The sequence below is a fragment of the Rhizobium sp. R635 genome, assembly GCF_002211285.1.
Lineage (GTDB): Bacteria > Pseudomonadota > Alphaproteobacteria > Rhizobiales > Rhizobiaceae > Rhizobium.
In genome coordinates, this window is sequence record NZ_LOKX01000034.1 from 1 (window position 1) to 114838 (window position 114838).

108 protein-coding genes, 1 tRNA gene and 1 pseudogene (1 of these 110 cut by a window edge) are annotated in these 114838 nt (G+C 61.4%); 57 read left to right on the forward strand and 53 right to left on the reverse strand.

Annotation, left to right across the window (positions count from 1 at the left end):
- Positions 1–395 precede the first annotated feature (395 nt).
- A complete protein-coding gene (locus tag ATY78_RS22980; protein ID WP_088684613.1) occupies positions 396–737 on the forward strand; it encodes a hypothetical protein in 342 nt (113 codons plus the stop codon).
- A 151-nt stretch (positions 738–888) separates the two neighbouring features.
- On the forward strand, positions 889–1812 hold the full coding sequence (locus ATY78_RS22985; protein WP_088684614.1) for a sugar kinase: 924 nt from the start codon (positions 889–891) through the stop codon (positions 1810–1812).
- 129 nt (positions 1813–1941) lie between these two features.
- Here ATY78_RS22985 and gstI read toward each other — a convergent pair whose 3' ends face one another.
- Positions 1942–2133, reverse strand: coding sequence for a glutamine synthetase translation inhibitor GstI (gene gstI, locus ATY78_RS22990; protein ID WP_088684880.1), 192 nt, complete (start codon positions 2131–2133; stop codon positions 1942–1944).
- A 432-nt stretch (positions 2134–2565) separates the two neighbouring features.
- Here gstI and ATY78_RS22995 point away from each other — a divergent pair, with 432 nt between their 5' ends.
- Together ATY78_RS22995 and ATY78_RS23000 are read left to right on the forward strand one after the other, a co-directional pair.
- Positions 2566–3606 (forward strand): glutamine synthetase beta-grasp domain-containing protein, encoded by a 1041-nt coding sequence (locus ATY78_RS22995; RefSeq protein ID WP_088684615.1) that lies wholly within the window; start codon positions 2566–2568, stop codon positions 3604–3606.
- 238 nt (positions 3607–3844) lie between these two features.
- Positions 3845–5026: a glycosyltransferase family 1 protein gene (locus ATY78_RS23000; protein WP_088684616.1), complete on the forward strand. Its 1182-nt coding sequence runs from the start codon at positions 3845–3847 to the stop codon at positions 5024–5026.
- Positions 5027–5347: 321 nt separating this feature from the next.
- Here ATY78_RS23000 and der read toward each other — a convergent pair whose 3' ends face one another.
- From der to ATY78_RS23015, 3 genes are all read right to left on the reverse strand, one after another.
- Positions 5348–6769 (reverse strand): ribosome biogenesis GTPase Der, encoded by a 1422-nt coding sequence (der, locus tag ATY78_RS23005; RefSeq protein WP_088684617.1) that lies wholly within the window; start codon positions 6767–6769, stop codon positions 5348–5350.
- 15 nt (positions 6770–6784) lie between these two features.
- The gene (locus ATY78_RS23010; protein ID WP_088684618.1) at positions 6785–7468 is read right to left on the reverse strand and encodes a tetratricopeptide repeat protein; all 684 of its coding nucleotides are present in this window, start codon (positions 7466–7468) and stop codon (positions 6785–6787) included.
- A gap of 104 nt (positions 7469–7572) precedes the next feature.
- Positions 7573–8157: an NnrU family protein gene (locus ATY78_RS23015; RefSeq protein WP_088684619.1), complete on the reverse strand. Its 585-nt coding sequence runs from the start codon at positions 8155–8157 to the stop codon at positions 7573–7575.
- 121 nt (positions 8158–8278) lie between these two features.
- Between ATY78_RS23015 and ATY78_RS23020 the strand changes: the two genes are divergently transcribed.
- Positions 8279–9268, forward strand: a complete 990-nt coding sequence (locus tag ATY78_RS23020) for a polysaccharide deacetylase (RefSeq protein ID WP_088684620.1) — start codon at positions 8279–8281, stop codon at positions 9266–9268.
- A gap of 268 nt (positions 9269–9536) precedes the next feature.
- On the opposite strand, the gene sbmA is transcribed toward ATY78_RS23020, so the two are convergent.
- The 9 genes from sbmA to glpK form a co-directional block, all read right to left on the reverse strand.
- The gene (gene sbmA, locus ATY78_RS23025) at positions 9537–10805 is read right to left on the reverse strand and encodes a peptide antibiotic transporter SbmA (protein WP_088684621.1); all 1269 of its coding nucleotides are present in this window, start codon (positions 10803–10805) and stop codon (positions 9537–9539) included.
- A 121-nt stretch (positions 10806–10926) separates the two neighbouring features.
- Entirely contained in the window at positions 10927–12111 is a 1185-nt protein-coding gene (locus ATY78_RS23030) for a YbfB/YjiJ family MFS transporter (protein ID WP_190237517.1), read from the reverse strand.
- 409 nt (positions 12112–12520) lie between these two features.
- A complete protein-coding gene (gene map / locus ATY78_RS23035; RefSeq protein WP_088684622.1) occupies positions 12521–13279 on the reverse strand; it encodes a type I methionyl aminopeptidase in 759 nt (252 codons plus the stop codon).
- 41 nt (positions 13280–13320) lie between these two features.
- The gene (locus tag ATY78_RS23040) at positions 13321–14382 is read right to left on the reverse strand and encodes an LLM class flavin-dependent oxidoreductase (RefSeq protein ID WP_088684882.1); all 1062 of its coding nucleotides are present in this window, start codon (positions 14380–14382) and stop codon (positions 13321–13323) included.
- A 401-nt stretch (positions 14383–14783) separates the two neighbouring features.
- Positions 14784–15074, reverse strand: a complete 291-nt coding sequence (locus ATY78_RS23045) for a GIY-YIG nuclease family protein (RefSeq protein WP_088684623.1) — start codon at positions 15072–15074, stop codon at positions 14784–14786.
- Positions 15075–15262: 188 nt separating this feature from the next.
- Complete coding sequence (locus tag ATY78_RS23050) at positions 15263–15730, reverse strand: SRPBCC family protein (RefSeq protein ID WP_088684624.1); 468 nt, start codon at positions 15728–15730, stop codon at positions 15263–15265.
- Between the two features lie 89 nt (positions 15731–15819).
- Positions 15820–17079, reverse strand: coding sequence for an RNA polymerase sigma factor (locus ATY78_RS23055; protein ID WP_088684625.1), 1260 nt, complete (start codon positions 17077–17079; stop codon positions 15820–15822).
- Positions 17076–17450, reverse strand: coding sequence for a YciI family protein (locus tag ATY78_RS23060; protein ID WP_088684626.1), 375 nt, complete (start codon positions 17448–17450; stop codon positions 17076–17078). The genes ATY78_RS23055 and ATY78_RS23060 overlap by 4 nt, the downstream gene beginning before the upstream one ends.
- Positions 17451–17566: 116 nt before the next feature.
- Positions 17567–19060 (reverse strand): glycerol kinase GlpK, encoded by a 1494-nt coding sequence (glpK, locus tag ATY78_RS23065; RefSeq protein ID WP_088684627.1) that lies wholly within the window; start codon positions 19058–19060, stop codon positions 17567–17569.
- 157 nt (positions 19061–19217) lie between these two features.
- Here glpK and ATY78_RS23070 point away from each other — a divergent pair, with 157 nt between their 5' ends.
- The 5 genes and pseudogenes from ATY78_RS23070 (at position 19218) to xdhC (ending at position 25588) form a co-directional block, all read left to right on the forward strand.
- Positions 19218–19994 carry a 3-hydroxybutyrate dehydrogenase gene (locus ATY78_RS23070; protein ID WP_088684628.1) on the forward strand — a complete coding sequence of 259 codons (777 nt, stop codon included), beginning with the start codon at positions 19218–19220 and terminating at the stop codon, positions 19992–19994.
- Positions 19995–20022: 28 nt separating this feature from the next.
- Positions 20023–21486: a xanthine dehydrogenase small subunit gene (xdhA, locus tag ATY78_RS23075; protein WP_088684629.1), complete on the forward strand. Its 1464-nt coding sequence runs from the start codon at positions 20023–20025 to the stop codon at positions 21484–21486.
- Between the two features lie 253 nt (positions 21487–21739).
- On the forward strand, positions 21740–24079 hold the full coding sequence (gene xdhB / locus ATY78_RS23085; RefSeq protein WP_088684631.1) for a xanthine dehydrogenase molybdopterin binding subunit: 2340 nt from the start codon (positions 21740–21742) through the stop codon (positions 24077–24079).
- Positions 24080–24103: 24 nt separating this feature from the next.
- Positions 24104–24523 (forward strand): annotated as a pseudogene (locus ATY78_RS23090) (DUF559 domain-containing protein); the annotation flags it as partial.
- 249 nt (positions 24524–24772) lie between these two features.
- Positions 24773–25588: a xanthine dehydrogenase accessory protein XdhC gene (gene xdhC, locus ATY78_RS23095; RefSeq protein ID WP_088684884.1), complete on the forward strand. Its 816-nt coding sequence runs from the start codon at positions 24773–24775 to the stop codon at positions 25586–25588.
- Here xdhC and ATY78_RS23100 read toward each other — a convergent pair.
- Complete coding sequence (locus ATY78_RS23100; RefSeq protein WP_088684632.1) at positions 25564–25767, reverse strand: hypothetical protein; 204 nt, start codon at positions 25765–25767, stop codon at positions 25564–25566. The two genes, xdhC and ATY78_RS23100, sit on opposite strands and share 25 nt — an antisense overlap.
- A gap of 101 nt (positions 25768–25868) precedes the next feature.
- Between ATY78_RS23100 and gcvA the strand changes: the two genes are divergently transcribed.
- Positions 25869–26765: a transcriptional regulator GcvA gene (gcvA, locus tag ATY78_RS23105; RefSeq protein ID WP_088684633.1), complete on the forward strand. Its 897-nt coding sequence runs from the start codon at positions 25869–25871 to the stop codon at positions 26763–26765.
- 67 nt (positions 26766–26832) lie between these two features.
- Here gcvA and ATY78_RS23110 read toward each other — a convergent pair whose 3' ends face one another.
- Positions 26833–27165: a hypothetical protein gene (locus tag ATY78_RS23110; protein ID WP_088684634.1), complete on the reverse strand. Its 333-nt coding sequence runs from the start codon at positions 27163–27165 to the stop codon at positions 26833–26835.
- Positions 27166–27497: 332 nt separating this feature from the next.
- Here ATY78_RS23110 and puuD point away from each other — a divergent pair, with 332 nt between their 5' ends.
- The 5 genes from puuD (at position 27498) to ATY78_RS23135 (ending at position 31902) form a co-directional block, all read left to right on the forward strand.
- Positions 27498–28736: a urate hydroxylase PuuD gene (puuD, locus tag ATY78_RS23115; protein ID WP_088684635.1), complete on the forward strand. Its 1239-nt coding sequence runs from the start codon at positions 27498–27500 to the stop codon at positions 28734–28736.
- Positions 28733–30040: a guanine deaminase gene (gene guaD, locus ATY78_RS23120; protein ID WP_088684636.1), complete on the forward strand. Its 1308-nt coding sequence runs from the start codon at positions 28733–28735 to the stop codon at positions 30038–30040. Before puuD ends, guaD begins: the two co-directional genes overlap by 4 nt.
- A gap of 53 nt (positions 30041–30093) precedes the next feature.
- On the forward strand, positions 30094–30354 hold the full coding sequence (locus ATY78_RS23125; RefSeq protein ID WP_088684637.1) for a type II toxin-antitoxin system ParD family antitoxin: 261 nt from the start codon (positions 30094–30096) through the stop codon (positions 30352–30354).
- A gap of 3 nt (positions 30355–30357) precedes the next feature.
- Positions 30358–30657 carry a type II toxin-antitoxin system RelE/ParE family toxin gene (locus ATY78_RS23130; protein ID WP_088684638.1) on the forward strand — a complete coding sequence of 100 codons (300 nt, stop codon included), beginning with the start codon at positions 30358–30360 and terminating at the stop codon, positions 30655–30657.
- Between the two features lie 102 nt (positions 30658–30759).
- The gene (locus ATY78_RS23135) at positions 30760–31902 is read left to right on the forward strand and encodes an alpha-hydroxy acid oxidase (RefSeq protein ID WP_088684639.1); all 1143 of its coding nucleotides are present in this window, start codon (positions 30760–30762) and stop codon (positions 31900–31902) included.
- Here ATY78_RS23135 and ATY78_RS23140 read toward each other — a convergent pair.
- From ATY78_RS23140 to ATY78_RS23150, 3 genes are read right to left on the reverse strand one after another with little or no spacing between them, the layout of a single operon-like run.
- Complete coding sequence (locus ATY78_RS23140; RefSeq protein WP_088684640.1) at positions 31883–32347, reverse strand: hypothetical protein; 465 nt, start codon at positions 32345–32347, stop codon at positions 31883–31885. The genes ATY78_RS23135 and ATY78_RS23140 overlap by 20 nt on opposite strands.
- Positions 32344–33672: a phosphatase PAP2/dual specificity phosphatase family protein gene (locus ATY78_RS23145; RefSeq protein WP_088684641.1), complete on the reverse strand. Its 1329-nt coding sequence runs from the start codon at positions 33670–33672 to the stop codon at positions 32344–32346. The genes ATY78_RS23140 and ATY78_RS23145 overlap by 4 nt, the downstream gene beginning before the upstream one ends.
- 10 nt (positions 33673–33682) lie before the next feature.
- Entirely contained in the window at positions 33683–35467 is a 1785-nt protein-coding gene (locus tag ATY78_RS23150; RefSeq protein ID WP_088684642.1) for a bifunctional alpha/beta hydrolase/class I SAM-dependent methyltransferase, read from the reverse strand.
- Positions 35468–35664: 197 nt separating this feature from the next.
- Between ATY78_RS23150 and ATY78_RS23155 the strand changes: the two genes are divergently transcribed.
- The 4 genes from ATY78_RS23155 to ATY78_RS23170 all read left to right on the forward strand — a co-directional run bounded on the left by ATY78_RS23155 (position 35665) and on the right by ATY78_RS23170 (position 40013).
- Positions 35665–36276, forward strand: a complete 612-nt coding sequence (locus ATY78_RS23155; protein ID WP_088684643.1) for a CDP-alcohol phosphatidyltransferase family protein — start codon at positions 35665–35667, stop codon at positions 36274–36276.
- A 181-nt stretch (positions 36277–36457) separates the two neighbouring features.
- Positions 36458–37597: a PspA/IM30 family protein gene (locus tag ATY78_RS23160; RefSeq protein WP_088684644.1), complete on the forward strand. Its 1140-nt coding sequence runs from the start codon at positions 36458–36460 to the stop codon at positions 37595–37597.
- 5 nt (positions 37598–37602) lie between these two features.
- On the forward strand, positions 37603–38250 hold the full coding sequence (locus ATY78_RS23165) for an OB-fold-containig protein (RefSeq protein ID WP_088684645.1): 648 nt from the start codon (positions 37603–37605) through the stop codon (positions 38248–38250).
- A complete protein-coding gene (locus tag ATY78_RS23170) occupies positions 38247–40013 on the forward strand; it encodes a flotillin domain-containing protein (protein ID WP_088684646.1) in 1767 nt (588 codons plus the stop codon). Before ATY78_RS23165 ends, ATY78_RS23170 begins: the two co-directional genes overlap by 4 nt.
- Positions 40014–40033: 20 nt before the next feature.
- Here ATY78_RS23170 and ATY78_RS23175 read toward each other — a convergent pair whose 3' ends face one another.
- The 8 genes from ATY78_RS23175 to ATY78_RS23210 all read right to left on the reverse strand — a co-directional run bounded on the left by ATY78_RS23175 (position 40034) and on the right by ATY78_RS23210 (position 45531).
- Complete coding sequence (locus ATY78_RS23175; protein WP_088684647.1) at positions 40034–40774, reverse strand: metallophosphoesterase family protein; 741 nt, start codon at positions 40772–40774, stop codon at positions 40034–40036.
- The gene (gene uraH, locus ATY78_RS23180) at positions 40775–41131 is read right to left on the reverse strand and encodes a hydroxyisourate hydrolase (protein WP_088684648.1); all 357 of its coding nucleotides are present in this window, start codon (positions 41129–41131) and stop codon (positions 40775–40777) included.
- Positions 41128–41628, reverse strand: a complete 501-nt coding sequence (locus ATY78_RS23185) for an ureidoglycolate lyase (RefSeq protein ID WP_088684649.1) — start codon at positions 41626–41628, stop codon at positions 41128–41130. Before ATY78_RS23185 ends, uraH begins: the two co-directional genes overlap by 4 nt.
- A gap of 4 nt (positions 41629–41632) precedes the next feature.
- Positions 41633–41995 carry a HepT-like ribonuclease domain-containing protein gene (locus ATY78_RS23190; RefSeq protein WP_088684650.1) on the reverse strand — a complete coding sequence of 121 codons (363 nt, stop codon included), beginning with the start codon at positions 41993–41995 and terminating at the stop codon, positions 41633–41635.
- Positions 41992–42492, reverse strand: a complete 501-nt coding sequence (gene uraD, locus ATY78_RS23195) for a 2-oxo-4-hydroxy-4-carboxy-5-ureidoimidazoline decarboxylase (RefSeq protein WP_088684651.1) — start codon at positions 42490–42492, stop codon at positions 41992–41994. The genes ATY78_RS23190 and uraD overlap by 4 nt, the downstream gene beginning before the upstream one ends.
- Positions 42492–43415 (reverse strand): allantoinase PuuE, encoded by a 924-nt coding sequence (gene puuE / locus ATY78_RS23200; protein WP_088684652.1) that lies wholly within the window; start codon positions 43413–43415, stop codon positions 42492–42494. Before puuE ends, uraD begins: the two co-directional genes overlap by 1 nt.
- 115 nt (positions 43416–43530) lie before the next feature.
- Positions 43531–44238 (reverse strand): DUF1045 domain-containing protein, encoded by a 708-nt coding sequence (locus tag ATY78_RS23205; protein WP_088684653.1) that lies wholly within the window; start codon positions 44236–44238, stop codon positions 43531–43533.
- 114 nt (positions 44239–44352) lie between these two features.
- Entirely contained in the window at positions 44353–45531 is a 1179-nt protein-coding gene (locus ATY78_RS23210) for an FAD-binding oxidoreductase (protein WP_088684654.1), read from the reverse strand.
- Between ATY78_RS23210 and mnmD the strand changes: the two genes are divergently transcribed.
- The gene (mnmD, locus tag ATY78_RS23215; protein ID WP_088684655.1) at positions 45530–46258 is read left to right on the forward strand and encodes a tRNA (5-methylaminomethyl-2-thiouridine)(34)-methyltransferase MnmD; all 729 of its coding nucleotides are present in this window, start codon (positions 45530–45532) and stop codon (positions 46256–46258) included. The two genes, ATY78_RS23210 and mnmD, sit on opposite strands and share 2 nt — an antisense overlap.
- Positions 46259–46284: 26 nt before the next feature.
- Here the strand turns inward: mnmD and ATY78_RS23220 are convergent, their stop codons facing one another.
- Positions 46285–49722: a response regulator gene (locus ATY78_RS23220; protein WP_088684656.1), complete on the reverse strand. Its 3438-nt coding sequence runs from the start codon at positions 49720–49722 to the stop codon at positions 46285–46287.
- Between the two features lie 328 nt (positions 49723–50050).
- On the opposite strand from ATY78_RS23220, the gene ATY78_RS23225 reads away from it, so the two are divergent.
- From ATY78_RS23225 to ATY78_RS23245, 5 genes are all read left to right on the forward strand, one after another.
- A complete protein-coding gene (locus tag ATY78_RS23225) occupies positions 50051–50359 on the forward strand; it encodes a hypothetical protein (protein ID WP_088684657.1) in 309 nt (102 codons plus the stop codon).
- Positions 50360–50430: 71 nt separating this feature from the next.
- Positions 50431–51534, forward strand: a complete 1104-nt coding sequence (locus ATY78_RS23230) for a DNA alkylation repair protein (protein ID WP_088684658.1) — start codon at positions 50431–50433, stop codon at positions 51532–51534.
- Between the two features lie 259 nt (positions 51535–51793).
- The gene (locus ATY78_RS23235) at positions 51794–53542 is read left to right on the forward strand and encodes a DEAD/DEAH box helicase (protein WP_088684659.1); all 1749 of its coding nucleotides are present in this window, start codon (positions 51794–51796) and stop codon (positions 53540–53542) included.
- Between the two features lie 257 nt (positions 53543–53799).
- Entirely contained in the window at positions 53800–54789 is a 990-nt protein-coding gene (locus tag ATY78_RS23240) for an AraC family transcriptional regulator (protein ID WP_088684660.1), read from the forward strand.
- Between the two features lie 61 nt (positions 54790–54850).
- Positions 54851–56059: an MFS transporter gene (locus tag ATY78_RS23245; protein WP_088684661.1), complete on the forward strand. Its 1209-nt coding sequence runs from the start codon at positions 54851–54853 to the stop codon at positions 56057–56059.
- 168 nt (positions 56060–56227) lie between these two features.
- Here ATY78_RS23245 and ATY78_RS23250 read toward each other — a convergent pair whose 3' ends face one another.
- Positions 56228–57127, reverse strand: a complete 900-nt coding sequence (locus ATY78_RS23250) for a DMT family transporter (RefSeq protein ID WP_088684662.1) — start codon at positions 57125–57127, stop codon at positions 56228–56230.
- Between the two features lie 477 nt (positions 57128–57604).
- Here ATY78_RS23250 and ATY78_RS23255 point away from each other — a divergent pair, with 477 nt between their 5' ends.
- The 3 genes from ATY78_RS23255 to ATY78_RS23265 are packed head-to-tail and all read left to right on the forward strand — an operon-like array spanning position 57605 to position 60792.
- Complete coding sequence (locus ATY78_RS23255) at positions 57605–59014, forward strand: circularly permuted type 2 ATP-grasp protein (RefSeq protein ID WP_049736073.1); 1410 nt, start codon at positions 57605–57607, stop codon at positions 59012–59014.
- A complete protein-coding gene (locus ATY78_RS23260) occupies positions 59014–59955 on the forward strand; it encodes an alpha-E domain-containing protein (RefSeq protein WP_088684663.1) in 942 nt (313 codons plus the stop codon). The genes ATY78_RS23255 and ATY78_RS23260 overlap by 1 nt, the downstream gene beginning before the upstream one ends.
- Positions 59956–59967: 12 nt before the next feature.
- The gene (locus ATY78_RS23265; RefSeq protein ID WP_088684664.1) at positions 59968–60792 is read left to right on the forward strand and encodes a transglutaminase family protein; all 825 of its coding nucleotides are present in this window, start codon (positions 59968–59970) and stop codon (positions 60790–60792) included.
- 20 nt (positions 60793–60812) lie between these two features.
- Here the strand turns inward: ATY78_RS23265 and ATY78_RS23270 are convergent, their stop codons facing one another.
- The 8 genes from ATY78_RS23270 to chvE form a co-directional block, all read right to left on the reverse strand.
- On the reverse strand, positions 60813–61223 hold the full coding sequence (locus ATY78_RS23270) for a type II toxin-antitoxin system VapC family toxin (protein ID WP_088684665.1): 411 nt from the start codon (positions 61221–61223) through the stop codon (positions 60813–60815).
- Positions 61220–61462, reverse strand: a complete 243-nt coding sequence (locus tag ATY78_RS23275) for a type II toxin-antitoxin system prevent-host-death family antitoxin (protein WP_190237510.1) — start codon at positions 61460–61462, stop codon at positions 61220–61222. Before ATY78_RS23275 ends, ATY78_RS23270 begins: the two co-directional genes overlap by 4 nt.
- 120 nt (positions 61463–61582) lie before the next feature.
- Positions 61583–63322 carry an L-arabinonate dehydratase gene (araD, locus tag ATY78_RS23280; protein WP_088684667.1) on the reverse strand — a complete coding sequence of 580 codons (1740 nt, stop codon included), beginning with the start codon at positions 63320–63322 and terminating at the stop codon, positions 61583–61585.
- Positions 63323–63383: 61 nt separating this feature from the next.
- The gene (locus ATY78_RS23285; RefSeq protein WP_088684668.1) at positions 63384–64817 is read right to left on the reverse strand and encodes an aldehyde dehydrogenase family protein; all 1434 of its coding nucleotides are present in this window, start codon (positions 64815–64817) and stop codon (positions 63384–63386) included.
- 67 nt (positions 64818–64884) lie between these two features.
- Positions 64885–65880 carry an AraD1 family protein gene (gene araD1, locus ATY78_RS23290; protein WP_088684669.1) on the reverse strand — a complete coding sequence of 332 codons (996 nt, stop codon included), beginning with the start codon at positions 65878–65880 and terminating at the stop codon, positions 64885–64887.
- 118 nt (positions 65881–65998) lie between these two features.
- Entirely contained in the window at positions 65999–67204 is a 1206-nt protein-coding gene (mmsB, locus tag ATY78_RS23295; RefSeq protein ID WP_088684670.1) for a multiple monosaccharide ABC transporter permease, read from the reverse strand.
- A complete protein-coding gene (gene mmsA / locus ATY78_RS23300; protein ID WP_088684671.1) occupies positions 67201–68739 on the reverse strand; it encodes a multiple monosaccharide ABC transporter ATP-binding protein in 1539 nt (512 codons plus the stop codon). The genes mmsB and mmsA overlap by 4 nt, the downstream gene beginning before the upstream one ends.
- A gap of 96 nt (positions 68740–68835) precedes the next feature.
- Complete coding sequence (chvE, locus tag ATY78_RS23305) at positions 68836–69900, reverse strand: multiple monosaccharide ABC transporter substrate-binding protein (protein WP_088684672.1); 1065 nt, start codon at positions 69898–69900, stop codon at positions 68836–68838.
- Between the two features lie 270 nt (positions 69901–70170).
- Between chvE and ATY78_RS23310 the strand changes: the two genes are divergently transcribed.
- From ATY78_RS23310 to ATY78_RS23320, 3 genes are all read left to right on the forward strand, one after another.
- The gene (locus ATY78_RS23310; protein WP_088684673.1) at positions 70171–71175 is read left to right on the forward strand and encodes a LysR family transcriptional regulator; all 1005 of its coding nucleotides are present in this window, start codon (positions 70171–70173) and stop codon (positions 71173–71175) included.
- Positions 71176–71247: 72 nt separating this feature from the next.
- On the forward strand, positions 71248–71709 hold the full coding sequence (locus tag ATY78_RS23315; protein WP_088684674.1) for a hypothetical protein: 462 nt from the start codon (positions 71248–71250) through the stop codon (positions 71707–71709).
- A 306-nt stretch (positions 71710–72015) separates the two neighbouring features.
- Complete coding sequence (locus ATY78_RS23320) at positions 72016–72897, forward strand: Hint domain-containing protein (protein WP_088684675.1); 882 nt, start codon at positions 72016–72018, stop codon at positions 72895–72897.
- 120 nt (positions 72898–73017) lie between these two features.
- On the opposite strand, the gene ATY78_RS23325 is transcribed toward ATY78_RS23320, so the two are convergent.
- Positions 73018–73284 (reverse strand): hypothetical protein, encoded by a 267-nt coding sequence (locus ATY78_RS23325; RefSeq protein ID WP_088684676.1) that lies wholly within the window; start codon positions 73282–73284, stop codon positions 73018–73020.
- Between the two features lie 156 nt (positions 73285–73440).
- On the opposite strand from ATY78_RS23325, the gene iolG reads away from it, so the two are divergent.
- A complete protein-coding gene (iolG, locus tag ATY78_RS23330; RefSeq protein WP_088684677.1) occupies positions 73441–74433 on the forward strand; it encodes an inositol 2-dehydrogenase in 993 nt (330 codons plus the stop codon).
- A 434-nt stretch (positions 74434–74867) separates the two neighbouring features.
- Here the strand turns inward: iolG and ATY78_RS23335 are convergent, their stop codons facing one another.
- On the reverse strand, positions 74868–76088 hold the full coding sequence (locus ATY78_RS23335) for an ROK family protein (protein ID WP_088684678.1): 1221 nt from the start codon (positions 76086–76088) through the stop codon (positions 74868–74870).
- Positions 76089–76315: 227 nt separating this feature from the next.
- On the opposite strand from ATY78_RS23335, the gene xylF reads away from it, so the two are divergent.
- The 5 genes from xylF (at position 76316) to ATY78_RS23360 (ending at position 81522) form a co-directional block, all read left to right on the forward strand.
- On the forward strand, positions 76316–77356 hold the full coding sequence (gene xylF / locus ATY78_RS23340; RefSeq protein ID WP_088684679.1) for a D-xylose ABC transporter substrate-binding protein: 1041 nt from the start codon (positions 76316–76318) through the stop codon (positions 77354–77356).
- Positions 77357–77618: 262 nt separating this feature from the next.
- Positions 77619–78932, forward strand: coding sequence for a sugar ABC transporter permease (locus tag ATY78_RS23345; RefSeq protein WP_088684680.1), 1314 nt, complete (start codon positions 77619–77621; stop codon positions 78930–78932).
- 14 nt (positions 78933–78946) lie between these two features.
- Entirely contained in the window at positions 78947–79729 is a 783-nt protein-coding gene (locus ATY78_RS23350; protein WP_088672941.1) for an ATP-binding cassette domain-containing protein, read from the forward strand.
- Between the two features lie 528 nt (positions 79730–80257).
- Positions 80258–80334: transfer RNA gene (locus ATY78_RS23355), tRNA-Arg, on the forward strand.
- A gap of 321 nt (positions 80335–80655) precedes the next feature.
- The gene (locus ATY78_RS23360; RefSeq protein ID WP_245313620.1) at positions 80656–81522 is read left to right on the forward strand and encodes a DNA adenine methylase; all 867 of its coding nucleotides are present in this window, start codon (positions 80656–80658) and stop codon (positions 81520–81522) included.
- Here ATY78_RS23360 and ATY78_RS23365 read toward each other — a convergent pair.
- Both ATY78_RS23365 and ATY78_RS23370 read right to left on the reverse strand, forming a co-directional pair.
- Positions 81514–82491, reverse strand: coding sequence for a hypothetical protein (locus ATY78_RS23365; protein WP_088684682.1), 978 nt, complete (start codon positions 82489–82491; stop codon positions 81514–81516). The two genes, ATY78_RS23360 and ATY78_RS23365, sit on opposite strands and share 9 nt — an antisense overlap.
- The gene (locus tag ATY78_RS23370; RefSeq protein WP_088684683.1) at positions 82488–83618 is read right to left on the reverse strand and encodes a ParB N-terminal domain-containing protein; all 1131 of its coding nucleotides are present in this window, start codon (positions 83616–83618) and stop codon (positions 82488–82490) included. Before ATY78_RS23370 ends, ATY78_RS23365 begins: the two co-directional genes overlap by 4 nt.
- Positions 83619–83895: 277 nt before the next feature.
- Here ATY78_RS23370 and ATY78_RS23375 point away from each other — a divergent pair, with 277 nt between their 5' ends.
- Both ATY78_RS23375 and ATY78_RS23380 read left to right on the forward strand, forming a co-directional pair.
- Complete coding sequence (locus ATY78_RS23375) at positions 83896–85257, forward strand: DUF882 domain-containing protein (protein ID WP_088684684.1); 1362 nt, start codon at positions 83896–83898, stop codon at positions 85255–85257.
- A gap of 87 nt (positions 85258–85344) precedes the next feature.
- Positions 85345–85716, forward strand: a complete 372-nt coding sequence (locus ATY78_RS23380) for a GYD domain-containing protein (RefSeq protein WP_280950458.1) — start codon at positions 85345–85347, stop codon at positions 85714–85716.
- Positions 85717–85806: 90 nt separating this feature from the next.
- Here ATY78_RS23380 and ATY78_RS23385 read toward each other — a convergent pair whose 3' ends face one another.
- Positions 85807–86805 (reverse strand): ABC transporter permease, encoded by a 999-nt coding sequence (locus ATY78_RS23385; RefSeq protein WP_088684685.1) that lies wholly within the window; start codon positions 86803–86805, stop codon positions 85807–85809.
- Positions 86806–86862: 57 nt separating this feature from the next.
- Positions 86863–87714, reverse strand: coding sequence for an ATP-binding cassette domain-containing protein (locus ATY78_RS23390; RefSeq protein WP_141105668.1), 852 nt, complete (start codon positions 87712–87714; stop codon positions 86863–86865).
- A 134-nt stretch (positions 87715–87848) separates the two neighbouring features.
- Here ATY78_RS23390 and ATY78_RS23395 point away from each other — a divergent pair, with 134 nt between their 5' ends.
- Together ATY78_RS23395 and ATY78_RS23400 are read left to right on the forward strand one after the other, a co-directional pair.
- The gene (locus ATY78_RS23395) at positions 87849–88829 is read left to right on the forward strand and encodes an NAD(P)-dependent oxidoreductase (protein ID WP_088684686.1); all 981 of its coding nucleotides are present in this window, start codon (positions 87849–87851) and stop codon (positions 88827–88829) included.
- A gap of 44 nt (positions 88830–88873) precedes the next feature.
- Entirely contained in the window at positions 88874–89866 is a 993-nt protein-coding gene (locus ATY78_RS23400) for a substrate-binding domain-containing protein (protein ID WP_088684687.1), read from the forward strand.
- A gap of 51 nt (positions 89867–89917) precedes the next feature.
- Here the strand turns inward: ATY78_RS23400 and ATY78_RS23405 are convergent, their stop codons facing one another.
- The gene (locus ATY78_RS23405) at positions 89918–90787 is read right to left on the reverse strand and encodes a LysR substrate-binding domain-containing protein (protein ID WP_088684887.1); all 870 of its coding nucleotides are present in this window, start codon (positions 90785–90787) and stop codon (positions 89918–89920) included.
- 118 nt (positions 90788–90905) lie between these two features.
- Between ATY78_RS23405 and ampC the strand changes: the two genes are divergently transcribed.
- Together ampC and ATY78_RS23415 are read left to right on the forward strand one after the other, a co-directional pair.
- Positions 90906–92060, forward strand: a complete 1155-nt coding sequence (ampC, locus tag ATY78_RS23410; RefSeq protein WP_088684688.1) for a class C beta-lactamase — start codon at positions 90906–90908, stop codon at positions 92058–92060.
- A 1071-nt stretch (positions 92061–93131) separates the two neighbouring features.
- Positions 93132–93338: a hypothetical protein gene (locus ATY78_RS23415; protein WP_088672922.1), complete on the forward strand. Its 207-nt coding sequence runs from the start codon at positions 93132–93134 to the stop codon at positions 93336–93338.
- A 353-nt stretch (positions 93339–93691) separates the two neighbouring features.
- Here the strand turns inward: ATY78_RS23415 and ATY78_RS23420 are convergent, their stop codons facing one another.
- From ATY78_RS23420 to ATY78_RS23450, 7 genes are all read right to left on the reverse strand, one after another.
- Entirely contained in the window at positions 93692–93940 is a 249-nt protein-coding gene (locus tag ATY78_RS23420; RefSeq protein ID WP_088684689.1) for a hypothetical protein, read from the reverse strand.
- Positions 93941–94043: 103 nt separating this feature from the next.
- The gene (locus tag ATY78_RS23425) at positions 94044–94751 is read right to left on the reverse strand and encodes a TfuA-like protein (protein WP_088684690.1); all 708 of its coding nucleotides are present in this window, start codon (positions 94749–94751) and stop codon (positions 94044–94046) included.
- The gene (locus tag ATY78_RS23430) at positions 94748–95902 is read right to left on the reverse strand and encodes a YcaO-like family protein (protein WP_088684691.1); all 1155 of its coding nucleotides are present in this window, start codon (positions 95900–95902) and stop codon (positions 94748–94750) included. Before ATY78_RS23430 ends, ATY78_RS23425 begins: the two co-directional genes overlap by 4 nt.
- Positions 95903–95950: 48 nt before the next feature.
- Entirely contained in the window at positions 95951–96163 is a 213-nt protein-coding gene (locus ATY78_RS23435; protein WP_088684692.1) for a hypothetical protein, read from the reverse strand.
- 20 nt (positions 96164–96183) lie between these two features.
- Positions 96184–98043: a peptide antibiotic resistance protein gene (locus tag ATY78_RS23440; protein WP_088684693.1), complete on the reverse strand. Its 1860-nt coding sequence runs from the start codon at positions 98041–98043 to the stop codon at positions 96184–96186.
- 9 nt (positions 98044–98052) lie between these two features.
- A complete protein-coding gene (locus ATY78_RS23445) occupies positions 98053–98478 on the reverse strand; it encodes a helix-turn-helix transcriptional regulator (protein ID WP_088684694.1) in 426 nt (141 codons plus the stop codon).
- Between the two features lie 315 nt (positions 98479–98793).
- On the reverse strand, positions 98794–99426 hold the full coding sequence (locus tag ATY78_RS23450) for a class I SAM-dependent methyltransferase (RefSeq protein ID WP_088684695.1): 633 nt from the start codon (positions 99424–99426) through the stop codon (positions 98794–98796).
- Positions 99427–99970: 544 nt separating this feature from the next.
- On the opposite strand from ATY78_RS23450, the gene ATY78_RS23455 reads away from it, so the two are divergent.
- The gene (locus tag ATY78_RS23455) at positions 99971–100855 is read left to right on the forward strand and encodes a DUF6030 family protein (RefSeq protein ID WP_088684696.1); all 885 of its coding nucleotides are present in this window, start codon (positions 99971–99973) and stop codon (positions 100853–100855) included.
- 9 nt (positions 100856–100864) lie between these two features.
- Here the strand turns inward: ATY78_RS23455 and ATY78_RS23460 are convergent, their stop codons facing one another.
- Complete coding sequence (locus ATY78_RS23460; RefSeq protein ID WP_088684697.1) at positions 100865–101239, reverse strand: DUF948 domain-containing protein; 375 nt, start codon at positions 101237–101239, stop codon at positions 100865–100867.
- 202 nt (positions 101240–101441) lie between these two features.
- Between ATY78_RS23460 and ATY78_RS23465 the strand changes: the two genes are divergently transcribed.
- The 12 genes from ATY78_RS23465 (at position 101442) to ATY78_RS23520 (ending at position 112683) form a co-directional block, all read left to right on the forward strand.
- On the forward strand, positions 101442–102515 hold the full coding sequence (locus ATY78_RS23465; RefSeq protein ID WP_088684698.1) for an endo-1,4-beta-xylanase: 1074 nt from the start codon (positions 101442–101444) through the stop codon (positions 102513–102515).
- Positions 102516–102546: 31 nt separating this feature from the next.
- Positions 102547–103698: a glycosyltransferase gene (locus ATY78_RS23470; protein ID WP_088684699.1), complete on the forward strand. Its 1152-nt coding sequence runs from the start codon at positions 102547–102549 to the stop codon at positions 103696–103698.
- Positions 103698–104204 (forward strand): acyltransferase, encoded by a 507-nt coding sequence (locus tag ATY78_RS23475; RefSeq protein ID WP_088684700.1) that lies wholly within the window; start codon positions 103698–103700, stop codon positions 104202–104204. Before ATY78_RS23470 ends, ATY78_RS23475 begins: the two co-directional genes overlap by 1 nt.
- On the forward strand, positions 104201–105103 hold the full coding sequence (gene pssM, locus ATY78_RS23480; RefSeq protein ID WP_088684701.1) for an exopolysaccharide glucosyl ketal-pyruvate-transferase: 903 nt from the start codon (positions 104201–104203) through the stop codon (positions 105101–105103). The genes ATY78_RS23475 and pssM overlap by 4 nt, the downstream gene beginning before the upstream one ends.
- Before the next feature lie 151 nt (positions 105104–105254).
- Positions 105255–106757 carry a lipopolysaccharide biosynthesis protein gene (locus ATY78_RS23485; RefSeq protein ID WP_088684702.1) on the forward strand — a complete coding sequence of 501 codons (1503 nt, stop codon included), beginning with the start codon at positions 105255–105257 and terminating at the stop codon, positions 106755–106757.
- 30 nt (positions 106758–106787) lie between these two features.
- On the forward strand, positions 106788–107819 hold the full coding sequence (locus tag ATY78_RS23490) for a polysaccharide pyruvyl transferase family protein (protein WP_088684703.1): 1032 nt from the start codon (positions 106788–106790) through the stop codon (positions 107817–107819).
- A gap of 11 nt (positions 107820–107830) precedes the next feature.
- Positions 107831–108652 carry a galactosyl transferase gene (locus ATY78_RS23495; protein ID WP_088684704.1) on the forward strand — a complete coding sequence of 274 codons (822 nt, stop codon included), beginning with the start codon at positions 107831–107833 and terminating at the stop codon, positions 108650–108652.
- An 81-nt stretch (positions 108653–108733) separates the two neighbouring features.
- Positions 108734–109672: a glycosyltransferase gene (locus ATY78_RS23500; protein ID WP_088684705.1), complete on the forward strand. Its 939-nt coding sequence runs from the start codon at positions 108734–108736 to the stop codon at positions 109670–109672.
- 24 nt (positions 109673–109696) lie between these two features.
- Complete coding sequence (locus ATY78_RS23505) at positions 109697–110581, forward strand: glycosyltransferase family 2 protein (RefSeq protein WP_088684706.1); 885 nt, start codon at positions 109697–109699, stop codon at positions 110579–110581.
- The gene (locus ATY78_RS23510; protein ID WP_088684707.1) at positions 110578–111555 is read left to right on the forward strand and encodes a glycosyltransferase family 2 protein; all 978 of its coding nucleotides are present in this window, start codon (positions 110578–110580) and stop codon (positions 111553–111555) included. Before ATY78_RS23505 ends, ATY78_RS23510 begins: the two co-directional genes overlap by 4 nt.
- Positions 111556–111751: 196 nt before the next feature.
- The gene (locus ATY78_RS23515; RefSeq protein ID WP_088684708.1) at positions 111752–112210 is read left to right on the forward strand and encodes a glucuronosyltransferase; all 459 of its coding nucleotides are present in this window, start codon (positions 111752–111754) and stop codon (positions 112208–112210) included.
- On the forward strand, positions 112207–112683 hold the full coding sequence (locus tag ATY78_RS23520; protein WP_088684709.1) for a glycosyltransferase: 477 nt from the start codon (positions 112207–112209) through the stop codon (positions 112681–112683). Before ATY78_RS23515 ends, ATY78_RS23520 begins: the two co-directional genes overlap by 4 nt.
- Before the next feature lie 132 nt (positions 112684–112815).
- Here the strand turns inward: ATY78_RS23520 and ATY78_RS23530 are convergent, their stop codons facing one another.
- Complete coding sequence (locus ATY78_RS23530) at positions 112816–113511, reverse strand: SGNH/GDSL hydrolase family protein (RefSeq protein ID WP_088684711.1); 696 nt, start codon at positions 113509–113511, stop codon at positions 112816–112818.
- A 234-nt stretch (positions 113512–113745) separates the two neighbouring features.
- A protein-coding gene (locus ATY78_RS23535; RefSeq protein WP_088684712.1) for an HlyD family type I secretion periplasmic adaptor subunit crosses the window boundary here: on the reverse strand, positions 113746–114838 show its 3' portion. Its footprint extends 215 nt past the window's final position; only the last 1093 of its 1308 coding nucleotides appear in the window; its start codon lies off the right edge, out of view; it ends in the stop codon at positions 113746–113748.

Below are 114838 nucleotides of genomic sequence, written 5' to 3' on the forward strand. Positions count from 1 at the left end.
TGGTGCGCGCCAATCTCATGCACCGACGCAGGATCGACCGCCTGTTGCGACCCGCCGGAAATCCACCAGCCAATCCACAACAGATGAGCCTCCAATGGTGACCAAATTTAAACCGGACACCAGTGGCCTTGTGCCGAGGATCTACTGCCCTATCCAACGGAGGCAGATGCTCGGCACAAGGCCGAGCATGACGAAGGAGGGGGTGGCGATTTTTTCGCGGTCTGAAAGTCGCGGGCAGCAGCTTCGCTCTTTCCTGATATCGGCCCCTCCATCTTCCAGAGTGAAGCGTTCCGAAAACAGACTTATTTTGGAATCTAAAATCCCCGATAACAAAGATTTATAAGAGTATATGCTACCCCTATCCTCGCCTACTCATGGGCCAGGGGAACGCATACATGAAATCGAAAGTATTGGGATCTATCGCACTTGCGGCCGCGATCGTCTCTGCCTCCGCCGTATCGTCGCATGCCGAAGATCTGAAGTTCCAGCTCACCAACGGCACCAATTCCGTGCTGACCCGTTTCTACAGCTCGCCGGCGGGCGTCGACAGTTGGGAAGAAGACGTGTTCGGCGAGGATGTTCTCAATCCAGGCGAGACTATGAACATCACCATCGCCGACGGCCGCACCGTCTGCAAATACGATATGCGTTTCGAATTCGACGAAAACTCGAATCTCGACACCACCGAAGACACGCAGGACCTTTGCGAACTCGGCAGCTACACCATCCACGAATAAGCAGCCTTCTCCAAAGCCTGCCTTCGCTTCGTCCGCGAAGGCGGGCTTTTCATTTCGCGTTACATCGGCGCTTGTCACCCCGCCCGCCTCCGCGTATCAGCGGATGGAAGCGTCCTGTTGATCAGCGGCGCTCCGATATCGGGAGGATCAGGTGAGCGGAAGACGGTTTCTATCGATCGGTGAATGCATGGTGGAGCTCTCGCAGACAGGTGACGGCCTGCTGCGCAAAGGCTTCGCCGGCGATACGTTCAACACCGCCTGGTATGCCCGCGCCTGCCTTGGCCCCGACTGGTCGGTCGATTATTTCACGGCTCTCGGCGACGACGCCATGTCGGACGAGATGGCGGCCTTCATTGCAAAGGCGGGGATCGGCACCAGCCTCATCCGCCGCATCAAGGGCAAGACCCCCGGCCTCTATATGATCAACCTGAAGAACGGCGAACGCTCCTTCAGCTACTGGCGCGACAGTTCCGCCGCCCGCAGCCTCGCCGCCGATCCCGACCGGCTGCGCGAGGCGGTGGAAAGCGCCGACCTCGTCTATTTCTCCGGCATCACCCTTGCCATCTTGCCCCAGGAGGATGCCGCGACGCTGCTGGCGGAGGTCCGCCGCGCCAAGGCGGCCGGCAAGCTCGTGGTCTTCGATCCGAACATCCGTCCGCGCCTGTGGTCCAGCTACGATATAATGCATGCGACGATCAGCGAGGGCGCCCGCTCCTCCGTGCTCGTCATGCCGAGCTTCGACGACGAGGCCGCCCATTTCGGCGACGATTCGATCGAGGCGACGATCCAGCGCTATCTCGCGCTCGGCGCCATCCATGTCGTCGTCAAGAACGGCGCGGACGGCGTCAGATTGAATTTTGCTGGCGATGAGACCTTCGTTCCGGCCGAAAAGGTCGAGACGGTGGTCGATACGACAAGCGCCGGCGACAGTTTCAACGGCGCCTTCCTCGCCCACTATCTGGAAACCGGCGATGCACCCGACGCCGCCCGCTTTGCGGCACGCGTCGCAGCCCGTGTCGTCAGTGAACACGGCGCATTGGTCGTCAAGGAAAAGCTTGGTTTGAACGTCGGCTAGAACGCGGTGCGTCCTTTCGGACGCACAAAGCCCGATGCGCTAGACTCGCGCATGACGCCATATTCAAACGCCATGCGGGGGCGCTCCCCGCCTTGTCGGCATTTCCGCCCTCGGGAGCGAAAGTAGAGATCAGGACTTCGTCGGCCGATCGGTCTCGCGAACCGCCTCGTCATGATACCAGCAGCTGTCGAGCGCGGCATCGCAGACATCGGCTGCCTCGCGCTCCATCATCCGGGCGCGTTCGAACCGGCTCACAGCCCGCGGCGGCTTGACGGGAAACTGGTAGATCGTTGCGGATTCACGATGGAAACCGGTGGGCATGAGATCGCCTCCATTCAGCTCTCGCATCAACATTCAGCACCGAAACCATAGCACAATGCACATAGTTTATGCAAATTGCACAAATTATATGCATAACCATGGTTGTGATTGATCGATATGCTGTCTACGTGAGAAGCGTCCGCCTATTTGTTCAACACTTCATCAGTTTAAGCTAACGCCCAAATTTTCATCCGGTTCCAAAGCGGAAAATCTCCTTTCTTCTTGATGAATCAGCCCTCGGCCGCACCATCGGGCCGCTTTCAAAGACAGAAAAACACACACGCCGACCGGCTGATTCGGGATTTTTCCTTAACTGGGCGTCAAACTGGCACGCTACATGCATTAATAGGTGCATCCCCTGGCGGTCGGGTGCGTGCATGCGCCGAGATCGTCTCCGGATTTGCTCACCTTCGTAGCATTGAGAGAGTCACGATGACAAAATTTAAGCTCGAGTATATTTGGCTCGATGGTTACACTCCGGTCCCGAACCTGCGCGGCAAGACGCAGATCAAGGAATTCGACGCATTCCCGACGCTGGAACAGCTTCCGCTCTGGGGCTTTGACGGCTCCTCGACGCAGCAGGCCGAAGGCCGCAGCTCCGATTGCGTGCTGAAGCCCGTCGCCATCTATCCCGATCCGGCCCGCACCAACGGCGCGCTCGTGATGTGCGAAGTCATGATGCCCGATGGCGTCACGCCGCACCCGAGCAACGCCCGCGCCACCATTCTCGACGACGAAGATGCATGGTTCGGCTTCGAGCAGGAATATTTCTTCTATCAGAACGGCCGTCCGCTCGGCTTCCCCGAGCAGGGTTATCCGGCTCCGCAGGGCCCCTACTACACCGGCGTCGGCTATTCGAACGTTGGTGACGTCGCCCGCGAAATCGTCGAAGAGCATCTCGATCTCTGCCTTGCTGCCGGCATCAACCACGAAGGCATCAATGCCGAGGTGGCCAAGGGCCAGTGGGAATTCCAGATTTTCGGCAAGGGCTCCAAGAAGGCCGCCGACCAGATCTGGATGGCGCGCTACCTGCTGCAGCGCCTGACTGAAAAGTACGGCATCGACATCGAGTACCACTGCAAGCCGCTCGGCGACACCGACTGGAACGGTTCGGGCATGCACTGCAACTTCTCGACCAAGTACATGCGCGAAGTCGGCGGCAAGGCCTATTTCGAAGCGCTGATGGCGCAGTTCGAAAAGAACCTGATGGACCACATCAACGTCTACGGCCCCGACAACGACAAGCGCCTGACCGGCAAGCACGAGACGGCTCCGTGGAACAAGTTCTCCTACGGCGTTGCCGACCGTGGCGCTTCGATCCGCGTCCCGCATTCCTTCGTCAAGAACGACTACAAGGGCTATCTGGAAGATCGCCGCCCGAACTCGCAGGGCTGCCCCTACCAGATCGCTTCGCAGGTTCTGAAGACGATCTCGGAAGTTCCGCTCGCCGGTTCCGCTTCCGCTGCCGCCTAACCTCCCAAGCGGCGCCGGTCCCCGACCGGCGCCGTCATTCTTTCTGCTTGAAAACTGCGATCGGCCGCTGACATATTCGCGGCGATCGAGCCGCTAAAAGCCTGAAAACACTGGCAAGCGGCTGTAATATTTCCATCATGGTCATGCCTCAAAATAGGCAAGCGGGAATCGCCGTTCCGGAACCCCGCTTTGGGGTTGAGCGTTGCCATATCACTGCAACGCGGATGGAAATCGTGACATGCTGCAACGTCCGGCAAACACTTACAGCGGCGAGAGCTGGGCCAATGCCGCCTCCGCCGGCAAACTGCCCGAACGGCTGGTAATCGTTACCGACGCCTGGCATCCGCAGGTCAACGGCGTCGTGCGCTCGATCGAAAACACCAATCGCGAGCTGGCGAAGATGGGCGTCGAGGTGTCGATGGTGACGCCCGAGCGCTTCAACAGCATCCCCTGCCCGACCTATCCCGAAATCCGCCTGTCGATCGCCGGCTATCGCCGCATCGCCCGCGAGATCGAAAAGCACAATCCCTCCTACGTGCATATCGCCACCGAAGGCCCGCTCGGGCTGACCGCTCGCCGCTGGTGCCTGAAGAACCGTATGCCGTTTTCGACGAGCTACCACACGCGTTTCCCGGAATATGTCGCGGCGCGCCTGCCGATCCCGAAGAGCTGGCTCTATTCCTTCGTTCGCTGGTTCCACAATGGCGGCGCCGGCTGCATGGTGGCGACGCCGAGCCTTGCGCGCGAACTGTCGGAAAAGGGCATCCGCAATCTCATGCCCTGGAGCCGCGGCATCGACGCCACGCAGTTCCGCCCGATGGCGCTGGAGGAAAAACCCTTCGGCCTGCCGCGCCCGATCTTCATGACCGTCGGCCGCGTGGCGCTCGAAAAGAACCTGCCGGCCTTCCTCGATCTCGATCTGCCGGGCTCGAAGGTCGTCGTCGGCGACGGCCCGGCGCGTGCCGAGCTCGAAAAGCAATATCCCCAAGTCTTCTTCGCCGGCGTGAAGTTCGGCGAGGAACTGGCGCAGGCCTATGCCCAGGCTGACGTCTTCGTCTTTCCCTCGCTCACCGACACTTTCGGCAACACCATCCTCGAAGCGCTGGCATCGGGCGTGCCGGTCGCCGCCTATCCGGTGACCGGCCCCCTCGACATCATCGGCGAAGACAGCGAGGTCGGCGCGCTCGACACGGACCTTCGCGCCGCCTGCCTTGCCGCCCTCTCCGCTTCGCGCGAAAAGGCGCATGCGCTCGCCATGCAATATTCCTGGGAAGCGGCGACGCTGCAGTTCATCAACAACATCCGCGCCGCAAACGGCGTGATCACGCCGAAATGGAAGAAGGCCTGGCAATTCGCCAAGTCGCTTCCAAGAAGCAGAAAGCCCGGCGAAACCGCCGGGCCTGTCCCGTCTGGGGACTGATTGCGCTTGCGAGATTTTCGCGGCTTAGCCGCTGAGATCACGATAAACGTGGCGGTGCTTGGCCCCCCTCTGCCCTGCCGGGCATCTCCCCCACAAGGGTGGAGATCGGCAAGAAGCCATGCCTCGCCCCAATTTTACGATCCACGTGACGGCCAGTTGTTTGGGGAAGCCATCACGTCCAGCCAATCTCCCTCCTTGTGGGGGGTCCGAAGGACGGGTCGAGACCCGTGGCTCGACCCCGGGCCGGGCAGGGCAGAGGGGGGTGGCCACACGACGGCGCAACAATGCCGCGCAAGCCCCCCAACCAGCGCCCCTTAAACCCTACGTCCGCCTCTTCTTGCCTTCGAACGGATTATCCGGCGAGCGGAAATGGATGCGGATCGGCACGCTCGGCATGTCGAAATCGTTGCGCAGCCCGTTGATCAGGTAGCGCGTATAGGATTCCGGCAGCGCGTCCGAGCGGGTGCAGGAGATCATGAAGGCGGGCGGGCGGGCCTTGACCTGCGTCATGTATTTCAGCTTGATCCGGCGGCCGGAAACGGCCGGTGGCGGATGCTGGATCTGCTGTGTCTCCAGCCAGCGGTTGAGCCGCGCCGTCGAGATGCGCTTGTTCCAGACCCTGTCCGTGTCGATGATCGACTGCATCAGCTTGTCGAGGCCCCAGCCGGTCTGGCCGGAGATCGGCACGGCGCGGATGCCGCGCGCCTGCGGCAGCAGCCGGTCGGTCTTTTCGCGCAGATCCGCAAGCACCGCCTGCCGGTCTTCGATCATATCCCACTTGTTGAAGGCAAGAACGGCCGCGCGGCCCTCGCGCAGCACCAGGTCGACGATCTGCAGGTCCTGCTTCTCGAAAGGGATCGTCGCGTCGAAGACGATCACGACGGTTTCGGCGAAGCGGATGGCGCGCAGCGCATCGGCGACGGAAAGCTTCTCCAGCTTCTCTGTCACCCGCGCCTTGCGGCGCATGCCCGCCGTATCGAACATCTTGATGGTGCGGCCGCGCCAATCCCATTCGACCGAGATGGAATCGCGGGTGATGCCCGCCTCCGGCCCGGTCAGCAGCCGGTCCTCGCCGAGGAAACGGTTGATCAGCGTCGACTTACCGGCATTAGGACGCCCGACGATCGCCACTCGGAGCGGCTTGGTCTCGTCATAGGCGGGCTCTTCATCCTCGTCCTCACCCTCACCAGCCGTATCGGAAACGTCGACGTCGGTGACGGCAACATCCTCCTTCGCATAGGCCCGGTCCTTGCCGATCGCCTCGACGATCGCGTCGCGCAGATCGAGCATGCCCTGCCCGTGCTCGGCCGAGATCGGCGTCGGCTCGCCGAGGCCGAGCGTATAGGCGTCGTAGAAGCCGCTGTCGGAGCCGCGCGCTTCGGATTTGTTGGCGACGAGCACCACCGGCTTGCCGCGCCGGCGCAGCATTTCGGCAAGCGCGGTGTCGACAGGCGTCAGGCCGTTCTTGGCATCGACGACGAAGAGCGAAAGATCGGCCTCGTCGATCGCTGCTTCCGTCTGGGCGCGCATGCGGCCCTGCAGGCTTTCTTCATCGGCCTCTTCGAGACCGGCCGTGTCGATGATCGTGAAGGTCAGACCCATCAGCCGCGCATCGCCCGGCCGGCGGTCACGCGTCACCCCAGGCGTATCGTCGACCAGCGCCAGCTTCTTCCCGACAAGGCGGTTGAAAAGCGTCGACTTGCCGACATTCGGACGACCGACGATCGCGACCGTGAAACTCATTCTATTTCCTTAAGCTTAACCCTGCGCGGCGGGCGCCTTGCCGGATGCGGTAATGAGATCAAGCATCATATGGGCGCGATTGGCAACATTGCGCGGGCTGTCGGCGTCATCGGCGATCGACTGGAACCACTGGCGCGCCTGCGCCATGTTGCCGGCCTTATAGGCGGCAAGGCCGAGCGCTTCACGCGCCGAATGGCGGAAGGCGTTGCCCGGCACGGCCATTTCCTCGATCGCCGCCGAAACCTGCTCGTAGGAGCCGTTTTCGATCAACAGCCAGCCGGCACGCATCTTGGCGGCATCGCGCACGGCGGCGGGAACGCCCTTGTCCTTGCCGATCTCGTTGAAGGCGGCAATCGCGGCGGCAGCATCGCCCTTGTGCGCCTGGACGGTCGCGGCCCGCATGCGCGCCAGCACCGGATAGGCGCCATGGCCTTCCTTCTCCAGCTTGTCGAGCGCGGCCAGCGCCTCGTCGTTCTTGTTCTCGTCGGCAAGCTTCATCGCCGCCAGGAACTGATCACCGGCGCCGGAAGAGCGGTTGTCGTCCCAATATTCATAGAGAACCTTGCCGGCGGTGCCGACGACGATCAGGATGGCGACGACGATGATATAGCGGCCGAAGCGGCGCCATGCGCCCTTCATCTGGTCGGACCGCAGTTCTTCATTGACTTCACGGATGAAGCTGTCGTCGTTGAATGCCATTCTCGTCTCCGGCCGCGGAAATACCCAAACACTATGCAGAATGCATATTTGTCGGGCCTTCTACCCCATTTTGCAGCCGTTGTAAGGGGGATGTGAAAGATTCACTACATAACGAGCGGGGAAACTCCGATCAACCATTCGTGCAGCTTCCAGATGATCAGCGCCCAGGCGACGATGCCGATGACGACGGCATAGAGATCGTATTTCGCCGAGACGAATGGCCGGAGCGTGATCTCGCCCGCCCGCTGCCGCCGTTTGAGCGAAATGCGCACGATCACGCCCCAGGCGAGGAAGGCAGCAAACAGCAGCACCGACGACATCTCGCCATTGGCAAGCAGATGCGCCAGCGCCCAGATCTTCACCGACAGCACCATCGGATGTTTCGTCTTCGTCGCGATATGCCCCGCCGGCAGCAGCGAGGCGACGAGACAGATCATCGCGATCAGCATCAGCGTGATCGCGATATGCGCCGTCCAGACCGGCGGATTGTAGAGCATGCCGGTCACGGCTCGCGCCTGCCCGAAACCGTAGATCAACAGGATCAGCGTGAGGATGCTCGCGACCGAATAGCCGGCCCGCCAGCCATTGTCGCCGAGGCGCGCGATCATCGAGCGGCGGAAGCCCGGAGCCACCACCCGCACCAGATGCACCCCGAGAAAAAGTATGATTCCGACGATAAGCAGTGCCATTGCGCATCCCTTCCGTGCCGTTTGTCATGACTTAGAGCCTAGCGGGAAAAAATGCCAGCAAGACCGCAGCTTCGCCGCAATTCTATTGGAGGGAAACCGCGAACAAATTGTCGCGGTGCCCATGTCTCGTCTTCTCCTCGCCACTTGTCTGGCTGCCTCGTTCGTTTTTCCTGTCATGGCAGAGGCGGACGACCGGCCGAAACAGCTCGTCATCATTTCCTTCGACGGCGCCCACGACAATGCGCTCTGGCTGAAGAGCCGCGAGATGGCCGCCAAGAATGGCGCCCACTTCACCTATTTCCTCTCCTGCACCTTCCTGATGAACGAGGCGACGAAAAAGGCCTACCAGGCGCCGCACCAGAAACGCGGAAAATCCAATGTCGGCTTCGCCCAGAGCGACGACGAGATCCGCGAGCGCCTCGGCAATATCTGGCATGCCCATCTCGAAGGCCACGACATATCGAGCCATGCCTGCGGCCATTTCGACGGCCGCCAATGGAGCGAGGCCGACTGGTCGGCCGAATATGCGACCTTTCACGCGACGTTGAAAAACGCCTGGAAAAGCGTCGGCCTCGAAGAACCCACCGGCTGGCAGGATCTGGTCGATCACGGCATCAAGGGCTTTCGCGCTCCCTATCTCTCCGCCACGGCAGGCGCCGATATGATCACCGCCGAAAAGAAGGCGGGCTTCACCTATGATGCGAGCCTCGTCACCAAAGGCCCGGCCATGCCCGTCGAGGAAGACGGCATCATCCGCTTCGGCTTGCCGCTGATCCCGGAAGGCCCGAACGAAAAGCCGATCATCGGCATGGACTACAACCTCTTCGTCCGCCATTCCAAGGGTGAGGAGGACAGCGCGGATTCGAAGGAATTCGAAGACCGCGCCTACGCCGCCTTCTCCCAGGCCTTCGGCCGCCAGTACAACGGCAACCGCATCCCCCTCCAGCTCGGCTTCCACTTCGTCGAAATGAACGGCGGCGCCTACTGGCGCGCGCTGAACCGCCTTGTCAGCGACGTCTGCCACCGGGCGGATGTGGCTTGCGTGAGCTATTCCGAGGCGATCCCGATGATCGAGGCACGCGGAAAATTGCAGCAGACGTCGGGGCTCTGACGAAAACGTTTTGAGAACGAGAGATGGTGCCGTGTGGCCCCCTCATCCGACCCTTCGGGCCACCTTCTCCCCGCTGGGGAGAAGAGGGAATCGCGAAGTCGGCGAACATGTTCTCAAGCGATGGATATACGCGAGGCGCTGCCACGAGTCCCTTCCCCCAGCGGGGGTCCGAAGGACGGGTGAGACCCGTGGCTCACCCAGGTCGGTGCCGGCAGGCGGATGAGGGGCCACACGGCACACACCCCGTTCATCCACCCACGCTTACCCATCAACCATCCACATGCACTACGCCCGCTTCCCGATCCAGATAGCGCTGGTCGATATCCGGCAGCGGTTCGTTATCGATGGCCGCCTCGAAGGCCCTGAGACGCTTGTGGATGGACAGAAGCTCGATGATCGTCGTCCAGGAATTGACGAGATACTGGAACGAGTTACTAACCTGTCCGAATGCAGTCAGAATCTGCTGATAAATGCCGAAGGTTATAGTGCCTGCTACGATTGTCGGGACCAGCATGAATGTGACGAAAAGCGCATCCGCTTGGATATAGAAATATCGAGCCACATTGAAGTACAGGTAGTGAAAATACAGCCTGAAGTAGTTTCGACGCACATTTCCAAATAGATCTCTCACAACGGAAGGAGATGCGCGCTCTTCATGATCCTCGCCATAAACAAGCTCTTTTCGATAGGCTGCTTCAACTCGCTGGTTCTTGAAATTTAGCCCGGGAAGTTTGATACCCGCGACCGCAAGAAGCACGGTTCCGAAGATGGACCAGAAAAGAGCCAGCCAGAACAAGCTGTCCGATACCTCTCCAATAACCGGCAGTTCCTTCACATAGCTTGATAGCGATAGAAGAATTGGAAGGAAGACGATCAGGGTCATCACGGAGTTGATCAAACTCACACCCAGACCTTCCAGGATATTCGCAAATCGCATCGTATCTTCTTGCACACGCTGAGACGCGCCCTCGATGTGCCGAAGCTTTTTCCATTGCGACATATAGAAGTCGTTCATAGCCGTTCGCCAACGAAAGACGTAATGGCTGGTGAAGAAGTCCGCGAGAATGGACACGAACATGCTTAGAAAGGCAATTTGCGCAAATATCAGCATGAGACTGTAGAAGTTCCATACTGTTATGCCCCCTGACTTATCGAGAGCATTTTGAAGCGTATCGCCGAAAGGACGACGCCAGTTGTTAATCGCCACCGAGATCTGAACGCCAAAATAGGTCGTCAGGATGATTAATGCGGAACCCCAGACCGACCAAATTTTCCAGGGATGGCTCGCCGCGATGACATGCCACGCACCACAGAAGAGCGCAACGCATATTAGGAAAAACGCATAAAAGAAAAGATTATCGGGAAGGAGAAAGAAGTCCAGACCGATTGGCGGTTGCTGGTCTGGGCCAAGGGGGCCGTAGCCAAATGACACTCCAATACGTTCGCCAACGGTGTACCACAAGGCGATACATACGAGCGTCCATACTGCAAGTGAAGTGAAGAAAAGTTTCGGCTTAGGGAAGAAGGAATGAAACACTAGGGAGCGCTTTCCTGGACTGGAATTTCGGGAGTATCAGCAGATGTTTGTTGCCCGGAAACTAAGGCAGTTCGAAGGAAGCAGCAATGGGTTTGGCCGATTGTTACGCAGATGTAACCGGTTAGGCGATTTTCCTGATGACCGGCATCACGAGCGCCGCGCAGACGAGAAGGGCGGCGGCGGCGATCACCGTCGGCACAGTGAAACTGCCTGAGCGTTCGGCGATCCAGCCGGCAACGACCGGTCCGACGATCTGGCCGGCGCCGAAGGCGGCCGTCATCATCGCCAGGATGCGCCGCGGGCTCTCGGGCGCAAGCTTGCGCCCGATCTGCAGCCCGTAAGCGGTGATCGCCAGAAACGTCGCCCCGAACAGCGCGCCGCCGATCAGCGGCGCGACAGACGGCGGCAGCGCCACCGTCGCAAGCACTCCGGCAGCCTCGACCAGAAGGGCGGCGATATAGACGCCGCCAAGCCCGAGCGGCCGCACCAGCGGCTTCCAGGCAAAGAGCGCCACCGCCGCCGTCACTCCGGCGATGAACCAGCAGAGGAACTCGACGAAAGCCCCCGTTGCCGACAGGCGCGCGATGGTAACGAGGAAGGTTGCCGTGATGACATAGCCGAAACCGAACAGACCGTAGGACAGCGTCACCAGCACCATCGGCCGGCTCCAGACGAGCGCCGGCTCCTTGCCCCGGCTTGCCGATCGCGCCGGCTCCAAGGGCAGGAGCCGCCAGACGATGACGAGACTTGCCGCGCAGTAGAGCGCCCCGCCGATCCAGTCGGCGCGCCAGCCGTCCGGCCCGTCGTGAAAACCGAGACCGATCAGAAGCACCATGACGGAGGAAAGCGCGATCCCCGCCCCCGGCCCGCCGAAATGCGCCGCCTGCACATGGTCGTTGCCGGCGGCAGCGCCGTGACTGAGCACGATCGACGAGGTGAAGACCATCGCAAAGGCGCTGGCGAGGCCGGCAAGGAAGCGGATGACGGCAAAGACCGCAACGGAGTTGGTGGCCGCCATGGCCGCGAGCAGGATTGCGGTAGCAAACAGCGCCAGCAGCGCCACCAGCCGCTCCCGCCCCGCCGCCCAGCCATAGGCCGCCAGCACGGCGCCGACGAGATAACCGACGAAATTCGCCGAAGCGATGAAGCCGGCATCCGCCGCCGAAAGCGGCACGCCGCTCATCATGCCGGGCAGGATCGGCGTGTAGGAGAAGCGCCCGAAACCCATCGCCGCCGCCATGGCGACGGCGCCGGCGGCAGCGGTGGCAACGAGGTTCGGCGCGGAGCGAGGCGGACGGGAAAGCATGCTGCGCTTATCGCGCCGCAGCACGATCGCCACAAACGAGTATTTCTGATCGATCGATCAATTCTGCGAAAGACCCGGCTTTGCCGCCGCTTTTGAACCGCGATGTATCTAGGACGCAGGTCAAAAACACGGGTGAAGAGGAAAGCTGGCCGCCAAGCTCAGTGAGTTGACGAGCGCGCTAACGTTGCCTCCGTCATTCCTGTGCCTGTCACAGGAATCCAGGGCGCCCAAGTCCTTGGGCGCAAGAGACTCTTCCCTTAAGGTATTGATTCATTCACCGCGCAGACGCGTGGTGGCTGGATTCCTGTGACAGGCACAGGAATGAGGGAGGATAACTGAGCACTTCCCACGAAGCGTTCTGCGGATGCAAATCTCAAAGGGTGAGCCTCTCCCAACATGGAATCCAGCCCTACACCTGCACATCCGGCAGCGTCAAAATCACCGGCCCATTCCGCGTCGCAACCACGGTATGCTCGAATTGCACGGTCGGCGCCTTCGGATCCGCATAGAGCGTCCAGGCATCGTCGCCGCCCTCGGCCCACGTCGCGCCGAGCGACAGGAAGGGTTCGACGGTGAAGACGAGGCCATCCGTCATGATGCGTTTTTCCGAAGGGTCCGGCCAGGTCGAGAGTTCGGCCGGCTCCTCATGCAGCGAGCGGCCGACGCCGTGGCTCGCGAGGTTTGCGACCAGCGTATAGCGGTTCTTCTGCGCGAAGGCGCCGACGGCAGTGCCGATCTTTGCCAGTGGTTCGCCCGATTTCACCTGGTTGAGCCCGACCCAGAGCGCCCGCTTGCCGTCGCGGCAGAGCCGTTCGATCTTCGGCTTGACCGGCGGCACCCCGAAGGAAGCGCCGGTATCGGCGAAGAAGCCGTCCTTTTCGGCCGAGACGTCGATATTGATGAGATCGCCGGCGCGGATGACGCGCGGGCCGGGAATGCCGTGGGCAATTTCCTCGTTGATGCTGATGCAGGTCGCGCCCGGAAACTGGTAGCAGAACTCCGGCGCCGAGCGCGCGCCCGCATCTTCGAGCACCTTGCGGCCGATCTGGTCGAGCTCCAGCGTCGTCATGCCAGGCTCCATCGCCGCCGCCATCACCTGGATGGCATTGGCGCAGATGCGGCCGATCTCCTTGAGCTTCACCAGTTCGTCGTCGTTTGCGATAACCATTCGTCTCTTCCGCCCATGGCCACAGGGCGGCCGCGGCCGCCTCAGGCTGAGGCTTTCACCCCTTCGCCCTTTTCAGTCAACGCCTTTCTGACGATCGGCGCCACTTTCGTGCCGTAGAGCTCGATGCCGCGCATGATCTGATCATGCGGCATCAGGCCGATCGCCATCTGCAGCAGGAAGCGATCATTCTTGAACAGCGCGTGATGGGCGACGATCTTTTCGGCCACCGTCTCGGGATCGCCGACGAAGAGCGCGCCGTTCGGCCCACGCGACATGTCGAAATGCGCCCGGCTGGTCGGTCCCCAGCCACGCTCGCGGCCGATGCGGTTCATCACTTCGGCCTGCGGCCCGTAGAACTGTTCGGCCGCCGCTTGCGTCGTGTCAGCGATGAAGCCGTGGACGTTGATGCTGGTCTTCAGCTTCGCCTGGTCCTGCCCTGCCCGGCGCGCCGCCTCGCGATAGAGATCGAAGAGCGGCGCGAAACGGCGGGGCTCGCCGCCGATGATGGCAAGCGCCACCGGCAGGCCAAGGGCGCCGGCGCGCGCCAACGACTGCGGCGTGCCGCCGACGGCGACCCAGAGCGGCAGCTGATCCTGCAGCGGCCGGGGATAGACGCCGCGCCCCTTGATCGGCGCGCGCAGCTCGCCCTTCCACTCCACGACCTCACTATCGCGCAACGCCAGCAGCAGATCGAGCTTCTCCTCGAAAAGCTGATCGTAATCTTCGAGGTTATAGCCGAACAGCGGGAAGGACTCGATGAAGGAGCCGCGCCCCGCCATGATTTCGGCCCGGCCATTGGAAATCAGGTCGAGTGTCGAAAACTGCTGAAAGACCCGCACCGGATCATCGGAAGAGAGCACGGTAACGGCGCTCGTCAGCCGGATGTTTTTCGTTTTCACGGCCGCCGCCGCCAACGCCACCGCGGGAGCGGACGCCGCATAATCCGGCCGGTGATGTTCTCCGAGCCCGAAGACATCGAGCCCCACCTGATCGGCAAGCTCGATCTCCTCGATCAGATGCTTCAGCCGCTCGGCCCCCTCCGCTCCCTTGCTGCGGGAGGGATTGGGATTGACGTCCGCAAAGGTATAAAGCCCCAGTTCCATTGTCGGCATCCCGTTGAATTCCACCCGGAGATAAGGATCGCCAAAAGGGAACGCAAATACAAACTCTGGAACGGAATGTTCGAGAATCTTGATGGCGGCGGGATGCCTTGGGGCGATGGGCGTCTTCAGCCACATCTAATCGAGCGAACATCCTACGACGGCAAAGAGTCTCTGCGCCATAGACATGGCGCTGCTGGATTCCTGTGACAGGCACAGGAATGAGGGAGCAAGTGGTGTGCACCTCGCCACCCATATCCCGTATCATTCAGAGCGCTCTTGTCAGATGCTGAACTGCGTAAACAGTTGTTGTTGAACTCCGCGAATGCCAAGAACTCCCTCATTCCTGTGCTCGTCACAGGAATCCAGCAGTCGCGCGTCCGCGCGACGAAGGACTCATCTCACTACAGACCAAGAAGGTGAAACGAAATATCCTCCCACTCAGGATTCTCCCGCTCGATCAGATTGAGCTTCCACTGCCGCGGCCATTTCTTGATCGTCTTCTCACGCGTGATCGCAGTCGTCAGCAAATCATACTCCTCGAACCAAACCAAAGTCTTGACCCCGTATTTCGACGTAAACCCCGGCGTCAGTTCGTTCTGATGCTCGTATAATCGACCTGCAAGGTCACGCGTCACGCCGGTATAGAGCGTGCCGTTGCGTGCGGATGCGAGGATGTAGACGTACCCTTTCATGCCGACAGATTGGCATAGAGTAGCGTGAAAAGCACAGGACAAAATTCAGCGCAAACGGCGCACCCCAATCACCAATTCGAATCCGAATTCAACGACTTCGAAGCCTCAGCGGAATCATCCTCAAAACCGCCTCGCGCCACACTTGAAGCATAGGGACGGCACAGCCCTCGCAATGCCGTCCCTGCCGCTCACATCCTCGCCAGCAGTTCCGCCAGCTGATCCGCCGCCTTGCCCCATCCCTCATGGAAGCCCATCTTCTCATGCGCTTCCTTATCCTCGGCGCGCCAGTGCAGCGCCTTCGCCGTATATTTCGTCCTGCCGTTGCCGAGTTCTTCGAGCAGGATGATGCCCGTAAAGAACGGTTTTTCGGCAGGCACCCAGGCGCTGCTATAGGCATCGGTGAAGACGATCTTTTCGTTCTCGACGATCTCGAGGTAGACCCCGCGGTTCGGGTACCGGTTGCCCTCGGGATCGGCCATGACGATGACGTTTGAGCCGCCGGGGCGGACGTCGAGCGTCGCTTCCGCCACGCTCCAGGGGCGCGGCACGAACCACTCTTTCAAGAGGTCGGGATCGGTCCAAGCCTTGTAGATCTTCTCGCGCGGGGCGTCGAATTCGCGAACGAGGACGAGTTCATGCTGCGTGCTGGCGGTCATTTCTACATCTCTCCGTTTGAATGAAACCTGTTTCGTATCAGGTTGTTACAAGGACGTATCGACGTTCGGCGTTCCGACAGCAGACAAAATTATTTTGCGACCGGCTGTGCGGCCTCTTCCTGCATCTTGTCGATCTGCCGGCGGATATGGGCTGCCTCCGCCGCCGAATGGGCGAGCGCAATGGCGCGATCGAAGGCCTCGCGCGCCTGGCCGTTGCGGCCGAGCTGCTTCAATAGATTGCCGCGCAGGCCGTGATAATAGAAATAGCCGTCGAGCTTCTCGCCGAGCGGATCGACGAGATCGAGCGCATCCTGCGGCCCCTGCAATTTCGAAATCACCACCGCCCGATTGAGCGTGACGACGGGCGACGGCTGGATGCGCTCCAATGCGCGGTAGAGCAGATCGATCTCGACCCAGTCGGTATCTTCAGCCCGTTTTGCCCGGGAATGGACCGCGGCGATGGCCGCCTGTATCTGATAGGGGCCGGGCCGGCGGTGACGCAGCGCCTTGTCGAGCAGCGCCAGGGCCTCGTTGATAAAGGGCTGGTTCCAGAGCGAGCGGTCCTGATCCTCGAGCAGCACGATCTCGCCCTCGGCGCTGAAGCGCGCCGGCCGGCGCGAGATCTGCAGAAGCATCAGCGCAAGCAGCCCCATCAGTTCCGGCTCGGACGCAAACATATGCAGCATCAGCCGCGCCAGCCGTATCGCCTCGTCGCTGAAGGCCACCGCCTCATGCTTTGGATCGGCCTGGCTGTAGCCCTCGTTGAAGATCAGATAGATCATCGTGCTGACGATCGAAAGCCGCTCCGCCCTCTCCTCGGGGCTCGGCGTTTCGAAAGGCACACCCGCCTTGGCGACGCGCGCCTTGGCGCGGGTGATGCGCTGCTCCATGGCGCTTTCGGACACCAGGAAGGCGCGGGCGATCTGCGTCACCGAAAGGCCGGAAACGATGCGCAGCGCCAGCGCGATCTGCTGGGTCGCCGGCAGATCGGGATGGCAGCAGATGAAGAGAAGCCGCAGGATATCGTCGCGATAGTTGGAATCGTCGAGCCGCTCGACGATATCGCTTTCGGCGTCCTCGGTATCGGAAATCGTCTCCTCGTCCGGCAGGGCCTGCAGCTTCGAGCGCTTGCGCACGGCATCGATGCCGCTGTTGCGCCCGACGAAGATCAGCCAGGCCGTCGGATCGCGCGGCGGGCCTTTCTCCGGCCAGGTCCGGATCGCCCTCAGGCATGCCTCCTGGAACGCCTCTTCCGCGGTGTCGAGATCGCGGAAATAGCGCAGCAGCGCGCCGAGCGCCTTGGGGCGGGCAGAGGCAAGCGCGAGGTCGATCCAGGCAATGTCGGTCATGATGCAGCATCTCCCGGCCTGAACACGTAGAAAGGCCGAATTTCGTAAGAGGTGGAGCCGGGATTGACCGCCGATAGCTGTTTCGAGAAGGCGACAGCCTCCTCCAGCGTCTCGAAGTCGACCACGTAAAAGCCGAGAAGCGCCTCTTTCGTTTCCGCGAAAGGCCCGTCGATGACGAGAGCCTCGTCCTTGCCCTTGCGCACGGTGGTCGCGGCCGTCGTCGGCATCAGCCGGCCGACGGGCCCGAGCTTGCCGGCTTTGGCCAGCGGCTCCTGCACGGCGTAAAGCTTCTCCATGACGGCAGCCTCTTCCTCCTTGCTCCAGGCGAAGACGGTTTCCTCATGGGCGTAACAAAGGATTGCATAAAGCATCGGTCACTCCTCTTTCCGAATGACGAAGGAGTAACCGCTTACCCGACAGGCCGCATTAAAAAATTATAGACGGGCGGCCGTACACGTTCAGCTCAAAACTTGCCGTGGCGCTGCCCTCACCCCTCGCTCAGCGTCCGCTTGACCGCATTCTTCCAGCCCTTGAGCTTTGCCGTCCGCACCTTCTCGTCCATGTCGGGTTCGAAGCGCCTATCCCGTTTCCATGTCGCCGAAAAGCCGTCCCTGTCAGGCCACACCCCTGCCCGGCTGCCGGCGAGCCAGGCTGCCCCCAGCGCCGTCGTCTCCAGGATCACCGGGCGGTCGACCGGGGCATCGAGCAGGTCGGCGAGGCGCTGCATCGTCCAGTCGGAGGCGACCATACCGCCATCGACGCGCAGCACCGTATCCTCGGCGCCGTTCTTCCAGTCTTTCTGCATGGCGTCGAGCAGATCGCGGGTCTGGTAGCAGACGGCTTCGAGCGCAGCACGGGAAAGCTCCGCCGGGCCGCTGTTGCGCGTCAGCCCGAAGATCGCGCCCCGCGCCTTGGCATCCCAATAGGGCGCGCCGAGGCCGGTGAAGGCGGGTACGAGATAGATCTCCTGTGTCGCATCGGCCTTTTCGGCAAGCGAATTGGTCTCGGCGGCGCTGCCGATAATGCCGAGCCCGTCGCGCAGCCACTGCACGGCCGCACCTGCGATGAAGATAGACCCTTCCAGCGCATAGGTCGTCTCGCCGTTCAGGCGGTAGGCGATGGTGGTCAGCAGCCGGTTTTTCGATCGCACCATGTCGGCGCCGGTATTGAGCAGCGCGAAACAGCCGGTGCCGTAGGTCGATTTCAGCATGCCGGGCGCAAAGCAGGCTTGGCCGATGGTCGCCGCCTGCTGGTCGCCGGCAACACCGAGGATCGGGATGGCAGCGCCGAAGATATCAGGGTCGACCGTGCCGAAATCTGCGGCGCAATCCTTGACCTCGGGCAGCATGGCCGCCGGCACCCTCAGAATGTCGAGCAGATCCTCGTCCCAGGCGTTTTCGGCGATGTTGTACATCAGCGTGCGCGAGGCATTGGTGGCATCGGTGACGAAGCTCTTGCCGCCGGTCAGCCGCCAGATCAGGAAAGTATCGATCGTGCCGAAGCAGAGATCGCCCCTCGCCGCACGTGCCCGCGCACCCTTCACATTGGCGAGCATCCAGGAGAGCTTGGTTCCCGAGAAATAGGGATCGAGGATGAGGCCGGTCTTCTTGGTGAAAACCCGCTCCAGATCCTGCCGCTTGAGATTGTCGCAATAGCTTGCCGTGCGCCGGTCCTGCCAGACGATGGCGTTCTGGATCGGCCGCCCCGTCTCGCGCTCCCAGACGACCACCGTCTCGCGCTGGTTGGTGATGCCGAGCGCGGCGATATCCTTCGCCGTCACCTTGGCTTCGCGCAGCGCCATCTTGACGGTGGAGACGACCGAGTCCCAGATCTCCTCGGGATTGTGCTCGACCCAGCCGGAGCGCGGATAGATCTGGGTGAATTCCTTCTGGCCCTTGCCGACGACCTGCATGTCGCCATCAAAAACGATCGCCCGCGTCGACGTCGTTCCCTGATCGATCGCCAGAACATATCCGCTCATGAAGTTCCTCCCAAGCACGTTGATTATCGTGACAAATCAATAGGACACGGATGCGGGCGAGAAAAGCGAATAAAGCGGAATTGCCAGCCTGCCGGCTTTGGGCATAACCTCGCCCGAAACGTTGCAACGCAGCATCGCGATGTCAGGAGAAAACAGCATGAGCAGATCAGTCGTCGTCACCGGCTCCACCAGCGGCATCGGCCTTGCGATCGCCACCGCCTTTGCCGAAACCGGCGACAACGTCGTCATCAACGGCTTCGGAAATGCCGATGAAATCAAGGCGATCGTCGCGCGGCTTGAATCGGTATCGAAAGGCCGGGCGATCTACCATTCGGCAGACATGACCAAGCCCGCCGAGATCGCCGACCTGATCGAAACCGCCGCAAAGACTTTCGGCAGCGTCGATGTGCTGGTCAACAATGCCGGCATTCAGCATGTCGAGAAGATCGAGGATTTCCCGATCGAGAAGTGGGACCAGATCATCGCCATCAATCTGTCGAGCTCCTTTCACACCATGCGCGCGGCTATCCCGCTGATGAAGGCCAGGAAGCATGGCCGCATCATCAACATCGCCTCGGCCCACGGGCTCGTCGCCTCTCCTTTCAAATCCGCCTATGTGGCGGCGAAACATGGTATATTAGGCCTGACGAAGACAGCGGCGCTGGAACTTGCCGAATTCGGCGTGACGGTCAACGCCATCTGCCCCGGCTATGTGCTGACGCCGCTCGTCGAAAAGCAGATACCCGATACCGCCAAAGCCCGCGGCATGACCGAGGAGCAGGTGAAGAGCGAGGTCATCCTCAAGGCGCAGCCGACGCGTGAATTCGTCAAGGCCGAGGAGATCGGCGCGCTGTCGCTCTATCTCGCAAGCGACGCCGCCCGCCAGGTGACGGGAACGCATATCTCGATTGACGGTGGCTGGACGGCAGCTTAACCATTTGGAAAAAACAACCGGGAATATCATGAACGACAGCATCCGCTTCATCCTGAATGGCGAGGACATCGCCCTCTCCGATGTCAGGCCGACCGAGACGCTTCTCGATTTTCTGCGGTTGAAGCGGCGCCTGACGGGCACCAAGGAAGGATGCGCCGAAGGCGATTGCGGCGCCTGCACCGTGCTCGTCGGCAGGCTCGCCGATGGCAAGCTCACCTATGAATCCGTCAATGCCTGCATCCGTTTCATGGGCTCGCTGCACGCCACCCATGTGGTGACGGTCGAGCATCTCGCCGGCCGGGACGGCGCCCTGCATCCGGTGCAGCAGGCGCTGGTCGATTGCCATGGCTCGCAATGCGGCTTCTGCACCCCGGGCTTCGTCATGTCGCTCTACGGGCTGTGGCTGACGAAGGAGAAGCCGAGCCGCCGCGAGATCGAAAAGGCCCTGCAAGGCAATCTCTGTCGCTGCACCGGCTACGAACCCATCGTCAAGGCGGCCGAACAGGTGAGCCAGATGCGACCGAGCGCCCTCTTCGATCCACTGGAGCGGACGCGCTCGGAAATCGTCGCACGGCTCTGGGCCATGCAGGCGAGCGGCACCATCAGGATCGGGAGCGGCGAAGACAGTCTGATCGTGCCGGCTTCGGTCCAGGCACTGGCCGAAATCCTCTCGCAGGAGCCGGACGCGACCGTCGTCGCCGGCTCGACCGATGTCGGCCTCTGGGTGACGAAGCAGATGCGGCGGCTGAGCCCGGTCGTGTTCATCAATCACCTGAGCGAATTGCAGTCGATCATCGAAAACGACGACGGCATCATCATCGGCGCCGGCGTCAGCTATACCGGCGCCTTTGCCGCGATCTCGAAAAAGATCCCGGCGTTCGGGCGGCTGATCGACCGCATCGGCGGCGAACAGGTGCGCAACATGGGCACGATCGGCGGCAACATCGCCAACGGCTCGCCGATCGGCGACAGCCCGCCGCCGCTGATCGCCCTCGGCGCGACGCTGACGCTGCGCTCCCTCGAAGGTCAGCGCAAAATACCGCTCGAAGACTTTTTCATCGCCTATGGCAGGCAGGACCGGAAACCCGGCGAGTTCGTCGAAAGCGTCTTCGTGCCCTACCCCAAGGCCAGCCGCTTTGCCGCCTACAAGATCACCAAACGCCGCGACGAGGACATCACCGCCGTGCTCGGCGCCTTCCTGCTGACGCTCGACGATGCCGAGACGATCACCGACATCCGCATCGCTTTCGGCGGCATGGCCGCAACGCCGAAACGCGCTCGCACGGTGGAGGCCGAACTGATCGGCAAGCCCTGGACGGAAGCCACCATCGAAGCCGCCCGCCCCGCCTTCGACGCCGATTTCCAGCCACTCACCGACTGGCGCGCCACGGCGGAATACCGGCAATTGACGGCGAAGAACCTGTTGACGCGGTTCTATCTGGAAACGGTAGGGGCGCCGGCGGAGCTCAAGCGGTTCGAGGAGGTGGCGTGATGGAGACATTGATCAGAACGCCCGGAATGCAAGCATTGATGGGAATAGTCGCGGCCTCCTCCTCTCCCTCATTCCTGTGCTTGTCACAGGAATCCAGCGCGCCCAAGTCCTTGGGCGCAGGAAACCCTTCTCCGTCAGCATATGAATCATTCACGGCGCAGACGCGCCGTGGCTGGATTCCTGTGACAAGCACAGGAATGAGGGAGTGCGAAGTAGCCGCATTCCCTAACTCCCTTCGCGGAGGACTGATCTAATGGACAAGTCCACCTTCGAAGACCCCAAAGTCGTCATCTCAGGCCCCATGCACGGCTCGCTGCGCCATGATTCCGCGCACAAACACGTCACGGGAACCGCCGACTACATCGACGACATCCCCGAACCCGCGGGCCTGCTGCACGGCGCACTCGGCCTCTCCGACCGGGCGCATGCCGAAATCCTCAGCATCGACCTTTCCGAGGTCGCCGCCCATCCCGGCGTCGTCTGGGTCTTCACCGGCAAGGACGTGCCCGGCATCAACGACACCAGCTCCAACGGCAGCCATGACGAGCCGCTGCTTGCCGAAACTCTGGTGCAGTTCCACGGCCAGCCGATCTTTGCCGTCATCGCCGAGACGCGCGACGCCGCCCGTCGCGCTGCGCGGCTCGCGAAGATCGAATATCGCGACCTCCCGCATTGGAGCGATATCGACGGCGCGCTCGCCAACGGCAGCCCTCTCGTCATTACCCCGATGACGCTCCATCGCGGCGAGCCCGAAACGGAAATGCCGAACGCCGCCATGCGCCTGAAAGGCCAGATGCGCATCGGCGGACAGGAGCATTTCTACCTCGAAGGCCATATCGCCGTGGCGATCCCCGGCGAGGACGACGAGGTGACCGTCTGGTCCTCGACGCAGCATCCGAGCGAGATCCAGCATATCGTCGGCCATGTGCTCGATATCCCCTCCAACGCCGTGACCGTCAACGTGCGCCGCATGGGCGGCGGCTTCGGCGGCAAGGAAACGCAGGGCAGCCAGTTCGCCGCTCTTGCCGCCCTCGCCGCCAAGAAGCTCGGCCGCGCCATCAAATTCCGCCCCGACCGTGACGAGGATATGAGCGCCACCGGCAAGCGCCACGATTTCCTCGTCGATTACGAAGTGGGCTTCGATGCAGAAGGCCGCATCCACGCGGTCGACGCGACTTACGCGGCGCGCTGCGGCTTCTCCTCCGACCTCTCGGGACCAGTCACCGACCGCGCTCTCTTTCATGCCGATTCCAGCTATTTCTACCCACATGTGAACCTGGTCTCGAAGCCCTTGAAGACGCACACCGTCTCCAACACCGCCTTCCGCGGCTTCGGTGGGCCGCAGGGCATGCTCGGCGCAGAGCGCGTCATCGAGGAGATCGCCTATGCCCTCGGCAAGGACCCGCTCGATATCCGCAAGCTGAATTTCTACGGACAGCCGGGTTCCGGGCGCACGCTGACGCCCTACCATCAGGAGGTCGAGGACAACATCATCGCCCGGGTCGTCGAGGAGCTGGAGGAAACGGCCGAATACCGGGCGCGGCGCAACGCCATCATCGGCTTCAACCGCGACAGCCGCTACATCAGGAAAGGCATCGCGCTGACGCCGGTCAAATTCGGCATCTCCTTCACCATGACCGCTTTCAACCAGGCCGGCGCCCTCGTCCATATCTATCAGGATGGCTCGATCCACCTGAACCACGGCGGCACCGAAATGGGCCAGGGCCTCTATACCAAGGTGGCGCAGGTACTGGCCGACAGTTTCCAGGTCGATATCGACAGAGTGAAAATCACCGCGACGACGACTGCCAAGGTGCCGAACACCTCGGCCACCGCCGCCTCCTCCGGCTCGGACCTGAACGGCATGGCGGCCTATGATGCCGCCCGCCAGATCAAGGAACGGCTGGTGGCCTTTGCCACGGAAAAATGGAATGTGGCCCCCTCCGACGTCGTCTTCCTGCCGAACCGGGTGCGCGTCGGCGAGAACGAGATCGCTTTCCCCGATTTCATCAAGCAGGCCTATTTCGCCCGCGTCCAGCTTTCCGCCGCCGGCTTCTACAAGACGCCGAAGATCCACTGGGACCGCAAGGCCGGCCGCGGCACGCCTTTCTATTATTTCGCCTATGGCGCCGCCTGCACCGAGGTCTCGATCGACACCCTGACCGGCGAATATCTGATCGACCGAACAGACATCCTCCATGACGTCGGCCGCTCGCTGAACCCGGCGATCGACCTCGGCCAGGTCGAAGGCGCCTTCGTCCAGGGCCTGGGCTGGCTGACGACGGAAGAGCTATGGTGGGACGACAAGGGCCGCCTGCGCACCCACGCACCATCCACCTACAAGATCCCCCTCGCCTCCGACCGGCCGAAGATCTTCAACGTCCGGCTCGCCGAATGGTCGGAAAATGCCGAAGCGACGATCGGCCGCTCCAAGGCCGTCGGCGAACCGCCCTTCATGCTGGCGATCTCGGTGCTGGAAGCACTGTCGATGGCGGTGGCGAGCGTGGCGGACTACAAGGTCTGCCCGAGGCTCGATGCACCGGCGACGCCGGAACGCGTGCTGATGGCGGTGGAGCGGATGAAGCGGGTGTAGATGACCGCTGAGATGTCCGATCCCGAAGACACTAGGAAGAGACGTCCAGGCAAAACTCGTCAGGCCCGTAAACTACGCCAAACCGAAACTGAAGAGGAGCATCGGCTTTGGGGCGATCTGCGAAATCGACGGCTGAATGGATATAAGTTTACGCGACAAGCTCCCCTCGGGACCTACATCGCCGATTTTCTATGTCGCGAAGAGCGACTGATTATCGAAATCGATGGATTTCAACATGCCGACAATATGTCTGACATAGCTCGGACCTTGTGGCTAAATCAGGCTGGATATTCGATTCTCCGATTTTGGAATCACGAAATAACCCGAGAGCGAAGAGTAGTCCTCGAGACGATCCTTTCGGCACTTGAAGGGCGAATATTCCAGCGAGATGATATCCTTCGCTTCTATCCTGCGATCGTTCGTTCCGAGGGTGTGAAAACGTAATGTACTTGAACCAGGCCCCCTCATCCGACCCTTCGGGCCACCTTCTCCCCGCTGGGGAGAAGAGGGAGCAAGACCCTCTCGTACTGCCTGTCCGAACTGTTGCACCGGAGAGCGCCCTTTTAGAACGGATGATGGGATCAACGGCGAAGCGGCGATCTCCCTCTTCTCCCCAGCGGGGAGAAGGTGGCCCGAAGGGTCGGATGAGGGGGTCTTCGCGGCATACTCCCAAGGTAGCGAGGTCCATCAGTGCTGACTGACCTCCCGACCTTCCTCGCCGCCCACCCGGACAGCATCCTCGTCGACATCACCGGCACGCAAGGCTCCACCCCGCGCGAGGCCGGCGCCTTCATGCTCGTTTCGGCGAACGCCCTCTGGGGCACGATCGGCGGCGGACAGTTCGAGTTCATGGCAATCCACAACGCGCGGGAGATATTGGCCGGAACCGGCGGCATACCCACCATGGACATCCCGCTCGGCCCCGAGATCGGCCAATGCTGCGGCGGACGCACTGAGTTGCGGTTTCGGCGGCTGACACAGGCGCTGAAAGAGGAGCTTGAAGCCAGGCTCGCCGGCGAAATCGAGCATTTGCCCGAGGTGCTGCTCTTCGGAGCCGGCCATGTCGGCCGGGCGCTGGCGGCAGCCCTTGCGCCGCTGCCTCTGTCGGTGACGGTCGTCGAAACCAGGCAAGAGGAACTCGCCAACCTGCCGGATGGAACCCAGACCCGGCTCGTTCCGATGCCGGAAGCGCTGGTGAAGGATATTCCCTCAGGCGGCGCGGTCGTCATCCTGACCCATGACCACGCGCTTGATTTCCTCATCGCCCGCGAGGCGCTTGAGAGAACCGACCTCGCCTATACCGGCATGATCGGCTCGGCGACCAAGCGCGCCACCTTCGCAAGCTGGCTTTCCCGCGAAGGCGGCGGCGAGCGTGGCTGGATCGAGCGGTTGACGCTGCCGATCGGCGGCTCCGCGGTCAGGGACAAACGACCCGAAGTGATCGCCGCCATGACCGCGGCCGAGATCCTGACGGCGCTTGCGGCCTACCGCATGCGCTCGTCCTCGTAATAGGGATCGCGCCCGTCGAGGAAACCGAGATCGCGCTTGACGCGGTCCGGCGTCGCGTTGAGATCGAGCCGGGGCAGACGGCAGAAACGATCAACGCCTCCCGCCAGCCAGCCGGCAAGGCGCCGGAAAGCGCCGATTTCCTGCCGCGGCCGGCTCTCTTCGATAGCTTGGCAATCCATGACATCACCTCATCCGTTTAATGGTATGAGTTGCAGTTTGCCGCCAAAAATGCTGCAATTCCAATCGAACGACCGTCTGCATGCATCAAGAGAACTTATCCATGAAACTGTCGAAACAATTCCCGCTGAATGCGCTGCGCGTCTTCGAGGCCGCCGCCCGGCTCGGCAGTTTCACCAAGGCGGGCGACGAGCTCGGCATGACGCAGACGGCCGTCAGCTACCAGATCAAATTGCTGGAGGAGAATGTCGGCGAGCCGCTCTTCCTGCGCCGCCCCCGCCAGATCGCGCTGACGGAGACCGGCGAACGGCTGGCGCCGAAAGTGACGGAAGCCTTCGCCATGCTGCACGATGCGATGGCGACGGCGCGCGACAGCGTCGAAGGCACGCTCGCCATCAGCTCGACCCACACCTTTGCTTCGAAATGGCTGGCGCCGCGCCTCGGCTCCTTTCATCTGAAGCATCCGGCGATCGCGGTGCGCTTTCAGGCGACCTCCGACATCATCGACTTCGGCCGCGAACAGATCGACGTCGGCATCCGCTGGGGCGACGGCAATTGGCCGGGGCTGGCGCTGCACCGGCTGATGGGCCTGGAGTTCACGCCGATGCTGAGCCCGAAGCTGGCGGAATCGGCAGGCGGCATCAGGGAGCCCCGCGATCTCCTGAAATTCGATCTCTTCGATGCCGGCGATGTCTGGTGGAAACAATGGTTCGAGGCGGCCGGGGTCACGGAGACGGATCTCGACCGGCGCCCGCGCAACCAGCTCGGCTCCCAGGCGGTGGAAGCCGATGCGGCGATGGCCGGCCACGGCGTCGCCATCCTCAATCCGGCTTTCTATGCCGCCGAGATTGCGCTCGGTCGGCTCTACCAGCCTTTCGAACTGACCCGCAGCGACGGCAAGGCCTACTGGCTCGTCTATCCCGAAAACCGCCGCAACGTGCCGAAAATCAAGGCTTTCCGCAACTGGATCCTCGAAGAGATGAAAACGGCCGCAGTTTAAAGCATCCCGCGCCCGGCAACCTCACCAGGAAAAAGCCGTCATCCAGATCGGCTGTGCCGGTTTGGCTTCAAAATCCCATTTCCGGCGCGTAGAAGCAGCGCGGCGTGTTCTCGTTGGGGAACAGACAGAGGTGGTAATCGCCGTCGCCGGACTGCATCGCCTTCGTCATCGGCAGCAGAAAGACGTGAGCATGCGTGACAAGCCGGTGGTCGCCCGGCAGCAGCGTCACACGATATCCATTTGGCGTCACCGCCACGCTTTTCGACGGAATCATCTGGCAATCGCCATTATGACTGTCGCCGTTGCAACAATAGGGGTCATAACTCCACCCCGAAGGTGCGTCGTGAGCCATCGCCAACGATGCGTATGCCATCATCACACACGTCAGAATGCTGCGCATGGGCATCTCTCCGTCGATGAATGCGCCGCCGATATCTAACGGTTCTTATTATTTCATTCCGGCGGCCCGCAAACCTAACTGTATCCGCTCATCATAGTTTCAAGATCGGCTAATTTAGCAGATCCAGTATGAAACAGTAATAATGCACGGCTTCTCGGCAGCTTTTAGGCACGGGGCGGCAGATCGGCGGCGCGTTCCGTTGATCATTCCATTGTTCCCTTGGGCTGCCACCGTCGCGAAAACCGACGGGCATGTGCGGTTCTTCAATCTCCTCTTCCCTCCCCGCCAAAATTTCCGCAATGTCACGAGTCGGAGGAAGATAGGGGAACTCGATGTATGAATATGCCATAGCATGGGAATGGCTGGCCTTCGCGGCGCGCTGGTTCCATGTCGTCACCGCGATCGCCTGGATCGGCTCGTCCTTCTATTTCATCGCGCTCGACCTCGGACTGGTGAAACGCCCGCATCTGCCGCCCGGCGCCTATGGCGAGGAATGGCAGGTTCATGGCGGCGGCTTCTATCATATCCAGAAATATCTGGTGGCGCCGGCCCAGATGCCGGAACATCTGACCTGGTTCAAATATGAGAGCTATTTCACCTGGATCTCCGGCTTCCTGATGCTCTGCATCGTCTATTACGGCGGCGCCGACCTCTTCCTGATCGACAGGCATGTGCTCGATATCAGCCCGTCCGTCGCCATCGCGATCTCGTTGGCGTCGCTCGCCTTCGGCTGGATCGTCTACGACCTCTTGTGCAAATCGCCGCTTGGGCGCAACACCTGGGGACTGATGGCGGTGCTCTATGTCGTGCTCGTCTTCATGGCCTGGGGCTACACGCAGCTTTTCACCGGCCGCGCCGCCTTCCTGCATCTCGGCGCTTTCACCGCGACGATCATGTCGGCCAACGTCTTCATGATCATCATCCCGAACCAGAAGATCGTCGTCGCCGATCTCATTGCCGGGCGCACGCCCGATCCAAAATACGGGCAGATCGCCAAGCAGCGCTCGCTGCACAACAACTACCTGACGCTGCCCGTCATCTTCTTCATGCTGTCGAACCATTATCCGCTGGCCTTCGGCACGGCGTTCAACTGGGTGATCGCGGCGCTGGTCTTCCTGATGGGCGTCACCATCCGCCACTGGTTCAACACCACCCATGCGAGGAAGGGCCGGCCGACCTGGACCTGGATCGTCACCGTCATCCTCTTCATCCTGATCATGTGGCTTTCGACCGTGCCGAAGCAGCTGACGGGCGAGACGGATGCGGCCGCAGTAGCGCCCGCCTTCCAGCAATTCGCCGGAAATCCGCATTTTCCGGCCGTCAAGCAACTGGTCTCGACGCGCTGTTCCATGTGCCATGCCGCCGAGCCCGCCTATGAAGGCGTCGTGCGGCCGCCGAAGGGCGTGATGCTCGAAAACGACGCGGAAATTGCCGCCCATGCCCGAGAAATCTATATACAGGCAGGCCGCAGCCATGCCATGCCGCCCGGCAACGTGACCGATATTACGCCGGACGAACGCAGGCTGCTCGTCGCCTGGTTCGAAAGCGCAGTGGAAGGCAAGAAACAATGACGACGACACTTCTCCGCGGCCGCCTCCTCTCTTTCCATCGCGCGCCGCTGAGTCTTGCCGACAGCCAGAGTTATCTCTACGAGGAGGATGGCGGCCTTTTGATCGAGGACGGGCTGATCGCCGCGGTCGGCCCCTATGCCGACGTCAAGGCGAAAGCCGCCGAAGGCACGGCCGAGATTGACCACCGCCCGCATCTGATCATGCCCGGCTTCATCGACATGCACCTGCATTTTCCGCAGATGCAGGTGATCGCCTCCTATGCCGCCAACCTGCTCGAATGGCTGAACACCTACACTTTCCCCGAGGAATGCCGCTTCGTCGAAAGCGCGCATGCTGAAAGGATCGCCACGCATTTCTACGACGAACTGATCCGTCACGGCACGACGACGGCGGTCGCCTACTGCTCCGTGCACAAGACCTCGGCCGACGCCTTCTTCGCCGAGGCGATGAAGCGCAACATGCGCATGGTCGGCGGCAAGGTGATGATGGACCGCAACGCCCCGCAGGGCCTGCTCGACACGCCCGAAATGGGCTATGACGAGACCCGCCAGGTGATAGCGGACTGGCACGGCAAGGGCCGCAACCATGTCGCCATCACCCCGCGCTTCGCCATCACCTCGACGCCGGCGCAGATGGAGGCGACATCGGCGCTGGCCCGCGAGTTTCCCGACCTGCACATCCAGACGCATCTTTCGGAAAACCACGACGAGATCAAATTCACCTGCGAGCTCTATCCCGACGCGATCGACTATACCGACATCTATGCCCGCTACGGCCTGCTCGGGCCGAAAAGCCTCTTCGGCCATGCCATCCATCTCTCGGAGCGCGAAGCCGATGTCATGAGCGAGACCGGCTCCGTCGCCATCCACTGCCCGACCTCGAACCTCTTCCTCGGCTCCGGCCTGTTTCCGCTGAAGGCGCTGGCGCGCCGCGAAAAGCCGGTCCGCATCGGCGTCGCCACCGATATCGGCGGCGGCTCCAGCTATTCGATGCTGAAGACCATGGACGAGGCCTACAAGATCCAGCAGCTGCTCGGCGAACGGCTGAACCCGCTGGAAAGCTATTACCTGATGACCCGCGGCAATGCCGAGGCGCTGTCGCTCGCCGACCGGATCGGCACGCTGGAACCCGGCACCGAAGCCGACGTCGTCGTCCTCGATGCAGCCGCGACCCCGGCCATGGCGCTTAAGATGGAAACGGTGAAGACCCTGCCCGAGGAACTCTTCCTGATGCAGACGATGGGCGACGACCGGTCGATCGCGGAGACTTACGTGGCTGGCGTCGCTTTGAAAAAGGCCCTTTAGGCAAACTTGCAAAAATCGATCATTCTTCCCATAGTTCCATGAGGAGAAAAGCTATGGATCTGACCGTTTCATTGCCGGATGAACTGGCGAGCTACATCAAGAGAAAGATCGATTCCGGCGGTTACAGCTCTTCGAGCGACGTCGTGAGCGAAGCCCTGCGGCTGCTTGAAGAGCGCGACGATGCAAAAATTCGCGAGGTCGAACGGCTGCGGGATGCATGGCATGAAGGAATTCAGAGCGGAGATTTCGCTCCTTTGGATATCGATGCTGTAAAGGCCGAAGGGCGCCGGCGGTTTGGCGCATCCAAAGCCTGATCGATGGCCGCAGTTTTTTATTCGAGCCGAGCCCGCTCGGACATGCTGGACATTTGGTTGTGGATCGCCGGCAGCAGCGGCCAGACAATGGCCGATACCATCATCGCCCGTATCGAACAGCGCATTTCCTCTTTGAGCCGGCACCCGCAAATGGGTCCAAAACGACCGGAGATTGCTGAGGACGCCCGGGTGCTGGTGGTCGAAAGGTGGCTCGTGCTCTACTCTTTTGATAGCGAAGACGTTCGCATCGTGCGCATCATGGATGGAGCGAGTGACCTGCGCGATATACCTTGGGAAAAGTAACGACTCCATTGTTGTCGACGGGCGCCTTCGAAATTTCTCATAACGTCCTTCCTGATTTATGTTACGCCGGGGTAGCCACGTTCAGATGTGAAGGTTCCATTCATGGCTACTCCGCTCACCATCGCCGATCTGAAAAAACTCGCGCGGCGCCGCGTGCCGAAAATGTTCTTCGACTATGCGGATTCGGGCGCCTGGACGGAATCCACCTATCAGGCGAATGAGAGCGATTTCGGTGAGATCAAGCTGCGCCAGCGCGTGCTGGTGGACATGACCGACCGCACGCTGGAAACGACGATGATCGGCCAGAAAGTGTCCATGCCCGTGGCGCTGGCGCCGACCGGCCTGACCGGTATGCAGCATGCCGACGGCGAGATGCTGGCGGCGCGCGCGGCGGAAGAATTCGGCGTTCCCTTCACGCTCTCGACGATGAGCATCTGCTCGATCGAGGACGTCGCCTCGGTGACGACGCGCCCCTTCTGGTTCCAGCTCTATGTGATGAGGGACAAGGATTTCGTCCTCGGGCTGATCAACCGCGCCAAGGCCGCCAGATGCTCGGCGCTGGTGCTGACGGCCGATCTGCAGATCCTCGGCCAGCGCCACAAGGACCTGCGCAACGGCCTGTCGGCGCCGCCGAGATTCACCCCGAAACATCTCTGGCAGATGGCGACCCGGCCCTTCTGGTGCCTGGATATGCTGCAGACCAAGCGCCGCACCTTCGGCAATATCATCGGTCATGCGAAAAATGTCTCCAGTATCACTTCGCTCGCCGCATGGACGCACGCGCAGTTCGACCCGCGGCTCTCCTGGGCCGATGTCGCCTGGATCAAGGAGCAATGGGGCGGACCGCTGATCATCAAGGGCATCCTCGATCCGGAAGACGCAAGGGCCGCCGCCGACACCGGCGCCGATGCAATCGTCGTCTCCAATCATGGCGGCCGCCAGCTCGACGGCGCCCCCTCCTCGATCAGTATGCTGCCTTCAATCGTCGACGCCGTCGGCGACCGCATCGAAGTCCATCTCGACGGCGGCATCCGCTCCGGCCAGGACGTCTTGAAGGCCGTGGCGCTCGGCGCCAAGGGCACCTATATCGGCCGCCCCTTCCTCTATGGCCTCGGCGCGATGGGCAAGGACGGCGTCACACTGGCGCTCGACATCATCCGCAAGGAGATGGACATCACCATGGCGCTTTGCGGCAAGCGCGACATCAACGACGTGAACGCCTCGATCATATCAGGGCGAGGCTGAGAGAAGTCGGCAGCGCCCGGCCGTCGCTCGCAGTGAACAGAAGGATCGCGAAAATCACGAGACTGATGGCAAGCGCAAAACGCTGCCACCAGACGATGCGGCGCGATCCGGCAATTCGTCTTTCGAGGCCAGGCGGTGTCCCGTCAGGCTTGCGAAGCTGCATCCGGGAGAGCAGGTCGTCGACGGCGGCAAGACCGGCGGCCTCTGTCTCATGGCTCGACGCGAGGCGGAACAGCAGCGCATCGAAGAGGAGATGGATCGCCAGCGCAAGGACGATCCCGCAGAAAACCAGCATCAAGAGCCAGCCGAGCGCTGGAGCGAAGCCTCGATATCCCTGGGTGATCGGGCCGATAATCAGCGGCAACAGCGCCGTCAGCCCGCAGACGATTGAATTGCGGCCGAGATTTCGCGCAGCCGCCGAGGCCGTGGCATTCCACTGCGTCATTGCAAGCCCTCCGTCACGGCATGGATGCTTTCCTCGGGCAGATGAACCCGCCGCCCCGCCCGCTCGATCAGCCGCAGCGCTTCGGCCGGAGTTTCGCAGCGCCGGCTGATGAGCAGCCAACGCACGATGACGCCGGCGCTGCGCTGGAAACCGAGCGCACAGCAGACGAGGATCGGTCCCTGGTGGCGCGCAGCCTCGATGAGGTTCGCCGCGGCGAGCGTCTGGATCTTGTCGAGACCTGTCAGATCAAGGGTCGGAAAGCTGCACCAGCGCGTTGATGTCCCGCTCGGGCACTGAAACTCGCCGGTGAGGTCGATCACCGTGGCAAAACGGTCGGCCTCGTGGCGACGCGGAAAACGGCCGAGATGGACGCCGTCAGCGATCGCCACGGATGACGGCATTTTCCGGGTCCAGAGCCAAACGTTGATGAGAGCGCCGAGCCGATAGGGTGCCAGCAGCCAGCGGCTGGCAAGCGCCGCCCGGCCATCGGCGCGTTTCAGGAATATCTGCGGGCCGGCGCCGAAATATCCGACTGCGACGATCGCCAGCGCAACGGCCGGCCAGAGCAACAGAAGCGCTGCGGCCGATAGAGGAGTAAAGAGCGCTGCAAGGCCGAGAAATGCGAGGGCGCCGCATAGATAATAGATACCGAGACGGCGCGACTTCGCATCGTCGCTCAGAGCAAAATTCGCAAGAGGCGAACCGGCATCGCGCGGGAAAAGCCAGGCGGCAAACAGGCCGAGCAGCACGCCGGTCGGTATGTCCATGACGTGATGCTGCCACGTCGTCAGCACGGAGGCGCCGATGAGGAAGCACCAGAAATGCCAGAGAAGCCGTATCCTCCCCGGCAGCCGGCCGCGCAGATGGTCCCAGATCACCACCAGCAGCGCGATATGCAGCGACGGCGCCTGGTTGAACGGCTTGTCGAAGCCGCCGAGGACGGCAAACATGAAACCGGGCAGGCCGCTCGTTGCCGGCCGCACGAAGATTGCTTCGAGAGGAAACGCGATAAAGCAGGCAACCGCGATCAACTGGATCGTCAGATAACGCCTCGCGAGCCTATCCACGTCGCGCGGCGTGGTGTTGATGAACAGGCAGAGCCCGTAGAACAGGTTGATCGACCAGTATGGAATGATCGTCCATCCCAAGAACGGAATGGCGCCTTCCCATGCGAAGGCGATGTTCGGCACATGCGCGCGTTGCGACGCCAGCCAGTTGGCGCCGCCATAGGTCAGGTAGAAGAACGGCGCCAGGAAGGCGAGCCAGAGTGCGGCCCGCTTCAGGACCGGCGCTGTCCGGGAAAGAGGAGAATGTGCCTGCCCCAAGGCTTTGCCCTCAAACTCTCTCCGCCAGCGAGACGGTGAAAATGCCCCACTGGTCGATGCGCTGTTCGATCTTGCGGAAACCGGCCGCGGCGATGAGTTGATCCATTTCTTCTTGCGTGCGCCGCCGCATCACCCATGCCTGACCGCCACGGTGGGAAGTGAGCGCGCGGGCGATCATCTCCAGTTGCGGATGCCATGGCTGGTTGGTGTAGACGAGCAGACCACCGGGCTGCATCGCGCGGGCGATCCCGTCGAGCGAGGCGGCGATCATCGCATTGTCGGAAAACAGCTCGTAAAGGCCGGAGACGATCGCCAGATCCGGAGCCGGCGTGATCGCAGCCAGCCCCTCGCCGTCAAAGGCATCCTGCTGACGGAAGCTCACGAAATCACCCAGTCCACGCGCGGCGATGCTGTTGCGGCCGGCCTCGACGTTGATCGGGGAATAATCCTGCAGCCGCGCGCTATCGGGACGCACGGCAGCCGTTTCGATCGCATCGAGGACATAACGGCCGTGCCCGGCCGCGATGTCGAGCATATGGGTGCTGCGGCCGGCTGCCTTCAGGCGTTGAAGCCCGTGGTCGATCAGTTCCTGCAGATGCAGCTTGCGTTGCCTGATGCCGCGCCAGCCGATCGCCTCGAGGAACACCTTGTCGATCAACCGCCCACCGGGACCGAGCCCCCGCGGTTCATTCTCGTAGACGTAATCGAGCGTCGAGCCGGAATCGAAACCGGTCTTGACGCCGGTCTTTATGCCTTCGGACACCAGCGCGCCGAGCCTGATGTTGAGACGGCTGAGCGCCCAGTAGATGCCGCGCGGGGATGCGGCGTCCAGAGGGCTTGCGAGGCGGTCGGCCTCGTCCTTGGTATAGCCCTGGACATGGGCGGTGCGAAGGTCGGCAGGCGCCCGGGGTTCGGCGAAACGCGCTTCGATGAAACGGCGAACCTCGGCCAGCGCAATCGCCCGGTCCCTTTCGCCAAGCGTGTCGTGGTAGAAGCCGGCGAGCACATGCCGTTCCTTGATGCGGCTGCCGAGGTTTTCGTAAAACCGGTGCTGCGGCGCATGCCGCACCACCCAGTCGCTGCCGGAGATCAGCAACTGGGTCGGAACGGTGATGGCGCGGGCGTCGCTGACGACGCGGGCTGCCGCCTCATAGAGCTGCAACAGAATGTTGGAGGCGATCGGCCTAGATATCAAAGGGTCGGCTTCAAAGGAGGCGATGCGCTCCGGATCATGCGTCAGAAACCTCGCCTTGACATAGGAATTGACGAAGAACGTTCCCTTGAGCTTTTCCCAGAGCGCAATGCCTTCCCTGGCAAAAGGCACATAGAGCTTGACGCTGAAGGCGGGTGAGGCCAGCACGAACGCACGGATCGGCGGCGCATAGTCGTGCACCCAGGTGCTGGCAAGAACCGCGCCGACGCTCTGCGCAATGACGGCGATGTCTTCGACCGCAGTACCGCTTGTCTCGCTGACATGGCGGACGAAGCAATCGAGATCACGCGCCGAGGCGGCAAAGGATGGCGAATAGCCGCGCTCTCCCGGCGAACGCCCGTGGCCGCGCGCGTCCCAGGCGTAGAAGGCAAAATCATCGAGGCCGAGCTCGGCGGGAAGATGGGCGACGCGGCCGCTGTGCTCATGGCCGCGATGGAGAAGAATGATCGCGCCCTTGGCTGCAGCGCCGGTCGCAGGCCAGGTCCGATAAAACAGTCGAGTGCCGTCATGCGAGACAAATTCGGATTCACGCACTGGTCTGGCCGTCGAGGACGGTTGCACGCTATCGGTAGTCTGCAGCACGGTCTTCTCCAATTCTGATTGATGGATGAGTTGCAACCATTGGCGGCAACAGTGATTTGCTTTTATTGCAAAAGTCTAGCTGCAAATGTAAGTCCTTGAGAAGACCGACATGAGATGGGACTTTCCTCACAAGTACGACGATCCGCACGTCCGAGCCGATAGACTATGATCATGCCACGAAACTCCACTGAGGTAGCATGTCCGTTTACCAATTGAAGTCCCGATTTCAGGATATTCTCCGCCCTCTGGTGCGCGCCCTGGCGGCGCGAGGCGTTACCGCCAATCAGGTGACTTCGGTTGCTGCCGCCGTCTCGGTTGCACTTGGCCTTTTTCTGAGCGTCGCCCCGCTGCCGCATTGGTTTTTCTTGGTGCCTGTATGGTTTCTCCTGCGCATGGGCCTCAATGCCATTGACGGCATGCTCGCGCGCGAACATGGGCAGAAGAGCATTTTAGGCGCCTATCTCAACGAGATCGGTGACGTCATATCGGATGCTGCCCTTTATTTGCCGTTTGCGTTCATCGATCCGAACGATCTGATGCCGGTCATAACAGTCATATTCCTCTCGGCGCTGACGGAATTTGCCGGCGTCCTGGGTCAAACGGTCGGTGCAAGCCGGCGTTACGACGGGCCGCTGGGCAAGAGCGACCGTGCAGTGCTGTTCGGCGCGCTCGGCCTCTTTATCGCCGTTGGCGGTACGTTTGCAGCGTGGACCTCATGGCTTTGGGCCGCGGTGGCTCTGCTTCTCGCATGGACCACCGTCAACCGTATCCGCGCCGGTATTCGTGAGGCGCAAACGGCCGCCGGATAGGAAGCGGAGCCGATCGGGCGCCGGTTCTTCCATCGGCATTGTATTCCGGAAACTATGTCGAACGCCGTTTCTTTCGAGTTGCTTGGCAAGTGTTCCTTCCGGGCCGCTCTCCTTTAAAACCGGGTTGTATTTTTAGCGCCACCTCTTGAAAGCACAAAAGCGGTGCTTTATGTTTTATACTATGGCGAACATAGGTAAGACATCTCACCCATCGCTGCTGCGCTACACGCTCGCGCCGGATGATCAGGCCCGGCAGGCGCTTGACGACACCATTGTCGCCTATCGCAGGATGATCGACATCCTCACTGAGATCATCGACGACAAGGCGGGCGCCAATCTCGTCGTCCTGCATGAGCTTGCCTATGAAACCGTTCGCGAACAGACGGGCCTGCCGGCGCGGCTGGTCACACTCGGCCTTCGTGATTTCGCCGCCAATCGCGGCGTGATCGCCGATCCGCCGCAGCTGCCGCTCGATGACAAGCTCTTCGCCATCAAAGGCCCCTCGGACCTGACGATCGCCACGGTGCACGGGCGCGTTGCCGTGCCCTTCGACGTCGCCGGTTATTCCAGGGGATGGGAGAGCATTTTTCCGGCCTATCTTGTCGCCGGCCACAATCATTACGAGATTCACATCGGCGTCACGCCGAATTCCGCTCGGATGGAGGAAAACATGACGAACGAAGGCATTCTTTCACGCATGGGTCGCCTGATCGCGGGCATCGCGAATGCGGCGGTCGACAAGGCGGAAGGCGTCAACAAGATCGCCGTCATCGAACAGGCGATCCGCGAGATCGATGCGGCAGCGGACGAGGCCCGCACCGATATCGGCAAGGCGCGCGCCGAGGAATACCGCATCCAGAGCCGCAGGGACGAAATCGTCGAGGACATGAACGCACTCGACGAAAAGATCCGCCTTGCCGTCTCCTCCGGGCGCGACGACCTCGCAAAGGCCGGCGTCGCCCGCCAGATCGATCTCGAATCCCAGATCGCCGCGCTCGACAAGGCGCTGGCCGATGCCAAAGAGCAGGTGGACGAGGGCCAGAAAGCCCTGCAGGCCGTGCTTGCAACGCGCCGCGAGGCCGACGCCCGCCTTGCCGATTTCAAGCGCAGCATCGCCCAGCATCCCGAACAGGTGGCAGCCGGCCACGCCAGGCCCGCGCCGGGCGCCGGTGCGGCCCGCGCGGCCGCCGCGGTCTCGCGGCTGACCGGCGTTCCATCAGACGAGCATATCCATAGTTCCGAACTGGACGAACTCGACCGGCTGCACCGCGAACAGGCGATCGAGGCGCGCCTCGCTCGCTTCAAGGCGGATAACCGGTAACGCCGATGGCACTTCTCTTCGCCCCCGAATGTGCTCCCTTCGCCATCGCCGCCGCCGTGCTCGCAGGCCTGACCGCAATCGAAATGCTTGCGACCGTCATGGGTTTTTCGATCATGGAATTTCTGGGAAAACCGGATTTCCATGGCCATGACGGCCTCTCGGGCTACCTATCCTGGCTCAATGTCGGTGGCGTTCCCCTGCTCATCCTCATCATGCTGGCGCTCGGCTTCTTCGCCATGACCGGCTTTGCCATACAGGCCGTCGCCAACGCCTTCTGGGCGCCGCTTCCCGCCATCGTCGCCGCCATTCCCGCCATCCTGGTCACGGTTCCCATGGTCAGGGCGTCGAGCCGGACCGTGGCGCGGATCGTGCCGCACGACGAGACCTATGCCGTCGATCTCGACGCGCTGATCGGCCGGACCGCCGAAGTGTCGCTCGGTCCGCTCGACCAGGGACTGCCCGGGCGCGTCCGCGTCAAGGACCAGCATGGAAACTGGCACGTGCTGAGAGCCAAGGCCGCCAGAGACCAGGGCCCTCTCAAGGTCGGCACCGAGGTTCTCCTCGTCGATCGCAAGGCAGATGTATTTATCGCCATTCCCGCGCTGGCGGATCCCGCCGCAGCGGACAATCAATCTTTCAGGGAGCAGCCATGATGTATGACATTATTCTACCGGCCGGCATCGGCATCGTTCTGATCTTCGGCATCGGCTTTGTCCTCGCCTCTCTCTATACGCGCTCCAGCCGCGACGAGGCCTATGTGCGCACCGGCCTCGGCGGCCAGAAGGTCGTGCTCGACGGCGGTTCCGTCGTCCTGCCGATTTTTCACTCAACCGCCAGGGTGAACCTGAAAACCCTGCGGCTCGAGGTTCGCCGCGGCGAGGGCGATGCGCTGATCACCAAGGACCGTATGCGCGTCGATATCGGCGCCGAGTTCTACGTGCGGGTCAAACCCGATGCCTCGTCGATTGCCCTTGCCGCCCAGACGCTCGGCAACCGCACCAACGACGCCGAGGCGCTCCGCATCCTGATCGAAGCGAAATTCGTCGACGGCCTCCGCTCGGTGGCGGCGACCATGAACCTCGACGCGCTGCAGGAACAGCGCATGGATTTCGTCAAGGCCGTGCAGGAAGCCGTCGGCGCAGACCTCCAGTCCAACGGTCTCGAGCTCGAATCCGTGTCGCTCACCCGTCTCGACCAGACCGACATCAAGCATTTCAACGCCAACAACTTCTTCGACGCCCAGGGTCTTGCGGCACTGACCCGCATCACCGAGGGCCGCAAGAAGGAGCGAAACGAAATCGTCCGCGACACCGAAGTCGCCATCGCCCAGAAGGATCTGGAAGCCCGCCAGCAGTCGCTGGCGATCGAGCGGACGAAGCGCGAAGCCGAACTCAACCAGGAACGCGACATCGCCAACAAATCCGCCGCGACGCGCGCCGAAACCGCGCAGCAGGAACAGGCGGCCAAGCGCGCCGAGGAGGAGGCCCGCATCGCCTCCGAACAGGCGATCGCCGAGCGAGAGGCAGCCGCCAAGCAGGCCCGCGAAAGCGCCAACATCGATGCCGCCCGCGCCGTCCAGCAGCGCGATACCGAAGCCAAGCGCGACCTTCAGATCGTCGCCCAGGAAAGCGCCATCGCCGTCGCCAACAAGAGCCGCGAAGAATCCGAGGCGAAGGCGACTGCCGAAATGGCCCGCGCCCGCGCAATCGCGGCGGAGGAAAAGGTCGGCACCGCCAAGGCCATCGAAATTGCCGAGCGCGAAAAGCAGATCGCCGTGATCGATGCGCGCAAGACCGCCGAAACCGAAGCCACCGCCGTCACCGTCGGCGCGGAGGCCGAGAAGCAGGCTGCGATCGACCAGGCGGAAGCCATCAAGACGCTTGCGACCGCCGAAGCGGATGCGGCGATCATCAAGGCCAAGGGCATCCTCGAAACCGGCCGGGCTCAGGCTGAAAGCGAAGCGCTTCTCAACGAAGCCCGCAACAAGCTCAGCCAGACCATCATCGAGTTCGAGATCACCCGCGAGCGTATCCGCATCATTCCCGAGGCGCTCGCCGAGGCGGTCAAGCCGATCGAGAAGATCTCCGATATCAGGATCTTCGACACCGGCGGCATGCTCGGCCGCGGAAACGGCGCGAACGGAGAAGGCGGCATCGGCATGGGCGAAGGACTGGCTGGCCAGTTGCTCGCCTACCAGGCCAATAAGCCGATCCTCGACAAGCTGTTGCAGGAAGCGGGCTTCGACGGCGATAACGCCATTTCGGCCCTCCTTGGAAATCTCGATGGCGCAAAACCGGCAAAGCCGGCCGCCCCTCCGGCAAGGCCTGCAATCCCGGCCACGGCTCCGGCAAAGCCGGCAGCACCGGCCGCAGCCCCGGCAACGCCGATCGCCCCTCAGGCGCCGAAGAAGGAATAGTCCGGCGCAGGCAGGTCCAGTTAGCGCACCCAGCCTGTCGCCAGCGCGCTCGCCCAGTCGGCACGGCCCCTTTCGGCGGCCAGTGCCGACATTGCCATATGGTCATAGGCAACGGTTCGGAATTGCCATATCCAGCCCGCCGCCGTCTTTTCCAGGATGGCATAGCTCGCCAGCGGATGGCCCGCTTCGACCTTGTGATAGTAGGGCAGAACATCGTCATAGGCGGGGCAACCGACGCTGCCGGGATTGACGATCAGGCGGCCGTCGGAAAGGCGGACGGCGCGCGGGAGATGGCTGTGGCCGCAGAGGATCAACGGCAGGTCGATGCCCTCCGCCAGCGCCTTGATCGCTTCGATCGGCTTCGGAAAGACGTAGCCCTCCGGCGAGACGGACTCCAGCCAATAGAGATTGTCGTCCTTCGGCGTCGCGTGGCAGAGATAGGCCTCGCCGCGATAGACGGTATCGAACGGCAGGCCCCGCAGCCAATCGAGATGGGACGGCGTCAGTTGCCGGTAAGCGACGGCATCCGAAGCATGCATCAAGGCCGGGTCCTGCTCGATGAGATAGCGGTCGTGATTGCCGCGCACCGAGGTCAGGCCGAGCGGCATCAGCATGTCGGCCGTCCGGCCGGCCTCCAGCGGGCCACTGAAGAAATCACCGAGATTGACGATCTCCTCGATGCCCTGCGCCCGGATATCCGCAAGCACCGCCTCGAGCGCCAGATGGTTGCCGTGAATGTCGGCGATCGCGGCAAACCTCATTCAGCTTCCTCTATAAGTGGAATAGCCATAGGGCGAAAGCAGCAGGGGCACGTGGTAATGCGCCGTGACATCGGCGACGCCGAAGCGGATCGGCACGAGGTCGAGGAAGGCCGGATGCGGCAGCGGCGTACCGATGCACCTGAGATAATCGCCGGCGTGAAAGACCAGTTCATAGGTCCCGACGTGGAAATTTTCACCGGCGAGGATGGGGCCGCCATCGACCCGGCCGTCGGCATTGGTCTCTACCGTCGTCAGATGCCTGCGCATTTCGCCGTCGATCCGGAAAAGATCGATCCTGAGGCCTTCGGCCGGCTTGCCGAGAGCGGTGTCGAGAACATGCGTGGTCAGTCCACTCATAGGGTTGGCTCTCTGATGATGAAGGGGGTCTCGAAGAAGAATTCCTCCAGATTATTGCCCGGCCCGTCGCGGTCGACGACCAGGAAATCCGAGGGCTCGCCGAGCGCCATCAGCGGATGATGCCAGACGTTGCGGCGGTAGTTCACGCCCTGATCCCCGCGCGCCAGAAACACTTGCGGCCGGCCGGGACGTCCGTTCTCGTCCTCGGAGACGACGATGAGGAAAGGGCGGCCCGAAACCGGCGAGAAACTCTGGCTGCCGAAGGGATGGCGCTCCATCATGTCGACCGCATAGGGAAAACTGCGCGGCTGGCCACGGAAGAGATTGATGATGACGCGCGCGCCCTCACCCCTCGCTTCGGCTGCGGCGAGCGCATGGAAGCGCTCCGTCGTGCCGCCATTGATGAACCGCATCGAGGCCGGATCGGCCTCGATCACTTCGCCGAAGGGCGCGAAGGCGGAGCGGGTGAGCGGGCGGATGTCGAGAAATTCGGACATGGCTTCACTCACCCTGGGCATGCCAGTTGCGGATGGCATCGATCGCGGAAAGAAGCTCCGGCAGCGTGCGATAGGTCGCCTCCCACATGTCGACGGGATCGAGGTCGAAGACGTCTTCCAGAATACGATTGCCCGTGCCGCAGATCTTCGTCCACGGCAGGTCGGGGTGCTCGGTCGCAAATTCCGGATGCGTCACCAGCAGGCGGGAGGCCGCGGCGCCGATGGTGAAGTGGCAGAAGGCCACCGCCTTGAAGGTGAGCTTGTCCCCGGCGAAGGCCGCCCCATCCATTCCGCCGACGAAAGACAGCGCTTCGGACGCCGCCTCATACATCTCATTGAGATAGTCGATCGCGCGCCGCTCTTTCATTCGGCCTCCGGCAGCATCGATGTCAGGCGCAGCAGTGCGATCCGCTCGACCTGGGCGGCCGCGGTCGCCAATTCCTCATCCCGGCCATTGCCGATCCGCGCCTCGAAGGCCGCGAGGATATCGCCCTTATCCAGTCCCTTGACGGCGATGATGAAGGGAAAGCCGAATTTTTCGACATAGGCCGAATTGAGTTCGGTGAAGCGGGCATGTTCGGCCGGGCTCAGGCGGTCGAGGCCGGCGCCGGCCTGTTCCTTGCGGCTGTCCTCGGTGAGCTCGCCTGAAATGGCGAGGCGCCCGGCAAGATCGGGATGGGCGCAGAGCACACCGAGACGCTCCTCGCCGCTCGCCGCGCGGAAGACGGCGGCAAGGGCCGCATGCACACGCGATGCCGTCAACGGCTCCTTCACGCCGCCGGCGTCATAGGCCCGCTCGGCGATGAAAGGCGAATGCTCGAAGACGCCGCCGAAGCGGGAAACGAAATCCTGGCGCGACTGCATCAGAGCGCATCCGGCTGATGGTGCTTGTGCCAGTGCTCCGCGATCTCGATGCGGCGCGGAATCCAGACCTTGTCGTGCTTCTGCACATATTCGATGAAGCGTTTCAGCGCGGCCGCGCGGCCGGGGCGCCCGACGAGGCGGCAATGCAAGCCGATCGACATCATCTTCGGGCTGCCGTCCTTGCCTTCCTCATAAAGCGTGTCGAACGCATCCTTGAGATAAGTGAAAAACTGGTCGCCCGAGTTGAAGCCCTGCGGCGTCGCGAAGCGCATGTCGTTGGTTTCGAGCGTGTAGGGGATGATCAGGAAGGGTTTCCCGTCGACGCCCTTCACCCAATAAGGGAGGTCGTCGGCGTAGGAATCGGAGGAATAGAGGAAACCGCCCTCTTCCTGCACCAGCCGCAGCGTATTGTCTGATGGTTTGCCCTGATACATGCCGTAGGGCCGCTCGCCGGTGAGTTCGGTGTGAAGGCGCACGGCTTCGAGAATATGCTTGCGCTCCAGATCCTCGGGAAAATCCTTGTATTCCAGCCAGCGATAGCCGTGGCTGGCGATCTCCCAGCCGGCTTCCTTCATCGCCGCGACGGCCTCGGGATTGCGGGCCATGGCCAGCGTCACGCCATAGACGGTCGCCTGCACCTTGAGACCGGTGAACATCCGCCAGAGCCGCCAGAAACCGGCGCGCGAACCATATTCGTAGATCGATTCCATGTTGAGGTTGCGCTGCCCCGGCCAGGCGGCCGCGCCGACGATTTCCGACAGCAGGTTTTCGGAGGCCGTGTCGCCTTCGAGGATGCAGCTTTCGCCGCCCTCCTCGTAATTGATGACGAATTGCACGGCTATGCGTGCCTCGCCCGGCCATTTCGGATCGGGCGTCTGACGCCCGTAGCCGACGAGATTGCGCGGATAGGTCTCGGATACCATTAAATCACCTTCTGAAAAGACGGGGAACGGTATCATCCGCAGCCGGAATGTCGAGACGGAAACTGCGCGACGGATTTTTCCCGTTATGGAACAAATCCTTAGCGCGTCCGTATGCTCAGGCGATCTTGCGCGCGCTGACCTTGCCCATCGGGTGAAGCGAGTGAACCCGGAACGGGCCGCCCGTGCCCTCTTCGATCATCAGCGCCACATTGGAGATCAGCACCGGTTCGCCGAGCACAGGCCCGAAGATCGTCCGCAGCGCCGGCTCGATGCGCGGCATGTCCACGACATTGACCGGCCCCGTCACCGGCATATGGAAGCGGAACTCCTCCATCACATAAGGGTTGCCCCAGCGGTGGAGATTGGCGAACTGCGCGGCCGACAGACCGTCCGGGTCGCTCCGCTCGATCTCGGCCTCGCTCAGCGGCGCGCGGAAACGGTCGAATTCCTGCACGATCGCCGAGGCGAGATACTGGATCTGCTCGCAGGGAGTGTTCGGCAGCAGGCTGTAGAAATTGCCGAGCCGGGCGATTTCGAGACGCGGCAGCCGGAAGGGAAGCATGGTTCCGGAGAAGCGCATCAGATCGCGCAGGAGTTGCGACTCCGATATGTCGGGAGACAGGTGGAACGGCGCTTTCAAAACACCGTGAAAACCATAGCGCCGCGGCACGGCCGTATGAAAGGCGATTTCGTGAATACCGAGGCCGCGAACGGCCGGCGGCTCCACCATCTCGCCAGAAAACACGTTTCGGCCAAGCCAATTGGCGGCCACGAGCGACAGCGGGTCACTCGCCGGGGGCGTGAAGCAAATGGCATAGCGCATGCAATTTCCTCCATCAAGGAAGTGAGCGCCGGTGACTTCAGGCGCTGCCGATGCGCAAGCAGATAGGTGATTTGCATGACAGAATAACGAAACGAAGTTGCATCCAGTTCACGTTTAACGTGAAGCGACAGCGATATGGCTTGCAATCGCAAAGCTCTCCGGCAGCGAAAATCCGCAATCTGTATCGCCTGCGATACAGATTGCCGCCTCCGCCAGCCGGTGGGCGAGCCCGAAGCTGACCTTGAAGCCGCCGGTCAGTGCGATCAGGCGGGGATGGTCAGGATGGCGGCCGATCATCGGATCGCGGTCGATCGCCTTCGGCCGAAGCCCCGCCCAGCGCTCGACGACGGGCGCATCGCGAAGCGCCGGCACGATCGCCCGCGCCGCCGCGATCAGCGCGTCGAGCTGGGCATCGGTCGAGAAGGGATCTTCGAAACGGTTCTCGCTGGTGCTGCCGATCGCCGCATGCCCGCCCTCATGCGCGACGACATAGAGCCCATCGAGAAAGATCGTCGGCAGCGCCGGGTCGACATCCGCCTTCAACAGCGCCGCCTGCCCTTTGACCGGCTGGCCGAGCGGCTGCTTCAAGCCTGGCGTCAGCCCATCGAGCAGAAGAAAGGACTGGTGGCCGGCGGCCAGGATGCAGCGGCCGAAAGTGATGGTTTCGCCGCCCATCTCGGCCGTACCGCGATCCGGATCGAGATCGGCGATAACAGCATGTTCCTTGATGCGCACATGTTTTGCCCGCCGCAGGAAGGCGATCAGTGCCGCGATCAAAGAGCGCGGCGCGACGCGGCCGGCAAGCGTGTCATGCACGAAACCGCTCTCGCCGGCGGAGGCCTCGACCCAGCCTTCCCTTAGCGGCCGGTCAAGCACGTGCCAGTGGAAGCGGCGCTCGCCTGCCCGCCAATGGCGTTCGGCATCCTCGGAGTGGCCGCGCGCGATGCGGTTGAGATGCGGTTTCGGCAGCGGGATCAGCCGCCCGGACCTGCTGTAACCGGCCGAAAGCCCGGTTGCTGCTTCAAGCGCCGTGATTTCGGCTTCGAGCGAGACCAGCGCGTCGAACTGAAACTGCTTCTTCTGCGACCACCGGTCCGGCATATGCGGCATCAGCGCGCCGAGCAACCCGCCGCTCGCCCCTGCCCCCAGGCTGCCGGCATCGGCAAGGACGGTGCTGATTCCCCGGCGTTCGGCATGAACGGCCGCCCAGAGCCCCATGATGCCGCCGCCGACGATGAGCAAATCGCAAGAAGATTGACCGGACGCCTGCTGAGGACTATCGGCTTTTTCCATGACAGAGGTGAACCCAGATCAGATTGGCGCGGGCGCGCCGCAGCCGCTTGAATGGCGCGACGGCGATATGCCTTATTCCACCGCCTTTGGCGATCATTTTTATTGCCAGACCGATGGCCGGCTGGAATGCGGCCATGTCTTCCTCGCCGGCAACGGCCTGCCGGAGCGCTGGAACGGGCGGCAGGAATTCGTGATCGGCGAGCTCGGCTTCGGCACCGGCCTGAACTTCGCCGAGACCTGGCGGCAATGGAAGCTTCACCGCGCCGACGGCCAGCGCCTGCATTTCATCTCCTTCGAACTCCACCCGATGCGCGGCGAAGAGATCGGCCGGGCGCTGTCGCACTGGCCGGAAATCGATGCGGAACGCGAGGCGCTGACGGCGGCCTGGCCGCAAACGCCTGCCGGCACCGTCTCGCTCGATCTCGATGCCCAGACGCGGCTCAGCGTCATCTGCGGCGCGGCACTCGACGGCGTCGCCGCGGCAAAGCCCGGCTTCGACGCCTGGTATCTCGATGGCTTCGCGCCCTCGCGCAACGGCGACATGTGGTCGGAAGAGCTGATGCGCGAGGTCGCCGAAAAGACCGCCGCCGACGGCACCTTCGCAACTTACGCAGCAGCCGGCTTCGTGCGCCGCAACCTCATCGCCGCCGGCTTTGCCGTCGAACGCCGCAAAGGCTTCGCCGGCAAGCGCGAAATGCTTTGCGGCGTCAAGGCACCCGGCCGGTAAGCCCTACGACTGCCATTCGATGGGGATCAGTAACTCGTGCGCTCCGGCTGCAGCTCATCCTTGCCGAGCCATTGCCGGATCTTCTCCTCCAGCAGTTCGGGGCTGATCGGCTTCGACATGTAATCGTCCATGCCGGCGTCGAGGCAGGCCTCGCGGTCGCTTTCGAGCGCATGGGCGGTGACGCCGATGATCGGTACCCGATGGCCCTGCCCCTTTTCCCTTTCGCGGATCGTCCGGGTCGCTTCATGGCCGTTCATGACGGGCATCGAGACGTCCATCATGATGATGCGCGGCGTGTGGCTCTCCCAGGCGGCGACCGCCTCCTGGCCGTTGTTGACGACCAGGAAGGAAAGCCCCGTTCCCTGCAGGATCTGGGTAAAGACGATCTGGTTGACCTCATTGTCTTCGGCAACCAGCACGTCGACGAATTCGGCCGCCCGCTTCTGCGGCTCGGGTGCAGGCACTGGCGCCTGCGCTGGCACGGCCGCTTCCGCCTGCAGCCGGGCGATCTCGGCTTCCGAAGCCTGCTTGACGCGCCGGGCGCGCACCACTTCGACCACGGTATTGCGCAGCACGTTGGCGCGCGCCGGCTTCATCAGATGCGCATGGCCGTTCAGCGCCGCGAATTCCTTTTCCGTGCCCGAAATATCCATCGAGGTGAGGAAAATGATCGGCAGCTCGACGAAGCGGGGATCGGCGCGCAGCCGGCGGGCGACATCGGCGCCGTTCATATCGGGCATGTGGTAGTCGAGCACGACGGCATCGACGGTAACGCCGAGATTGGCCGCCGCTTCCAGGATCGCGAGACCCGTGCCGCCGCCCTCGGCGGCCACGCCGTCGAAGCCCCAGAGCGAAAGCTGCTCGGTGAGGATGCGGCGGTTCACCTCATTGTCGTCGACGACGAGGATGCGCGCGCCCTGCACGTTGATCGGCAGCGGCTTCGGCTCGAGGCGGGCAGCCGCCACCGCAAAGGGCAGATTGACCGTGAAGACCGAGCCCTTGCCCCATTCGCTCTCGACATTGATATAGCCGCCGAAGAGGTCGACGAGGCCGGCGGTGATCGCAAGGCCGAGCCCGGTTCCCTCATGCCGCCGGGTCGAGGAGGCGTCGACCTGCGAAAATTTGTCGAAGACCGATTCGAGCTTTTCCCTCGGAATGCCGATCCCCGTGTCCTCGATGCGGATCGTCGCCAGGATCTCGCCGCCGGCGGCCGGCTGGAAGCCGACATCGACGAAAACATGGCCGCGCTCGGTGAACTTGACGGCATTGCCGACGAGATTGGTGACGATCTGGCGGAAGCGCCCGGCGTCTCCGATCACCGCGGCCGGCAGGTCGGGTGCAGCCCGCACCAAAAGCTCGATGTTCTTCTCGGCGGCATGCGAGGAGAGGAGCGTCGCCACATCCTCCACCGCTTCGATGATGTCGAAGGCGGCTCGGCGCAGTTTCATCTGCCCGGCATCGATCTTCGAGAAGTCGAGGATGTCGTTGATAATGGTCAGCAGCGCATTGCCCGACTTGACGATGATGTCGATGAAGGTCTTCTGGCGCGTGTCGAGATTGGTCTTGGCAAGCAGTTCCGCCATCCCGAGCACGCCGTTCATCGGCGTGCGGATCTCGTGGCTCATATTGGCGAGGAATTCGGATTTGGCGCGGTCGGCGGCTTCGGCGCGCGACAGGAGTTCGCGCAGTTCCTCCTCGCGGCTCTTGAGGTCGGTGACGTCGGTGAACAGCGCCACCCAATGCTGTCCCCGGCTGACGGTCGCATCCATGTTCACCCAGCGCTCGCCGCCGACATGGAAGACGGTGGAAATCGGCTGCCTGGCGGCGATATTGGCGCGCCACTCCTGCAGGATCTCATCCGCCGCATCGTGGAAATCGCCGCGCGCCGCGCAGAATTCGAACATGCCGAGCCAGCCCTGGCCGGCCTCGATATAGTGCGGCGGGATCTGCAGGATATCGGCCATCGCCTCATTGGACATCTTGATGATGCCGTCCTGGACGATCGCAAGCCCCTGCGACATGGCATGCGTCGCATCCCGCATCATCTCGCCGAGCCGCTCGAGGGCGGCGCGCGTCTCGTGGATTTCCTTTTCCCGCTCGCGCACTGCCGAGATATCGGCATAGGTCAGCAGGATGCGGTCGTTGGAGATGCGGCGGCTGTCGAAGATCACGGATTTGGCGCCCGCCCAGCCGAGCTCGATCGGCTCCGGCTCTTCGGCCTCGAACAGGTGCTTGCGGAAGGCGTAGATCTCTTCCGGCGTCTGTGTTCCGTCGTAGCGGCCGAGCTCGTAATTCCGGCGGATGACGTCGATGAACGGACGGCCGTCGAAAGGATCGTCGAGCGGCAGTTCCCAGATGCTGTAGAATTCGTCGTTGACGTAGAGAATCCGGTGGTCGTTATCGAGGATCAGCACGCCGACCGGCAGCGAACGCAGGATGCTCTCAATATCCCGATGCAGCACTTCTTCCTGCTTGCGCGACGCGATCAGCGCCTTCTCGCGCTCCTTGAGCGGCGAAATATCGGAAAAGGAGCCGACGACATAGGTTCGCCCATCCGCCGTCATGACGCGGCTGACGCGAGAGATGACGGGATAGACATGGCCGCTGCTGCTCGGCATCCAGCTCTCGAGCTCTACCGAAATGCCCTCCCTGAGCGCCAGCAGGTTTTCCTGGTAGATCGGCTCAGCACCCTCCGGCCCGAACATTTCGTGTTCGGTCATTCCCAGATACTCCGAGCGGGAGCGGCCGCTGAAGGTCTCATAATATTTGTTGGCATAGACCAGGCGATGCTTGTCGTCGCGGACGAAGACCGCCACCGGCAGGTCCTCCAGGACGGTGCGCAGAACGTCGAGTTCGTTGACGCTCTCTCCCCAGGCCGAGTCGCCGGCGGGCGCAGGGCTCGCACCGTCGCGATAGGCGGCATTGACGACCAGCGGCCGGCCGTCTGCCGCAAAGATGCCGACCGGATGGTCCAGCTTTTCCAGCGCCGCGCGCACCTCAGCGAAATCGGCGGCAATCCCAGGGTCGCCCGCAATCCCGAGATCCTTTGCCGTCCCGGAATCGTTTACAGCCCGAGCGCTGCCGACGATCTCCCTATTGGCAGCGGCGCGGCGCTCGCGGGCTTCAAAGATGCCGAGCACATAGATCCGCTCCGGCGACGGCGAGAAGCTTTCGATCTGGATTCGCTCGTGGCCAAGGCCCGCGGCATCGAAGCAGATGGCGTTTTCTTCGGTGCCGAACACCAGCGCGCGGCGTTCCTTGTCCTCGCGATCCTCTTCCTCGGGGCGGTCGAAGAGCTCGCGGCTGCGTCTGCCGATGAAATCGGAAATCTCCCGGCCCAGGAAATCGGCATAGGCCTCGTTGACGGCGACATAGCGCAGCTCGCTGTTCTTGACATAGGCCGGGGTGTCCAGATCGGCGATCCGGCGGCAAGCCAATTCCAGAATGTCCCTGGCTGATTTCAAGAAATCGTCGCTCCCGCAATGAATGAAATATCAACTACAAAGACTATAACGCCAAGGCTTTTAACAAGGTTTTAACCATAAATTTCGAGGGCGGAATTTTACACGCCGGATTATCGGGCTGAAGAGGCCGCATTTTCTGCGCGAAACCCGAAGCATGCCATCATCGCCGGAAAATCCGGCCGGCCGCGATCCGTTTTACTCTCGGCGGCCGTTGAAATCATGACCAAAATTTAATCCGGAGTGCCCTTGTGCGGCCATCGCTCCGCCGCGATTCGGGCGGAGTCTGGCCATGGCTTTATAGAAGCCAGTCCAAATCAAGGAAAATACCATGTCCGTTTTTCATAAGACCATGGCGACGGGCCTGATCGCGCTGACCTTTGCCGGCGCCTCGCTCGCCACTGCCACCACTGCCGATGCCCATCCGCGCGATGCCTTCTGGGGCGGCCTTGCCGCCGGCGTCGTCGGCGGCGCCCTGCTGTCGCAAGCAGCCCGCCCCGCCTACCCCGTTTATCCCGCCTACCCTGTCTATCGTCCCTATCCAGTCTACCGGACCTATTACCGGCCGTCCTATTGCCATATCGAATGGCGCCACGACCGCTGGGGCGAGCCCTACCGCGTCAAAGTCTGCCCTGAATAGAAAACCCGAATGCGGCGCCGCTTGACCTCCCGGCGGCGCCGGTCCAATCCTCCTCCATTCAGGGAGGACAAATGCCGGAACCGCTCAAGAACCTGCTGCACGAGGGGCTGGTCGGCGACATGGCCGATCGCATCGCCGCAAATGCGCCTTCCTTCGATAGGGAGCACTTCGTAAGCCTCGCGACCGGCGGCCTTGCAGCCCTGGAACTGATGGAACGTTCGGCGCTGATCCGCGATGCGCTGTTTGCCACCCTTCCCGGCGATTTCCCCGAAGCGGCCGCCATCCTGAAGGCGAGCCTGCCTGCAGCGGGCAGGCTCGGATTGTCCGGCTGGATGCTACTGCCGGTCAACCAGTTCATCGCCGCCCGCGGCCTTGATCATTTCGATCTCGGCCTTGATCTCCTCAAGGCGCTGACACCGCATTTCACCGCCGAGTTCGGCATCCGGCAATTCATCCATCGCGACCAGCAGCGCGCGCTCGCCATCATTTCCGGCTGGGTCGCTGATCCCGACCATCATGTGCGCCGGCTGGCGAGCGAGGGAACGCGGCCGCGCCTGCCCTGGGCCATGCGCCTGCCGCAGCTCGTGAAAGACCCTGGCCCGATCCTGCCTATCCTGACCGCGCTGACGGATGACCCGGAGGATTACGTGCGCCGCTCCGTCGCCAACAGCCTGAACGACATCGCCAAGGATCACCCGGATCTGGTCGCCGCCTTCATCGCCGGCCACATCGAGGGCGCATCAGCCGAGCGGCGTCGGCTGCTGAAACATGCCTCTCGCACGCTGCTCAAGAAAGGCCACGCGCGAGCGCTTGCCAATTTCGGTTTCGGCGCGGCTGCCGCGCTGACATGCGAGCTGCGGCTTCTGAACTGCGAGGTGATGTTCGGCGAAGGGCTGGATTTCGAAATCCGTTTGACCAATTCAGGCGAAACCGCGCACTCGCTGATGATCGACTACGCCATTCACCACATGAAGGCCGACGGCTCGCTCTCGCCCAAGGTCTTCAAATGCAAGACGATCACGCTCGCCCCCGGCCAAAGCCACGCGATCGAACGCCGCCATGCCATGCGGCCGATCACGACACGGCGCTATTATCCCGGCGAGCATCGCATCGCCATCCTCGTCAACGGCACCGAAAGCGCGTCGGAAAGCTTTATCTTGAGAATGCCGTCGTAGGATCCGGGTTAACGCTTTTTGTGCACTGCACTTGACTTTTCCCGCGAAGTGGCCCAAATGCGGCTCAGCTTTCACCCTTCCGGCCGCCGCGTGAGCGTGCCCCTGCTAGAAAATACGAAACGCAGGAAGAAGGGACAAAAGCGCATTTCGATAAAGCGCCGCACTCCCAATGAGCGGCCAGAAGCGCTGGAAAGCTTTTTCCAACTTGCAAGTTCCCACTTCACGCGGGGTTCTTGACGCCAGAATGAAACCGGATCGCATGGTGCGTTCCGGCGCTAGTCGTTGTGGCGCCCCGAAAGGTTATGCCTTGACTAATTTTGAATCGCTTGGTGTCTCCAAGCCGATCGTCGCCACCTTGTTCCAGCTCGGCATCGAAACGCCGACGCCGATCCAGGAACAGTCCATTCCTCTCCTCATATCGGGCCGCGATCTGATCGGCCTTGCCCAGACCGGCACCGGCAAGACCGCCGCCTTCGGCCTGCCGCTCATCGAAAAGCTGCTCGCCGACGAGCGCCGCCCCGACAACCGCACGACGCGGACGCTGATCCTGGCGCCGACCCGCGAGCTGGTGAACCAGATCGCCGAGAACCTGAAGAAATTCATCCGCAAGTCGCCGCTGCGCATCAATGTCGTCGTCGGCGGCGTGTCGATCAACAAGCAGCAGCTGCAGCTCGAAAAGGGCACCGACATCCTGGTCGCCACCCCCGGCCGCCTGCTCGATCTCGTCAACCGCCGCGCCATCACACTGACGACGGTGCGTTATCTCGTGCTCGACGAGGCCGACCAGATGCTCGACCTCGGCTTCGTGCACGATCTGCGCAAGATCGCCAAGCTGGTGCCGAAGAAGCGCCAGACCATGCTGTTTTCGGCCACCATGCCGAAGGCGATCGCCGATCTCGCCGGCGAATATCTCGTCGATCCCGTCAAGGTCGAAGTCACGCCTCCGGGCAAGGCTGCCGACAAGGTCGAGCAGTATGTCCATTTCGTCGGCGGCAAGAACGACAAGACCGAACTGCTGCGCAAGTCGCTGACCGAAAATCCGGACGGCCGCGCCATCGTCTTCCTGCGCACCAAGCATGGTGCGGAGAAGCTGATGAAGCACCTCGACAATATCGGCTATTCCGTCGCCTCGATCCACGGCAACAAGAGCCAGGGCCAGCGCGAGCGGGCGCTGAAAGCCTTCCGCGACGGCAGCATCAAGACACTGATCGCCACCGACGTCGCCGCCCGCGGCATCGATATCCCGGCCGTCAGCCACGTCTACAATTACGACCTGCCCGAAGTGCCGGACGCCTATGTCCATCGCATCGGCCGCACGGCGCGCGCCGGCCGCGACGGCATCGCGATTGCCTTCTGCGCTCCCGATGAAGCCAAGCTGCTGCGCGATATCGAGCGCCTGATGGGCATCGACATCACGGTCGCAAGCGGCGAACCGCCGGCACATATCAGCGCCAGCGGCCCGCGCCGCGGCAACGGCAATGGCAACAACCGCAATCGCGGTGGCGGCCAAGGTCGCGAAAGTCAGGGTCGCGGCGAAGGCCGTGGCGATCAGAACCGCTCGGAGCATCGCGGCAGCCGCCCGGAACGCCGCCCGCGCCGTGAAGGCGAAGGCAGCGAAGTCCGCGCCAACGGCGGCGAAGAACGCCGCGAGCGCCGTCCGCGGCCCGAACGCCCCGGCCGCAACGAGGACTTCCGCGGCCAGCGCCGCGGCGAAGCGGCCCCGGATTTCGGCCCCGACAACGATCTGGCCTCAACTTCCGATTTCCGCCCGGCAAAGCCGCAGCGTCCCGCGCATAACGGCCCCAATGGTCATCACGCCAACGGCGAGCCGAGCGGCCATCACCGCGGCAACGGCCGCCACGCCCACGGCCGCCCGGCCCGCAAGCACGGCGAAGACCGCGGTCCCCAGCAGGCCCAGGGCGGCGAACAACGCCGCGACGGCAACGGCGGCAACCGCCGCGGCGGCTCCGGCTCCCGCAACGGTGGCCAGCGCCGCGAACGCGCCTGAGGGCCGATTGATTTAAAGGAGAAAAGGCCGAACTTTCGGTCTTGAATATTGGGAGGCCGGAGCATCTGACAGGATGCCCGGCCTTTTTCTCATTGTGGCGGCAACATCGCAACGGCAGTCCGAACCGAGTCGGTCCTTCGCTCTTACATTGAGATGGGCGCGCTGACGGTCGTGCTCAACGATTGGGCTTTGATGGGCACCGGGTTTCACGCATGCCGGTCCTTGAATGCCGGACGCTTGAGACCTAAATTGGTTCTATGCTTGACCATCCGTCCCGACCGTTGTCGCCGTCAACTATCCCAATGGATGCCCTGAGCGAAGTCCTGCAGGACTTTCGCTTGAGCGGAGTCAACTATGGACGCTGCGAGCTCAGGCATCCATGGAGCATCGCCTTTCCGCAACAACAGCTGCTTCGTTTTCACTTCGTCAGCCAAGGTCCGTGCTGGATCCATACCGAAGTCCAAGGATGGCAGGAGTTGAACGATGGCGATCTGGTGCTGCTGCCGCAAGGCATCGCACATCGATTGGCGAGCGCGCCGGACGTTGAGGGCGACTCGCTTAAAAGCTGCCAGATAACGAAATTGGGCAGCAACGTCTGCGACGTCTTGCGCGAAGGAACGGGGGCCACCAGCACCCTCTTCTGCGGCTCCATGACTTTGGGCGCCCATGCGCTTAACCCTTTGATCGCCCTGATGCCGCCGATCATCAAGGGCTGCGATGTCGCCGGCAATGACTCGATCGTAGGCCCCCTGCTGGCCGCCATGTCGGCGGAAGCGACACAGCCCCGGATGGGAAGCGCAACGGTCTTGTCGCGTATGGCGGATTTGCTCGCGGCGCGGCTTATCCGCTGCTGGGTCAACTGCAGCGGAGCCTCGACCACCGGCTGGCTCGCCGCCATCCGCGATCCGCACATCGGTCGTGTGCTGGCAGCCATGCACAGGGACCCCGGCCATAACTGGACCCTCGAAAGCCTCGCTGGTGTGGCAGGCCAGTCGCGCTCGATCTTCGCCGAGCGCTTCAGCGCTATCTTGGGAGAAGGCGCGGCGCATTACCTCGCCCGTCTGCGCATGCAGCTTGCCCGCGATTTGTTGGCGCAAGGCGGCATGTCGGTTGCCGAGGTTGCTTCCCGGCTGGGCTATGAGTCCGAGGCGTCTTTCGCGCGCGCCTTCAAGCGCGTCACCAACGTTTCACCGGGGATTGTGCGCCGCACAAGTTCCGGACGAATGGATATGGATTTCGGATTTTAAGACACATATCATCCTGAAAACTTCGCCTATGAAGTGTCTCCGAACATAGGAGATGCTTCAAATGACGGACACAACATCGCAGTTCGACGGAACCACAATTGGCCTGGAGGCGGCTGAACCATCCGCGTGGAACGCGGCGACCTGGTTTGCCGTTGTTTCGATGGCGGCCACCAGCTTTGCGCTGGTATCCGCTGAGTTCCTGCCGGCGGGCCTGTTGACGCCCATGGCGCGCGATCTCGGCATTTCCGAGGGAACGGCCGGACAGGTCGTCACCGCCACCGCTTCCGTCGGCGCCGTGGCCGCCCTGTTGAGCAATGTTCTCATCGGCAGACTGAATCGCAAGGCGGTGCTGGTCGGTCTCAGTGCGTTGGCGGTCGGCTCCAATATTCTTGCATCGTTGGCGACCGATTTTTGGCTGTTGTTGTTGGGCCGGGCCGGGTTGGGCATCGCGCTGAGCGGCTTTTGGGCGCTTTCAGTGGCCATCGTGGCGAGGCTGGTCGGCGCCAATGCGACAGGTCGGGGCATGGCTATCGTCACCCTCGGCGTTTCGCTCGCCACGATCGCTGCACCGTCGATGGGCGCTTTGATCAGCGACTGGCTGGGATGGCGCAGCGCCATGGCGATGACAGCCGGGCTTGCCGCGCTTGCCATGCTGCTGCAGGTGCTGAGCTTGCCGACGCTCCCTGCAAACACAAGCAACAGTCTCGCCGATGTCTTCCGGCTGACGCGACGGGGCGGCATTCAACTGGGAATGCTTGCCATCCTTTTGCTGATGACCGGGCATTTTGCCGGGTCGGTTTATGTGCGCCCCTTCCTCGAACGAGTGACGCTCATTGAAACCAGATCGATCGCCCTGGCGCTGCTCGGGTTCGGCATCGCCTCGGTGATCGGCAATGTTGCCGGCGGCCGGATGGCCGACGCGAGCATCCGCATAGCGCTCGCTGTCACGGCGGTATTGATGGCGTTTGCCGCACTCGCTCTGGTGCTTTGGGGCGCTCATACCGGCGTCGCCTTCGCGCTCGTTGCGCTTTGGGGTTTTGCCTTCGGCATGGCGCCGGTCGTGCTGCCGACCAATCTTTCCCGCGCGGCCCCCGACGCTCTGGAGGCGGCGGGCAGCCTGATGGTCGTCTCTTTTCAGGTGGCCATCAGTATCGGCGCGGTTTTTGGCGGCTATATCGTCGACCACTACGGCGCTGTGGGACCGTTGACTGTTACGGCGCTCCTGGCTGCGTCGACGGTTGTCTTGGCGCTGCTGCAGCCCCGCAACTGATCGTTGCTTCCTGAGAGACCTAGCGCTCGGGATATGAGGTCGTCGGCAATCGCCGGCGACCCGAATGCTTCAGTCTGTAATAACCTACTTGCCTTTCACCCTCAGGCTGAAAGAAGCCTGAAAGTTCAGGCCATCCGGTTGTTCGACGACCTTGGCGCAGCCATCCGCCTATGCGCTCGCCTGTGCCTGCTGACCAACCCTGCGGTTCGTCAGGTAGACGCCGGTCACGACAACAACGGTGCCCAGAATCAACGGCAGCGTCAGCGGCTCCCCGAAAGCGATGAAGGCTTCAAGCGCGACGGCGGGCGGCATCAAGTAGATGAGAGAGGCGGCGCGCGAGACCTGCCCTCGGCGGATCAGATAAAGCAGCAGCCCGACACCGCCCATCGACAGGCCGAAAACCGACCAGATGAGTGCGCCGTAGGCTTGAGCCGAAGCGTCGAAATGCTGGTGTTCGAAGATCAGCGACAGCGGCAGTGTGAGGATCAGAGCGCCGACATATTGCAGCGTCGCAATGCTCCTGAGGTCGCCGGACTGCAGGTGTTTCTTCTGGTAGAGCGTGCCGTAGGTGACGGAGCCCATGGCGATGAGGTTGATCGCCAGCGGTAGAGCGGCATGGCTGAGATCGGCCGCCGCCGGATCGAAAAGCTTCGGCGAAATGGCGATGGCAATGCCGACGAAGCCGAGCCCGAGGCCGAGCTTCTGTGTCTGTTGCAACCGCTCGCCGACGAGAAAGGGAGCCGCCATCGCCGTCAGCAGCGGCTGCAGCGCCGCGATGATGCCGGAGATGCCGGCCGGCACGCCATTGGCGATCGCCCACCACAGGCCGGCGAGGTAAAAGCCGTGCAGGAAGAAGCCGGAATAGATGGCGCGCAGCCACGTCGCCCGGCTCTTCGGCCATTGCGCCCGCATCACCAGGCAGAGCGCCAGGAAGGCAAGAGCCGACAGCGCGTAGCGTATTGAAAGAAAGGTGAAGGGCTCGGAATGCAGCGCCGCATATTTCGCAACCACCCAGCCCGTGGACCAGAGGAAAACGAAGACGGCAGGGGCGAGGCGGTCGAGGGACATGGGCGGCTCGGAAGACTGAGAGTTGCGGTGCTGATAGCCGCACCCTGCGGCCGCAGTCAAAGGCGAAGCATTGATGCTTATTTGAAATTTCGTTGATGGGTGGGACAACCAACGAGCCGGAAGATGATATTTTCAATATGACGAACGAGCCCGTCGGAAACTCGCAGTATGCTACCGCAGCGAGGATTCGCAGGCGCTACCCCATACTCTCCCTCATTCCTGTGCCCGTCACAGGAATCCAGTGCGCCTAAGTCCTTGGGCGCGGGAAGGCCGTGCTCCCCTGGGCGAAAACCCATCACCTGCTCATATTTTACGCAATCCCGGGCGAGCGACCATCCGCCAACCGTACCGTCTCCCTTCAAACGCCCGAAATTCCGCCCCTTTCCCGCACCGCAAAATCTTTTCCTCGAAATGCGCATGGTTCTTGCATTGCAATTTGCGTTGTATTCAAATGAACAAAAAAGGGGAGCCGCACCTTTGGCATTTGATGAAATGATCACTGGGGACGAGAGTCCTCGCCCGCCTTATGAAAAATATTTCGAGTGGTACAACAGCCAAGACCGGTCGCATCTGATTGCCAAGTCCCGCGATGCGGAAAACATTTTCCGGAAGACCGGCATCACCTTCGCGGTCTACGGCCACGCCGACAGTTCCGAAAAACTCATCCCCTTCGACATCATTCCCCGCATCATCTCCGCCCGCGAATGGCGCAAGCTCGCCCAGGGCATCGAGCAGCGGGTGATCGCGCTCAATGCCTTCCTGGATGATATCTATCATAAGCAGGAGATCATCCGCGCCGGCCGCGTCCCGCGCGAGCTGATCGAGAACAACGTCGCCTTCCTGTCCGAGATGATCGGCTTCCGCCCGCCCGGCGGCGTCTACACCCATATCGTCGGCACCGACATCGTACGAACGGGCGAGGACCAGTTCTACGTGCTGGAGGACAATGCCCGCACGCCTTCCGGCGTCAGCTACATGCTGGAAAACCGGGAAACCATGATGCAGATGTTCCCGGAACTCTTCCATGAGAACAAGGTGCAGCGCGTCGAGGACTATCCCTATCTGCTTCGCCAGAGCCTCGCCTCGCTCGCCCCTCCCGGCTGCACCGGCAAGCCGCGCGTCGCGGTGCTGACGCCCGGCATCTACAATTCGGCCTATTACGAGCATTCCTTCCTCGCCGACATGATGGGCGTCGAGCTGGTCGAAGGCTCGGATCTGCGCGTCATCGACGGCAAGGTGAAGATGCGCACGACCCGCGGCTATGAGGCGATCGACGTGCTTTACCGCCGCGTCGACGACGACTTCCTCGATCCGCTGACCTTCCGGGCCGATTCCGCGCTCGGCATTCCCGGCATCATGGATGTCTATCGCTCCGGCAACATCACCATCGCCAATGCGCCCGGCACCGGCATTTGCGATGACAAGGCGATCTATTCCTACATGCCGGAGATCGTCGAATTCTACACCGGCAGCAAGGCGCTGCTCGAGAACGTGCCGACCTGGCGCTGTTCGGAAGCATCGAGCCTGAAATACGTGCTGGAGCACCTCGAAGAGCTCGTCGTCAAGGAAGTGCACGGCTCCGGCGGTTACGGCATGCTTGTGGGACCGACGGCATCGAAGAAGGAGCGCGCCGATTTCGCCGAAAAGCTGAAGGCCAAGCCGAACAACTACATCGCCCAGCCGACGCTGTCGCTCTCCACCGTGCCGATCCTCGTCAACAAGGGGATCGCGCCGCGCCATGTGGACCTTCGCCCCTATGTGCTCGTCTCCGACAAGGTGCAGATCATTCCGGGCGGGTTGACCCGCGTGGCGCTGAAGCAGGGCTCGCTGGTGGTCAATTCCAGCCAGGGCGGCGGCACCAAAGACACCTGGGTACTGGAGGACTGATGCTCGGAAGAACTGCAAACGGCCTCTACTGGATGTTTCGTTACATCGAGCGCGCCGAAAATATCGCCCGACTGGTCGATGCCGGGCTGCGCATGTCGCTCACCCGCAGCAGCGCCGGCGACGACAACTGGGACGGCGTGCTGCAAAGTGCCGGCGTGCGCGAGGCCTATGACGAGGGCCACGCGAAGCTCACCAATGCCGACGCGATCGATTATCTCCTGCGCGATCGTTCCAATCCGTCGAGCGTCATGTCCTGCATCGACTTCGGCCGCAACAATGCCCGCATGGTGCGCACCGCGCTGACGCGCGAAACCTGGGAAGCGACCAACGAATGCTGGATCGAGCTGAAGACGCTGCTCGAAAAGCGCGTCAAGGCCGCCGACCTGCCTGAGGTGATCGACGTCATCAAGCGCCGCGCCGGCCTCATCCGCGGCGCCTTCCATGGCTCGACACTGCGCAACGAGCTCTATAACTTCGCCCGCATCGGCACCTTCATCGAGCGGGCGGACAATACGAGCCGCATCCTCGACGTGAAATATTACGTGCTGCTGCCCTCGGTTTCGGCGGTCGGCTCCTCGCTCGACAACGTCCAGTGGGAATCGATCCTGCGCTCGGTCTCGGCGCACCGCGCCTATAGCTGGGCCTATGACGGCGAGTACCGGGCGATGAACATTGCCGACTTCCTGACGCTCAATGTGCAGATGCCGCGCTCGCTCGCCTATTGCTACGAAAAAATCGTCAGCAACCTCGGCTACCTCGCCCAGGATTACGAAGCGCGGCTACCCGCCCACGATACGGCCGAGGCGATCCGCACCACGCTGCAGACGCGGGCGATCCGCGATATCATGGATCAGGGCCTGCATGAGTTCCTGGAGGATTTCGTCTCGCGCAACAACCAGCTCGGCATGGAAATTTCCGATGGCTACCGGTTCTACGTTTAAGCGGATCACGATATGAGACTGAAGATCAGCCACCTCACCGAATACCGCTACGACGAACCGGCGAAATTCTCCCTGCAACGGCTGAGGCTGACGCCGCCGGCCACATCAGGCCAGAAGGTGCTCGCCTGGTCGCTGAAGGTCGAGGGCGCCACGCCCGAAGTGGAGTATGACGACCAGTACGGCAACCACGTCAACCTGGTCTCGCTGGAAGGCGAGCAGCAGGTGACGCGCATTCTCGCCGAAGGCGAGGTCGAAACCGCGGATCTCAACGGCGTCACCGGCCCGCATACCGGCTTCTGCCCGCTCTGGCTCTTCCTGCGCGAGACGCCGCTCACCAAGGGCGGCAAGCTGGTGAAGGAACTGATCAAAGGCGTCAGCGGCGACAACGAACTCGGCCGCATGCATGCGCTGATGGCCGCAATCCACGAGACGGTCGATTACAAGCCCGGCACCAGCGACACTGCGACCACGGCGGAACAGGCGCTGGAGAAGAAGAGCGGAGTCTGCCAGGACCATGCGCACATCTTCGTTGCCGCCGCCCGCGCCCTGCAGGTGCCGGCGCGTTATGTCTCCGGCTACCTGATGATGGAAGAGAAGGTCGAACAGGCGGCGACCCATGCCTGGGCCGAAGCCCATATTCCCGGCCTCGGTTGGGTCGGCTTCGACCCGGCCAATGAAATCTGCCCGGATGAACGATATGTCCGCGTCGCCTCCGGCCTCTGCTACCGCGACGCCGCCCCGATCTCAGGCATGCGCATCGGCACTCCGGGCGAAACGCTGTCGGTCACCGTGAAGGTAGAGGACAGCGGCCAGATGCAAAGCCAGAGCCAGAGCTGAGCGACGCCGGGAAGCCATGTCTATCCAGCCGCAACGACCTGGAGGTGACCCCGCGCTCCATAGCTGAGGATTGCCTGATCCGCCGTCAGCAAAGGTATGCGATGAAACCGGGCTGTGGCGGCGATGATGCGGTCCGCGGGGTCGGCGTGAAACTCGCCGGGCAGCCGAACGCTGTCTACCGCGATGGAAGGCTCGATCGGCGCGAGTTGAAGCCCCGGCAGCGACAGAGCGGTGTCGATCCATCGCCCGACATCGTCGCCCAGCGCCAAGCGCCCCTTCTGCACGAGCATCGCGATTTCCCAAGGTGTGATCGCCGAAATCAGAATCCGGCTTTTCCCGGCCATCTCGTCGATGATACGCCGGGCCTGTGAACCGAGCCGAGCGTCGTCCTGCATTGCCCAGACGAGGATATGCGTATCGATGACGATCAACGGAGCGCGTCCCAATCCTCCGGCTCAACGACCGGGGAGAGAGGATCGTCATAGCGCAACACGCTGCCCTTCATCGCGCCGATGATGCTCTTGCGTTCGCCTGTGTTTCGCGCCGGGGAAAGCACGGCAACCGGCTTGCCGCGCTTGGTGATGACGATGGATTCATCGTCACTGCGCATCTGATCGATAAGATTCAGACATTTCGCCTTGAATTCGGCTGCGCCGACCACCTTCGACATGACCATATCTCCTGTACACTTGTACAGAATATAGCGTCATTTCCTCGTTGAACAAGTGCAACAAAAAGGCGGGGCTCTCGCCCCGCCTTTTCAAACCATCCCAATCTCGAATACGTCCGCTCAGTGGCTGTCCTTGCCGACTGCGTTTCCGCGACATCCCTTGAGGAAGTCGAGGTCGGCGCCGGTATCCGCACCTTCGACATGCTGCTGGTGCAGGAAGGCATAGCCTGATTTGGGCAGATCATGGTTCGGCTGCCATTCGGCGAGACGGCGCGCCAGCTCCTCGTCTGATATGTCGAGATGCAGGCGGCGGTTCGGCACGTCGAGCTCGATCATGTCGCCATTCTTGACGACCGCCAGCGGTCCGCCGACCGCGGCTTCCGGCGAGGTGTGCAGCACGACGGTGCCGTAGGCCGTTCCCGACATGCGCGCGTCCGATATACGCACCATGTCGAGGATGCCCTTCTTCAGCACCTTCGGCGGCAGGCCCATGTTGCCGACCTCGGCCATGCCGGGATAACCCTTCGGGCCGCAGTTCTTCATGACCATGACGCAGGTCTCGTCGATGTCGAGATTGTCGTCGTTGATCTTGGCCTTGTAGTCGTCGATATCCTCGAACACGACGGCCCTGCCCCGGTGCACCAGGAGATGCGGCGAAGCGGCCGAAGGCTTCAGCACCGCGCCCTTCGGCGCGAGGTTGCCGCGCAGCACGACGATGCCGCCCGAAGAAGTCAGCGCCTTTTCAGCAGGCAGGATGACGTCTTCGTTCCAGTTGATGACCTCCTTGACCTCATCCCAGACGGTTTCGCCGGAGACCGTCAGCGCATCCTTGTGCAGGAGGCCGGCCTCGCCGAGGCGCTTCAGCACGACGGGCAGGCCGCCGGCATAGAAGAACTCTTCCATCAGGTACTTGCCCGACGGCATCAGGTTGACGATCGTCGGAACGTCGCGGCCACAGCGGTCCCAATCGTCGAGCGTCAGATCGATGCCGACGCGGCCGGCGATCGCCAGCAGGTGGATGACGGCGTTGGTCGATCCGCCGATCGCCGCATTGGTGCGGATGGCGTTCTCGAAGGCCTGCTTCGTCATGATCTCCGAAGGCTTCAGGTCGTCCTTGACCATCTGTACGATACGGCGGCCGGTGAGCTGCGCCATGACCTTGCGGCGGGAATCGACGCCCGGGATCGCGGCATTGCCCGACAGCGCCATGCCGAGCGCTTCGGCCATGGACGCCATCGTCGAGGCCGTGCCCATCGTATTGCAGGTGCCCGACGACCGGCTCATCGAAGCTTCCGCCTCGAGGAATTCGGCCTGCGTCATCTCGCCGGCCTTCACCATTTCGGAGAACTTCCACAGATGCGTGCCGGAGCCGACGCGCTCGCCGCGGAAATAGCCGTTCAGCATCGGACCGCCGGTGACGACGATCGACGGCAGGTCGCAGGAGGCCGCACCCATCAAGAGCGACGGCGTGGTCTTGTCGCAGCCGACGAGCAGCACGCAGCCGTCCATCGGCTGGCCGCGGATCGCTTCCTCAACGGCGAGCGCCGCAAGGTTGCGGTACATCATCGCGGTCGGGCGGAAGGTGTTTTCGGATGCCGAGAACACCGGCACTTCGAGCGGGAAGCCGCCGGCCTCCCAGACACCCGCCTTCACCTTCTCGGCGAGTTCTCTCAGATGACCGTTGCACGGGGTCATATCCGACCAGGTGTTGAGGATGCCGATGACAGGCCGTCCGTCGAACAGGTCGTGCGGATAACCCTGGTTCTTGAGCCAGCCGCGATGATAAATCACGTCGCGGCTCGTGCCGCCGTACCATTCCTGCGACCTCAGCCTGCGCGGCCATTCCGCTTTCTTTTTCATAATCTCTGTCCTTCAGCATATTCCCGGACCGCCTCGTACGGTCCGGGTCATCGCGCTTGTCTCAAGCCAGCGTGTAGGCGGTCTTGACGGTTGTGTAGAACTCGGCGGCATACTTGCCCTGCTCGCGCGGGCCATAGGACGACCCCTTGCGGCCGCCGAACGGAACGTGGAAATCGACGCCTGCCGTCGGCAGGTTGACCATCACCATGCCGGCTTCGGAATTGCGCTTGAAGTGCGTCGCATGTTTCAGGCTGGTCGTGGCGATGCCGGCCGAAAGGCCGAACGGCGTGTCGTTGGCGATGGCAAGCGCCTCGTCGTAATCCTTGGCGCGGATAACCGAGACCACCGGTCCGAAGATCTCTTCACGCGAAATGCGCATCTGGTTGGTCGCTTCGGTGAACAGCGTCGGCTGCAGATAGAAGCCGGGCGTCTCGCGGGAAATGACCTCGCCGCCGAAGGCAAGCTTGGCGCCTTCCTTTTTGCCGATCTCGATATAGTCGGTATCGGTCTTCAACTGCCGCTCGTCGACGACCGGACCGATATGGGTGCCGGCCTTGAGCGCGTTGTCGACAACAAGCGTCTTCAGCTTGTCGGTGAGCGCTGCGACGAACTTGTCGTGGATGCCTTCGGTGACGATCAGCCGCGAGGATGCGGTGCAGCGCTGGCCGGTGGAGAAGAAGCCGGAATTGGCGGCCGCTTCGACGGCGACGTTGAGATCGGCATCGTCGAGCACGACCATCGGGTTCTTGCCGCCCATCTCCAGCTGGAACTTGCGGTTATGCTCGATGGAAGCGGCGGCGACGCGACGGCCGGTGCCGGTGGAACCGGTAAAGGTGATGCCGTGAACGTCGGGGCTTTCGAGCATGGCCTGGCCGACGACCGAGCCCTTGCCCATGACGAGGTTCAGGACGCCCTTCGGCAGTCCGGCGCGGTTCAGGATATCGACGATCGCCCAGGAGCAGGCCGGCACCAGTTCGGCCGGCTTGAAGACGATGGTGTTGCCGTAGGCAAGCGCCGGAGCGATCTTCCAGGCAGGGATCGCGATCGGGAAGTTCCATGGCGTGATGATGCCGATGACGCCGAGGCCCTCGCGGGTGATTTCGACGCCGATGTTCGGGCGAACCGACGGTATGACCTCGCCGGCCAGCCGCAGGGCTTCGCCAGCGAAGAATTCGAAGATCTGCGAGGCGCGGATGACTTCGCCGGTCGCCTCAGGCAAGGTCTTGCCTTCCTCGCGGGCGAGCAGCGCGCCGAGCTCGTCCTTGCGCGCCATGATCTCGTCGCCGGTCTTCTTCAGGATGACGTGGCGTTCCCAGATGCCCGAGCGCGACCAGGCCGGAAAGGCGGCCTTGGCGGCGGCAATCGCGTTTTTCGTGTCTTCGGCGCTGCCATTGGCATAGAGGCCGACGACCTCGTTCGTATCGGACGGGTTGATGTTCTTCGTCGCGTCCGTGCCGACCCATTCGCCGGCGATCAGGTTTTGATAAATGGTCATGGGCTCAACAAGCCTCCTTTACCGTTTACGTCACGGCCCGGCCACGCAGGCAGCCAGGCCTCGAAAATCAGAGCTGCTTGACGGCGATCTCTTCTTCGGCCGCCACCTTCAGCGGATTGCGCAGCGGCAGGCCGAATTCGGCGACTTCGATCTCGAAGAGGTCGCCCTCTTCCGTCTTGATGCCGTCGGCAAAGGAAAGCGTCGCCGTACCGAACATATGGACATGGACATCGCCGGGAACACGGAAGAGGCCATATTTGAAATGGTGATATTCGAGGTTCGCGAAGGTGTGCGACATGTTCGCCTCGCCCGACAGGAACGGCTTTTCGAAGATCACCTTGTCGCCGCGCTTGATGCGCGAGGTGCCGCGGATATCTTCCGGTGCCGCGCCGACGCGGATTTCCGGGCCGAAGCTTGCCGGGCGCAGCTTCGAATGGGCGAGGAAGAGGTAGTTGATCCGTTCGGTGACGTGATCGGAAAACTCGTTCGACAGCGCAAAGCCGATGCGGAAGGGCGAGCCGTCCTTGGCGATCACGTAGATGCCGGCCATTTCAGGCTCTTCGCCGCCGTCGAGCGCGAAGGAGGGCGAGACCAGCGGCGCGCCGGGAGCTGCGGCTCCATGGCCGTTGCCCTTGTAGAACCATTCGGGCTGCACGCCCTTTTCGCCGGCCTTCGGCTTGCCGTTCTCCAGGCCCATCTTGAACATCTTCATCGAGTCGGTGAGCGTTTCCTCGGCCGCCTCGGTGGTCTTCTTATGCATGGAATCGCGAGTGGCGGCAGAGCCGAGATGCGTCAGGCCGGTGCCGGTTAGATGCAGGTGGGCGGCATCGGGATGGGTGATCGGCGGAAGGAAGCGGCCTTCCGCATAGGCCTTCTCCAGATCGACGGCATCACCGTAACCATGAGCTTCGATGACCGAGGCAAGCGACTTGCCGCCATCAGCCGCTTCCATCGCCAGCGCATAGACGCTGCCGGCATTCTTGACCGACTTGGCAGCGCCGCCCTGCTCGCGCACGGCGACGACGATCTCTCCGTTGGCACCCTTGATTTGCGAAATAAGCACGACTTCGATCCTTCTCGTTCCGGCGAAGTCAGGAAAAGCTCCGCCTGTCCGGCTCCATCAGGAGCCGGAATCCAACTTTCATATGACTGCGAATGCCTGGACCGGCGCCTTGAGGCGCTCAGCCCTTGTTCTTGTTGTAGACGTCGAAGAACACGGCGGCGAGAAGCACCGCACCCTTGACCATCTGCTGGAAGTCGATGCCGAGGCCGACGATCGACATGCCGTTGTTCATGACGCCCATGATGAATGCGCCGATGACCGCGCCGGTGATCTTGCCGACGCCGCCGGATGCCGAGGCGCCGCCGATGAAGCAGGCCGCGATCACGTCGAGCTCGAAGCCGACGCCGGCCTTCGGCGTTGCCGAGTTCAGGCGAAGTGCGACGATCATGCCGGCAAGGCCTGCAAGCACGCCCATGTTGACGAAGGTGTAGAAGCTGAGGCGCTGCGTATTGATGCCCGAAAGCTTCGTCGCCTTTTCGTTGCCGCCCATGGCATAGATGCGGCGGCCGATCGTCGTGCGTTTGGTGACGAAAGCGTAGATCGCGATCAGCACCAGCATGACGACGAGAACGTTCGGCAGGCCCCTGTAGCTCGACAGGAGGTAGCCGAGCGCCAGAATGGCGACCGAAACGATCAGATTCTGGACGACGAAGAAGCCCATCGGCTCGACGTCGATGCCGTGGCTCTCATTCACCTTGCGGCGGCGCCAGGCGAGGTAGAAGAGGATGACCGGCAGGATGACCGTCAGGATCAGCGACGTCGACTGGACGGGCGTGCCGAACAGGTCGATCATGTCGCCCGGCAGGAAGCCGGTGCTGATGACCTGGAACTCCTTCGGGAACGGGCCGATGTTCTTGCCGTTCAGCACCGTCAGCGTCAGGCCGCGGAAGACGAGCATGCCGGCGAGCGTCACGATGAAGGACGGGATGCGGTGATAGGCGATGAAATAGCCCTGCGCCGCGCCGATAAAGCCGCCGACGATGAGACAAATCAATCCGGCGAGCCAGAAATTCATGCCCCATGAGACGGTGAAGATGGCCGCGAGCGCGCCGACGAAGGCGACGATCGAACCGACCGAAAGGTCGATATGCCCCGCCACGATGACGAGCAGCATGCCGAGCGCCATGATGACGATGAACGAATTCTGCAGAACGAGGTTCGTCAGGTTGACCGGCTTGAAGAGAATACCGCCGGTGTAGAACTGGAAGAATACCATGATCGCGACGAGCGCGATGAGCATGCCGTATTCGCGAATGTTGCCGCGGATGTAATCGGCAACGGAAACGACGTTGCTTTCCTCGGTTGTCGGGTTGACCGGAGTCATTGTCTCTTCTCCCCTGAGCGCATGATAGCGCGCATGATGGTTTCCTGGCTTGCTTCTCCCTTCGGCAGTTCGGCGACGATGCGTCCTTCGTTCATCACGTAGATGCGGTCACAAGTGCCAAGCAGTTCGGGCATTTCCGATGAGATCATCAGAACGCCCTTTCCATCGGCGGCAAGCTGGTTGATGATAGTATAGATTTCGTACTTTGCGCCAACGTCGATGCCTCGGGTAGGCTCGTCGAGGATCAAAATCTCGGGATCGGAGAACAGCCACTTCGACAGAACCACCTTTTGCTGGTTGCCGCCGGAAAGATTGACCGTTTCCTGGAAGATGCCGTGCGAGCGAATGCGCAGCTTCGACCGGTAATCGGTCGCGACCTTCATCTCCTTGATGTCGTCGATGATGCTGTTGTTCGAAATGCCTTCGAGATTGGCGAGCGTCGTATTGTGCAGGATCGTGTCGTTGAGCACGAGGCCGAGCTGTTTGCGGTCCTCGGTGACATAGGCAAGACCCGCATCGATCGCCCTGCGCACGGTGCTGACGTCGACCGGCTTGCCGTCGACGAAGACTTCGCCGCTGATCTTGTGCCCGTAGGACTTGCCGAAGACGCTCATGGCGAATTCGGTGCGGCCGGCACCCATCAGGCCGGCGATGCCGACGACCTCGCCCTTGCGGACGTTGACGTTGATGTCGTGCAGCACCTGGCGGTCGCGGTGATGCTGGTGATAGGCGTTCCAGTTCTTCACTTCGAAGATCGTCTCGCCGATCGGCACGGAGCGCGGCGGATAACGGTCGGCGAGGTCGCGGCCCACCATGTTCTTGATGATGATGTCTTCGCTGATCTCGTCGGCGTGACAGTCGAGCGTCTTGACGGTCATGCCGTCGCGCAGGACCGTGATCTGGTCGGCGACCTTGCGGATCTCGTTCAGCTTATGGGAAATGATGATCGAGGTGATACCCTGATTGCGGAACTCGATCAGCAGATTGAGCAGCGCATCGGAATCCTTCTCGTTGAGAGAGGCTGTGGGCTCGTCGAGGATGAGCAGCTTCACGCTCTTCGACAGCGCCTTGGCGATTTCGACGAGCTGCTGCTTGCCGACGCCGATATCGGTCACCAGCGTGTTCGGGGATTCGCGCAGGCCCACCTTCTGGAGGAGCTGCTTCGTGCGGTTATACGTCTCTTCCCAGCTGATGATGCCGCTCTTGGCGTTCTCGTTGCCGAGGAAGATGTTTTCGCCGATCGACAGCAGCGGCACGAGCGCCAGTTCCTGGTGGATGATGACGATGCCGATTTCTTCGGAGTCCTTCAGGACCCTGAAGTGGCGCGTCTCGCCTTCATAGACGATGTCGCCTTCATAGCTTCCCGTGGGATAGACGCCTGATAGCACTTTCATCAGGGTCGATTTACCGGCCCCGTTTTCGCCTACCAATGCGTGAATTTCACCCTTGCGAACCTTGAGGTTCACGTTCTCCAGCGCCTTGACGCCCGGGAACGTCTTGGTGATGCTCCGCATTTCTAGGATGGTGTTGTCCATAGTCAAAGTTCCAGCGCCTTGAGCCGCCGAGCGGCCTGGCGATCATAAAATCGAAGGCCGGAACCCGCAAGCGCGGGCTCCGGCCTCCAGCTTAACTTACTTCAGCTTGTCTTCGGTGTAGTAACCGCTGTCGACGAGGATCTGCTTGTAGTTGGTCTTGTCGACGGCAACCGGCTTCAGCAGATAGGACGGAACGACCTTGACGCCGTTGTCGTAGGTCTTCGTGTCGTTGACCTCGGGCTCCTTGCCGGACATCACGGCATCGACCATGGCAACGGTGACCTTGGCGAGTTCGCGGGTGTCCTTGAAGACCGTCGAGTGCTGCTCGCCTGCGATGATCGACTTGACCGACGGGATTTCAGCGTCCTGGCCGGAAACGACCGGAAGCGGCTGGTCAGCCGAACCGTAGCCGACGCCCTTCAGCGAGGAGATGATGCCGATCGAGAGGCCGTCATAGGGAGACAGGACGGCATTGACCTTGGCGTCGGTGTAGTTGGCCGAGAGCAGGTTGTCCATGCGGGCCTGGGCCGTAGCAGCATCCCAACGCAGCGTGCCGACCTTGTCCATGCCGGTCTGGCCGGACTTCACGACGAGCTTACCCGAGTCGATGTAGGGCTGCAGGACGGACATTGCGCCATCGTAGAAGAAGAAGGCGTTGTTGTCGTCCGGCGAACCGCCGAAGAGTTCGATGTTGAACGGGCCCTTGCCATCCTTGAGGCCGAGGGCGTCAACGATGGAACCAGCCTGGAGAACGCCGACCTGGAAGTTGTCGAAGGTGGCGTAGTAGTCGACGTTGCCCGAATCGCGGATCAGGCGGTCGTAAGCGATGACCTTGATGCCGGCGTCGTGAGCCTTCTGGAGAACGTCGGAAAGCGTCGTACCGTCGATCGAAGCGATGACGAGAACCTTGGCGCCCTTCGTGACCATGTTTTCGATCTGCGAAAGCTGGTTCGGAATATCGTCGTCAGCATACTGCAGGTCGGTCTTGTAGCCGGCGGCTTCGAGCTGCTTGACGATGTTGTTGCCGTCGTCGATCCAGCGAGCGGAAGACTTCGTCGGCATCGCGATGCCCACGAGCCCCTTGTCCTGCGCCATAGCCGGCATAACGAACGAAGCGACGCCGAAGGCAGCCGCAGCCATCAATGAGATAATGGATTTCATTTCTCTCTCCCTTGTTAAAGATTGGCGGACAAAAAATCGTCCGCCCCGAAACTGTGGCAGGTTCCGTATTGGATAGTTACTTCAGATTGTGAGAAACGAAGTAGGTCTCCTCCACGATCTCACACGTGTTGAGTGCCAACCAGCACACGGCGGCAAACTGGTATGGATTCCTATAACTGTCAAATAGAATAACTGGTAAAGTGCATAACAATTTTGGTATATCGTTAAAAAGTATTACTTTTGATGGAGCGCAGTGGGGAGGCTGCAACCATGACGATTGTCTCGGAGCCACTTTCGATGGACCACGTCGATATCCACAGCGATAACTTCGGCGATGACAGCCTTTTACGTGCAGGGCTTAAGCTGAATCACCTGCGCATGATCGTCGCAATCGAAGATAGCGGACAGATTTCCGCAGCTGCGGAAGTGCTGAACATTTCGCAGCCCGCCGCGTCGCGCATGCTGTCCGAAATGGAATCGATCACCAAGACCCAGCTCTATGAGCGCGTGGCCCGCGGCGTGGTGCTGACGACCTTCGGTGCGGCCCTTGCCAGACGCGCGCGCAAGATCCTTCTGGAGCTGCGCGAAGCGAGCCGCGAGATCGGCGAATTGAAGAGCGGCAAGGGCGGCGCGGTCTTCATCGGCGCGGTCACGGCGCCGGCCATGAGCCTCGTGGTGCCGGCGATCAACAAGGTGCGCAAGGCCTATCCCGGCATCGAGATCAACATCCAGGTGGAGACCAGCAACGTGCTGGCCCGCGAACTGCTCGCCGCCCGCCACGATTTCATCATCAGCCGCATTCCCGACGATCTCAACCCGCGCCTCTTCGAGGTGACCGAGATCGGCATCGAACGGGCCTGCCTGATCGTGCGCAAGCGCCATCCGCTCCTGAAGCAGAAGCTGAGCAGCCTTGCCGACATCAGGGACTACGATTGGGTCTTCCAGCCGCCCGGCACGCTGCTGCGCCGCACGATCGAGGACATTTTCCTGTCGCGCGGGGTGGCGCTGCCCGAAAACATCGTCAACACCTCGTCGCTGCTGCTCACCTGCGCCATCGTCTGCGGAACCGATGCGATCGCTCCCGTCGCCGTCGACGTCGCCCATTTCCTGGCGAGCCAGGGTTCGCATGCCTCCGATGTGCGCATGCTGCCGATCGATTTCGACATTAACGTCAAGCCCTACAGCCTGATCACCGCAAGGGAGCGCGCGCTGCCGCCGAGCGCGAGGCTGCTCTACGACATCATCCTCGAGGAGAGCCGGAAGCAGGCGGGCTAAAGGCTCCATCGATTTGACCCCGCAAGCCCTGCGCCATCCTGCCGGGCTCTAATCGCTTCGAGAGGAAGGCGCATGCTGTTCGGACAATCGGTGTTTCAATCAGTGCTCGAGCGGCTGAAGGCGGAGGAAGAACCGGCCGAAGACGCCGAGGCGCCGCCGGCCCACCGCATATCCGGCTTTGCCACCGGCCTCGCCTTCGATGTCATGGAAGGTGTCTCGGCCGCCTCGCAGCGCGTCGGCCAGGCCTATTTCGACAATCTGGGTGCCGGCCCTGCCGCCGAGGAGGCGCCGCCGCCGGAGCCGGAACCCGTCATGCCGGACCATCTCGCCCGCATCGCTCCGGAAGAGATTGCCGCGGAGCTGGCGATCGCCGCCGCCGATACCCAGCAGACGCTGAACGAGAAGCGGCGCGCCTTTGCCAAGGCCAATCATCCTGACGGCGTCGCAGAGCCTTTCCGCGACAATGCCAACCGGCGCATGATGATCGCCAATCTGCTGATCGACGAGGCGATGCGCCGCCTGCCGCAGAGCTGACGCGCGAAGGCCGGCAAACATTCCCAAGCTTTGGCAGAGCCGCCGTTTCCGGCTCGATTCGCGAATCGCTATATGGCCTGTTCTTCTGCGATTCAATCGGCGCCCATCGTACCCATTTTGATTCTTTCGCGTATGGGTAGCAGATAAATCTTCCGCTTTTTTGATGCCGGTGACAGCGTATTTCGGGACCCGGATAGACCATGCCTACGCCCTTTTCGGTAGGCCGTAGCGCTGATTAGCGAAATTGAGCCCGATACAACCCGGTGTAGCATGGGGCGGTTTAAATGTTTTCAGGAGATCGCCGACATGTCATCTACGGAAGATCCGAAGCTGCCACGCAACACAGCGCGCAGACATTTTCTAGGAGTAGCCGCAGCCACCGGTGCTCGTCTTGCCGGTGTGGCGGCCTTGGTCACAACAATTTCCACCTCTCCGGCCAACGCCCTGGGGCGGCTTTGGGGACGGGGCGGCTCCGGTGGACACGGAGGCTCAGGCGGTGGCTCAGGCGGAGGCGGTGGCTCCAGTGGCGGCGGGAGCGGCAGCAGCAGCGGCCCGAATTGCTTCCTGCGGGGAACGGCGATCCTCACGGATTGCGGTGAGAAGCCTGTCGAGAACCTCAGCATCGGCGATCGCATTACCCTTCCTGACGGCAGCACCCGTCCGGTCAAGTGGGTCGGCCGCCAAAGCTTCAAGAAGAGCGGCGCGCGCTGGCAGAAGGACGTCGTGCCGATCCGCGTTTCCCGCCATGCACTCGACGGGCACGCACCCCATTCGGATCTCTATCTCTCGCCCGGCCATGCACTGTACCTGAACGGCATTCTGATCCAGGTGAAGGATCTCGTGAACGGCACGACGATCGCACCGGCCACACCCGCCGCCGACGTATCGATCGACTATTATGCCGTCATGCTCGATACGCACGAAGCGATCCTTGCCGAAGGCGCTGCGGCCGAGTCCTTCCATCTGAAGAACGGCAATCACGAGAACTTCTGCAATTTCGCGGAGTACCAGCGTCTCTATGGCAAGGAGCGCATCGTGATGACCTCCTTTGCGCCGTTGCTGGGCGGCGGCTGGTCCCATTTGAAAGCGCTGCTCCTGCTCGGCGTTTCGCCGCTGGTGCCGATGCCCGATCCATTCGGGGATGCCTGCGAAAAGATCGACGCGAATGCCAGGGAACTGTCACTCTGACAGGACGGGAATAAGCCCGGGATCGGGCTGACCGAGCGCGAAACCGCACGTCGGTTTTGCGATCATATCGAACAAGGACGTCAAGCGTGGCGCGATCGGAAAGATCGCGCCACGCTTCGATCATTCGGCCTTCTTCCCTTCATCTGCTTCAGGCTCGTCCCCGTCCGTATCATCGGGCGGGACGATTGCCGCCGTCTCCGGCGGCTTCGGATCGAAGGTCCAGAACAGGACATAGAGGGCATAGGCGCCGGCCCCGCCGGAGATCACGCCCCAGAAGGGATCGCCGGTGACGAATTCGACCGTGGCCCAGGCGAAGCAGACCGCAACGATGGCTATGCGCACCCAGAGGCGGCGATATGCCGGATGGTTCGGATCGATCAGTTGCATTCGTGCCCCGCGGGTCGCATATGTCGCACAGTCCTTTAGTTCGAATCTTGCAAATGTGAAAGAGCCGCGGGCTTGACGCGGCACACAGATGATGGAATGAAAATTCCAGATTTTTGACAATTCGGTTTATTTGTTCCGAATTCAACGGAGGTTGCAATGACTGTAAGATTTGGTCTTCTCGGCGCCGGCCGCATCGGCAAGGTTCATGCGAAGGCTGTCAGCGGCGACGCCAATGCGACGCTCGTCGCCGTCGCGGACGCCTTTCCGCAGGCGGCCGAAGCCATCGCTTCCGCCTATGGCTGCGAAGTGCGCACCATCGAGGCGATCGAAGCCGCCAAAGATATCGACGCCGTCGTCATCTGCACGCCGACGGATACCCATGCCGACCTGATCGAGCGCTTCGCCCGCGCCGGCAAGGCGATCTTCTGCGAAAAGCCGATCGATCTCGACGTCGCCCGCGTCAAGGCCTGCATCAAGGTGGTGGAAGAAACCGGCGCCAAGCTGATGGTCGGCTTCAACCGCCGCTTCGATCCGCATTTCATGGCGGTGCGCAAGGTCATCGACGACGGCAAGATCGGCGATGTCGAAATGGTGACGATCACCTCGCGCGATCCCGGCGCCCCGCCGGTCGATTACATCAAGCGCTCGGGCGGCATCTTCCGCGACATGACGATCCATGATTTCGACATGGCCCGCTTCCTGCTCGGCGAAGAGCCGGTCTCGGTGCTGGCGACCGCCGCCGTGCTGGTCGACAAGGCGATCGGCGAAGCCGGCGATTACGACAGCGTCTCGGTCATCCTGCAGACCAAATCCGGCAAGCAGGCCGTCATCTCCAATTCCCGCCGCGCCACCTATGGCTACGACCAGCGCATCGAAGTGCATGGCGCAAAGGGCATGGCGGCCGCCGAAAACCAGCGCCCGGTCTCGATCGAAGTCGCCAACGGCGACGGCTACACCCGCCCGCCGCTGCATGATTTCTTCATGACCCGCTACACCGAAGCCTATGCCAACGAAATCGCCGCCTTCATCGCCGCGATCGAAAAGGGCACCAAGATCTCGCCGTCCGGCGCCGACGGCCTCGCAGCACTGGCCCTCGCCGATGCCGCGGTTCAGTCGGTCAAGGAAGGCAAGCTCATCAAGATCGGCTGACGGTCCTCTCCCGACCGTAAGTCGTACATGAGATGGCCGGGCATCGCCCGGCCGTTTTGCGTTTGAGAGTGGAGCGCCGAAACCGCCCCTCATCCGCCTGCCGGCACGGACCGGGGAGAAGGAGATATGCCGCGACCTCTCGATTCCCCCCTTCGCCCCAGCGGGGAGAAGGTGCCCGTAGGGCGGATGAGGGGGCCAGGGACGCGGATCTTTCCTAATGAGCGGACTGTACCGGCGTCGGCTAGACCGGTTTCAGTGTGCTTGCCACCGATGTGGGTGGGATAGATTTTACGTGAAGCATGTGCCGTGCGGCCCCCTCATCCGCCTGCCGGCACCTTCTCCCCGCTGGGGAGAAGAGATTCCAGGCGACCTCACCGTTCCCACCACCTCACAGGGCATATCCCTCTCCGGTCATTTCGTTTCAGCAATGCCCCTCAATCCGCTCCCTGAATCCCCGAGACCACGATATCCTGGTCGATCACCGACAGCGCCCGGTTCAGATGCCCGTCGAAAACCAGGATCTGCTCGTCCGCGACCACCCGGATCTCCGGCATGCCCTCCATGCGCACGATATGCGACTGCCCCAGCCCCTCTTCGATGCCCTGGCGGAGCAGGTCGTAATATCGCGTGCCCGGGCCGGTGATGGCGATCGGCATGCGTTCCGTCAGGCTCAGCATGCGCGACAGGCCGTTGCCGAGCGCAAGGCCCGCCTGGCGGAAGGCGAAGGCGGAGGTGCGGTGGCCCTGGCGGGCTTTCACGGCGATCTTGTCGAGCTCCGCCACCGGCACGAATTTCGCCGGGATCGTATCGAGCGGCACTTCGAAGGCGCTGCGCAGGATGGCGTAGAAACCGGCATAGGCTTCGATGCAGCCGCGTGTGCCGCAGCGGCAGAGCCCGCCATTGGCCATGTGCAGCATGTGGCCGAAATTCGGCGCCGAGACCTGGCCGGTCGGCCCGCCGCGCCGAACGATGCCGAGGCCGATGCTGTGGCCGAGCGAGAGCGCCGCGAGCGAACGGAAATCGGCGCCCTTGGCAATCTCCTCGCGCGCCCCCAGCGCTGCGGCAACCAGCAGCGTCTCGTTGTCGAGGATCACCTTGGCCTGCCAGTCCGGCCTGAGCGCCGATTCGAAATCGATCCGGTCGCTGCCGAAGATCGGCGACCAGAGGAGCACCGGCTCGGCCGAATCGACCAGCCCCTTGCTGCTGATCGAAATCAGCAGCACTTTTTCCTGGCCGATCCGGGAACGGTCGAGAATCCGCGAAAGCCCGGCGCGCACCCCTGCCACGAAACGGGCAGCCCCCGAAGGATCATGCGAGCGCTCCTCGCTGAAGCGGTCGATCAGCTTGCCGGCATAATCGACCAGTGAATATTGCACGGCATCGGAGGAGATGATGACGACGATGAGATAGCCGCAGTCGCGCCGCTGGCGCAGAAGCACGCGCGGACGCCCGCGGCCGCTCGCCGCCTGCTGCTCGGATTTTTCGATGATCTGGGCCTTTTCCAGGTCGGCCGTGATCGCCGAGATGGTGGCCGAGGAAAGGCCGGTATGGTCGGAGATCTCGGTATGGGCGAGCGCGCCGTGGCGGCGCAGCACGGACAGCACGAGCACGCTGTTTCTCTGCCGGACCAGCTCCGTGCTCGACTTGGTCAGCATGAATGCCGCCCTCTCCTCCTGCTAGCCCTACCCGTGATTTCCACTGCATCTCCGGCCGCCTCGGCGCAAGCGAATTAAGCCGGTAGTGCAGAGTTGACAGTTGAAAAAATCTCTGACATCAAATTTCTCGACTGTCGAGAAAAAAATCCGAACCTTCTCGACAGGCTTATCGCGGTGGCCGGAGGAAGCATGGGCTGGGCCGGTCGCAACTCACTCGGGAGGACATTATGAAGTCTATTTTGAAACTGATGGCCGGCGCTGCCATCCTCGTTTCCGTGCATACTGCCGCCATGGCTGCCGATCTCGTCGTCGGCGTTTCCTGGTCGAATTTCCAGGAAGAGCGTTGGAAGACCGACGAAGCCGCCATCAAGAAGGCTCTCGAAGCCAAGGGCGCCAAATATATTTCCGCTGACGCGCAGTCCTCGGCCGCAAAGCAGCTCACCGACGTCGAATCGCTGATCTCGCAGGGCGCCAACGCGCTGATCATCCTCGCCCAGGATTCCGACGCGATCGGCCCGGCCATCGAAAAGGCCGCTGCCGAAGGCATCCCAGTCGTCGGCTACGACCGCCTGATCGAAAACCCGGCCGCCTTCTACATCACCTTCGACAACAAGGAAGTCGGCCGCCTGCAGGCCGAGGGCGTCTTCAAGGTCAAGCCGGAAGGCAACTACGTCTTCATCAAGGGCTCGTCCTCCGACCCGAACGCGGACTTCCTGTTCTCGGGCCAGCAGGAAGTGCTGAAGGCCGCCATCGACGCCGGCAAGATCAAGAATGTGGGCGAAGCCTATACCGACGGCTGGCTGCCGGAGAATGCTCAGCGCAACATGGAGCAGTTCCTGACCGCCAACAACAACAAGGTTGACGCCGTCGTCGCCTCCAACGACGGCACGGCCGGCGGCGCGATCGCAGCGCTCGACGCCCAGGGCCTCGCCGGCTCCGTTCCGGTTTCCGGCCAGGACGGCGACAAGGCGGCTCTGAACCGCATCGCTCTCGGCACGCAGACGGTTTCCGTCTGGAAGGACAGCCGCGAACTCGGCAAGCGCGCCGCTGAAATCGCTCTCGACCTCGCCGGCGGCAAGGACATGAGCAAGATCGACGGCGCCCAGACCTTCAAGGGCGGCCCGAAGGGCGTCGAAATGAACTCGGTCTTCCTGAAGCCGCTGGCGATCACCAAGGACAACCTGAACGTCGTCATCGACGCCGGCTGGATCTCCAAGGCTGAAGCTTGCCAGGGCGTCAAGGCCGACACGGTCGCTGCCTGCAAGTAAACCAGGACTGAACTGAAATGACCGGCGCCGCAGCGAAACACCGCTGCGGCGCCGGGTGCGGACGAGAACTCCGACGACCAGGTTTTCGCCGCCTCGCCGCACCATCGCGGCCTTTCATTCCCTGCCGGACCGATGCCGCAAAGCGATGCGGCCGGCTTCCGGAAGCATCGCGATGGTCAGTTGAAGACAGACGAATGACGCCGATGGCGGCCTCTGGCACGCCGGCGCACCCGTCCAAACAAAATTGGGGAACGGCAAACCCATGGCCGAAATGGTAAAATCAACGACTTCGAGCGGACCGCGAACGGCGGAAGCCAATCCGGTGGCCCGCTTCTTCCGCGCAACGGAGATCGATACGCGTCTGCTCGGCATGATCGGCGCGCTCATCATCATCTGGATCGGTTTCCACATCATCACCGGCGGCCTGTTCCTGACCCCGCGCAATCTCTGGAACCTCTCGGTCCAGACGACTGACATCGCGATCATGACGACGGGCATGGTGCTGATCATCGTCACCCGCAACATCGACCTGTCGGTCGGCTCCGTGCTCGGCCTCTGCGGCATGATCATGGGCGTCACCCAGGCGCAGATCCTGCCGCAATATCTCGGCTTCGACAGCCCCTTCACCTGGGCGATCACGCTGCTGGTCGGCATCATCGCCGGCTGCCTGATCGGCGCCTTCCAGGGCATCATCATCGCCTTCCTGAACGTTCCCTCCTTCATCGTCACCCTCGGCGGCCTGCTCGTCTGGCGCGGCGCCACCTGGCTCGTCACCAGCGGCCAGACGGTGGCACCCATGGACCAGACCTTCCGCATCATGGGCGGGGGCGCAGAGGGCTCGATCGGCGCCACCTGGAGCTGGGTCGTCGGCATCGCCGCCTGCCTCTTCGTCGTCGCCAGCATCGTCGGCTCGCGCCGCCAGCGCCGCCGCTTCGGCTTCCCGCGCCGGCCGATGTGGGCCGAATATTTCCTCGCGACGCTCAGCTGCGTGCTGATCCTCGGCGCCGTCTGGATCGCCAACAGCTATTACTGGCCGATCAACATCGCCAAGAAATATGCCGAGACCAACAATATCCCCTGGCCCGAAACCGGCCTGGACATTCCCTACGGCATCGCCGTGCCGGTGCTGATCGCCATCATCGTCGGCATCATCATGACCTTCATCGCCACCCGCCTGCGCTTCGGCCGCTACGTCTTCGCGATCGGCGGCAACCCCGAGGCGGCCGAACTCGCCGGCATCAAGACCCGCTGGGTCACGGTGCGCATCTTCGCGCTGATGGGCATTCTGGCAGCCGTCGCGGCGGCGATCTCCACCGCCCGCCTCAACGCCGCCACCAATGCGCAGGGCACGCTCGACGAGCTCTACACCATCGCCGCCGCCGTCATCGGCGGAACGTCGCTCGCAGGCGGCACCGGCACCATCGCCGGCGCCATGCTCGGCGCGCTCGTCATGCAGTCACTGCAATCGGGCATGGTTCTCGCCCATGTCGATACGCCGCTGCAGAGCGTCGTCGTCGGCACCGTCCTCGTCGTCGCGGTCTGGCTCGACACCGTATACCGCTCCCGTGCCAAGTGAGAGGAGCCCTAGACATGGCTGATCAACGCACTCCCCTCGTGGAACTGAAAAACATCTCGATCTCCTTCGGCGGCATCCATGCCGTGGACAATGCCTCGGTCGATCTCTACCCCGGCGAAGTCGTCGCCCTTCTCGGCCATAACGGCGCCGGCAAGTCGACGCTGATCAAGATCCTCTCCGGCGCCTACAAGCGCGACTCGGGCGATATCCTGATCAACGGCGAGCCGGCCGACATCCGCAATCCGCGCGATGCCAAGAAATACGGCATCGAGACGATCTACCAGACCCTCGCCGTCGCCGATAATGTCGACGCCGCCGCCAACCTCTATCTCGGCCGCGAGCTGAAGACCCGCTGGGGCACGCTCGACGACGTCGCGATGGAAGCCTCGGCCCGCGAAGTGATGGGGCGCCTCAACCCCAACTTCAAGCGCTTCAAGGAGCCGGTGAAGGCGCTCTCGGGCGGACAGCGGCAATCGGTGGCGATCGCCCGCGCCATCCTCTTCAACGCCCGCATCCTGATCATGGACGAGCCGACGGCGGCACTCGGCCCCCAGGAGACGGCGCAGGTCGGCGAGCTGATCAAGCAGCTGAAGAAGGAAGGCATCGGCATCTTCCTCATCAGCCACGACATCCACGACGTCTTCGACCTCGCCGACCGCGTCTCGGTGATGAAGAACGGCCAGGTCGTCGGCCACGCCCGCACCGAGGACGTGACCAAGGACGAAGTCCTCGGCATGATCATCCTCGGCAAGGTGCCGCCCAAAGCCATCCCCGGCCCCGGCGCCATGCAGATCTGACCTCTGCGAGGTCATCGCCTACGAAAACCCCGCTCCGCCGCCCGCAAGGCCGGCGGAGTTTTTTGTGCTTGTGGGGTCTCCACCCGATGCATTTCGGCTGACAAGGAGGTTTGGAAGGACGTTTTTAAGGAGGCCCAACATTTTCAAAAATGCGCAAACCGACGAGACCCTCTGCCCTCCCATCCATTTTTTAAAATGTTGACCCTTCTTAAAAACCTCCTTGTCAGAGATAACCGACTGATTTCTCTCATCTCCAGTGGAAGAGAGGTTTTTAAGCGACCGAAATCGGCCGCTTCTGTTTTGTATACAGGATCTGCTTTCGCAGCCGCATCAAGCCAAAGCCGGCGCGCAAACACGCTCCAACCCGCAAACCGAACGACGCACCAAGCCCTCGGCCGCCGGCCTGACGGACAAAAATCCCCGCCAAACCGCAAGCACCCGTATTTCTGAGAATTTCCCGATTGAAGCCAGCCGCAAGCTAGGCTAAGAACCACCCATCGGACAGGCGATTCAAACCGCCCTCGGCATGCACCCGTAGCTCAGCTGGATAGAGTGTTGGATTCCGATTCCAAAGGTCACAGGTTCGAATCCTGTCGGGTGCGCCATTTGTCTCAGAGCTTTCGAGTATGTAATTTTCTTGTCTTCGCGGCACAACTCGATCGTCCGGCCATCTTCGAAGCGGATCTCCTCCGGCTTTTTCAGCGGAGCCGGCGCTATGCGTGGCTCATTGATGAACGGGCGATGTACTCGCCACGGCCAATGACGCCGCCAACCAACCACGAGGTAACTTCGAACTCTCCAATTATTGGATGAATCCGCAGGAAATCAGCATCTACCGGAACCCGGCAAAAGGTTCGTGCAAATCTGGTCTTTCATACCATTGTTGTGTAAGAACATCACTACCTCACCAACCGCAAAGATCACAGTTGAGCCAGTCGCAGCTTAATCCGAACGATCCTCAATACCGTTCGTTGTCGCCATTCAGGTACCCAGGCGGGAAAGCGTTCCTCAGCGCGTTTTTGGCGGATAAAATTCCCGAAGCCGCGGGCGATCGTCATTACGCGGAACCCTTCTGCGGAGGCGCGGGGGCAGCGCTCGTACTGCTGAAGGCTGGCTACGTTCAACATCTGCATTTGAACGATGCCGACCTTCGGATCTATTCCGCCTGGCGCGCAATGCTTACGGAAACCGCACGGTTTGTCGACCGTATTCTTTCTGCGCCTGTTTCGGTCGAAACCTGGCACTGGGCATCCGATCTCATTCGAGGCGCGTCGAAAGGTACCTACGACTTCGATCTCGGATTCGCCACGTTCTTCCTCAACCGCACCAGCCGCTCGGGCATCGTGGTCGGTGCAGGCCCAATCGGTGGTTACAATCAAACAGGTAGATGGAAAATCGATGCTAGGTATAACGGCGCAGGACTAGCCGAGCGAATTAAGTGGCTGGGTTCTGTTAGCGGACATATCAGCCTCACCAACGAGGACGGGTTGACGTTCTTGCATAATTCGCTAACTCGCACTCCAGTTGACCATACTCTTTTCTTTGTCGATCCGCCTTATGTGCATGCGGGCGGCCGACTTTATCTCAATGCGATGAACGAGGCTAAGCACATCGCGTTAAGTGATATCCTCCAAGACTCTAAGCTGAAGCACTGGATACTAACATACGATGACCATCCGCTGATCCGGTCAATATACAGCCGGCAGGACATCGCGAGCCTGGACGTTACGTACAGCCTGCAGAACAAGCGCAAAGAGAAAGAAGTCTTGATCCAGCCAACCGACCTAGGCTAGAGCGGCCGCGCGATATTCAGCCAACCATTCCACCACGCTTCCGACCCGATCGGCTTCATCCACCATTATTCCCGATAGTGCCCGCTGCAAGCCGTTGTATGCATGAGGCGGAAGCCGCAATCGATCGATCACCGAGCGATGAAATTGATTTTGGGCGAACCAAAATCTGTTGTCCCAGACCCGAAAAGGAATGATGGTCGCATGACCACGATTGCCGGTCATAATGTCCTGCAGGTAATTGCTTTCGAAGACCCGAGCATGTTCAGAGACTGGCTTTCCGGGCCAATTGTTGCCACTCGCCGTCTGTCCATAGAACAGATTTGAAGGTGGTGGAGTGATCTCGTTCGTCCAAGCCATGACGTCAATGCCGCCATCCTTTTCTTCAGGCGGAATGTATTCGCCTGGCGGATTTCTCACCGTGAAACCGGCGCCGTTCGCCGCTGCCCGACGCATTAGCTCTATAATTGTCTCGCCGCTTTTCCTCGGCCATCCAACAGTTATTGCCGGACCGCCGGACAGGCCAGCCATTGCAAGCGTCGAAAGGATTTGAAAGATCTCGTTGCGCAGTCTCGTGAGTAGACCACCGACAGGCGGGACCTTAAGGATTGGGGAGCCGGTCACGTGCGAGGTCACAAGACATACGAGGTAAAACGAATATTTGGCATCATCCCAGTTCTCGGCAAGCTGAAGTTCCTCAGCATCGTCGTCAAGATGATAAGGGTAGGTTTCACCTAAATGCCCCTCACGCAGTTCGATTTCGTTTTCAATGCCCTCTATGAGCTGCTCAACCTTCCGGTCGGCTTCGGCGATATTCTCTTCATCTTCCTCGGCTAGCTGTTTCAAAGATGCCGCCAACGCATCGATACGTGCCGTTCGGAAAGGATCGAACAACGCTGCGAGCTCCAGCCAGTCAACAAGCTGGGCGGCGTGCAATTCTAAGGTAGGAGGATCAATCGCCTTAATTGTCATTCTGAAGTTTCCGCCGCAAGGGCGTCCACCTGCGCCTTGATGAGACGAGCTTTCTTCGATGCAGAATCCGCGATTTGGACCATTTCCGGTTGGGTGTCGGGATCAAAGCCCTCGAGAGCGCTCAGCGCGTATTGAAGTTCGGCATTGGCGGCAATGAGATGTTGTTCGAACCGGAGACTCATAGGCGTCGCGGCGACGACGGCTTCGTCGAGGCTGCCACGTTCCTCCAAAACCTTCGTCGCCACCCTAGAGCCCAACACCTCGCGCAACCGGTTCAGGTCCGGATTTTGGCTTTTGACCGCCGGCGCAATGTCGCGGTCTTTTGAACCGTAGAGCCAAACCAGCACATTCTGAAGCTGGTGAAAATTCGAGGACGGCACAGGATCGCGCGAGGGGTCTGTCGAGCGATCAGGCCGCCCCATTCCGAGATATGATGTAAATTCTTCGTAGGCGAGGCCAGTATAGAGGTGCGAAAAGCTGAAGGACCTCTTTTTCCGGTCTTCGATCGAATAAACCTCTTCTCTCTCAGCTTGATCAAGGACGAAAAGTGCGGTGACCATTCGATGAATAGTCATATGCTGATCACCCATACGGCTCGCAATATCAGCAATCGTCATGCCATCCGGTTTCGAATGCTCATCATCCAGCCAACGCGCTGCGAATCTTGCCTTAGCGAACGCGTCCCAACCTTGCGGACCGTTGATATGCTTAAACCCAATCAGATCCCGGGCATCAGCTTCGGTCGCCACACGATAGCAAAGCAACTCCTCCAGCGACGCACGTTTGTCGTTATCCATCGCCGGAAGCGTCAGTTTTGCTTGCTGAGCGAGATCTTCATTACGAAGTACTTTCACAGCGGCCAATCGACGATTACCTTCGAGAACAGCAAATCTGCCGCCTCGTTCGATGACGATGAGCGGTTCTATGTTTATGTATCCACTCGTCGAGATTGATTGGACTAGTTCGGCGAGATCCGCGCTTCGAGCCAGTTGTATGACGACGTCGTCATCGCTTGATGAAGCCGGCGCCTTATCAGGGGTAAACCGAGGATTGTTTGTGTCAAAATCCAAGAGCCCGACCGGTACTTTTTCGGAGGTGCCGACTGGCAATATCGTATCAAGATCCATGGTACGCCCTCACATTTTTACGGTCTGAAGCGGGTTCTATCGAGATATTATGAAAGGCAAAAGTGAATTTTCACTTGGGTGCTTGGTATGCCACATATTTCGGAATCAATGGATGGCTAGGTCAACACCATTTCGACGGAGTAGATTTAGCCCCGCCTGCGCGGTCCCCAGCCTCAACACCCACTCGTTAGCAATTTATTGACCATAAGCTGGCTTTACTAGACCTGATGGATGCGGAAGTTCCCGCCCGTCGCCAAACGTTTCGTGTAGGACGGGTGTGTTCGTGTTGAAGTATCCAGTGCAAAGTTTGTCGGGCGGCATTGCCACGCTCCTCTCACGCGCAAAAGGCTTTGCAGCGCAAACCATTCTACCTGCTCTCCTTGCGTTCCCCGCCCTCGTCGGCTCTGCCTCCCTCGCCTCAGCCGAAGACCGCGCCCTCAAGCTGTTCTTTACCCATACGGGCGAGAAGGCCACGATCACCTACAAGCGGAATGGAAAGTTCGATCCCAAGGGCCTTGCCCAGATCAATCGGTTTCTGCGCGACTGGCGAAGGAACGAGCCGACCCGGATGGATCCCCGGCTGCTCGACCTGGTCTGGGAGGTGTATAAGAAGAGCGGCGGCAAGGATTACATCCACGTCGTCTCCGCCTATCGTTCCCCTGCCACCAACAACATGCTCCGCAACCGCTCGCGCAGCACCGGCGTCGCCAAGAAGAGCCAGCACATGCTGGGCAAGGCGATGGATTTTTACGTTCCCGGCGTGAAGCTTGCGACGCTGCGGGCAACGGCCATGCAGATGCAGGTTGGTGGTGTCGGCTATTATCCGACCTCGGGATCGCCCTTCGTGCATCTCGACGTCGGCAATGTCCGGGCCTGGCCGCGCATGAGCAGGCAGGAGCTCGCGCGCATATTCCCGAATGGGCAGACGATGCATCTTCCGGCCGATGGCCGGCCGCTGCCGGGATACAATCAGGCGGTTGCCAGCCACAAGAAGCGCGTCAGCTCCACCTCGATCCAGATCGCCAGCACCGCCGGAGAGGACGAAGACGCGGGAGCGCCGGCCACGCCGAGCGCCGGCACCGCAGACAGCAAGCTCGTGACGGCGCTTCTGCCGACGCCGAAAAGCCGGGCATTGAATGCGCTGGCGCTGCAGACCGGCGCGGCCGAACGGGATGAGAAACCCTCCGCTCCCGAACTGTCATCCTTGCCGATTCCGATACCGGCGATGCGCCCGCCTGCCCTTGGCAGCGACGCGGGCACGGATGACAAACTGCAGACGGCCTCGATCGGCCCGATTTCAGCACTTCCGGAGAGACCAAGGCCCGCATTGCCGGCACACGCCCGCTTCCATCCCCTCGTCGTTGGACGAGAGGCCTCCAGGCAGGGCGCCGATATGATCGCCTCCCTGCCCATGACCGCGTCCTGGGAGGAAGCCGATTTCCTTGAATCGACGTCCGATGCGGCGCTGATGAAATGGGCGCTGCATTCTCCCGGCGCGACGATGGAGCTGAGCGCGCCGCGCGTTTCCCCCCGCACGGTTCATCGTGAGGCTGGTGTCGCAACGCCCGGTGAGAATGTTCCGGTCGCCGCCGCGGGTCCGTTCGATGCCAGCCGGTTTGCCTCGCCCCCGGAGGGCTGACGTCGATCATCGGCGTGTGATCAGGACCGCCGGAAACCGTGGCAGCCGCTGGCGACCGAAGGCAAGAGAGCCTGATACGCACATTGAATGACTGGCCTTCCTCCCGGCTTGGGCGTTTACTGGATCGGTCTGGCGGAGGAAGCAGACCATGGCCATGTATCCACGCCCGAGACCTGGGCGCGCATGATCGAAAACCCCGAGGATCGCCGGGAGGCGGCACGCAGCTACATCGAATCCGTCGGCGGCAAGCTCCATGGGTTCTGGTATGCCTTCGGCGAGCATGACGGGTGGAACCTGTGGGAGGCGCCCGACAACGTATCGATGGCGGCCGTCGCCCTTGCCATCGGCGCAGGCGGCGCGCTCAGCTCTATGGAGACCACTGTCCTCCTCGACGTCGAAGATACGATCCGGGCCTTGGAAAAGGCGAAGTCGGTCAAGTACCGGCCACCGGCAGCGTAGGCCGGTACGATTCCAGGCTGAGAGTTCATCGGCCTCTCCGGCAGCCAGCTTCGCTTCTGCCATGCGGCCGCATGACGGAGGCGCCGTCGCCTACTCGCTCTGCCTAAAATTCCGTATGCGATCGAACAGCACCGCCAGCACGATCGCCCCGCCGATAAATGTCCCCTGCCAGAAAGCGTTGATGCCGAGCAGGCCGAGGCTGTTGCGGATCACCTCGATCAGCGCCGCTCCCACCAGCGCCCCGAAGGCGGTGCCGACGCCGCCGGCGAGGTTGGCGCCGCCGATGACGGCGGCGGCGATGACCTGGAGCTCCATGCCGGCGCCGATATTGGTGGTGACGGCGCCGAGCCAGCCGGTCTGCACGATGCCGGCAATGCCGGCAGACAGCGCCGAGATCATGTAGACGACGACCTTGATGGTGCGCACGGGCACGCCGGTCAGCGTCGCGGCGTGTTCATTGCCGCCGATGGCAAAGATATAGCGGCCGAACCGCGTCCAGCGCAGCACGAAGCCGGTCAGGAGCGCCAGGATGATCATATAGAGAACCGGGTTGGCGATGCCGAGGAACCAGGCGCCGCCGCCGAGCGCCAGCAGCTGGTCGTGGTCGGGACCGAACTGGAAGACGACGGTATTGTTCGAAGCGACCATGGCGAGGCTTCGCGCAATCGACAGCATGCCGAGCGTCACCACGAAGGGCGGGAAATCGAGATAGGCGATCATCACGCCGTTGAAGGCGCCGACCACGAGTGCGGTGCCGATCGCCGCCGCGATACCGATTTCGATGCTGTAGCCGGCATTCATGGTCACCGCCAGCACCATGCTGCAGAGGCAGAGCACCGATCCCACCGAAAGATCGATGCCGCCGGTGATGATGACGAGCGTCATGCCGAGCGCGATGATCGCGACGAAGGTGACGTTGCGGGTGATGTTGTAGAGGTTCTTCGCCGTCGCAAAGGAATCGGTGGCGAAGGAGAGGAAGATGCAGGCAAGCACGACGGCGATCAGCACCCAGAAAGTCTGGCTGCCGACAAACTCCGAAAGCCGGCTTCGCTCTCTCTGTGCAATCGTCTGCTCAAGGGTAGTTGCCATCGTCGACCTTCGTTTCTCCCGCTAGGGGCATTCTCCTGATAGAAGCAGCGGCGCCGATCAAACCTGTTCGATGGCGCCTGTTATGAGACCCGTGACTTCCTCCGGCGAACTCGCCGCGATCGGTTTGTCGGCAACTTTCCTGCCCCGGCGCATGACGATGACCCGGTCGGCGACGGTGAACACGTCGGGCATGCGGTGGCTGATCAAGACGACCGCGATGCCCCGGTCGCGCAGCTCGCGGATCAGGTTGAGCACCTCCGCCACCTGGCGGACGGAAATCGCGGCCGTCGGCTCATCCATCAGCACGATCTTCGCTTCCGAGAGCATGGTGCGGGCGATCGCCACCGCCTGCCGCTGGCCGCCCGACATCTGCTTGACGAGATCGCGTGGGCGCGTTTCCGATTTCAGCTCCTTGAAGATCTCGCCGGCGCGGCGATACATCGTCTTGTAATCGAGCACCTTCAGAGGGCCGATGCCGCGGCGCAGCTCCCGCCCGAGGAAGACGTTCGCCGCCGCCGTCAGATTGTTGCAGAGCGCGAGATCCTGATGGACGATCTCGATGCCGTGCTGGCGCGCCTCGACCGGCCGGTGCATGACGATTTCCTTGCCGTCGAGGCGCATCGTGCCTTCGCTCGGCCGGAAGTTGCCGGCGATCATCTTGACCAGCGTGCTTTTTCCTGCGCCGTTATCGCCCATCAGGCCGACGACCTGGCCGGCTTCGAGCGAAAACGACACGTCGTTCACGGCCTGGATGGCGCCGAAGTGTTTCGAGATATTGGTGAGTTCGAGAACCGCAACCAGCCGACCACCCTCCCAGGAATCCGCAGGCTTGCCGTCGCGGCCCGCTGGCCGCCAGACGCCTGCGATCCCGCTTTGCCGATCTCCTCCCGGAAAAGCGATTGTGCTCATTTACGCAAAAGCTTGAAGAACCGTCAATCAATTGTCCGCGCAACCGGCCCGCCGACGCGAAAATCTACTTTCTCGGGAAAATACGGATTGACGCCGGAAACGGGTGGATATTAGCTGTTACTGGGAGAAAGAGCATGCTGATCCTTGTCACCGGGGCTACGGGCAAGGTCGGGCGGCGCTTCGTGGCTGGGCTGCTTGACGAGCCGGGGTTTTCCAAAGCGCGCATTCGCGCGCTTTGCCATAACCGTGTGCTCGATGAGACCGACCGCATCGAAGTGATCAAAGGCTCGATCGCAGACAGCGGCGTCGTCGCAGCCGCGATGGAAGGCGTTACCCACGTCCTGCATCTCGCCACCTGCAAGGAAACGCCCGATGACGTCATGGATGTCACCGTCAAGGGCCTCTTCTGGCTGCTCGAAGCCTTCCGCACGAGCCCGACGGCCAGCCAGTTCATCCTCATCGGCGGCGATGCCGGCATCGGCCATTTCTTCTATCGGCATGACGGGCCAATCACGGAAGCCACGCCGCACCGCGCCTATCCCGGCTGCTACGCGCTCTCCAAGGTGCTCGAAGAGGTGATGCTCGAGCAGTTCGCCATCCAATACGGCATCGACACCTGCTGCCTGCGCGCGCCCTGGATCATGGAGAAGGACGATTTCAAGTTCACGCTCTCCTTCGGCGACGATGTCTTCGGCGGACCGGACTGGAAAACCCTCGTCCCGCCGGCCGATGCCGAGCGTTATGCGCGTGACGGCACAGTGCCGCTGCTGCGCGACGCCGACGGGCGCCCGCTGAAGCGCAATTTCGTTCATGTCGACGATCTCGTCTCGGCGATCCTCAAGGCGATCGACAATCCGCGCGCCAAGGGGCAGCTCTTCAACATCTCGATGGATCGCCCCGTGGATTATGGCGAAGTCGCCGCCTATCTCGCCCGCACGCGCGGGCTCGGCTCCGTCGACATACCAAGCCAGTATCACTCGAACTGGATTGACAACAGCAAGGCGAAATACCTGCTGGACTGGCGCCCCGTCTACGATTTGGAAAAGCTCATCGATTCAGCCTGGGAATACCGGCGTTCAGGGGAGGAGCCTCGCATCGTCTGGTATCCCGGTTGATTGCAGGCGGGCGAAGGCGCCCGTCTTTCACAAGGGAGGAAGCTATGAGGAAGGCATTATTGCTTACAGCCGCTGCAGTGCTGGCGATTACGGCAGGTGAGGCCATGGCCGCCAAGAAGCAGCTGGTCATCGTCGTGAAGGGCCTCGACAACCCGTTCTTCGAGGCGATCAACCAGGGCTGCCAGAAGTGGAACAAGGAAAACGCATCCGCCGAATATGAATGCTTCTACACCGGCCCGGCATCGACCTCCGATGAAGCCGGCGAGGCGCAGATCGTCCAGGATATGCTCGGCAAAGCGGATACAGCCGCCATCGCCATCTCGCCGTCCAACGCCAAGCTGATCGCCCAGACTCTGAAGACGGCCAATCCGAGCGTTCCGGTCATGACGCTCGATGCCGATCTTGCGGCGGAGGATGCGGCGCTACGCAAGACCTATCTCGGCACGGACAATTACCTGATGGGTGCGAAGATCGGCGAATACATCAAGAAGGCCAAGCCGAACGGCGGCAAGATCTGCACCATCGAAGGCAACCCCGGCGCCGACAACATTCTGCGCCGCGCGCAAGGCATGCGTGACACGCTGAGCGGCCAGAAGGATCTCCCCGCGCTGAAGGGCGAAGGCGGCTGGACTGAGGTCGCCGGCTGCCCCGTCTTCACCAATGACGACGGCGCCAAGGGCGTTCAGGCGATGACCGACATCCTCGCCGCCAACCCCGATCTCGACGCCTTCGGCATCATGGGCGGCTGGCCGCTGTTCGGCGCACCCCAGCCCTATCGCGACCTGTTCAAGCCGATGGCAGACAAGATCGGCAAGAACGAGTTCGTCATCGGCGCCGCCGATACGATCGGCGACGAAGTGGCCATCGCCAAGGAGGGCCTCGTTACCGCGCTCGTCGGCCAGCGGCCGTTCGAAATGGGCTATAAGGCTCCCTCGGTCATGATGGACCTGATCGCCGGCAAGCCGGTCGAAGACCCCGTCTTCACCGGGCTCGACGAATGCACCAAGGATACCGTCGACACCTGCATTCAGAAATAGGATGCCCATCGGAGCGCTCACGCGAGCGGGCGCTCCGACACGCCACCTTCATCAGAGGTTGGAAAATAACCAGTCCGAAAACGCGCGCATACCAGCCGTGACCGGCCGCGATTGCAGGCGCGTCAGCCAATAGCTTCCGAGCGATATGGTTGTCGGAAACGGCTGCACGATCGCGCCCGAGGCAAGGTGCCTTGAGAACATCGATGGCGGCGCGAGCGCGATTCCCAGTCCCTGGAGTGCGGCCTCCATCATGCCGACCGAGGAATCGAAGACGATACCGGCATTCACCTGCGCGGCCGGCGGCACACCGGCCGCCCGAAACCATGTGCTCCACTCATCCGCCCGATAGCTGCGAAGAAGCGTCGCCCCGGCAAGATCCGCCGGCGACCGGATATCCTCCGCGAGCTTGGGAACGCAAAGAGGCGAGAGCGGGGCATCGAACAGGCGCGTCGCCTCCGTGCCGTGCCACGAACCGCTGCCGAAGCGGATGGCGAAATCCAGCCCCTCGGCGGCCGGATCGACGCGGTTGTTGTTGGTGGAGACCCTGACATCGATGAAGGGGTGGCGGCCCTGGAAATCCGAGAGCCGCGGCAGCAGCCAGCCGACCGCGAAGGTGCCGACCACGCCCAGAAACAGCAATTCCCTGACCTGCCCGGCCTCGATCCTGTCAAGCGTCGTCGCCATCTGATCGAAGGAAGCTGTCACCGTCGGCAGCAGCGCCTCGCCTTCCGCCGTGATCTTCAGGCCGCGGGGAAGACGCTGGAACAGCGATACGCCCAGTCGCTTCTCGAGACCCTTCACCTGCTGGCTGACGGCAGCCTGGGTCACGCACAGCTCGATCGCCGCGCGGGTGAAGCTCAGATGCCGTGCCGAAGCTTCGAAGGCCCTCAAGCCGTTCAAGGGGAGGAATTGCCGGACCATATCGAGCCCTAGAATTTCTTGTATCTGCTGCGAGATATCATCGTTTGTGATCGCAAAACAGCGCCGGTAAACGCCATCCACATGCGCTTTGCGCACTGCTGATCTGGAGGATGACGAAATGAAAAGCCTTGGGATAAAAATTTTATCGGCCGTTCTGATCTCCGCATGTGCTTCCGCGAGCGGCCTTGCCGCCGACGAGGCGAAAGTGAGGGCGATCACGGACGCCGCGATCAAGCCGCTCATGGAAAAACACGCCATACCGGGCATGGCCGTCGCCATCACCGTCGACGGGCAGGATCACATCGTCAATTACGGCGTCGTGTCGAAGGATACGGGCAAACCCGTCGGGCCGGAAACCCTGTTCGAACTCGGCTCGATCAGCAAGACCTTCACGGTGACGCTGACAACCCTCGCGGAAGCGAACGGCGATCTTTCCCTGTCCGACAGGGTGAGCAAATATCTTCCCGCGATGAAGGGAAAGCCGTTCGGCGATGTCGTCCTGATGAACCTCGGCACCCACACGGCGGGCGGATTTCCGCTGCAGGTTCCCGATGATGTCACAAACGAAAAACAGCTGATGGCCTATCTCCAGGCCTGGAAACCCTCCTATGAGGCGGGAAGCCACCGGAGCTACGCCAATCCAAGCATCGGCATGCTCGGCTATATCACGGCAAAAAGCATGGGCGGCGATTTCACGAGCCTGGTGGAAAAGCAACTCTTCCCCTCGCTCGGCCTGAAAAGCACCTTCATCGATGTGCCGAAATCGCGGATGGCGGACTATGCCCAGGGCTACAAACGCACCGGCGAACCGGCCCGCATGAGCCCAGGCCTGCTTTCATCGGAAGCCTACGGCGTCAAATCCACCGCAAGCGACATGATCCGCTTCGTCGGTGCGAATATGGGCATGGTCAAGCTCGACGGGAGATTCCAGCAGGCGATCACCCATACCCATACCGGCTATTTCAATGCCGGCGCGATGACCCAGGATCTCATCTGGGAGCAATATTCCTATCCGCCTGCCCTGAAGACCCTGCTGGAGGGCAATTCACCCGCGATGCTCAAGACGACTTCCGTCTCCGAGCTGAAGCCGGCGATGAAACCGCGCGACGACGTATGGATCAACAAAACCGGCTCGACCAACGGCTTCGGCGCCTATGTCGCTTTCGTCCCCGAAAAACGTCTCGGCATCGTCATGCTCGCCAACAAGAACTATCCCAACGAAGAGCGCGTCTCCGCGGCCTACGAAATATTGGCTGCACTCTCAGCAGAGTGACGTCGGCAACCGCTCAAAATCAGGAAGCAACACGGAAATGAACATCGAATAAACAGAAGTTATGCACAATAAACTGCAATCACACCAATAATGATATTCGACAAAGTGGATTTTTACTGTCATCACACCTGTGTACAGTGCAAAATTCCTAATTGAGGACCCGCCAACCACCCCGGCGGGTCCTCATTTTGTTTCAAGGCAGATTGCGGCGATGCGATCCCTCGCCATCAGGCACGGAGCTGAAGTACATCAGCCATAGTGAAATATCTCCCACCACATCATTCGTAACCCAGAGAGTCAAAATCCAGATTTGAAGTTGTGACCGCAGTCACCGTCATCATATGGATATTATTGATCGTTAATACGGATGAATATCTATCGAGCATTCGACTGAAATACATATACTGATCATCAAGTGTCTAAAGTTTAATCACCTTATAATTGATATTTAAATACAACTTCTATATGAAATCGTAAATTTTACCTTTTGATAAAATTTTTATCTCCATGCACAATTTTTGCTCAGATTTACTGCCGTTTGGAAGAGGCCAACCGTCTCCTTCCCGAGAGCGAAAATGCCCGCCAAAAACCCTTTTCCGCATCGGCCTCGCGGCGCTGCCGGCAGGCCGCCGGCATTGGTGACGACGGCATCGCGGCGGGCCGGTGAACCGCCTCCCGGGCGCGCACGCGGAAGGACATCGATCCAGGGTAGGCACCGCCAGGATGACGCCGCCGAGATGTCGTGATAAATCAAATCGTTACACCAGAGGTATCGGCGATCCGCCAGGCAGTATTCGGTGCGTTGTACCACCCTCGGATACGATCGCGCCGGGCTCGACCGGGACGCCGATACGACCCGCCCTCTTTGGACGATCCACACGCTTGAGACGACCGATATATCTGAGCGGCGTTAGGCCCTGCCAATTCAGCGCGCCGGCATGCTCCGCACCGGGCTCCAACCTGTGTCGAAATGGTCGCACTCGGCAGCCGAATCAATCCGTCATAAAGCATTTGCTTGCTCAACTTATAATTTGTGTCATGGTCACTGTAAGTAGTGAGGGAGCCGACCAGATGAGTGATTTAGCATCGCAGATTCCGGAATTTGGTTACGATGAGCGCGTCATGATCTGCCGCAAGCAGATCGAGAAGGCGGTTTATCAGTTCATTGCAAACACCAAGGTCGATGGGTGCGATCCGGCGGAAGTCGCAATGGCCATCGCGGATATCGCCGACGACTACATTTTGCTTCTGGCGCAGAAGCGCAATCTGACCCACTGAGGTCGCCGATCCGCGGCAAGGCAGCCGCTCGTCCAGGGGACGGGCGGACGGTGATCCCGCAACCGCTTCCCTGATGGAGGCGTCGCTGAGGGAAGCACCACAGCCGCTTGAACCCGCGCAGAGACGGCTCCGCCGCCAGCGCGGCTCATTCGACCGACATCTCTCACCAGCCCGCTTATCTCCACGCACGAAAAACCCCGAAAGTCGGAACGATCTTCGGGGTTGTTCAGATTGATGGCAGCAGCCGTCTAGAGCATGTCGCGCAAAAGTGTGCAGCGGTTTTGCGGGCAACGACATGCGGAAAAACAAGGACCTAAAGCGCGAGGAGCGAATCTGAAAGATCGCGACGCGCTTTAGTGGCTTCTCACGCTCATCTGCGGAACGGGGGAGCTCAACTCGGCCAAATCCCGGGTCAAGCCCTCCCCCACTTCCTGTTTCACCGCCTCGAGCGCGAGATCGAGGCAATGCGTCGCGAACTGCAGTTTAACGTCCTGGGCGACCTGCCGCGCATACGCGATCATCCGCGCAAGCGCGACGAGTTCGTCCAGACCATCTTCCGCCCCTTGGTCTGTGTCTATCCTAGCAGCCGATGTCACGCCCATGCCCCATTCTCCCACGAATTCAAGGCACAATACGCCGGCGGACACGTTCCAGCCCGTGAAAAAAGCGTGACACAACCCTCGGTGACGATTGTCACATTCGGGCTCAAAGCACAGGTCGAGTCCGGAACGAGGTTTCGTGGAGCTTCCAGCGCGGAACGACCGTGGAGCGGGCGTCCTCGGCCTCCTGTACGGCTTTCAGCAATTCCAGGGCATCGACGCGCTTTTGATCGACGGAATGCGCCACGAGGGACGCCAGCAGCCGCGGGCGCTCCGGCTCGGCCAGATCGGCGCATTGCTCGACGATCGCCCGCCATGTCCGTTTCTTGAAGAAAATCGCGGCTGCCGCCTGCTCGATGCGGTCGCGCGCTCCGCGTGTCAGCAGCCCGCCGTCCTCCATCGCATCGAGTGTCGCGTTGACATTGACGAGCGGGATCGTCAGCGGCTTGCTGCCGAGCGCGCTCGGGGCATGCGTGAGCGCGACGGCGGCATCGTCGACGAGCCGGCCGGTGCGATAGTCTTCGAAGATCCGGCCGATCCCGATCATGCCGAACGGATGGCATTCGGCCGCCCGCAGCGCCCCCATGCTCGCCGCCCCCATGACGATCACCCCGAGCGACAGGGCGTGGAGAATTTCCTTGTGCCAGACCGGCGCCACATATTCGAAGCCGCCGTCGATCAGGCCGATGACGTTGGCGCCCTCTTCCACCGCGGCCAGCACGTCGCCCCGCGTGGCGGGCGGCAGCACGGCTATTCCCTCGCCGGCAAGCAAAGCCGCGTCGGGAAGACTGGGACCTGCAAAAATGATCTTCAAAACCCGATCGCCCTCGCAAGCGCCCTCGTTCCAAACCGCCGGGCTCGCTCACCCTCCGGATTTTCGAGCTCGGGAATGACGACCTTCACGACGCTGAAGGGAAGCGTCTCGTCGCTGAGGCGCACGACCACGACCGAAGCGATTCCCCTGTTTCGCAGAGTATCGAGCACATGCTGCAGCAGGAGTGGCAAATCCTGCCGGCTCCCGCTATCGCCGGCGGCGGGCGGCACGGCAACCGCATCGAAAGCCCGCCGCAAGGACAGCGGCAAGCATCCCGTGAAAGTGGCCGGAGAAATATCGTCCCGGGCGCCGCTGATATAGGTGAGCCGCGACTGCACCGCCTCCGTCACCGCGCGGATGGCGGCCCGAACGGGAGAGGGATGCGCGCCCGTGCCGCCTGTCACTTCGACCAGGCGGATATCCCTGTCGCCATGGATATCACCAGGGCCGAGCATGGCGGTGAAACACGGGATCGCAATGTCGCTGGTGATGTCGAAAAGCCTGAGCGCCAGGCCCGACGCTTCGATCTTGTCGATCAGCCCGGTCAGCGCGCTATCCTCGAAACCTCGGGGATCGACACAGCGGGAATAACGATGCGCAGCAGCACCCACCTGCCACAGCACATGGGCGTCACGCTCGATGCGCTCCAGCACGCCATGAAAGATCGCCTCTTCGAGATTGTTTCCCGATGCCAGCCCATCCGACGACATCCAGTACCGGGCGTCGCGCGTGCGGTCGAGCACCACCGCGTCGAAGGGGATATGGATCGCATCGCCTGTGAGGATATTGCGGCCGGCAACCCATTCGGTCTCCTCGTCCGGCGCGAGATCGGGCTTATGCAGCGCGATCAGGCAATCCAGCCTATCGACCGAAAAGCCCCTCGCCTGCAGAGCGGAAGCCGAGCCGCGGACGCGCTCGACGGAGGGTTCGCCGGCAACGGCCCGCTCGAGGGCTTCCATGATCGTGGATACCTTGGCGTCGAGATCGGTCAGGCCCTTTCCCTGGGCGATCACGATCGACCGGGAGTTCGGGGCATAGGCGCACCAGACGGGGATGCCGATATCGTCCAGTCCGGTATGGCGCGCGACCCTCGTTATGCCGAACCCGGCCAACAAGGGTTCGACGCGGGAAAGGGTTTCCCGCGGCGAAATGATCCTGTCGGAATATATGATCCGCTGCCGATGTGTCAGAACGCCGGCTCAGCCGTCGACATGGCCGGAAAGGGCGACCTGCACCGACGAAACGGCGACCGCGAGGTCGACATTGTTGACGAAGGTGCCGCCCGTTTTGCGCAGGTCGTTCACGGTCGCCAGATCTCCCGTCGGATTGAGAGGCTTGATCGTGCCCGCATCGAGATCGGCAAGCCAAAGCCCTGTCTCGCCGGGTATTCCGATAATGACTGCCTTTGCCATGTAATGCCCCTAAGTGATTGTTAAAAACCAGCCCTCAACAGGCCCTCCCGATAAAGCTCTTTTTGCCACTGTTCCTTGAAGGGAACGATGGCGAGCCACTTCTCGACGTCGAACACCGGGTTGATGCTTTCGGCGCGCTGCCGATGGAATAGCGCCCGCTTTCGATCGCCGATCATTGCGCAACTGGCCGCCGCGATGCGGTGGGCCGGCGCCTTGTCTTTCATCGCCTCGACATAGGCGATGGCCTGCTCGTATTGCTCCAGGAAGAAGCTCGCTCCTGCCGCACACCAGAGATAGGCGTCGGGTGCGATCGGATTGAGCGAAATCGCTCTCGTGATCTTGTCGAGCGCATCGCCGGGGCGCGATGCATGCACGAGCGTGTCGGCATGGCTGTAGATGACATCGGCGAAATGCGGGCTGAGTTCTTCCGCCAGATCCAATGCCGCGACGCTCGCATCGACATCGCCGAGATAGAGTTTGGTGACGCCGAGCTCGCGATGCCCCGCCGCCGATGACGGATCCCGCTCGATGGCGCGAAGCGCATGCTGCTCGGCCAGATGCAGCAACTCATCGTTGCCCTGCGCCGTCACCAGCCATTCGCTGGTGAAGGTTCTCGCCAGCCCGGTGAAGGACGGCGAAAAATCCGGCTTGTGCGACAGCGATTGTTTGAACGCCTTCCTTGCCCGCCGGATATGCGGCAAGGTCAGCTTGCTCATCAGGCTCGAGCCGACGAGATAGGAATGATAGGCTTGCGGGTTGGCTTCGAAACGGAGCCGCTCCTCCTCGTTTTCTGCCAGTTCGCTCGCCACCGACAAGGTCAGCTGCTGCGCGATCAGCCGTCTCTGCCGCGGCAGCGTATTGGGCGTCATCGCAAAGCGGTTGGCCCAGATGATCTCGTCCGTCGGGAAGTAGATCAGTTGGGCGAACAATCCCTCTTCGGAGAACCGTGTATCCAGGAGATAGGTAATCGAATGCCGGGCGACGACGGCCGCCTTCTCGGAGTCGCGGCGGATCTGTCCTGCCGTATGCGGCGCGACGATGGAAACGTTCCGCAGCGCGCAGAGTTCGATCGTGACGTCTTCGATGAGCGCGTTCGCCAGAGCAAGCCCGGCATCGGCATGTTTCGATGTCGGGGGAAGCAGCACAAGGCGAGGCAGGATCAGGGGCAGCGCCGATATGCGCCCAGTATCGCCGGACGTATCGCCGGGCGCCTCGCCGCCGGGCTCGGAACGCTTCACCTCTACTCTTGCGGTGGCCTCGCCGTTGCGAAGCCGCTCGCTGACCGACGACCCGCCCGACAGCTGGTGCAGCAATGCCCTGACCTGCTCGTCATTCGGGTCGCGTTCGAGGATCTGCAGGGCGGCGCTGGAAATGATGCGCGCGTCCCCGGGATTGTGCATATCCGGCAGCGCATCCAGCAAAGCCTGCCGCAATTGCAGCGCCTGGATGTCCCGCTGCGCCCTGATCCAGGCATCGATCGGCTTGGTCGCCGGCTTGATGTTTCCAATGAAGCCGCGCTGGGTCAGTTCGGCGATCGCGTTCAGCCTCTCAAGAGGCACACCACCGGCGCGGAAGATATCGAGGTCGCTGGAAACCGCCTGCGTATTGAGACGAACGGTGGCGGCCGTGAAATCGAAGGCTATCTCGGCGCGGCCGCCATCTGTCTCGCGAATGCGCGAAAGCAGTTTGCGCAAGTTGAGCCGCGCCTGCTCGGGCTCGACATCGTTCCACAGGAACTGGGCCAGTTCATAACGGCTGAGTTCGCGGCTCGGGCCGGTATAGAGATGGGCCATCATCAACAGGCCCTTGATCGGATAGCGAACCGGATCGCCATTCGTCTCGATCAACCGCAGATCGCCAAATGTCTGCAGGTGAAGCACGATCCATCCTCAGCCGTTCACAACCGGATCCTGCAATTCACCGTCGATGTCGGACAATCCCGCCACCGCCAGGCTTTTGGCCAGCGCCACCAGCTTTTGCCGGATGTTCGGGTCCTCGATCGCGATGAAAGCCTTGTTGAGCGCCAGGCCCTCCTTGGAGGACAAGAACTTGTTCAACTCGCTCGTTTCGCCTTCGATCGGCCCGGAGCCGCTGTTCTCGAAGAAGAAGCCGATCGGCACGCGAAGGATCTCGGATATGCGCTGCAATCGGCTGGCGCCTATCCGGTTCGTTCCCTTTTCATATTTCTGGATCTGCTGGAAGGTAATACCGAGAAGTTCGGCCAGACCGTGCTGGGTCATCCCGAGCGTCTTTCGCCGAACGCGCACGCGGTTGCCAACATAGACGTCGATTGAATTCGGCGATTTAGCCTTCATGTGAACAACTCTCCCGCTGTATCAGCACGCCCCGCTGTATAATGGAGAGTTTAAGCGATAATGCAACTAAAAGTAAATATTTTAGTAAGGAATTTTTTCACCGCTCAACACAGTAAAAAACAACCTGTGGATTATTACAGTGGAGGTCACTTCAGCCCGAAGCATGCCGGGCGAAATGCGCACCGGTTTTGCGCCGAAGACCTGCGCAAAACCAAAGACTAAAGCGTAACAGGCGAAGATCGCGACAGGCTTCAGGCGCCAGATGCACTGGCACCCCTCGCAGCGACGCCGCGCTGCGCGTAATCGGATGCCGACCTAAACAGGCCTTTGGGCGATAGCGATCATCGACTTGGCGAAGGCGGGAATCCTGCCGACATATTCGAAACGGATATTGTCGAAGCCGCTGTCCATCAGCAGCGTGCTCAAGGTGCTTTTCGACCAGAACTTGATATGTCCGTGATCCTTCAACGGCATGAAGTGATCGTCCATTTTCCCCACCGCAGCCAAAGCGAGATTCTTCAGGTAGCCGTGATAGGGCGTCGACATCACGGCGATACCGCCCGGCTTGACGAGATCGTACATGGTCGAGGTGAATGCCTTTGGATCGTAGACATGCTCGACGACCTCGAGACTGATGACGGCATTGAATTTGCCGTATTCGCTGGAAAGATCGTCATAGGCCGAGCCGACATTCAGCGGCAGCTGGGGATAGTTGATATTGGCCTTGGTGATGCCGTCGTTGGAAGGATCGACGCCGACGACATCATACCCTTTTTCCGAAAGAGCCGCCGCCGCCCCGCCGGTCCCGCATCCCAAATCAAAAACGTCATTTTCCAGAGTACCGTCGAAATGGGTCTCCAACACATCCAGCACCGTCGGCAAAATGTAGGAGTGCGCGGTCGTCGGTTTGGCGTGAACGTAGGTGGTTGCGTCTAACTCGATAGACAATATGCCTCTCCTTTCTGCTCTGCGATTGCACCGGACCCTATAGAAAAATACGTCGAAAATTTGATGAAAATCGATAAAACCGCCCAAGCGACAAAGAAATCAAAATATAATCTATAGTTACGTCGCGAAAAAACAAACCTATTACGCGAAACTGGAGTTTTAATGGAATTTAGAACGGTATCTGTGATACGCTATTCATCTAAAATCGGGAGATAACCTTTATATATCTGAAACAAATACAATAATATTCGGGTGAAATCTATGGGAGCGACAATCAAAACCATCCCAATGGCTGACTGCTCGCCGCCAGGAAGTTCGGGGTATCCTCTATCTCCCGTTGCAATTGTCGGCAGCGGTATTGAAGATTCTTGATTGAAATGGTGCTGAAGCCTCGCCACGGCAATCTGTAGCGCGCCCTGCCCGATCGCGAGGGGAAAAGATGCCCAATTGCCGACACGAAACCAAAGATATTTAACGGATAACTGTATACTGCTGGATTTAGACAGCCGATCGAAACCCTTCTCGCGTACCGGAGAAGACAAGCTTGCCCGATACATCGCCCGCATATGCGAAACAGCCGGTGAAAAAACCGCGGCTTCCCGTGGTTTTCTGGCTGCTGCTGGCGATTTCCCTCTCGCTGGTCATGGGAACGGTACTTCTTTCCAACGACATGAAACACCTGAAGGAGGCCGGACATTACTTCGGCTTCGATCTCTTTCCGGAAGAGGTGAAGCCGCCTCCCCCCAAGCCCTTTCCCCGCCCGGCGCCGCCGGCCGCCTTCAAGCTTCCGCTGCACGCGATCGAAGCGCCGATGGTGCAGACCGCATCGGCCTTTCTGCGCACATGGCGGATCTCCGGGCCGGCAATGTGCGCGGCGTTGCGCGATGCGGGCATTCAAACCAGCGATTGGGCGGCGGCAAGCTTCAACGCCGATACCTACGAATGCTTTTTCGAGCACAGCGGCAAGCGGGAGAAGGATCAGCTTGCCAATTCCACCTTCGTCATCGTCCGCGGCGATGCCAGCGGCACGATCAACAACATGCGCGTGAAGATCATCAATCCTCAGACCGATCAGAACGGTCAGCTCGATCCCGCCATCCTGCGGATTTTCGAAATCATGCTGCGTCAGCCGCAATGGCTCGATTTCCACGAAACGCTGAACGCGATCAAGAATCTGAGGGACGTCAAGGAAGACGGTTTCGGCGCCAATATCAGCTTCACCCGCGAAGTGCTGAATGAAGGGCGCTACAATTTCACCCTCTCGCTGGATCCGACCTCGCCCCCGCAGAAAAGAACGAGAAATTACTTCTCCGAGAGAATATGGCTTCCCTCGCCGGACCCCAAAGGCGAGACCGCCGAAGCCCAATCGGAACCGACGGCCGAGCCTCCCGGCGCGGCAGAGGCGAAAAACCCGGAACCGAGGCCATAGTCCTGGCGATCAGGCCATGCGGCTCGCATCGTTGTGATGCCTGGCGAGGATCTTATAAAGCTCCGTCAAACTGTCGGGATCCGGCCGCTCGGTGGCGTCGCCACCCGCCAGGCGCCAGACACGCTCGACATTGAGGTCCTGCGTGACCTGCGCAAGATCGTCGTTCAGCGAGCGAATGACGGCAGCCGATCGCTGCAACCGCCGCGAGGCTCTGACGAGCGCGACGAGCAGGACGAGAATGATGCCGGCGACGCCGAAAACGAGGCCCGCGAACTGGCGATCGTCGAGATGGGATAAGTCGTTTCGGGCAATCGCCATAAAAAAAGCGGCATTTTGAAATGCGATATGAAAATAGCTCATGAGATAGCTGAACCAAACTTCCATTACGAGCTCCCTACGCAGCGGTTTATATCTTGGAATATATTGAAAAGTCTAGAAAATACTGCCTTTGCCGCTCACGGCGGAAGTATATTTGAAGTTGCATTATTCCATTGATTTGAACTCGAACCGCGGATGGATCGGCGCCGGCGAACCGGCCCCTCGCACGCCACCGCAGACGTGAAAACAGCAAACAGTGAGAGAAAGAATGAATAGAAGACGTTTCCTCGCCTCCGTTCCGCTCGCCCTGTTGTATGCTCGCGCGGGCCAGGCGCTGGCGCAGATGGCGCCGCCTGCCGGGCTGCGCGCCCTTGCCGACGGGAAATCCTTCCGATTCGGCTCGGCGATCGATGCCGGGGATATCAACGATCCGGTCGCGTCGCAGATCTACATCGCCAACGTCAATTCGATCACGCCGCGAAACGAGCTGAAGTGGAATGCGACGGAAAAGCGGCCCGGAGTTTTTTCCTTCGGCCCCGCCGACCGGATCGTCGCCTTTGCACGCAAAAACAATATGCGGGTTTATGGACACACGCTGATCTGGTATCGCGTCCCGGACTGGGTGTCCGCCATCACCGATGCGCAGACGATTCGGACGGCGATGAACCGTCACATAAAACAGGTTGTCACTCGCTATAAGAGGTCGATCGATGCTTGGGATGTGGTGAACGAGCCGTTGGAATATGATGCGCCGGATCTGCGGGATTGTGTTTTCCGACGCCTTCTTGGCGACGACTACATTCGTATGAGCTTCGACATGGCGCACGAGGCCAATCCCGGCGCGACGCTGGTGCTCAACGAAACGCATCTGGAGAAAAAATCCGACGTGTTCGAACAGAAGCGCACGCGCGTTTTGAAGATCGTCGAGGATCTGGTCGCAAAGAAGACGCCGATCGGCGCCGTCGGGCTGCAATCGCATTTCCGCCCCGGCCTCGACCGGATCGATCCGGAAGGAATGGGCCGTTTCTGCGCGGCGCTGAAGGATATGGGTGTCGGCGTTTTCATCACCGAACTCGATGCGTCCTGCCACTTCCTGAAACGCGACAAAGGCTTCACGCCGGCCTCCTATGCCGAGGTTTTCGGCGACGTCATCACCGTCGCCGCCGAGCGCGGTGACTTGAAAGGTGCCACCGTTTGGGGCATGTCGGAGAAATATGGCGAGCTTGACGAGAAGGACACCGATCCCGGCGCGGCATGCACGAAGCGCGTAAATCTTTACGACGAAAACAACGATCCGAGAAGTTCGGTTGATGGCATCAAGCGGGCAATAGAGGCAATGTGATCGCCAAGAAAGCGGAGACGCGAACAGATTCATGAGAAAAGCCGTTATTTATGTGGAAAAATTTTTGCCTGCCAGCCAGGCATTTGTTCTGAACCAGGCGGTGGCATTTCGTTCGTTCGAAGCTGAAATTCTTGCCGGTTCGCGAATCTCTTCCGCCCATACGAAAAAATCCACTGTCCCGGTTCATGACATCCGCCGGTCTCCGGTCGCGCGGGCCGGCGAACTGCTTCTGAAAATCCCGCAGATCGGCCTGCCCTTCCTGTTTCCCGCGATTGGCAACGCCGATCTCGTCCATGCCCATTTCGGCAAGAACGGCTATGTCATCGGTCCGCTCGCGCGCGCCGCCGGCAAGCCGCTGGTCACGACCTTCCACGGCTTCGACGCCACCTATCGCGGCGATCCGAAAAAGCCGGGCGGCTTCAATCAAGTGCGTTTCTTCGCGAAGGGCCGCAGCGAAATGGCCGGCTGGAACAGCTGGAATATAGCCGTTTCCGACTTCATCCGCGACCGGCTGCTGGCGCTCGGCTTCCGCGCCGACCGCGTCTATCGCCATCATATCGGCATCGATCTCGATCTCTTCAAAATGGAGCCTCGTCCCCGAAAAAAGGGATTGGTGGTTTCCATCGCCCGTTTCGTCGACTATAAGGGCCACCGCTTCATGATCGACGCGCTTTCACGCGTGGCGGCCGCAGGCACCCCGGTTGAATTCGTCATGGTCGGACAGGGACCATTGAAGGAGGAAATCGAGGCCTTGGCGCGCCGTTCCTTGCCAAGCGTCACGATCCATGAAAATCTGTCTCAGACTGAGATCAGAGATCTGCTCGCCAGTGCGGAACTCTATCTTCATGGCAGCGTGACCCTCGACAATGGTCACGCGGAAGCATTCGGCCTCGCCAATCTGGAAGCCGAAGCCGTCGGTACTCCGGTTGTCGCATTTCGCTCGGGAGGCGTGGGCGAAGCGATCGAAGAGGGGAAAACTGGTTATCTCGTGGAGGAGCGGGATGTCGCGGGCATGGCGGAAGCGGTTGGAAAGCTGCTCAACGACCAGGCCCTGTGGACAGCCTTCAGCGCGCGGGCACCGCTTCTGGTGGCCGAGCGTTTCGACATACGTCGTCAAACGGGGATGCTAGAGGACTATTACAGTTCCGTTCTAGACGAATTTGCCAGCCGGGGTCGGACTTGATGGTGCAGACAGGAAAGAAGCCGAAGTGGGGGCTGAACGTATTTCGGCCGCTGCGGAACGGGATCGTTAAGGCCAAGTGGCTCTATTATACGAAATTCTGGGGTATGGACATCGATCCCACCGCCAGCTTTTCCTTGAGCGTGCGCTTCGACAAGACCAATCCGAAGGGATTGCACATCGGCGCCGAAACCTATGTCGCCTTTGAAGCCGCCATCCTGACCCACGACCTCACACGCGGGCTCTACCTTCACACCAGGATCGGCAAGCGCTGCTTCATCGGCGCGCGCAGCATTATCCTGCCCGGCGTCGAAATCGGCGACGAATGCGTCATCGGCTCCGGCTCGGTGGTGACCAAGAGCGTGCCCGCGCGCTCGCTCGTGGCCGGCAACCCGGCAAAGATAATCCGCAGCGATATCAAGATCATTTCGCGTTACGGACGCATGGCCCGCGAGGACGAAACGGTCACGCAGATCGTGACGCATTTGCCGACTGGAGAAGCACGATGAAGATGTTTGCCTATCGTGGGAAACACGAGAATTTCGGCGACGAGCTGAACCATTGGCTTTGGGAGCGCCTGCTACCCGGCTTCTTCGACGAGGACGAAAGCCAGCTGTTTCTCGGCATCGGCTCGATCCTCTACGACAATTTCGACCCGAAAATGCAGAAGATCGTCTTCGGCTCGGGTTATGGCGGCTACACCAACCCGCCGAAGGTCGACGGCAACTGGACCTTCTATTTCGTGCGCGGAAAGAAGACCGCCGAAGTCCTCGGCATCGACCCGAGTTATGCCATCGGTGATTCGGGCATCCTCACGCGCAGCTGCTGGGATGCGAAAAGCGTCGAGAAGCGCTACCCCGTCTCCTTCATGCCGCATTATGAAAGCGCCATGTACGGCAGCTGGGACAAGGTCTGCGACCTCGCCGGCATCCACTATATCGATCCCCGCTGGTCGGTGGAAAAGGTTCTGACCGAAATCAGCGCATCGCAGAAGGTCGTCTCCGAAGCGATGCATGGCTGCATCATATCGGATGCGCTGCGCGTTCCGTGGCGGGCGATCCGGCCGATCGCGCCGGGCAACCGCGCCAAGTGGTATGATTGGGCGAGCGCGCTCGATCTGGAAATCGATTTCGATCCGATCGGCCCGTCCAACCTCGTCGAGGCAGGCGCGTCGCTGGTGCGGAAAAACACATATCTGTTGAAGAACATCACGTTCCGTCACCGCCGCATCCGGCAGCTGACCGGCAACTATGTCTTCGGCTCGACGGTCAAGACGCTGCAGCGGGTGGCTGAAAAGCCGGGACAGCTCAGCTCCGACGCGTCGATGGTAAGAGCGCACGAGAAAATGCTGGTCGAACTGGATCGGCTGAAGCAAGATTTTTCCAAGAAAGCGGCAAGCGCCCTTTGATGACGCTAACCGGGTTCCTGACGAGGCAAGAAGGCATGATGCTTTCCGACGCTACCAACACTCTCTGCTCCCGCGAGGGCAAGAATCACGCTGGTTGGGCCTGCGGCCCGCTTGAATGGTCAACATCCCGGACCTCAGGAGCCGTTCGCCCATGAGCAGTGTTACCGATCGACTGATCCAGGGCAGCATGTGGCTGAGCCTGTCCCGCGCCATCGTCAACGGGCTCTCGGCACTCAGCACCTTTGTGCTCGCCTGGTATCTCGTACCGGCTGATTTCGGTCTCGTCGCCATTGCAACGACGATCCAGGTCATCCTGAGTTCGGTCACAGAACTCTCGCTCAATCAGGCGCTTATCCGCCACGAGTCTCCCAGCGAAACGCACTTCAGCGCGGTCTGGACGTTGAGCGTGACGAGGAGCGCGATATTGGCGCTGCTGTTTGCCGCCGCGTCCTATCCGATCGCCGAGTTTTACAACGAGCCGCGGCTGACGAGCGTCATGCTCGCCTTGAGTTTCAGCCTGCTCTTGAGCGGTCTTGCCAATCCGCGCCGCGTCATGCTCCAGCGCGATCTGATCTTCTGGCAGGAATTCGTCCTCAACGTCTCGCAGAAGCTGGTCGGCTTCGTCGTCACGGTGGGAATTGCAGCGATCTATCAGAGTTATTGGGCCCTCGTGATCGGCACGCTTGCCTATCAGGTGACCAATATCATCGTTTCCTACACCGTCCTGCCCTTCTGGCCGCGCATCACCTTCCGGCATGCACGCGAACTGTTTTCGTTCTCGGTGTGGCTGACGGCCGGACAGATCGTCAACACCCTGAACTGGCGGATCGAATATCTGCTGATCGGCAAGATGCTCGGCGCCACGCAGCTTGGTCATTATACGGTCGGCAACACGCTCTCGACGCTGCCGACGCGCGAAGCCACCGCGCCGTTGAACCAGACGATTTATCCAGGCTTTTCCAAGGTCCGCAACGACCCGGTCCGGCTGATCGCAGCCTATCAGCGCGCGCAGGCGCTGCTGGCGGCCGTAGCGCTCCCGGCCGGGATCGGCATGGCTGTCGTGGCCGATCCGATGATGAGGCTTGCCCTGGGAGAGAAGTGGGTTCCGGCGATCTTCATCGTCCAGGCGCTTGCCTCGGTCTTCGCCCTGCAGACCCTCGGCTCGCTCGTCCAGCCGCTCGGCATGGCGAAGGGCCATACCAAGATGCTGTTCATCCGCGACACGCAGATGCTGGTGGTCCGCATTCCGATCATCATCGCCGGTCTTATGATGGCCGGGCTTCCGGGCGTCGTTTATGCGCGCGTGTTGACGGGCCTGATTTCCACCGTGGTCAACATGCTTCTCGTCAAGCGCCTGATCGATCTGCCGTTCTTCCAGCAGCTCGCAGCCAACTTCCGCGCGCTTGCCAGCGTCGCCTTGATGGCCGCCAGCGTCTGGGGATTGTCGCATGTCGTCAGCATGCCTGCCGACAAGCTGCACCTGGCGGTGTATCTTGGCTTCCTCGTCGTCACCGGCGGCATCATCTATGTCGGCTCGAGCTTTGTGCTCTGGGTTGCGATGAAGAGGCCCAGCGGCCCGGAAACCGAAGTTCAGCGTATCGTTGTCAAGTTCCTGTCAAAAGCAAAACGTATTGCCGTACCCAAATCGGCCTGAAGCGAAACGAACATCAACAAGAGAGGCAGAATGACCAGCCAATCCAGATCGGAGCTGATCTCAAAACTCAACGGCATGATCCATGATTGCCTGAAGGACTATGTCTCGCGCGATGAACCGCTTGCGATTCTCGACTTCCCCGACATCCGAAATTGCGGCGACTCGGCAATCTGGCTGGGTGAGATGGCCTATCTCAAGGATCGCTTCGGCAAGCGCCCGGACTATGTTTCCAGGCTCTACGACTTCTCCGCCGACGAACTGAAGCGGCGGGTTCCCACGGGCCCGATCTTCATTCACGGCGGCGGCAATTTCGGCGATATCTGGGTTGCCCACCAGGATTTCCGCGAAATGATCATGGAGCGTTTCCCGGATCGGCAGATCGTCCAGTTCCCGCAGTCGATCCACTACAGCTCGGCTGAGCGGATCGAACAGTCCAAGCGGGCCATCGGGCGCCACAAGAATTTCGTGCTGCTCGTGCGCGACGAAGAGTCGAAGGAGTTTTCCGAAAAGCACTTCGACTGCACCGTTCGGCTATGCCCCGACATGGCTTTCGCCATCGGCCCGCTTGCCGAAAGGGCGACGCAGATCCCCGTCCTCGCCATGCTGCGCGAGGATGCGGAACGGGTCGGCGGCGGCGATCGCAAGATCCCTTCCGATATTCCTGTGGAAGACTGGATTACCGAGTCGAAACGGAAGGTGGATATTGCCAAGAAGCTGGGGGTCGCTTCGGCCTATCTCGCATTGAAGCCGAGCGAAGTCGCCTTGCGCAGGCTGGATGCGGCGGCGCACAACCGCTTCGAGCGCGGCATCAGCCAGATCTCGCGTGCCCGCGCGATCGTGACCGATCGCCTGCACGTCCATATCTGCTCGCTGCTGCTCGGCCGCCCGCATGCGGTGCTCGACAACAGCTATGGAAAGATCCGCCGCTTCATGAATGCGTTTTCCGGCGGAACGGACCTTTCCTACAAGGCGACTTCGCTCGAAGACGGGATCGAGTGGGCGCGCCAGCAGGCGTCCAAGGGGCGTGTCGCTGAGAAAGAAGCTGTGGGCCTGCGGGCTTGAGGGGGAATTCGATGCCACTTGTCACCTTCATCATCCCGGTCCGACATCAGGACAACGCGCGCGATTGGAGCAAGCTGAAGGCAAATCTCAGCCAGACCGTGGCCTCCATCTCCAATCAGACCAATGGCGATTGGCGCGGCATCATCGTGGCGAACGAAGGGGCCGACCTGCCGGATCTGCCGGAGAAATTCTCCGCAGTGCGCGTGACCTTTCCGCCGAACGACATGCATGAGCTCGGCAAGGGCAGCAAGGAAGACTTCCTCGACGCCTTCCGCGCCGACAAGGGCCGACGCGTCCTGAGCGGGATGTTGGCCGCTGCCGACAGCCGCTTTTTCATGATCGTCGACGATGATGATTTCGTCAGCTCCCGGATCGTCCAGTACGTTTCGGAAAACCAGAACGCCAACGGCTGGACCATCGACCACGGCTACATCTGGGACGACGGCGGCAACTTCCTGCTGGGTCACGATGACTTCAGCCATCTCTGCGGCACCTCGCTGATCATTCGCGCCGATCTTTATCAACTGCCGCAGCGCTTCGAAGACGCGTCGCTCGACTGGATCAAGTCGATGCTGGGCAGCCATGTCCGCATTGCCAACATTCTTGCCCAGCGCGGAGCGCCGCTGACGAAACTCCCCTTCCGGGGCGCCGTCTACCGGGTCGCCCATGGCGGCTCGCACAGCCGGGCGCCGAGCCTGCTGCGGCAGTATTTCCTCAATCGCGGCGCGCTTTCCAAGCCGCGGCGCTGGTTGCGCAATTTTCGTAAGCTGAGGATGCTCGGCGACGGTCACAGGCGCGAATTCTTTGGCAAGACGCGGTCTAACCCCGCGTAAACCCGATCCGCTCGAACATCGCACAGGCAGTCAAAACATGAGGCTTTTCGCTTTCGACTTCACCAAGAGGGTTGGTCACTGATGTCGGATCTATTCGTCAGCGTGCTCTTTTCATCCTATAATGGCGCGAGCCGCCGGCTGCGCCATACGCTGGATTCCTTGGTGAGCCAGGAGCTTCCCCATGATCGATGGGAATTGATCGCTGTCGACAACAACAGCAATGACGATACGTTCGATCTTTTGAACTCCTACAGCGAGAAGCTTCCGATCACCGTCCTGCAGCAGCGCAAGCCGGGAAAATCGGGCGCGCTGAACATGGCTCTGGATCGGGTCAAGGGTGATCTCATCGTCTTCACCGACGACGATATCCGTGCCGAGCCGAACTGGCTGCAAGCAATCGTCGATTGCGCCGTCGCCCATCCGGGTTTTGGCGTCTTCGGCGGCAGGATCGTCCCCGATTGGGAAAAGGAACCGAAGGATCGCTTCATCGATTGGATCCCGATGGGCTCCACCTTTGCGATCGTCGATGAAACACAAAGCGGGCCGTGCGACCCGACGAAGGTCTGGGGCCCGAACACGATCGTTCGGCGAGAACTGCTTGGAACCAGCGTACGCTATCGGGAGGATATCGGCCCTCTCCCGGGAAAGATGTTCGCCATGGGTGAAGATGCTGAAATCATCATCCGTCTGGCCGCGAGCGGCGCCAAATCCTATCGATGCGCTGAAGCCGTGGTTCACCACTGGATTCCGGCGTCGAGCGTGACCGAGGACTGGGTGCAGAAACGCGGCGAGCGGCTCGGCTACGGCATGCCGGCGCTCTTTCCGGACGAAGTGCCGGAAGGCGTGAGGATCAGCGGTGTTCCTTTACCGACCTGGATCGAAAGCGCACAATGGGCGCTGCGGGCAGCCATGCTTTATCTCCTGCCGCAATCGAAGAAGCGTTTCTGGGCGATTTGGAAATACTACTACATGCGCGGCTATCGCGCCGGGATTCGCCGATACGCGCCGCTGGCGCGGTGATCGATTGGCCCAGGAGGCGGTAATTTGAAACTCTCGGTGCTGATCAACAATTTCAACTATGGGCAGTTCCTGCGCCCATGCATCGACAGCGTTCTGTCGCAGACCTATCCCGACTTCGAAGTGATCGTCGTCGACGATGGCTCCACGGATGATTCCAGGGAAATCCTTGCTTCCTACGGCGAGCAGATCCGTTCCGTGCTGAAGGAAAACGGCGGCCAGGCCTCGAGCTTCAATGCCGGCTTTGCCGCCGCGAGCGGCGATATCCTTTTCCTCCTCGATGCCGACGACGCGTTTCTGCCCGGCAAACTCGAGCGCATCGCCGAGATCTACGATCGCAACGAGATCGACTGGTGCTTCGACCGCGTGACGACAAATGAAGCCGATCAGCCTGCCGCCGAGCTGCAGGTGACGCTGTTCGACAAGCGGGAAACGCTGCGCAAGGGCGGTTTCCCCTCGCTTCCGGTGCCGACGTCGGGCTTGAGCTTCCGCCGCGATCTGCTGGCTCAAATCCTGCCGATGTCGGTCGCTAAAGATGTCGTTCTCAGCGACAATTATATCAAATTCGCCGCCGCCTATCTCGGTCGCGGCGCGATCATCGAGACGCCGCTGACGTTTCAACGCATTCACGCATCGAACCGCTACACCGGCACGAACAGGGCCAAGACGTTGCGTCCGCGGATCATGATCGCGACCGGGCTGGAACTGGCCCGTCGCTATGACGGTCTGCAGGCGCTCGGCAAGAGCCTTGTGGCCGGCGGCATTGCCCAGACCACGTCGCTGTTCAAGCTTCACAGCGAAGCGCGCAACACGGTCGCCGGCGGCCCGTTCGGCGAGGATGCCGCGACCGAAGTGGCCTTGATGGCGGCGCGCAAGCGCCTGGGAAATATGCTGCGGAAGGGCCAGTCATGAACCAGCAGGATAGTTTCGCGCAGTCCGGCGCCGGTCAGGCGGGCACGGCACCATTGAACATCGCCGTTGGCGTGCTGACCTACCGGCGCCTGGACGGGATCGCCAAGCTGCTCGACGTGATGACGCGCCAGATCAGGCATCCCGCCCGCCCCTATCGTCTCACCATGGTGATCGTCGACAATGATGCGGCCGGCAGCGCAAGGGCCACGGTGGAAAGCTTCGGGCAGACCGGCGCCTACGACCTGATCTACGTCGTCGAACCGAACCAGGGCATACCCTTTGCGCGCAACCGCGCGATGGATTCGGCGCCTGCCGGCACCGACCTCTTCTGCTTTCTCGACGATGATGAATGGCCGGTCGATGGCTGGCTGGATGCGATGCTGGAGACCCGTGAGAAGAACCGCGCCGATTGCGTCTACGGCCCCGTTCAACCGGTCTATCCCGAAAACCCGCCGGAATATTTCATCAAGGCGAGGGTTTTCGAACGCAAGAAGAACAGTGACGGGCAACGCATTTATTACGCCGCCTCCAACAACGTCATGTTCGATTATCCCCTGATCCGCTCATGGAACCTGCGTTTCGAAGAGAAAATGCGCTACACTGGCGGGACGGACTATCTTTTCTTCAATCAGGCTGTGCGCCGCGGCATGAAGGTCTTCTGGGCTGACAAGGCGCTGGTCCATGATATCGTTCCCGCCAGCCGGATGACCTGGAAATGGGTGCTGCAGAGACAATACCGGCTCGGCAATACCTTCGCGGTCAGCGAGGTCCTGCATGGCAACCTCAAGCGCCGGATCTATCGCGCGGCCTATGGCGCCACGAGAGTGATGCTCGGCGTCGCCATGCTGCCCGCAATCCTGATTTCACCCTATTGGGGCATGCGCGCCCTCACCCATCTGCTGCGCGGCGCCGGCATGGTCAACGGGATTCTCGGACATGCCTACCAGGAATATAAGCCCAATGCGGCCCATTAAAAATCGGCCTGCGGCCAGGCATGCGTGAATATGTCGGATGAAACATTGTTTCGAATCGAGAGTTTCCACATGATCCTCAAGCTTCGGGTATCGGTCGGTAATATTGGAAATCCATTGAACTGCCACGATGGAGCCACGGTTTCGGTGGAACGGTCTTACGCTCTTATCGTCGGTCCAACATGGGGGATGCCTTGATATGGCTGAGAAGAAATTGAAGGTTCTCGCGGCCTCCTCGGGAGGCGGCCATTGGGAACAGCTGATGGCCATGCGCAGCGCATTCGAGGGCTGCGATATCGTCTTCGCAACGACCATCCCTGGGCTGCTTGCCAAATATGACATTCGGGATGGACTGGTCCTTCCCGACTGCAGCCGAGACTCGATCACCATGTCGATCCGCTGCTTTTTCAGCGCCTTCGCGATCGTCATCAAACAGCGGCCCGATGTCGTCATCTCGACGGGTGCCGCACCCGGGCTCTTTTGCCTGCTCGCCGGCAAGCTGATGGGCAAGCGGACGATCTGGATCGACAGCGTCGCCAATGTCGAAAAACTCTCCCTGTCGGGAAAACTGGCCGGCCATATCGCCACGCTCTGGCTCACGCAATGGCAACATCTGTCCCGGCCCGATGGCCCCCACTATGCAGGAGCCGTCCTTTGATCCTCGTTACCGTCGGAACGCAGCTGCCCTTCGATCGTCTCATCAAGGCCGTCGACGCCTTCGCCAAGGAATTGACCAAACCGGTTCTGGCCCAGATCGGCAAGGGCAGTTACACGCCGCAGAACATGAAATGGATCAAGAACATCGAGCCCGCGGACTTCGACAAGGTCTTTCGCGACGCCACGGTCATCGTCTCCCATGCCGGCATCGGAACCGTCCTCACGGCAAAGCGGTTCGGCAAACCCATCATTCTCGTTCCCCGCCAGGCCTCCCTCGGTGAGCATCGCAACGACCATCAGCTTGCCACGGTAAGCCAGCTCGAGGGCCGGCCGGGCATCTATATCGCCCATACCGATGAGGAACTCAAAAACTACCTCCTCGAAGACCTGAACAGCCCCGCCGAGGAAGATCCGTCGGAAGCCGGAAGAGCTTCGCTGGTCAACTACCTGAAAGGCTATCTCGCCGAAGTTTGAACTAGAGCAATTCCAGCAAAAGTGTGCAGCGGTTTTGCGTCCGGAATTGCGTGAAAACAAAGAGATAGAGCAATTCCGCGATTCGAAGAAAAGCGGAATTGCTCTAGAAGCCGTCGGCAGGAGAGATGGATTTCATTCTCCGCATTTGCGCCCGGCGATCCGTTCGACAAGTTCGGGCACGATGATTTTGGACGCAATCTCAGGCTGGGGATGAGCGCCATCGGGAATGGCCGCAGCCAGATCGTCCGGCGTCAGGCGCTCCCAGTTCGGCCGGTGGTCGATAAATTCCAGGCCGCGTTTTTCCGCTTCCTCCCGATGCGCCGAGATATAGCTTCCGACAAAGGGCCGGATCAGTCCCCGCATTCCTGAAAACGGATTCATCGCCATGACGATAATCCGTGCGCCCGGCAGGCGCTGGCGAAGCGTGTCGAGGATCTGGCCGATATTTTTTCGGCTTTGCGCAAGCGAGACGAACCGATGCAGCGTCGCGTCGTTGGCGTAAAGCTCGATCAGGACGATATCCGGCTGCCCGGCGACGACGCGGTCGACCTCAGTCATCGCCCATAGCGTCGTTTCGCCGCTTTTCGCAACGCTGTCGACCTCCACCGGCCTTTGCAGGCAGGCTGCGAGTTGCGCCTGAAGAGCAGGTTGCCATCCGCCGCGCGCCGTCAGGGATGTTCCGAAGGCGACGATCTTCAATGGCGGAAGGTTCTCCGCGGAGCCGCTCTTGGGCATCGAGAGCGCCACGAGACATGCCAAAAACAGAACAAGTCCATAAGCCTGCCATCTCTCAACCGGCACGGCGCGCCAAAACCTCAAACATCTCATGGAGAGACCATATCTCGGTGGAACCGATACGTCACGCGGCAGCAAGGACGTACCGCTCGATCCAAGCCAGCCAGCTTACGGCAGGCTTGAGACAATGTCATGGAAATGGCCGCTCGTGCTTCTTGAGAGCAATCCCAGGAAAAGTGTGAAGCAGTTTTCCTGGAATTGCGTAAAAACAAAACTTAAGCGGCCAAAGAACCTCGGGCTCCAATCCGACGGATCAACGCAGCCGGGTCACTCCTCGCGGAAGACGTGCTGCATCTGGTCGGTCAGCGGTTTCGTCAGATAGGAAATGACGGTCCTGTCGCCGATCTTGATGAAGACTTCGGCCGGCATGCCCGGATAGAGCTTGATCGACTTCAGTTTTGCGATGCTTTCGGCCTTCGGCTTGACCCGAAGAGGATAGTAGCTGATGCCCGAGCGCTCATCCTTGACGATATCGGGCGCGATGGACGTGATCTCGCCGGCCACATCGGGCGTCGTGCGCTGATCGAAGGCGCTGAAGCGGACATCGACGGATTGGCCGACGTGAACCTGGTCGATATCGCGGGTCGCAACTTTCGCCTCGACCGTAAGATCCTCGTTTTCCGGAACGACCAGCATCAGCGTCTCGCCGGGATTGACGACGCCGTTGACCGTGTGAATCGCAAGCTCGTGAATACGTCCGCTGAGCGGTGCGGTAATATCGAGACGGCGGAGCTGGTCGACCGCCGTTCCGCGCCGCTCTTCATATTCGGCGATCTGCGCCTCGACGTCGGTCAGGTCCTTTGCGATCTCCGAACGACGATCCTCGTCCAGCTGAATCGACTGGCGATCGATCTCGATCGCTTTGCCCTCGGCCTCCGCCTTCGCGGCGATCTGCTGGCCGCTATTGCCCTGGAGGTCGGCGCGTGCACGCTTGAGGTTGTTCAGACGCTGCAGCGTGACCAGCCCCTTCTTGTAGAGAGCATCGATGCCCTCGAGCTCCTGCTCGATCAGGCCGAGGGAGTCATTGGTCGCGTTGATCTGAACGACCAATCCCTTGATCTGCTCGGCCAGCTGATCCTTGCGTGATGCCAGCTGGCTCTTCATTCCGATCAGCGCCGATCTGCGGCTGTCGAACAGTTTCGTCTCGCCATCGAGCAGATCCCGCGCGGCGGCCCTGGATGTCAGGTCGCCGATATCTTCCTGGACCTTGAAGGAATCGGCGCCGATCCGCTCCGCCTTCAGCCGTGCGCGGCGGGCGTAGAGCTGCGCGAGCGTGCTCTCGACGATCGAAAGCTCGGCTTTCGTCTTCGTTCCATCGAGCCGTATCAGCACCTGTCCGGCCGACACATGATCATTCTCG

Bases quoted from the DNA above. Each gene is read 5' to 3' on its own strand.
- ATY78_RS22980 (WP_088684613.1), top strand. From the start codon at position 396: ATGAAATCGAAAGTATTGGGATCTATCGCACTTGCGGCCGCGATCGTC.
- gstI (WP_088684880.1), bottom strand. From the start codon at position 2,133: ATGCCCACCGGTTTCCATCGTGAATCCGCAACGATCTACCAGTTTCCC.
- ATY78_RS22995 (WP_088684615.1), top strand. From the start codon at position 2,566: ATGACAAAATTTAAGCTCGAGTATATTTGGCTCGATGGTTACACTCCG.
- ATY78_RS23000 (WP_088684616.1), top strand. From the start codon at position 3,845: ATGCTGCAACGTCCGGCAAACACTTACAGCGGCGAGAGCTGGGCCAAT.
- der (WP_088684617.1), bottom strand. From the start codon at position 6,769: ATGAGTTTCACGGTCGCGATCGTCGGTCGTCCGAATGTCGGCAAGTCG.
- ATY78_RS23010 (WP_088684618.1), bottom strand. From the start codon at position 7,468: ATGGCATTCAACGACGACAGCTTCATCCGTGAAGTCAATGAAGAACTG.
- ATY78_RS23015 (WP_088684619.1), bottom strand. From the start codon at position 8,157: ATGGCACTGCTTATCGTCGGAATCATACTTTTTCTCGGGGTGCATCTG.
- ATY78_RS23020 (WP_088684620.1), top strand. From the start codon at position 8,279: ATGTCTCGTCTTCTCCTCGCCACTTGTCTGGCTGCCTCGTTCGTTTTT.
- ATY78_RS23030 (WP_190237517.1), bottom strand. From the start codon at position 12,111: ATGCTTTCCCGTCCGCCTCGCTCCGCGCCGAACCTCGTTGCCACCGCT.
- map (WP_088684622.1), bottom strand. From the start codon at position 13,279: ATGGTTATCGCAAACGACGACGAACTGGTGAAGCTCAAGGAGATCGGC.
- ATY78_RS23040 (WP_088684882.1), bottom strand. From the start codon at position 14,382: ATGGAACTGGGGCTTTATACCTTTGCGGACGTCAATCCCAATCCCTCC.
- ATY78_RS23045 (WP_088684623.1), bottom strand. From the start codon at position 15,074: ATGAAAGGGTACGTCTACATCCTCGCATCCGCACGCAACGGCACGCTC.
- ATY78_RS23050 (WP_088684624.1), bottom strand. From the start codon at position 15,730: ATGACCGCCAGCACGCAGCATGAACTCGTCCTCGTTCGCGAATTCGAC.
- ATY78_RS23055 (WP_088684625.1), bottom strand. From the start codon at position 17,079: ATGACCGACATTGCCTGGATCGACCTCGCGCTTGCCTCTGCCCGCCCC.
- ATY78_RS23060 (WP_088684626.1), bottom strand. From the start codon at position 17,450: ATGCTTTATGCAATCCTTTGTTACGCCCATGAGGAAACCGTCTTCGCC.
- glpK (WP_088684627.1), bottom strand. From the start codon at position 19,060: ATGAGCGGATATGTTCTGGCGATCGATCAGGGAACGACGTCGACGCGG.
- ATY78_RS23070 (WP_088684628.1), top strand. From the start codon at position 19,218: ATGAGCAGATCAGTCGTCGTCACCGGCTCCACCAGCGGCATCGGCCTT.
- xdhA (WP_088684629.1), top strand. From the start codon at position 20,023: ATGAACGACAGCATCCGCTTCATCCTGAATGGCGAGGACATCGCCCTC.
- xdhB (WP_088684631.1), top strand. From the start codon at position 21,740: ATGGACAAGTCCACCTTCGAAGACCCCAAAGTCGTCATCTCAGGCCCC.
- ATY78_RS23100 (WP_088684632.1), bottom strand. From the start codon at position 25,767: ATGGATTGCCAAGCTATCGAAGAGAGCCGGCCGCGGCAGGAAATCGGC.
- gcvA (WP_088684633.1), top strand. From the start codon at position 25,869: ATGAAACTGTCGAAACAATTCCCGCTGAATGCGCTGCGCGTCTTCGAG.
- ATY78_RS23110 (WP_088684634.1), bottom strand. From the start codon at position 27,165: ATGCGCAGCATTCTGACGTGTGTGATGATGGCATACGCATCGTTGGCG.
- puuD (WP_088684635.1), top strand. From the start codon at position 27,498: ATGTATGAATATGCCATAGCATGGGAATGGCTGGCCTTCGCGGCGCGC.
- guaD (WP_088684636.1), top strand. From the start codon at position 28,733: ATGACGACGACACTTCTCCGCGGCCGCCTCCTCTCTTTCCATCGCGCG.
- ATY78_RS23125 (WP_088684637.1), top strand. From the start codon at position 30,094: ATGGATCTGACCGTTTCATTGCCGGATGAACTGGCGAGCTACATCAAG.
- ATY78_RS23130 (WP_088684638.1), top strand. From the start codon at position 30,358: ATGGCCGCAGTTTTTTATTCGAGCCGAGCCCGCTCGGACATGCTGGAC.
- ATY78_RS23135 (WP_088684639.1), top strand. From the start codon at position 30,760: ATGGCTACTCCGCTCACCATCGCCGATCTGAAAAAACTCGCGCGGCGC.
- ATY78_RS23140 (WP_088684640.1), bottom strand. From the start codon at position 32,347: ATGACGCAGTGGAATGCCACGGCCTCGGCGGCTGCGCGAAATCTCGGC.
- ATY78_RS23155 (WP_088684643.1), top strand. From the start codon at position 35,665: ATGTCCGTTTACCAATTGAAGTCCCGATTTCAGGATATTCTCCGCCCT.
- ATY78_RS23160 (WP_088684644.1), top strand. From the start codon at position 36,458: ATGGCGAACATAGGTAAGACATCTCACCCATCGCTGCTGCGCTACACG.
- ATY78_RS23165 (WP_088684645.1), top strand. From the start codon at position 37,603: ATGGCACTTCTCTTCGCCCCCGAATGTGCTCCCTTCGCCATCGCCGCC.
- ATY78_RS23170 (WP_088684646.1), top strand. From the start codon at position 38,247: ATGATGTATGACATTATTCTACCGGCCGGCATCGGCATCGTTCTGATC.
- ATY78_RS23175 (WP_088684647.1), bottom strand. From the start codon at position 40,774: ATGAGGTTTGCCGCGATCGCCGACATTCACGGCAACCATCTGGCGCTC.
- uraH (WP_088684648.1), bottom strand. From the start codon at position 41,131: ATGAGTGGACTGACCACGCATGTTCTCGACACCGCTCTCGGCAAGCCG.
- ATY78_RS23185 (WP_088684649.1), bottom strand. From the start codon at position 41,628: ATGTCCGAATTTCTCGACATCCGCCCGCTCACCCGCTCCGCCTTCGCG.
- ATY78_RS23190 (WP_088684650.1), bottom strand. From the start codon at position 41,995: ATGAAAGAGCGGCGCGCGATCGACTATCTCAATGAGATGTATGAGGCG.
- uraD (WP_088684651.1), bottom strand. From the start codon at position 42,492: ATGCAGTCGCGCCAGGATTTCGTTTCCCGCTTCGGCGGCGTCTTCGAG.
- puuE (WP_088684652.1), bottom strand. From the start codon at position 43,415: ATGGTATCCGAGACCTATCCGCGCAATCTCGTCGGCTACGGGCGTCAG.
- ATY78_RS23205 (WP_088684653.1), bottom strand. From the start codon at position 44,238: ATGCGCTATGCCATTTGCTTCACGCCCCCGGCGAGTGACCCGCTGTCG.
- mnmD (WP_088684655.1), top strand. From the start codon at position 45,530: ATGACAGAGGTGAACCCAGATCAGATTGGCGCGGGCGCGCCGCAGCCG.
- ATY78_RS23210 (WP_088684654.1), bottom strand. From the start codon at position 45,531: ATGGAAAAAGCCGATAGTCCTCAGCAGGCGTCCGGTCAATCTTCTTGC.
- ATY78_RS23225 (WP_088684657.1), top strand. From the start codon at position 50,051: ATGTCCGTTTTTCATAAGACCATGGCGACGGGCCTGATCGCGCTGACC.
- ATY78_RS23230 (WP_088684658.1), top strand. From the start codon at position 50,431: ATGCCGGAACCGCTCAAGAACCTGCTGCACGAGGGGCTGGTCGGCGAC.
- ATY78_RS23235 (WP_088684659.1), top strand. From the start codon at position 51,794: ATGGTGCGTTCCGGCGCTAGTCGTTGTGGCGCCCCGAAAGGTTATGCC.
- ATY78_RS23240 (WP_088684660.1), top strand. From the start codon at position 53,800: ATGCTTGACCATCCGTCCCGACCGTTGTCGCCGTCAACTATCCCAATG.
- ATY78_RS23245 (WP_088684661.1), top strand. From the start codon at position 54,851: ATGACGGACACAACATCGCAGTTCGACGGAACCACAATTGGCCTGGAG.
- ATY78_RS23250 (WP_088684662.1), bottom strand. From the start codon at position 57,127: ATGTCCCTCGACCGCCTCGCCCCTGCCGTCTTCGTTTTCCTCTGGTCC.
- ATY78_RS23260 (WP_088684663.1), top strand. From the start codon at position 59,014: ATGCTCGGAAGAACTGCAAACGGCCTCTACTGGATGTTTCGTTACATC.
- ATY78_RS23265 (WP_088684664.1), top strand. From the start codon at position 59,968: ATGAGACTGAAGATCAGCCACCTCACCGAATACCGCTACGACGAACCG.
- ATY78_RS23275 (WP_190237510.1), bottom strand. From the start codon at position 61,462: ATGTCGAAGGTGGTCGGCGCAGCCGAATTCAAGGCGAAATGTCTGAAT.
- araD (WP_088684667.1), bottom strand. From the start codon at position 63,322: ATGAAAAAGAAAGCGGAATGGCCGCGCAGGCTGAGGTCGCAGGAATGG.
- ATY78_RS23285 (WP_088684668.1), bottom strand. From the start codon at position 64,817: ATGACCATTTATCAAAACCTGATCGCCGGCGAATGGGTCGGCACGGAC.
- mmsB (WP_088684670.1), bottom strand. From the start codon at position 67,204: ATGACTCCGGTCAACCCGACAACCGAGGAAAGCAACGTCGTTTCCGTT.
- mmsA (WP_088684671.1), bottom strand. From the start codon at position 68,739: ATGGACAACACCATCCTAGAAATGCGGAGCATCACCAAGACGTTCCCG.
- chvE (WP_088684672.1), bottom strand. From the start codon at position 69,900: ATGAAATCCATTATCTCATTGATGGCTGCGGCTGCCTTCGGCGTCGCT.
- ATY78_RS23310 (WP_088684673.1), top strand. From the start codon at position 70,171: ATGACGATTGTCTCGGAGCCACTTTCGATGGACCACGTCGATATCCAC.
- ATY78_RS23315 (WP_088684674.1), top strand. From the start codon at position 71,248: ATGCTGTTCGGACAATCGGTGTTTCAATCAGTGCTCGAGCGGCTGAAG.
- ATY78_RS23320 (WP_088684675.1), top strand. From the start codon at position 72,016: ATGTCATCTACGGAAGATCCGAAGCTGCCACGCAACACAGCGCGCAGA.
- ATY78_RS23325 (WP_088684676.1), bottom strand. From the start codon at position 73,284: ATGCAACTGATCGATCCGAACCATCCGGCATATCGCCGCCTCTGGGTG.
- iolG (WP_088684677.1), top strand. From the start codon at position 73,441: ATGACTGTAAGATTTGGTCTTCTCGGCGCCGGCCGCATCGGCAAGGTT.
- ATY78_RS23335 (WP_088684678.1), bottom strand. From the start codon at position 76,088: ATGCTGACCAAGTCGAGCACGGAGCTGGTCCGGCAGAGAAACAGCGTG.
- xylF (WP_088684679.1), top strand. From the start codon at position 76,316: ATGAAGTCTATTTTGAAACTGATGGCCGGCGCTGCCATCCTCGTTTCC.
- ATY78_RS23345 (WP_088684680.1), top strand. From the start codon at position 77,619: ATGGCCGAAATGGTAAAATCAACGACTTCGAGCGGACCGCGAACGGCG.
- ATY78_RS23350 (WP_088672941.1), top strand. From the start codon at position 78,947: ATGGCTGATCAACGCACTCCCCTCGTGGAACTGAAAAACATCTCGATC.
- ATY78_RS23365 (WP_088684682.1), bottom strand. From the start codon at position 82,491: ATGACAATTAAGGCGATTGATCCTCCTACCTTAGAATTGCACGCCGCC.
- ATY78_RS23370 (WP_088684683.1), bottom strand. From the start codon at position 83,618: ATGGATCTTGATACGATATTGCCAGTCGGCACCTCCGAAAAAGTACCG.
- ATY78_RS23380 (WP_280950458.1), top strand. From the start codon at position 85,345: ATGACTGGCCTTCCTCCCGGCTTGGGCGTTTACTGGATCGGTCTGGCG.
- ATY78_RS23385 (WP_088684685.1), bottom strand. From the start codon at position 86,805: ATGGCAACTACCCTTGAGCAGACGATTGCACAGAGAGAGCGAAGCCGG.
- ATY78_RS23390 (WP_141105668.1), bottom strand. From the start codon at position 87,714: ATGAGCACAATCGCTTTTCCGGGAGGAGATCGGCAAAGCGGGATCGCA.
- ATY78_RS23395 (WP_088684686.1), top strand. From the start codon at position 87,849: ATGCTGATCCTTGTCACCGGGGCTACGGGCAAGGTCGGGCGGCGCTTC.
- ATY78_RS23400 (WP_088684687.1), top strand. From the start codon at position 88,874: ATGAGGAAGGCATTATTGCTTACAGCCGCTGCAGTGCTGGCGATTACG.
- ATY78_RS23405 (WP_088684887.1), bottom strand. From the start codon at position 90,787: ATGGTCCGGCAATTCCTCCCCTTGAACGGCTTGAGGGCCTTCGAAGCT.
- ampC (WP_088684688.1), top strand. From the start codon at position 90,906: ATGAAAAGCCTTGGGATAAAAATTTTATCGGCCGTTCTGATCTCCGCA.
- ATY78_RS23415 (WP_088672922.1), top strand. From the start codon at position 93,132: ATGAGTGATTTAGCATCGCAGATTCCGGAATTTGGTTACGATGAGCGC.
- ATY78_RS23420 (WP_088684689.1), bottom strand. From the start codon at position 93,940: ATGGGCGTGACATCGGCTGCTAGGATAGACACAGACCAAGGGGCGGAA.
- ATY78_RS23435 (WP_088684692.1), bottom strand. From the start codon at position 96,163: ATGGCAAAGGCAGTCATTATCGGAATACCCGGCGAGACAGGGCTTTGG.
- ATY78_RS23445 (WP_088684694.1), bottom strand. From the start codon at position 98,478: ATGAAGGCTAAATCGCCGAATTCAATCGACGTCTATGTTGGCAACCGC.
- ATY78_RS23460 (WP_088684697.1), bottom strand. From the start codon at position 101,239: ATGGAAGTTTGGTTCAGCTATCTCATGAGCTATTTTCATATCGCATTT.
- ATY78_RS23465 (WP_088684698.1), top strand. From the start codon at position 101,442: ATGAATAGAAGACGTTTCCTCGCCTCCGTTCCGCTCGCCCTGTTGTAT.
- ATY78_RS23470 (WP_088684699.1), top strand. From the start codon at position 102,547: ATGAGAAAAGCCGTTATTTATGTGGAAAAATTTTTGCCTGCCAGCCAG.
- ATY78_RS23475 (WP_088684700.1), top strand. From the start codon at position 103,698: ATGGTGCAGACAGGAAAGAAGCCGAAGTGGGGGCTGAACGTATTTCGG.
- pssM (WP_088684701.1), top strand. From the start codon at position 104,201: ATGAAGATGTTTGCCTATCGTGGGAAACACGAGAATTTCGGCGACGAG.
- ATY78_RS23485 (WP_088684702.1), top strand. From the start codon at position 105,255: ATGAGCAGTGTTACCGATCGACTGATCCAGGGCAGCATGTGGCTGAGC.
- ATY78_RS23490 (WP_088684703.1), top strand. From the start codon at position 106,788: ATGACCAGCCAATCCAGATCGGAGCTGATCTCAAAACTCAACGGCATG.
- ATY78_RS23495 (WP_088684704.1), top strand. From the start codon at position 107,831: ATGCCACTTGTCACCTTCATCATCCCGGTCCGACATCAGGACAACGCG.
- ATY78_RS23500 (WP_088684705.1), top strand. From the start codon at position 108,734: ATGTCGGATCTATTCGTCAGCGTGCTCTTTTCATCCTATAATGGCGCG.
- ATY78_RS23510 (WP_088684707.1), top strand. From the start codon at position 110,578: ATGAACCAGCAGGATAGTTTCGCGCAGTCCGGCGCCGGTCAGGCGGGC.
- ATY78_RS23515 (WP_088684708.1), top strand. From the start codon at position 111,752: ATGGCTGAGAAGAAATTGAAGGTTCTCGCGGCCTCCTCGGGAGGCGGC.
- ATY78_RS23530 (WP_088684711.1), bottom strand. From the start codon at position 113,511: ATGAGATGTTTGAGGTTTTGGCGCGCCGTGCCGGTTGAGAGATGGCAG.